We start from the raw sequence: 111,350 nt of genomic DNA, 5'->3' as shown, positions 1-111,350 counted from the left end.
GCGACTGACGGCTGAGCAGCAGAGGTCGTTGCACTACTTTCTCGCCGATACCGGCGGGTACGCCGCCGGGCCAGTGGCGGGCCGTGTAACGAGATGGGTTGCGGCAGTCCACGCGATAGACGCATACGTCGCTGAATACGGTCAAATCCCGCGCCGCACCCGCGGAACCACGGGCTTTTCCCCCCAGAATCAAAGACTCGCGTTCTGGCTGGAAGGGCAGCGCCGCCTCTCGGTGCGAGCTGGGCAATGCACGTACCAGCGGCTGCGGATCGCCGCCTTCCCAGGACTCGACCCGCGCGACCCAGACGCCCGCTGGCAGGCAACGTACGAGCTGTACACGTCCTACCTGCGCGAGCACGGGAGCGTGCCCGCGGCGCGCAGTCACGACCCGCTCGAACGCAGTCTTTCAGTCTGGGCTACGCGGCAACGGTCCAAGTATCGGGAGGGCACGCTACCAGCCCGGCGGGTCGCCGCATTGAGCTTGCTTCCGGTCTGGAGCTTCGGTCGTGGCCGTGCGTCGAAGTTAGGCAAAGTGTCTGCCGGATCCGTAACAACCGAAGAGGGTCAAACCCTAGGTTTGCCTACGCTGCCCTATTCGCAAGGAGGCCGAAATGAGTTCGAACCGGGCTAGTGCGCCGACCGGTGAAGGACTCACAACTATGCGAGCGACGGCAGCGGCCGGGCCCTCGGCACTCACCGGACGGCGCTGCGCTATCCAATGGCTCCTCCCGTGACACCACGCGACCCGCGAGCGGAGCGCGCGTCAAGGAATGCCGTACAGGCGATCCAGGCCGAGTTCGGTCTCTATTCCGGCAGAGAGGTCGCGCGCATCCTGGGAACTGGAGGCTCGGCACCGATCAGAAAGGCGCGTCAGCGAGGCCAGCTGCTGTACCTGAAGCGTCGCGGGTACAGATATCCCGCTTTTCAATTCGACCTCACGAATGGGACCGTGCACGCAGTCGTCGTCCCCTTGATTCGGCTTGCTGCGAAACTAAGTTGGTCCCCTCGGGACGTTGCACTGTGGCTGTGCTCGCCGACCACGCTCCTCCCAATCCCATCCCAGCGGCCCGTCGATCACCTGGACGAACCCGACTTTGTACTCGATCTCGTGTGGCGCGCGCTCGGCATCGAGTGGTGATGCCGGGCTGGACAACTAGAGCTATCCCTCGCGAGGCTGTGAAGAGCCACTATTATCCGCAGGCAACACAGAACTAGCGAGCCCGCAGGTCATTGCGCGCTCTCCATGAATGGTGATGCCGGGCACCTCCCGGGGCCGAGAATTGGAGCCCAGAAGGGGCTTTAAGCCGAATAAATGGCACTGTAGCGGTCCTGAGCCATCTGAGACCGCGAGAAATCAAGGGAGTTGTCTCCCTGAGCCGTGAATCAGTTGTTCTTGGTTCGAGTCCAGGTACCCCAGCAAGAAGCGCCCCGGTTTTCCGGGGCTTTTTTGTTGCGCCGAGCCGACCTGATCGCTGGGCGCCCGTCCCCTGGCGCGGGCCCTCTCTCCGGGTTTAGAGTCTGCAGCGTCCGGGCGTTGGGGCCGCGGGCAGTTGATGGGGGAAACCATGGATCCGTTCAAGGATTCGAGGGAATCATGAGACGACGCGTGGTCGCCGCGTTCGCGGCAGTGGCTCTGGGACTCACCGCCCTGTTCGGCGCATCGGCTGCCGCCTTCGCCGATACCCCGCCCGGCCTCGCTTACGTGGCGCTCGGCGACTCCGAAGCGGCCGGCACCGGCATTCCGGGCTGTGTGCACGCTCCCGACGCGTATCCGGCTGTGCTTGCCGCATCCTATGGACAGTCGCCGTTCTTCTCGGCCGCGTGCGCCGGCGCCACCACCGCGGACGTGTACACGCAGTTGGGCTACCTGAGCGCACACGGAGCGATCGGCGGAGGCACGGGTCTGGTGACCCTGACCGTCGGCATCAACGACCTCGGCTGGCAGAACACGCTGCTCGCGTGCAGCGGAGCCAACGTCACTGCGGCCTGTCTCCAGTCGCTCGCGACGACCATGACGTCGGCCCGATCGCTCCCGGGCAAGATCAGCGCTCTCGTCACCGCGATCCGTGCCGTGGCACCCAACGCGAAGATCCGCGTCACGGACTACCCGATGCTGTTCGGGTTCGTGTCGGGGACCTGCAACATCGGCAGCATCGGAGGCGTGCCGGTCAACGTGACGGCGACGCAGGCCACGCTGGTGGATGGTGCGCTCGTCGGGGTGGGCGCGTTCATCCGCCAGGGCGTCGCCGGCGCCCATGACGCGAACGCGCAATTCGTCGGCGTGATCGCGGGCTTCCTCGGTCACGGGTTGTGCACGAGTGACCCGTGGATCTTCGGATTCGGCCCGGTCTTCCTGGACGGCCTGCATGCGAATGCGCAGGGTGAGGCGGAGTACGCGAAGCTGATCGCACGCACGATCTGAGCGGATCACGGCTGTCCGCCGACGGGAGCAGGGGATCCCTCACCCGGCCGCCCGATTCCGACGCCCGATCTCGAGCCATCACCCTCGTTCCGGGTCTATGGTGCGGTCATGGTTGAACATGGAAAGGGCCACCCGGACAGGCTTCCGAAGGGCGAGCAACCGATCGCGGAAGTGGGAGCCGATCGATTGGACGAGGAGGGCCGACATGCCGGCCGGCTCGTCCTGACACCGAAGAGGATCTACTTCTTCGACGACGAGCACCACAACGGGAGCCACGACGATGTCATCGATCACTCCCGCTTCCAGGGCGCCGAGGTGACCGGTGACGACACGGTCGGAACGCTGGCGCTCACGTGGAGCGACCGAGGAACGATCTACGAGGGCGACACGCTCGAACTGAAGGCGTTCGCGGCGGCGATCGACGCCCAGCTGAACCCGTAGCGCAGACGGCGCGCCCCCGTTGTGCGGGCCTCGGAGGGCACCGCCCTCAGCCGACGTACGTCTGGTACGCCGACCACCAGTTCACCGCGATCGCGTGCTGCGCCGCGGCGAGGGTCAGCTGCCCGGAGCCGACCAGGTCGTGGAGCTTGTTCTCGATCCGGTCCTTCGTCCGCGCGCCGTCGCTGCCCGCGTACGGTTCCGGCCACAGATTCTGTGGGGAGTCCGGCGACCCGCCGATTTCGAGGGAGATGAGGTGGTCCTCCTCGTAGTCGCGGGTGTTCGTGTCGCCCTGGTACGCGTACCCGGAGGCGAGCTGCTGCCGCTTCAACCCGGTCGTGTACGACGCCGGCGGGCGAATGGTCGCGGTGTACCCGGACACGCAGATGGTCTGGTGGACGTTCGCCTGGGTGACAGCCGGGTTCGTCGCCCCCGGAGTCCTGGACGCGTCCGGGAGGACCACGCCGGCGGGAACCGCGACGGGCTGCGGAGCCGCAGCCACCGGCGCCGAGGAGGGCCCCGAGCCGGCAGAGGGCGCCGCGGTGGCGCCCGCTCCGGCATCCACGGCGGTGATGCTGTGCGGCGCGACCGTATCGGAGTGCACCGCCCCGACGAGGTGGCTGGACGGCAGCGCGGAGCAGCCGGCGAGGAGGAGGATGAACGCGGGGAGCAGCGCGAGAGCGCCAACACGTCGAAGCATGTGAGAGAGTCCTTGTCGTCGCCGGCCGGTGCGGCAGCCTCTCTCACGATATGCGCGGCACCCGACGCTCACGGGTGCGACGCTCGGCGTCGCCGCTGAGACGGCGAGGCACAAGCCACCGATTCGCTGCCGCCCCCGGGGATTGTGAAGCTCGAGCGCGAGCCACGGGGCCCGAGAGCCGACTTCGGCCGGCACTAGCGAACGCGCACCTTGTTGCGCGCGGCCGATAGTTGACGTCCACTCACTTTCGGTGTTCGCTGCTGATGGCGCCGGCGAGCCCGGGCAGCTCTACCGATGGGGACGGAGCGATCGTGAGAAAGTGGCTGAACCGGCAACCCGTGTTCGTCGTCGGCATCGTCTCCGGGATCCTCTTCGGCGTGCTGACCTACCTCGGGAACAGCGCGGCGGGCATTCAGCGGACCGGCTGGGGGAGTGCGATCGGGGCGGCCGTCGGCGCGGTCGTCTTCGGCGCGCTGTTCGCCCTGATCGTCGCTCGGCAGCGCCGCGCGGGAGGCGGGGTGTCGATGGCGCAGGCGGTGACGGACGCGATCAGGGCCGGCCGGGCGCCCGACGGCGCGTCGGCCGAGGAATGGCGGCCGCTGCTGGAACGGAGGCGACGGCAGGCGCGGCTCATGCGGTGGCTCGGACCCGTCGTCTTCGGGCTCTTTGCGGCGTTGGCCGTCTACCTCATGATCACGGACGGGTCGCGGCTGATCCTCGAGGTCGTCTTCCTGTTGTTCTTCCTCGGTATCGCGATCTGGTACCCCATCGGCACCAGCCGCCAGCTCGCCGGCATCGACCGCGTGGAGCGGCAGCTCACGCAGGCTCCGGCCGGCGGTCCTGCGGTCGCCCACATGCGCACCGATTCTTCCGCCGCAGGACCGACCCGTGACGGGTGAGCGATCGGACTACCCGTGGTGGGCGCGGTCCACCGGCGGCAACCGCGGCTGGGCGCTGACCTTGGCCATCGCCTACACGCTGATAGGTGTCCTGAACTCGATCGTCGGGTTCAGACGGCCGGACATCGTGCTCGCCCTGATCGGTCTCGGGTTCCTGCTGCTCGCGGTGTGGGCGTGGGCTGTGGTCGTCTACCTGAATCGTCGGTCGGGTGCGTCGGGCGATCGTCGCGGCTGGTGAGAGGCGACGCGCCGCGACGGCGGGCACAGACTGCAGCCGAGGATCACAGCTTCGGCGTGAGGGCTCTCACCCCTGCATGTGGTGCGCGAACGCGACGCCTAGCGCGATCCACACGACGAGGCTGAGGATCGGCGCCGCGCCCGCGAGGACGATGGCGACGATCCCGTTGCGCCGGCCGCGGTTCTGGGCGACCGCCACGATGCCCTGGGTGAGCGCCCAGATGCCGAACACCGAGCCGAGGATCATCTGGAGGCCGAACGAGCCCTGGTCCGGGTGCATGGTGAAACCGGCGCCCGACGCGCGGCTGTACGTGTAGAGCGTGGTCGCGAACACGCCCTGAAGGATCGAGATCAGCACGGACACGCTGATCACGCAGATGGCCATGATCATCGCGACCCGGCCCAGTCGCGGCGACTTCGCCGGAGCGGGAGCGGGAGCCGGAGCGGGAGCCGGAGCCGGAGCAGTCGGCTGCGACGGCCACGCGCCTGCGGTCGCAGGCGGCTCGGCGGCCGCCCAGTCCGGCGCGACCGGCGCACCCGCCGCGACGGGCGCAAAGGGCGCGTCCTCCGACGCGGGCACAGACGTTTCAGGGTTGTCGGTCATCTCATCCTCCACATCGAGGTCCATCGCAGATTCACGCCGTCGTTCCCGACACCGGAGCGGCAGCGTTCGTCCCGCCGTCCACCGGCGCCCCGCCGAAGACCAGCACCACCGCGAGCACACACCCCAGCAGCGCCCCACCGCCCAGGCAGATGCCCCAGATCGCGCGCGCCCGCCCGATGCGCTGCGGCGCCAGCCGCCCGGCTCGGATCAGCGCGGGGATGCCGAGGCCGACGGACAGTCCGACGCCGAGAAGGGTCAGCAATGCCAGGAGCGGGTCGAAGCCGCCTCCGGTGGCGAGCGCCAGCACCACGACCGCGGCGGCGACGATGCCGGCGGCGAGCGCTGCGGTCGCGAAGCCATTGCTCGGCGGAGGGCCGGCGACCGGCGCCGAGGGGGCCAGCGGGCGGACCGAATCCGTCCAGCGCAGGCCGTCCCACCAGCGCTGGAGCCGGGTGTCGGCGTCGGGATACCAGCCGGGCGGCGGCAACTGGGGCATCGGGCTCCTCGATCGGGGTGCCCCGACACTACCGCCGGGCGGTCCCGCATCGGAGGATCCTCAGCCTGAAGGCCCCGTTCTGGGGGTAGTCACAGGCTCCCGTTCACCTGTCCGTAACCCCGGGCGCGCACACTGATTCGACCGGGATCGCGGCACGGGGGTTCCGCAGCCTGAAGGTCACTCCATGATGCGGGTGACGGTGCGGCCGATCTCACCCACAGGACGGGGTGAGACCGGCCGCACCTCTCTGTTCGAGACCAGGACGTCTGGGGCCGCTCAGCTCCCGAGGCCGACGCGGTCCACCCGGCGGTGGTAGCGCATCCCGGCCAGGCCGCCGAGCACGGCGCCCGCGAGGCTGACGATCGCGACGGCCACGGCGGTGATGATGCCGGTCAGGGTGACGCTGCCCTCGTCCAGCGGGATGCGGGGGAAGCCGTTGATGTTGCCCAGGATGTTGAACTGGGCGCCGAGGACCAGCGTGAGGATGGCGACGACGACCGCGATGATGATCGCCCAGATCCACACCGCGAGGCCCTGGCGGGCGCCGTCGAAGCGCGACATCCGGCCCGCGACGTAGCCGCCGCAGTAGTAGGCGACGAAGGCGATCACGACCAGGGCGATCGCTCCGACGACGCCGATCGTGGCGGCGTTCTTGTTGGCTGCGTTCGCGACGGCGTTCCCGCTGCCCCCGGACGCGCCGAGCCCGACCGCGGCGCCGGCCGCGGCGACCAGTGCGGTCAGGAGGACCGCCATGCCGGTCGCGGTGAGCCAGCCGAAGAAGGCGGCGCCGAACTTCATGCCGCCGAACTCGCTGCGCTCGCGCGCCACCACGTTCTCGCGCAGGGTGCGGTTGCCGTCGACCCGGAGAGCCTCGTCGGTCTCCTCGTGACTGTCGCTCGGATAGCGCGCGGCGCGCGGGTACTCGTCCACCGGCTGCTCGTCGAGGGAGCGGTCGTCCACCCGGCGCGCGGCCACCGGCTCGACCGGCTCACCCGCCGCCCGGTGCGCTCCGGCGGCCGGCGCGGTCGCCGCTCCGTCTGCGGGCGCCGTGTCGTAGGCCCTGGTCCCTGGCTCGTACGCCCGGGTCTCGGTCGGTTCGTCTGCTGGGGGGTTGCGGTCGGTCATCTCGGTGCTTCCTCCACTTTCACCCGCCGGTGCGGCGGGAGCGTCGTTGGAACTGCCAGGCCGGACGTTAGACGCGTTCCGGCCCCCGGGGAAGCACCTTGATCCGCTCGCACGTCCGGGGTAGGCGGCGACGGGAGGCCGTGCCCGGGGCCTCGCGCGAGCGTACAATCGGACCCACTTCAGCAGGAGACCGGCAGGAGGGAGGCACCCCATGGGGTGGTTCGCCCGAGCGCGCGCGGGCGGCTCCACGGCGCTCGCCGAGGACGGTCTGAGCGCACTGACCCTGCTGGCCGTGCTGGAGGAGGCCGTCTCGCACCTGTCCGCCGCCGAGAGCCTCCTGGAACGGTGCGCGGTGGCGGGGGAGCCCGGGCATCCGGTCGGGGTGCGGCCGGCGGACCGCCGCCTCGGCGCGGCCGACGCGCGTCAGGGCCTCCGGCTGAGGATCGCGTTCACCCAGCTCTCGCGCTGGCTGGACGGGATGACCTGCGATCCGGAGCAGGAGCCGCTGCGGGCGGACGCGTCGCGGCTGCTGCGGTTCTACCTGCTGATGGTGACGTACGCGCTGGACGCCGCGTTCACACCCCCGGCGCGGCAGCACATCGCGATCCGCGGCGGGCACAGCGGTGCAGCGGGGAGACTGGTCGAGTTGCGCGATCTGGCGCGTGCGGCGGCGGAGTAGGCGCAGCGGAGTAGGCGCGGCGGAGTGGGCCCCGGCCCTCAGCGCCCCCGCCGTCTCCGCAGCCCGAAGCCGATCAGCACCCCGCCGCCGATCGCGACCAGAACTCCGACGCCGCGCACCACCCACTGGACATCTCCGGTCGCCGCGTCCACCAGGAGCGGCCCGGCGAGCCCTACGACGACGAGCAGGACGCCGCCGATGAAGAACCACGGGGAGCCGTTCGTCCGTTCGACCATGCCCCGAGCCTACCGGCGGCCGCAGGCCCGCACGCGGCCGTCGTTCCGGTGTCAGCCGGCGTCGTCACGCACGGCGGGATTGCAGCGAACCCCGGTAGCGTTGACCACAGTATGCGCACCGACACCCTCGACCCGGTCCGGCTCCGCTCGGACTTCCCGATCCTCGCCCGCGAGGTGAACGGCCACCCGTTCGTCTACCTCGACTCCGGCGCCACCTCGCAGAAGCCGCGGCAGGTGCTCGACGCCGAACGCGACTTCGCCGAACGGTTCACGTCCGCCGTGCACCGCGGCGCCCACACCGTCGCCGGGGAGGCCACCGAGCTGTTCGAGGACGCCCGCGCCCGCGTCGCGCGCTTCGTCGGCGCGCGCCCCGAGGAGCTGGTCTGGACGTCGAACGCCACCGAGGGCCTCAACCTCCTGGCCTACGGGATGTCGAACGCGTCCGCCGGCCGCGGCGGCGCGGCGGCCGAGCGGTTCCGGGTCGGCCCGGGCGACGAGCTCGTGGTCACGGAGGCCGAGCACCACGCCAACCTCATCCCGTGGCAGGAGCTGGCGGCCCGCACCGGCGCGACTCTGCGCGTGATCGGGCTGACCGACGACGGTCTCCTGCGGCTGGACGAGGCGGCCGAGCTGATCGGACCGCGCACCAAGGTCGTCGCCTTCACCCACGTGTCCAACGTGCTGGGCGCGATCAACCCGGTCGCGGAGCTCGTCGCGCTCGCGCACGCTCAGGGCGCGCTCGCCGTGCTCGACGCCTGCCAGTCGGTGCCGCACCTCGCCGTCGACCTCCCGGCGCTCGGCGTCGATTTCGCCGTGTTCTCCGGCCACAAGATGCTCGGCCCGACCGGTGTCGGCGCCCTCTACGGCCGCACCGAGCTGCTCGACGCGCTGCCGCCGTTCCTCACCGGCGGCTCCATGATCACCACCGTCACGCTCGACCACGCCGAGTACCTCCCCGCGCCGCAGCGGTTCGAGGCGGGCACGCAGCGGGTGTCGCAGGCGGTCGCGCTCGCCGCGGCGGTCGACTACCTCGACGCGGTCGGCATGCCGGCCATCGAGGCCCACGAGGCGGAGCTGGGCGCGCGGATGCTCGCCGGGCTCGCGGCGATCCCGGGCGTGCGGGTGCTGGGGCCCGGCCCGGACGTGGAGCGGGTCGGCCTCGCCAGCTTCGTCGTCGACGGCATCCACGCCCACGACGTCGGCCAGTTCCTGGACGACCGCGGTATCGCGGTGCGGGTCGGCCACCACTGCGCGCAGCCGGTGCACCGCCGGTTCGGAGCCACGGCCTCCACGCGGATCAGCGCATACCTCTACAACACCGCCGACGAGGTGGACGCCGCGGTCGAGGCCGTCGCCGACGCGCGCGGCTTCTTCGGGGTGATCGAGCGATGAGCGACCTGCAGAGCCTGTACCAGCAGGTCATCCTCGACCACGCCCGCGAGAAGCACGGCTACGGCCTCCGGGAGGACGCCGCGGCCAGCTCGCACCAGTTCAACCCGACCTGCGGCGACGAGGTCACCGTGGGTGTGCACCCGGACGCGGCCGGCCGCATCCACGCGATGAGCTGGGAGGGCCACGGCTGCTCGATCTCGACCGCGTCGGCCTCCCTGCTCAACGACCTGGTGCACGACACCGACCGCACGCAACTCGCGGCGTCGATCGCGGCCTTCCGTGAGCTCATGCAGTCGAAGGGCGCGCTGGAGGGCGACGAGGAGCTGCTCGGCGACGCCGTCGTGCTGGCCGGGGTCTCCCGATACGTCACGCGCGTGAAGTGCGCGATGCTTCCGTGGGTGGCGCTGGAGGACGCGCTCCTCAAGTCCGCCTGACGCTCACCCCTACGGCACCGGCGCGAGGTCGACTTCGTCGGCGATGGCCTCCAGTGCGGAGGGCAGCGTCGGGAACGTCGTGCCGTAGACGAGCCCGGACGGCCCGGCGGCGGTCCAGTTCGCCTGCCGCTTCACGACCTTGCCCACCAGGTAGCGCTTGTGGCCGCCGAGCGCCTGGCGCTGCGCGATCGGCAGCGTGAGCGGGAACGCGTATACGTCGCCGCGCGGGCTGACCACCAGCTCCCAGCGGGCGCGGCCCGGGTTGAACTTGCTCGTGAAGATGCGCGACATGATTGCCTTTTTGTACCCTGCCGCCGCCCTGCGTCGCCAGGAAGATGACGACCTGTTGCGCGGTTCCGCGTCACGGGGCGTCACACGGTCGTCACCCGCGTGGTCACCCACGCTGTCGCGCGCGTCCTCACCCGCCCACGTTCAGTCGCCGAGCCCCTCCAGGAAGCTGCGGGTCGGCGCGAAGAACGTGGTTCCGGTGGTGGCCGTCGAGAAGTCCAGGATGCGGTCGTGGCTGCCGGGAGGGTCGCCGACGAACATCCGCTCCAGCATCCGCTCGATCACCCACAGCTCGCGCGAATAGCCGATGAAGTACGTGCCATACTCGCCGTGGCCGGGCCTCCCGAACGGCATGTTGTCGCGCAGGATGTCGTGCTCAACGCCGTTCTCGTCGGTGATCGTGCTCAGCGTCTTGTGCGCCTTCTGACCGTGCTCCACGTCGGGCAGCTCGATGTTCTCGACCTTCGTCCGGCCGATCACGCTCTCCTGCGACGGCACGGGGAGGCGGTTCCAGGAGTCGAGGTCGTGCAGGTACTTCTGCACCACCACGTAGCTGCCGCCGGCGTGCGCCGGGTCCTCGTCGCCGACGATCGCTGCGGCCCCCATGTCGTCGGCGGTCGGGTTCGCCGTCCCGTCCACGAAGCCGAGGAGGTCGCGGGCGTCGAAGTAGCGGAACCCGACCACCTCGTCCACCACCGTGACCGCGTCGCCGAGCGTGTCGAGGAGCTGCCGCTCGAACTCGAAGCAGAAGTCCGCCTGCTCGGCCCGGATGTGGAACAGCAGATCGCCCGGCGTGGAGACGGCCGTGTGGACCGCGCCGCGGACCTCCCGGAACGGGTGCAGCTCCTTCGGCGGCGCCACGTCGGTCAGCCGGCGCCAGAAGTCCGCGCCGACGCCGACGTTGCACGAGAGGTGGGCGCTCAGGTCGCGGAAGCCGACCGTCTTCACGATGTCGGAGATGTTCGCCGCCACGTCCTTCGCGGCCGCCACGGCGTCGGGGGAGTCCGCGACCGTCACGACCAGGAAGACCGCCGCCTGGGAGAGCGGAGCGTCGACGCTCTGCGGCTCGATCGTGACGCGTTGCCAGGGGTGACCGCCGGTGCTGTTCGCCATGCGCTCACTCTGCCGGATCGGCGCCCGTCCGGGTAGGGCCACCCGAGCGACGCACCCGGTTTTCACCCGCTCTCGATTGGCGATTGCTGCGAAGGCCCTGATAGCGTCGAAAGGCCCTGGTGCGCTGCGGATGCGGTGCGCCGGAGGTGAACCAGCCCGCGATCAGGGCCGTGCGGCCGCACCGGTGGCCCCGCTTCGGATCGTATGGTCGGCTGGCGTGGGCGCACCCCGATGGTCGCGCCAGCGACGGCGATTCGCGCGGAAGGCCCGCGCTGGAGTCGTGCTGCCGTCGCCGCATGCCGTCGGCCCGGGCGTGACCAGAGTGCGCGCGTCCACCAGACACGAGCGCGCACCGCGGAGAGACACGTTGAGCAACACGATCGCCGTCGAGGCGAGGAACATCTTCAAGGTCTTCGGACGCAAACCCCAGGAGACTGTGCGGCGGCTGCGGCAGGGCGCGAGCCGCACCGAGGTCGCCGGCCTCGGGACGGCCGCCGTCATCGACGCGAGCCTGACCGTCCGCCGCGGCGAGATCTTCGTCGTGATGGGACTGTCCGGCTCGGGCAAGTCCACCCTGATCCGCACCTTGAACGGTCTGCTGGAGCCCACCGCGGGCGAGGTGGAGGTCATGGGCACCACGATCACGGGCCTCGCCGGGGCGAAGCTCCGCGCTGTGCGGCAGCAGCACATCTCGATGGTGTTCCAGCACTTCGCCCTCCTGCCGCACCGCACGGTCCTCGACAACATCGCCTACGGGCTGGAGGTGCGCGGGACGCCCGCGGCCGAGCGCCGCGAGCGCGCAACGGAGGTGCTGGAGCTGGTCGGCCTCGGCGGCTGGGGCGACAAACTCCCCGGCGAGCTCTCCGGCGGCATGCAGCAGCGCGTCGGCCTGGGCCGGGCGCTCGCCGCGGACACCGACGTCCTGCTGATGGACGAGGCGTTCTCGGCGCTCGACCCGCTGATCCGCCGCGAGATGCAGGAGCAGCTCCTCGAGCTGCAGAGCACGCTCGGCAAGACCATCGTGTTCATCACGCACGACCTCAACGAGGCGATGTTCCTCGGCGACCGGATCGCGGTCATGCGCGACGGCCGCATCGTCCAGACCGGCACGCCGGAGGAGATCCTCACCGACCCGGCCAACGATTACGTCGCGAGCTTCGTGCAGGACGTCGACCGGGCCCGCGTGCTCACCGCCGCGAGCGTCATGGAGCCGGCTCGCGCGCTCGTCACCGTCGCCGGGGGACCGCGCGCCGCGATGCGGACCATGCGCGACCTCCAGACCTCCGCCGCGTTCGTCGTCGGCCAGGGCCGGCGGCTGCTCGGCGCGGTGCGCGACCGCGACGTGATGCGCCAGGTCCGCGACGGGCGCGGCGACCTGACCGAGGCGATCGACGCGGACATCGCGACGGTGTCCCGCGACGACGTGCTCAGCGAGCTGGTCGAGTCCGCCGTCGGGAGCGCCCTCCCGCTGGCGGTCGTGGACGACCAGCGCCGCCTGCTCGGCGTGATCCCGCGGGTGACCCTGCTCGCGGCGCTCGGGAACGTGTCCAGTGACACCACCGAGATCCCGGTCGTGGTCGAGCCTCCGGCCACCGTGCCCGTGGATGCGATGACGCTGGCCCTGCGCGATTCCGCCGGGGGCGACGCCCTGCCGGAGGTCGACCGCGACGAGGAGGCGGTCGCGTGAACACGGCCCACCTGATCCCGCTCGGGGAGTGGGCGACCGCGGTCGTCGACTTCGTCACCACCACCTTCGGCGGCCTGTTCGACGTCATCCGCGTGGTCTTCACCGGGATGTACGGTGGCGTGGACTGGGTGCTGCAGACGCCGCCGTTCTGGGGTGTCATCCTCATCGTGGCGATCCTCGCGGTCTGGCTGCGCGGCTGGGTGTTCGGTGCGGGCACCGTGCTCGGCCTCCTGCTCATCGCGGGGATCGGGCAGTGGCCGAACGCGATGGACACCCTGGCGCTGGTGCTGGTCTCCTCGGCTATCGCGATCGCGCTGAGCGTGCCGCTCGGCATCCTCGCCGCCCGCTCCCGGGGCGCGTCGGCGATCATCCGGCCGGTGCTCGACTTCATGCAGACGATGCCGGCGTTCGTGTACCTGATCCCGGCGCTGATCCTGTTCCGCGTCGGCGTCGTGCCGGGCATGGTCGCCACGATCGTGTTCGCGATGGCTCCGGGGGTGCGGCTCACCGAGCTCGGCATCCGCGGCGTCGACACGGAGCTGGTGGAGGCCGGCCGAGCGTTCGGCTCGCCGCCGCGGCGCATCCTCCGCCAGATCCAGCTCCCGCTCGCCATGCCGTCGATCCTCGCCGGGGTCAACCAGGTCATCATGCTGTCGCTGTCGATGGTCGTCATCGCGGGCATGGTCGGCGGCGGCGGCCTCGGCCGTGACATCGTCCAGGCGCTCAGCCGGGTGGATGTGGGGCTCGGCTTCGAGGCGGGCATCGCCGTCGTCATCCTGGCGATCGTGCTCGACCGGCTCACGGCCGCCGTCGGGAAGGCCCGGCTGCGGATGCCGAAGCGCGCGCTCGCGGTGCTCGGTGCCGGCCTGCTCGTCGTGATCGGCGGGACGGCCGTGACCGCGGCCTCCACCGCCGGCGGCGACAAGGGCCACGTGAAGGTCGCCGTGTTCAACGGCTGGCCGGAGGGCGAAGCCGCGTCGTACCTGTGGAAGCACGTGCTGGAGCGGGAGGGCTACCAGGTCGACTTCGAGTACGCCGACGCGGGACCGGCGTTCGCCGGGCTCAGCACCGGGGACTACGACATCGCGTTCGACGGCTGGCTGCCGACCACGCACGCGCAGTACATGAAGACCTACGGCGCGCACCTCACCGACCTCGGCGCCTGGAACGACGAGGCCAAGCTGACCATCGCGGTCAACAAGGACGCCCCGATCGACTCGCTCGACCAGCTCGCCTCGCACGCCTCCGACTTCGGCAACCGCCTGGTCGGGATCGAGCCGGGCGCCGGGCTCACGGAGGCCACGCAGAAGAAGGTCATCCCGGAGTACGGGCTCGGCAAGCTCGACTTCGTGACGTCCTCCACGCCCGCGATGCTCGCCGAGCTGTCCAGCGCGATGAAGAAGCACGACAACATCGCCGTGACGCTCTGGCGCCCGCACTGGGCGTACGACCAGTGGGATCTGAAGGACCTGAAGGACCCGAAGAACACGCTGGGCGCGGCGGAGTCCATCCACTCGATCGCCAGCACGGACTTCCCGAAGAAGTTCCCGCAGATCGCCAAATGGGTGAAGGCCTTCCGGATGAAGTCGGACATGCTCTACTCGCTGGAGAACGCGCTGTACAACGGCAAAGCCGACGCCAGCCAGTACGACGGCATCGTCGAGAAGTGGATGGACGCGCACTCCGTGTACGTCGACTCGCTCACGAAGTAGCCGCGCCGGGAGGGTCCCCTACGCTGGAGGGATGACCCTCCCCGCCGGCGACACCGTCGTCACCTACCCCGACGGCGACCTCGCCTCCACCGGAACCGTGCTGCACGTCGAGCCCCTCGCGGACGGCCGCAGCGCGGTCATCCTCGACCGCACCGCCTTCCACCCGGTCGACCCGGTCTGGCCCGACCAGCCCGCCGACACCGGCACGCTGACCGTCGGAGGCCGCACGATCCCGGTGGTTGACGCGGTCGTGGGCGCGACCGACGGGACGACGTTGCACATCGGCGACGCACCGGTGCGCACCGGGACCGAGGGCTGGTCGTTCCTGGTCTGCCACCTCGTGGCGGACGCGACCGGCGTCGAGCCCGGCGCCGTCGCCGAGGTGGCCGTCGACGCGGAGACCCGCGGCGCCCTCTCCGCCGGCCACACGGCCTGCCACCTGGCCTCCCTCGCCCTGGACGAGGCGCTCTCCGGCCTCTGGACGAAGGAGGTCCCGCTCGACGGGCGCGGCCGGCCGGCGTTCGACCAGCTCGCCATCGCGTCGTCGCGCATCCTCCCGCACGGGTCGCTGGACGAGTACCGCATCGGCAAGAGCCTGCGGAAGAAGGGCTTCGCCGCCGCGGAGCTGCCGGGTGCGCTCGCCGAGGTGACCGACGCCGCCAACGAACGGCTCGCCGGATGGGTGGCGGCCAGCGCGGACCTGGCCATCTCGATCGACCGGGACGGCGACGGGCTGGGGGAGCGCCGGCGCTGGCGCGCGGAGCTCCCGGACGGCGTGGTCGAGATCCCGTGCGGCGGGACGCACCTGCGCTCGCTCGCGGACGTGGCCGCCATCCGCGTGGAACTCGACTACGACCAGGAGGCCGCGTCGCTCACGATGCGGACCACGGCCGTCCCGGCGTGACCCCCTCGGCGGACTCCTCCGGAGGCCGTGGCTGAGGTCAGTGCTGCAGCGCGGGGATCAGCGGGAGGGCGACGGCCACCGCGCCGAGCGCGATCGCGAGCAGCCAGCCGGCGCGCACGAGCTGCGCGTTCCTGACCTCGCGCTCGATGACCGCGAACCGCTGCACCGTGTCGGCGCACGAACCCACCGGCTGCCAGGTCGCGGGGTCGTCGAACAGCCGCGCCACCGCTGCGGTCGTCGCGGCGTCCAGCACCGCGGGCCGCCGGGTCAGCCACCGGACGAGCTGCTCGGCGCGCAGCACCACGACCCGGCGCGGCTGCTGGCGGACCGTGACCTCCTTGGTCCCGACGAGCACGACCACGGCCGTCACCGGCGCCACGATGCCCGCCTGCGCGAGCACGCCGCGCACGCGGGAGGCCTCCAGGTCGGAGTTGCGCAGGTACGGCTGCTTTTGACCGCCGACCAGGACCGCGCGCTCGCCCACCCACACCCGCTGACCGCGGTGGTGCTTGGTGTTGACGACGAACACACCGGTCGGCCCGACGACGATGTGGTCGACGTCGGCGACGGCGCCGGAGGCGTCAGGCCGCGTCCCGACCGGGACGGCATGGAAGACGCTCCAGCCCTCCGGCAGCCGGTCGAGCAGCGCGCCGACCTCGCGCTCGCCGAGCGCGCCGGCGAACCAGGGCGCGGTGTCCGCTCCGATCGGCCGCGTGCCGAGCGCGCGCTCGATGGCGGAACGCGGCGGAGCCTGAGTGTGCAGGCGCACCACCTGCTCCATCACCGCGGCGCCCGCGGCACGGTCACGCATGCGCGTCGAGCGCCATCCGTCGTCGTCCATTCCCGTCAGAGTATGCGGGTGCGGGAGCGCTCCCCAGTCCCCAGTAAGGGACGACCGCGGCGGCCTACCCCTGGCCGGGTGCCCCCTCGGCGCGGGGCACGTCGTCGCCGGTGGCGCCCTCTCCGTGGCGGTCCTCGTCGTTGCTGCCCTCGCTGGAGCGCTCCTCCGCGCGGCCGCTGACGCTCAGCTCCTCGTCCGGCAGCCGCTCCTCCAGGGACTCGTTGCGGCTCGCGATCTCCTCCAGGGCGTCCTCCGGCGTGTCACCGAGGTCGGAGATCCTGTCCTGGAGCTCGTGCTCGCGGTACTCGGGCGCTTCGTCGTGTCGATCCGTCATGCGGCGCACTCTACGCCGCGCCGGCCCGGGTCAGACCACGATGTCCACGGCGTAGACCTGGTCGGTGGGATGCCCGGCCTTCTCGTGCACGCGCATCACCGCCTCCTTCGACGGCCCGGTCGACAGGCAGAACACCTTCCCGCTCTCCGGGTCGAGCCAGGCGGTCTCGAAGTGCACGCCCTCCTCGCCCTCGACCGCCAGGTCGGCCGCGTGGGCCTCGGCGAGCTGGTCCTCCGTGACGCCGACGAATCCGTCGTGGACGTCCATGAATCGTGACATGATCGGCTCCTTCTCCTCGTGCCGCCGGGGTGTTCCCGCGACGTCCGGAGTCTGCTCGCGCGGGTGCCGCGGTGGCATCGGTCATCCGACCGATCCCGGTGCGGCACGGGAGCGCGCGGCGCTATGCTTCGCGCATGGATGCGGCGCCGGCGTCGTTCCGGGGCGCCGAACGCGTGTGCCCGGTGCTCGTGGGCAGGGAGGACCTGCTCGCGCTGGCCCGTCGCCGCCAGGCCGCCGCGCTGGACGGCCGGGGCGGCCTGCTGCTGATCGCGGGCGAGGCGGGCATCGGCAAGTCGCGGCTGATGGAGGAGGTCGTCGCGCTCAGCCCCGCCCGGCGCGTTCACGCCGACGCGTACGCGGACGACCGCGAGACCCCCGGGCTGCTGCTGCTCGGCCTCGCCGCGTCGCTCGCGGAGGCCGGGGACGGCCCGGCAGCCGACCGGATCAGGGAGCTGGTGCTGCGCGGCGACCCGGCCGACGGCGCGGATCCCGCGACGCGCTCCACCCGCCGGCGGCTGCTGGTCGCGGAGTTGGCCTCCACCCTGGCCGCGGCGCTCACGCTGCCGACGATCCTCGCGCTGGAGGACGTGCACTGGGCCGACCAGCTCGGGCTCGACGTCCTCCGCCGGGTCGCGGTCGCCGTGCGCGAGCGGCCGAGCCTGCTCGTTGCGACCTTCCGCACCGAGGACCCGGACGTCGCGGCCGACGCGACCGCGTGGCGGCTCGACCTGGTCGGCCACCGCGTGGCGGAGGAGGTGCGGCTTTCGCGCCTCGGAGCCGACGGGGTCGCGCGGATGCTCGCCGCCATCCGCGGCGCCGAGCCGTCCGCAGAGGAGGCCGAACGGCTGCACGCGGTGAGCGACGGCATCCCGCTGCACGTGGAGGAGCTGCTCGCCGAGGGCTCCGACGGCGCGCCCGAGACGGTCGCCGCGGCCGTGCTCTCCCGCACGCGCACCCTCGCCCCGGCGTCGTCGGCCGTGCTGGAGGCGGCCGCCGTGATCGGGCGCGAGTCCGACGTGCGGCTGCTGGCGGTGGTGGTCGGCCACGAGTGGGATCGCGCCGCGCGGGAGGCCGCCCTCGACGACCTCGTGGCGCAGCACCTCCTGGTCCGCGCCGCGGCCGGGTCCTACGACTTCCGGCACGCCCTCATCCGGGACGCGGTGTACTCCGCGGTGCCCTCCGCGCGCCGGCGCATCCTGCACGGGCGCGTCGTCGACGCCGGGGCGGGACTGTCCGACGCGCTGCTCTCGCTGCACGCCGAGCGGGCCGGGCGCGCGCGGGAGGCGTACGCCCTCGCCCGGCGCGCGGCCGAGCGGGCGTCCACACTGTCCGCGCATCGCGAGGCCGCCGACCTCTACCGCCGTGCGCAGCGGACGATGCCGCTCGCCGTGGACGGCCGCGACCGCGCGGACCTGCTGCGCCGGCTCGGAGCCGAGCTCGCCGCCGTCGACGCCAACCGGGAGGCGGAGGCGGAGCTGGCGCGGGCCGTCGGCCTGTACCGCGCCGCCGGCCTCGCGCGGGATGCCGCGGCCGTCGTGCCGGCGCTCGTGGCCGCGCGGCACCTGCTCGGAGCGGACTACCCGTCGCGGGTGGCGGCGATCCGTGCCGCGCTCGGCTGGATCGACGCCGACGACCACGCCGAGGCCGCCCAGGTGCGCGGTCGCCTCCTCGCAGCGCAGGCCGCGGCCGCCATGCTGGAGCGGCGGCTGGACGACGCGCGGCGGGTCGCGGAGGAGGCGCGGGGGCTCCTGACCGCGGAGGCCGACCGGATCGGCCTCGACTCCACGCTGGGCTCTGTCCTGGTGTTCGCGGGGGAGGGCGAGCCGGCCTGGGACCTGCTGCGGGGTGCGGCGGAGCACGGCGCGGCGCACGGCCAGGAGGAGGCGGCGGCCCGCGCGTACCGGATACTCGGCTCGAGCGCGTCGGTGCTCCTGCAGTACGAGCGCGGGGCGGAGTGGCTGGCCGACGGGATCGCCTACGCCGAGCGCATCGAGCGCTGGAACGACGCGCACTACCTCACCGCGCACCTGGCGCATGTGCGCTGGGCGGGCGGCGACCTGCGCGCCGCGGCCGAGCTCGCCGGGCACGCCCTCGCGGACGGCCGTGGCGGCATCACCACCGAGGTGACCGCGCTGCACGTCCTCGGCTACTGCGCGCTGTCCGCGGGCGACCTCGTCCGCGCCGGGGAACTCCTGCGCCGGGCGGAAGACATCGGCGAGCGGATGCAGGAGCTGCAGCGGCTGTCGCCGGCGCTGTGGGGGCTCGCCGAGACGGCCCTGCTCGCGGACGACCCCGCCGCCGCGGTCGATTACTGCGAGCGGGGTGCGGCCGAGTCGCACCGCGTCGAGGACTCCGCCTACGCGTTCCCGTTCGCGGTCACCGGTGTGCGGGCGCACCTGGCGGCCGGAGACGTCGCTGCGGCGCGGTCGTGGCTGGACCGGATCGGCGCCCTGGTCGAGCGCCGGCGGATCCCGGGGACGGAGTTCGCCCTCCAGCACGCCGCCGGCGTCCTCGCCCTGCGCGAGCGGCGCCCCTCCGACGCCCGGGAGCTGCTGGAGTCGGCCTCCGCCGGTTGGGACGCGCTCGGCCGGTGGTGGGAGGGCACCCAGGCGATCCTGGACCGCGCCGAGTGCGCACGCCGCACCCGCAGCCCCGCGGAGGCCGCCGACCTCGTCGCCGAGGCACGCACGCGGGCGCGCGGCACGATCCTGGAGCGCCGCGCCGACGAGCTGGCCGCACGGCTGGCCGAGGGCGTCGAGCCGTCGACGCTCAGTGCGCGCGAGGAGGAGGTCGCCGCGCAGATCGCCGAGGGCGCGACCAACCGGGAGATCGCGGCCGCCCTGCACATCGCCCCGAAGACCGTGTCGACGCATGTCGAGCACATCCTCGCCAAGCTCGGAGCGTCACGGCGATCCGAGATCGCGGCCTGGGCGGCCGGGCGCAGGGCCCGATAGCGCGGGGCCTGATAGCGCGGGGCCTGCCGCGCGCCGTGGCCGCCGGGCTACCATGCGGCACATGAGCCAGATCGAGACCGGGATCGTCTCCTACACGCTGTCCTCCGACTACTACGCGCAGGTCGGCGCCGATTTCGACACGGAGGCGGTGGACGACGCCATCCTGGCCGAGCTGAACCGCATGCTGCCGAGCGGGATCGTCGTGGAGCGCAGCGGCAAGGTGCTGGCCGAGGAGGAGGTGGCCGACGTCGCCCGGGAGCTGGACTGGGCCGCGCTGCTGCGGCGGATCGACGTGGACCAGATCCTCGCCGATCACGCGCGTTGAGCGCTCTTCACCGTCTCGTACGCCGCGAGCGCCGCCCGCCGCGACTCGGCCAGGTCGACCACCGGGTCCGGGTAGTCGCCGGTGTCCCACTCCGGCACCCAGCGCCGCACATAGTCGCCGTGCCGGTCGAATTTCGTGCGCTGCAGCTCCGGGTTGAACACCCGGAAGTAGGGCGCGGCGTCCGCCCCTGAGCCCGCCACCCACTGCCAGTTGAACGGGTTGTTCGCGGGATCGGCGTCCACCAGCGTGTCCCAGAACCACTCCTCGCCAAGCCGCCAGTCGATCAGCAGGTTCTTGGTGAGGAACGACGCCACGACCATGCGCACGCGGTTGTGCATGACGCCGGTTCTCCACAGTTCCCGCATTCCCGCGTCCACGAGCGGGACGCCGGTGCGACCCTGTTGCCAGGCGCGCAGCACGGACGGCTGCAGGCGCGGCCAGGGGAAGGAGTCGTACGCGCGGTGGATGTTCACGGTGGCCAGGTCGGGGTGCTCGAAGAGCGTGTGGTAGGCGAACTCGCGCCAGCCGAGCTCGGAGAGGAAGGTGGCGGCGGCTTCGGCCAGGACGCCGTCGCGCGGGTTCGCGTCGCGCGCGGCGGTGATCGTGTGCCAGACCTGGTGCGGGCTCAGTTCGCCCCAGCGCAGGCGCGGGGACAGCCGGCTGGTGCCGTCGACGCCCGGCACGTCGCGCTCCTCGCGGTAGCCGGCGAGGGCATCGGCGACGAAGGCGTGGAGGGCGGTGTGCGCGGCCGGCTCGCCCGGCTCCCAGGTGTCGCGGAGGCCGGCCGCCCAGTCGGGGTGGGTCGGCAGCAGGTCGAGCTCGTCGATGGCGAGGCCGTCGACGTCCGGGCCGGGCGTCAGCCGCTCCGGCGCGGCGAGCGGCTTGCGCGGCGCCGGAGCCGACTGGCACGCCCGCCAGAACGGCGTGAAGACCGAGAACGGCGTGTCGGAGCCGGTGCGGATCGTCCACGGCTCGAAGAGCAGGTTCGCGCCGAAGCTCCCTGCCTCGATCCCGGCCTCCCGCGCGGCCGTCTTCACGGCGGTGTCGATGCGCCGCTCGGCGCCGCCGTAGCGACGGTTCCAGAAGACGGCGGCCGCGTCCAGGTCGGCGAGGAGCCCGGCGATCGTGGGCTCCGCGGGGCCGCGGAGCACCACGAGCCGGGAACCGCGCTCGCGGAGTCCGGCGTCGAGGGAGGTGAGGCTGTGATGCAGCCACCAGCGGGCGGCGCCGCCGGGCGCCCGGAGGCCCGCGGACCGGTCATCCCAGACGTACACGCAGACGACGGGGCGGCCGGTGCGCGCGGCCGCGTCCAGGGCCGGGTTGTCGGCGAGGCGGAGGTCGTCGCGGAACCAGACGACGGCCGGGCGGGAGTCGGGGTCCGCGCTCACAGGTCGAGCGTGTCGCCCGGCTCGAGGGCGAAGAACTCGCCGCCGTTCTGCTCGGTCGCCCACGCGATCCGGGCGTTCGAGAGGTCCTTGCCCGCGCGCGAGAGCAGCATCTCGTGGGTGGGGAAGCTGCGCTTCGGCTTGGTCGCGAGCACGTAGTCCATCGCCTCCGCCACCTTCATCCACGGCGCGGCGGCGGGCACCGCCAGCGCGTCGAGCTCGACCCCCTCCGGGATGACGAACGAGTCGCCCGCGTAGTAGAGCTCGTCGTTGACCAGCACGCCGAGGTTGTCGACCACGGGGATGCTCTCGTGGATGAGGGCGTGCTTTCCACCGAAGAAGCGGAGGGTGAACGGCCCGGCCTCCACGGTGTCGCCCGCGTGCACCACCGTGACGTCGAAGTCCGTGGCGGCCCTGGCCACGCCCTCGGGCGCGAAGATCGGCACGTCCGAGTTCATGTCCACGACGCGCTTGAGCTGCTCCGGGGTCCAGTGGTCGGCGTGCTCGTGAGTGACGACGACGGCCACCGTGTTCGCGGTGTCCGTCAGCGGCGAGGTGAAGCTGCCCGGATCGATGTAGAGCTTCTTCCCGGACTCCTCCAGGAGCAGGGCGGCGTGTTCGAACTTCGTCAGTCTCATGGCTTCATCAAACCTCCACCCGGGTTCGCGCGCCAGGCCCGGCCGTGTCGCGCGACGTTCCGGCCGTGTCGCGCGAGGTTCTGGTCGTGTCGCGCTGCGGGGGACGGCGGCTATGCCATAGTCGTGGTCTATGCCTGTCTCCCCCCGGACCGTCGTCGTCGCGGTCAACCCGATGGCGTCCTTCGGGCGTCGCCGCGAGGTCGGACCGCGCGTCGTCGAGCGGCTGCGCGCCGCCGGCCACACCGTGATCGCGGTGGACGAGGCCAACATCGAGCTGCTGCGCCGGGAGGCGGCCCGCGCCGTCGAGGCCGGCGCGGACGCACTCGTCGTCGTCGGGGGAGACGGCATGGCGAACCTCGGCATCAACATCGTGGCGCAGACCGACGTCCCGCTCGGGATCGTGCCGAGCGGCACCGGCAACGACCTCGCCGACGGCCTCGGCATCCCCACCGACGACGCCGACGCCGCGACCGACCAGCTCCTGGAGGCGCTCGGCCGCCCGCCGCGCACGATCGACGCCGGGCTGATCCGGCACGGCGAGCAGCACAGCGAGCTCAGCACCTGGTTCGGCTGCGTGCTCTCGGCCGGCTTCGACGCGACCGTGAACGAGCGTGCCAACCTGATGACGCGCCCGCGCGGCCGCAGCCGCTACGTCTTCGCGCTGCTGCGGGAGCTGGCGGTCCTGCACGCCCGCCCGTATCGCATCGTCGCGGACGGGGAGCCGATCGCCACCGAGGCGATGCTCGTCTCGGTCGCCAACAACCGCTCGCTCGGCGGCGGCATGCGCATCGTCCCGCACGCCGACCTCGCCGACGGCCGCTTCGACCTGTTCGTGGTCACGAAGATGTCCCGGCCGCGCTTCCTCCGGCTCTTCCCGAAGGTGTTCCGCGGCGAGCACACCGGCTTGCCCGAGGTGTCCTTCCGCAGCCTCAGCACGGTCCGGATCGAGGCAGAGGGCGTCGTCGCGTACGCGGACGGCGAGCGGATCGGCCCCCTCCCGGTCGAGGTCACCGTCGTCCCCGGCGCACTCCGCGTCCTGGTCTGACGGCCGCGCGACACACCCGGGATGATGGCCCCGTTTTGGCGCTGAGCCCCCACCTGTGGCATTATCAATGAGTTGCAAAAACGGCCCCATCGTTTAGCGGCCTAGGACGTCGCCCTCTCACGGCGGTAACGCGGGTTCAAATCCCGCTGGGGTCACCAACCACGAAAACCCTCCCGGACACTCGTCCGGGAGGGTTTTCTGCTTCCCCTCTGTGCTGGCCACCACCTCTGCTAGCGTCGCCACCATGCTGAGACCGGTCGCCGAGGGCGTGCGCGTCCACGAGAGCGAGTTCTGCCAGACCAACACCGTCGTGGTCGACGGCACCGCGGGTGCACTACTGGTCGATCCCGGGATCCTGGACGAGGAACTGAGCGCCATCGCGGCGGACCTGCGCGCGTCGAGCACGCTGGTCGCCGCCGGGTTCGCCACCCACCCGCACTGGGATCACGTCCTCTGGCATCCCGCGTTCGGCACGGCCCCACGCTTCGCGACCGCTCACGCCGCCGGCGCGATCGAGGCGTTCCTCGCCGACGAGGCGTGGCGGGAACGCTTGGCCCCCATGATCCCCGCCGACATCGCCGAGCGCGTGCCCCTCACGCTGTTCGGCGAGCTCACCGCCCTCCCGGAGGGCGCCGAGTGGATCCCGTGGGACGGGCCGCGCGCCCGGGTGATCGAGCACCGCGCCCACGCGTCCGGCCACGCGGCGCTGCTCGTGGAGGAGAGCGGCGTCCTCGTCGCCGGCGACCTCCTCTCCGACGTGCTGGTGCCGCTGCTCGACCACAGCGCCGCCGACCCGGTCGAGGACTACCTCGCCGCCCTGACGCTCATCGAGAGCATCGCGGACGGGGTCCGGACGGTCGTCCCGGGCCACGGCTCGGTCACGGGACGCGACGGCCTCCGCGAGCGGATCGCTCTCGACCGTGCCTACCTGCTCGCCCTCCGTTCCGGCGAGCACCCGGACGACGACCCGCGGCTCGGCCCGGACGCCGCCTACGACTGGGTGGCCGGCGTGCACGAGCGGCAGGCGGGGCTGCTCGCGCAGCGGTAGCCGCGCACCCCGCCCGACCCGGTAGACTGGATACTCGCGAAGGGGAGTATCCCGAAGAGGCCGGCCGGTCTCGCGCTGTGGACGTCATCACGGTCCGTTCGGACCCGGGCACAGCGGCACGGATGTGCGGGAGAGACTTTCGGGTCCGTCCCGTACGCCCTTCGAAAGGTCCCTTCCCGTGGAACTCGCCCTCCCGCTCTGGTTCGAGGTCGGCAGCTTCGTCGTCCTGCTGCTCGTCCTCGCCTTCGACCTCCTGATCGTCTTCAAGCGGCCGCACATCCCGAGCCCGAAGGAGTCGGCGCTGTGGGTGGCCTTCTACGTCGGGCTCGCGCTCGTCTTCGCGCTGCTCATGCTGCTGATCGGCGACGCCGAGCACGCCGGGCAGTTCCTCGCCGGCTGGCTCACCGAGTACAGCCTGAGCATCGACAACCTGTTCGTCTTCGTGATCATCATGGGGCGGTTCGCGGTGCCCAGGAAGTACCAGCAGGAGGTGCTCATGGTGGGCATCGTCCTGGCGCTGGTCTTCCGCGGGGTGTTCATCGTGCTCGGCGCCGGCCTCATCGCGAGCTTCAGCGCGATCTTCTACCTGTTCGGCGCGTTCCTGCTCTGGACGGCGTTCCATCAGGCGTTCGGGAAGCACGACGACGAGGGCGCGAAGGACAGCCGGCTCATCCGCTTCGCGCGACGCCGGCTCAAGGTCTCCGACCAGTACGAGGGCAACAAGCTGCGCACCACGGTGAACGGCCGGCGGATGTTCACGCCGCTCATCATCGTGTTCCTGGCGCTCGGCACGACCGACCTGCTGTTCGCGCTCGACTCCATCCCGGCGATCTTCGGCATCACCCAGAGCGCGTTCATCGTCTTCACCGCGAACGTTTTCGCCCTGATGGGGTTGCGCCAGCTCTACTTCCTGCTCGGCCACCTGCTGGAGAAACTCGTCTACCTCCGGTACGGGATCGCGTTCATCCTCGCGTTCATCGGAGTCAAGCTGGTCTTCCACGCCATGCACGACAACACGCTGCCGTTCGTCAACGGCGGCAAGCACATCGAGTGGGCGCCCGACATCAGCACCTGGACGTCCCTCGCCGTGATCGTCGGTGCGATGGCGGTCGCGACCGTCGCTAGTCTTGTCAGGCTGCATTCGAGCGGCACCACCGTCGAGGACGCCATCCACGGGGATGACGAACCGGAGACGACGACCGCAGAGGCCGCCCCGGCCGCGACATCCCCGGAGGACCCACGCATATGACTTCCCGCGTCGAGGTGAGCGCCAGAAGCGACACCGGAGCGGTCCGGCAGATCAACGAGGACAGCTACCTCGCGCAGGACCCGGTCTTCGTGGTCGCGGACGGGATGGGCGGTCACGCGCGCGGCGACGTCGCGAGCCGGACCGCCGTCGAGAGCCTCGCCCGCACCCTCCCGGCCGGCACCACGCCGACGCCGGAGGAGGTCATCCGGTCGATCGACGAGGCGAACGCCGCCGTGCGCGCCCTCTCCGACGCCGAGGAGACGGGGGCGGCCGTCGCCGGCACCACGCTGACCGGCGTCGTCCGTGTGCGCGTGCCCGAGCGGGCGGCCGAGGAGTGGATGGTCGTCAACGTCGGCGACTCCCGGGTCTACGGCTGGGACGGCCGCGAACTGACCCGGCTGACCGTCGACCACTCGGCGGTCCAGGAGCTGGTCGACGCCGGCCTCATCAGCCCCGAGCAGGCGGCCGTGCATCCGGAGCGCAACGTGATCACGCGGGCGCTCGGGGCCGAGGACTTCGTGGACGCCGACAGCACGCTGCTCGGCCCGGACGAGTCGCGCACCTTCCTGGTCTGCTCGGACGGCCTGGTCCGCGAGCTGAGCGACGAGACCATCGCGGACATCCTCGCCGGCGACCCCGCCGACCCGGCCGCGGTGCTCGTGGAGGCCGCGCTCGCCGCAGGTGGCCACGACAACGTCACCGTGGTCGTCGTGCGCCCGGCAGCCGGGCGGGACTGAGCGCCGCGAGCCCTCCGCGTAGCCCTCAGGGCGGGTGATAGCCTGAGAAGGTGTTCGCGAGCCTGCTCCTCCTTAGCCGCCGCGGCGAGTCCTAATCCTCAGGCCACCCTCGCCGCGGAGTCCGTCGACGGCTGAACCGTGAACGAAGCTCAAGGAGTACCGAAGATGACGACGCAGCACAGTCCGCTGACGCTGGCAGAGAAAGTGTGGCGAGACCACCTGGTCGTGAAGGGTGAGGACGGCTCGCCCGACCTGATCTACATCGACCTCCACCTGGTCCACGAGGTGACCAGCCCGCAGGCGTTCGACGGCCTGCGCATGGCCGGGCGCCCGGTCCGCCGGCCCGACCTCACGATCGCGACCGAGGATCACAACACCCCGACCATCGGCATCGACCGGCCGATCGCCGACCTGACCAGCCGCACGCAGATCGAGACGCTGCGCCGCAACGCCGAGGAGTTCGGCGTCCGGCTGCACTCGCTGGGCGACATCGAGCAGGGCATCGTGCACGTCGTCGGCCCGCAGCTCGGCCTCACCATGCCGGGCATCACCGTCGTCTGCGGCGACTCGCACACCTCCACGCACGGCGCCTTCGGCGCGATGGCGTTCGGGATCGGCACCAGCGAGGTCGAGCACGTGCTCGCCACGCAGACGCTGCCGCTGAAGCCGTTCAAGACGATGGCCATCACGGTGGAGGGGGAGCTGCGCCCCGGCGTGACGGCGAAGGACATCATCCTCGCGGTCATCGCGAAGATCGGCACCGGCGGCGGCCAGGGCTACGTGCTCGAGTACCGCGGCAGCGCCATCCGCGCGCTCTCCATGGAGGGCCGCATGACGATCTGCAACATGTCGATCGAGGCCGGCGCCCGCGCCGGCATGGTCGCGCCCGACGAGACCACCTACGCCTACCTGAAGGGCCGCCCGCACGCCCCGGAGGGCGCCGACTGGGACGAGGCCGTCGCCTACTGGGACACGCTCGCCACGGACGACGACGCGGTCTTCGACGCCGAGGTCTACCTCGACGCCGCCGAGATCGAGCCGTTCGTGACCTGGGGCACCAACCCCGGCCAGGGCGTCTCGCTGAGCCAGGCCGTTCCCGACCCGGCCGCGATCGCCGAGCCGAACGCCCGCGCCGCCGCCGAGCGCGCGCTGGAGTACATGGACCTCGCTCCCGGCACGCCGATGAAGAGCATCCCGGTCGACGCGGTGTTCATGGGCTCCTGCACCAACAGCCGCATCGAGGACCTCCGGGCCTTCGCCTCCGTCATCAAGGGGCACAAGAAGGCCGACGGCGTGCGCGTCATGGTCGTCCCTGGGAGCGCCCGGGTGCGCATCGAGGCCGAGGCCGAGGGCATCGACAAGATCGTCGAGGAGTTCGGAGCAGAGTGGCGGTTCGCCGGCTGCTCGATGTGCCTCGGCATGAACCCCGACCAGCTCGCGCCGGGGGAGCGCTGCGCCTCCACCTCGAACCGCAACTTCGAGGGCCGGCAGGGCAAGGGCGGCCGCACCCACCTGGTCTCGCCGCTGGTCGCGGCGGCCACCGCCATCCGCGGCACGCTGTCCAGCCCGTGGGACCTGGAGCACGACGAGTCCGATACGAACGCCGGAGAGAAGGTGGGCGCCTGATGGAGAAGTTCGAGACCGTCACCGGTGTGGCCGTGCCGTTCCGCCGTTCCAACGTCGACACCGACCAGATCATCCCTGCGGTTTTCCTCAAGCGGGTCACCAAGACCGGCTTCGACGACGCGCTCTTCCACGAGTGGCGCAAAGATCCTGAGTTCATCCTCAACAAGGAGGCCTACCAGGGCGCGAAAGTGCTCGTGGCCGGCTCCGACTTCGGCACAGGCTCGTCGCGCGAGCACGCCGTCTGGGCGCTGCGCGACTACGGTTTCCAGGTCGTCCTGAGCCCGCGGTTCGCGGACATCTTCCGGGGCAACTCGGGCAAGCAGGGCCTGCTCACGGGCATCATCACGGAGGAGGACGCCGAGCGTCTCTGGGCGGCCATCGAGGCCGAGCCGGGAATATCCGCGACCGTGGACCTGGTTGCCAAGACTGCGACCGTCGGTGAGGTCCAGGTGTCTTTCGACATCGACGACTACACTCGCTGGCGTTTGCTCGAAGGGTTGGACGACATCGCTCTGACCCTGCGCGATGAGGCGCGAATCTCCGAATACGAAGCCGCTCGCGCACGCTGGCGGCCCAAGACACTCCCGGTGAAAATTTGAACTCGCTTCTTCAGGACTCCCAGGCGGCAGGCGCGCACGTCGGTCTCACGGCCGACCGCATCACGATCAACGGCGGTATCCCCCTCAAGGGCCGCATCGAGGTGCGCGGCGCCAAGAACTTCGTCACCAAGGCGATGGTCGCCGCCATCCTGGGCGAGGGCCCGAGCGTGCTGCGGAACGTCCCGAACATCAGCGATGTCCGGGTCGTCCGCGGCCTCCTCGAAGTCCACGGCGTCAAGGTCACCGACGGCGCGGAGGAGGGCGAGCTGCTGCTCGACCCCAGCGCGGTCGAGTCGGCGCACATGGCCGACATCGACGCGCACGCGGGCTCCAGCCGCATCCCGATCCTGTTCTGCGGGCCGCTGCTGCACCGGCTGGGCGAGGCGTTCATCCCCGACCTCGGCGGCTGCCGCATCGGCGACCGTCCGATCGACTACCACCTGGAGGTGCTGCGCAAGTTCGGCGCGGTGGTCGAGAAGCTGCCGACCGGCATCCGGATGACGGCCCCCGAGGGCCTGCACGGCGCCAAGCTCGAGCTCCCGTACCCGAGCGTCGGCGCCACCGAGCAGGTGCTCCTCACGGCCGTCCGCGCCGAGGGCATCACCGAGCTCAAGGGCGCGGCGATCGAGCCCGAGATCATGGACCTGATCAACGTCCTGCAGAAGATGGGCGCGATCATCTCGGTCGACACCGACCGCGTGATCCGCATCGAGGGCGTCGACAAGCTGGTCGGCTACAGCCACACCGCGCTGTTCGACCGCAACGAGGCCGCGAGCTGGGCCGCCGCGGCGCTGGCCACCAACGGCGACATCTACGTCGGCGGCGCGCGCCAGCCCGAGATGCTGACCTTCCTCAACGTCTTCCGCAAGGTCGGCGGCGCGTTCGAGATCCACGACGACGGCATCCGCTTCTTCCACCCGGGCGGCGACCTCAAGCCGGTCGTCATCGAGACCGACGTGCACCCCGGCTTCATGACCGACTGGCAGCAGCCGCTCGTGGTCGCGCTGACCAAGGCTGAGGGCGTGTCGATCGTCCACGAGACCGTGTACGAGCAGCGTTTCGGCTTCACCGACGCGTTGATCGACATGGGCGCGCGGATCCAGGTGCACAAGGAGTGCCTCGGCGGCCACGCCTGCCGGTTCGGCCAGCGCAACTTCAACCACTCCGCGGTCATCATGGGCCCGGTGGAGCTGAAGGGCGCCGACGTGGAGATCCCCGACCTGCGCGGCGGCTTCAGCCACCTCATCGCCGCACTCACGGCGGAGGGTCGCTCGACGGTCAGCAACGTCGGCATCATCAGCCGCGGGTACGAGAAGTTCATCACCAAGCTGGAACTGCTCGGAGCGGACTTCGTCCTCGAGGGGTGAGGCCCGCGATAATGGGATGGTGCCCTCTCCCGATGAACCCGTGAACCCGTCTGCCTCCGCGCCCGCGAGCGACCGCTCGGAGAAGCGGCAGCGCTCCGAGAAGGCCCGGCCCTCGATCTTCTGGGTGCTGGCCGGGCTCGTCATCCCGCCGGCGAGCCTGATCGCCCGGTTCCGCATCGCGGACGGGCAGAAGCTCCCGAAGCACGGCGCCTACATCATCTCGCCCAACCACTACAGCGAGATCGACCCGGTGATGGTGGGCATGGTGGTCTGGAAGCTCGGACGCCTCCCGCGGTTCCTGGCCAAGGAGAGCCTGTTCCGTATCCCCGTCGCCGGCTGGTTCCTGCGCAAGTCCGGGCAGGTCCCGGTGGCGCGCGGCGGGTCCGCCCGCGGCGCGGCCCCGCTCGCGGAGGCGCAGAAGATCGTGGACGACGGCAAGGTCGTCATCATCTACCCGGAGGGTTCGCTCACGCGCGACCCGGACATGTGGCCGATGCGGGGCAAGACGGGAGCTGCGCGGATGGCGCTGGAGCACGACCTCCCGGTCATTCCGATGGCGCACTGGGGCACCCAGCAGGTGATGGCGCGCTACGCCAAGAAGATCAGCTTCTTCCCGCGCAAGACCATCGCCGTCAAGGTCGGCGACCCGGTCGACCTGTCGGCCTTCCGGGGCCGCAGCCTCGACCAGGCCACCCTCACCGAGGCGACCGAGGTCATCATGAACGCGATCACCGCGCTCCTGGAGGATCTGCGCGGCGAGAAGGCGCCGGAGACCCGCTGGGACCCGGCGGCGCACAATCAGAAGGAGACCGGCCGCTTCGATGGCTGACAGGAAAGGCCGGACGGCCGCACGACCGACACCGCCTCCCCGCCGCGTCGCCGTCCTCGGCGCCGGAAGCTGGGGCACCACGTTCGCGAAGATCCTGGCCGACGGCGGCAACGACGTCGTGCTCTGGGCGCGGCGCCCGGAGCTGGCGCGCGAGATCAACGAGGTGAAGCGCAACAGCGACTATCTGGAGGGCATCAACCTCCCGCGCAACCTGCGCGCGACCTCCCACCTCGGCGACGCCATGCGGGATGCCGAGCAGGTCTTCGTGTCGATCCCGAGCCAGACGCTGCGCTCGAACCTGGAGGCGATCGCCCCGAACCTGGGGCCGTCGACCATCGTGGTGAGCCTCATGAAGGGCGTCGAGAAGGGCACCGGCTTGCGGATGAGCGAGGTGATCGCGCAGGGCCTCCCGATCGACGCCGAGCGGATCGCGGTCGCGTCCGGCCCGAACCTGGCGTTGGAGATCGCGCGGGAGCAGCCGACCGCCGCGGTCGTGTCGTCGGAGAGCCTGGAGACCGCCCAGGCGGTGGCGATGGCCGCCACCAACCGCTACTTCCGCAGCTTCGTGAACACCGACGTGATCGGCACGGAGTTCGGCGGTGTGCTCAAGAACCTCATCGCGGTGGCGATCGGCATCGTGGACGGCGTCGGCTACGGCGAGAACACGAAGGCCTCGATCATCACGCGCGGCCTGGTCGAGATGACCGACTTCGCCGTCGCCTACGGGGCGGAGGCCGTGACGCTCTCCGGCCTCGCCGGCCTCGGCGACCTGATCGCCACGTGCGAGTCGTCGCTCAGCCGCAACAACACCGCGGGGCGCCTGCTCGGGCAGGGCTACAGCTTCAACGATGTCGTCAAGCAGATGAACCAGACGGCGGAGGGTCTCGCCTCGGTCGCGCCCATCCTGCGCCTGGCGGAGGAGCGCGGCGTGGAGATGCCGATCGTGCGCCAGGTGAGCCAGGTGCTCGCCGGCACGCTCGACCCCAAGGACATCGCCCCCCATCTGACCACCGACGACGACGAACCACAGGGAGAGAGGACAACGGATGACGGACAAGGTCGCAGTCGCACTTCTGTTTGGAGGTCGCTCAAGCGAGCATTCGATCAGTTGCGCGACGGCGGCGGGAGTGCTGGCGGCGATCGACCGTGAGCGCTACGACGTCATCCCGATCGGCATCACCCACGAGGGTGCTTTCACGCTCCAGCCGGACGACGCGGCGCGCTTCGCGCTGAATGTCGACGTCCTCCCGGAGGTGGAGGACAACGGCTCGCGCATCGTCTGGCCGGAGTCGGCGGCGTCCCGCGAGCTGTCGGTGGTCGCCGCCGACGGCACCCGCTCGTCGCTGGGCACGGTTGATGTCGTGTTCCCGATCCTGCACGGCCCGTGGGGCGAAGACGGCACCGTGCAGGGGATGCTCGAGCTCGTCGGCCTCCCGTACGTCGGCAGCGGCGTGCTCGCGAGCGCACTCGGGATGGACAAGCACTTCACCAAGACCGTGCTGCAGCAGGCGGGCATCCTCGTCGCGCCGTGGCGGACCGTGACCGCGTATCAGTGGGCGACCGACCGGGATGCGGTTCGCCGCGAGGCCGAGCCGCTCGGGCTGCCGGCGTTCGTGAAGCCGGCCCGCGCGGGCTCCAGCGTCGGCGTGTCCAAGGTGACGTCGTGGGACGACCTCGGCGCCGCCGTCGACACCGCCCTCGCCGAGGACGACCGCGTGCTCATCGAGTCGGCGGTGGTCGGCCGCGAGGTGGAGATCGCTGTGCTGGGAGGCCGCCCGGGTGAGCCGGCGCGTGCCTCCGTCGCGGGCGAGATCGTCATCACCGGGCGCGACTTCTACGACTTCGCGGCCAAGTACCTGGACGCGCCGGGCATCGACCTGGTCTGCCCGGCCGACCTCACCGACGCGGAGCTCGCCGCGATGCGCGACCTGGGCGTGCGGGCGTTCGACGCGATCGGCGCGGAGGGACTGTCCCGGGTGGACTTCTTCCTCACCGCCGACGGCTTCGTGGTGAACGAGATCAACACGATGCCGGGCTTCACGCCGATCTCGATGTTCCCGCGCTGCTGGCAGGAGTCGGGGCTGGCCTATCCCGCCCTTATCACCGAGCTCCTCGAGGTCGCCCTGGCGCGAGCGGCGTAGCCCCAGAACGTTCGTGCCGGGCGTGCGCCTGCGTCAGCGCGAGGGCGAAGGCGACGGCGTGGGCGTCGCCGTCGGCGGCGTGAGGGTCGTGTCGAGCGTGGAGAGGCACTTCTGTGTCTGCTTGATGGTCGAGATGGCCGAGGCGAACTCGGGCAGCACGGCGGCGTCGGAGGCTCCGGAGACGTGGTCGATGATGACCTCCGTCGCCGGCGTGCGGCCGAAGGTCTGGTAGACGACCTGCTTGGCGGCGGGGTCGGACATCAGCACCCAGTCCACGCCGCTGACGTCGACGCACGGCTTGGTCGTCGGACCGATCGGCGGCACGCCGCAGCGCAGCAGCACGGCGGCCGGGTCGCCCCAGGCGCCGGTGGCCTGCGCGTCCGTCTCGCGGCGGTTCTTGTCGGCGACCGAGTCGGGCAGGCGCACCGAGATCTCCGCGCAGCCGGGGTTGTTCGCGTCCGCTGCGGGGTCGAGGGTCACCGTGGGCGCGCACCCGGCGAGCGCGAGGGTGGCGGCGGCGAGCACGAGGGCGAGGGCGGAGCGGCGAGCGGACATCAGGATTCAGGCTACCGTTGTGAGTCATGGTGGATTCTGGGAGCGCGGCCGACACCGTCGCGGGCGCGTCGGAGCGCGAGGCACTGAAGCGCATCTTCCCGCGGCTGCCGGAGTCGTCGGCGACGATCGTCGGCCCCGGCGACGACGCCGCGGTGCTCGCGGCCCCGGACGGCCGGTTCGTGGTGACCACGGACATGATGGTGCACGGCCCCGACTTCCGGCTGGCCTGGTCGTCCCCGGAGGACCTGGGCTGGAAGGCCGCGGCGACCAACCTGTCCGACGTGGCGGCGATGGGGGCGGTGCCGACGGCGCTCGTGGTCGCGATCGCCGCGCCGCAGACCCTCCCGGTGTCCGCCCTGGAGCACATCGCGGACGGCTTCCGCGCGGCCTGTGCCGAGCTGGCGCCGGGCTGCGGCGTGGTCGGCGGAGACCTGTCGGCCTCCGACACGCTGACGCTCGCGGTGACGGCCTTCGGCGACCTGCAGGGGCGTGCCCCGGTGCTGCGGAGCGGCGCGCGTCCGGGCGACGTCGTCGCCGTGTCCGGGAGCCTCGGTGCGGCAGCGGCAGGGCTCCGGCTGCTTTTCGCGGAGGCCGTGGACGTGGACGGCGTCCCGGACCGCGAGCGGTTCGCGGCGGTCGCGGCCCGGCATCCCGAACTGGTCGGCGCCCAGTTGCGGCCTCGGCCCCCCGTGGCGGACGGCCCGCTCGCCGCCGATGCGGGCGCCACCGCGATGCTCGACCTCAGCGACGGCCTCGCCCTCGACGCCCGCCGCGTCGCCGAGGCGAGCGGCGTCGCGATCGACCTCGACCACGTCGCTCTCGGGGATGACCCGCTGACCGCCTTGACCGGGGGAGAGGACCACGGCCTCCTCGCCTGCTTCCCGCCCGGCACCGCGCTGCCCGGCGGCTTCCGCCTCGTCGGCACGGTCCGCGAAGGCGCGGGCCTCCTGGTCGACGGCCACCCCTTCGACGAGCGCGGCGGCTGGGACCCGTACCTGGAGTGGGACGGGCACGTCGGCTGACGCGCAACCACCTGACAGGACACGCCGTCTGCCGACCGGGCGAGACGGCGTGTTCTGCCAGGTCGAGGGGTCAGGCCGGCACGAGGTAGTGGACGGCCGTCTCGCCGTAGGCGCGCGTGCGGTCGAGGACGAGACCGTCAGGGAGGCTCGGCGCGCCGTCGCGCGTGCTGCGCTCGACGCACACCAGCGCGTCCTCGGTCAGGAGCGGCACCACCCCGGTCAGCACCGCGAGCAGGTCGGCGTCCGGGAGGTCGTAGGGCGCGTCCACGAACACCAGGTCGAAGCGCGCAGCCGACGATCCGGCCGAGGCCAGGTACGGGAGCACCGCCGTGGCCCGCACGTCCACCTCGGGCCGGTGGTCCTTCGGCGCCGCGCGCACGACGGCCTCCGCGTTCCGCCGGCAGATCGCCGCGGCGGCCGCCGCCTTCTCCACCAGCAGCACCCGGGAGGCTCCCCGGCTGGCGGCCTCCAGCCCGAGCGCTCCCGATCCGGCGAACAGATCGAGCACGTGCGCCCCGCGGACGGCGTCGCGCGCGTCCAGCCCGGAGAAGACCGCCTCGCGCACGCGGTCGCTGGTCGGTCGCGTGCCGCTCTTGGGCACCTGGAGCGTCAGCGAGCCGGCGAAACCGGAGACGATTCGGGTCATAGCCCTCCGAGCCTAGCGGTGCCGCCGCGCCGACAGCAGAATAGGAGGATGGACGAACGCCTCCAGCAGGCGGAACTCGACGCCCTATGGCGGTATGACGACCCGATCGCCTCCGCCGAACGCTTCGCGATCGCTGCCGCCGAACCCGACCGCCCCGAACTGGTGCGCGCCGAGCTGGAGACCCAGCGCGCCCGCGCGCTGGGCCTGCAGGGCCGGTTCGCCGAGGCGGACGGCCTGCTCGACTCCCTGGAGCCGGCGGTGGACACGCTCGCCGTGCGCATCCTGCTGGAGCGCGGCCGGCTCCGGAACACCGAGGGCCGGCGGTCGGAGGCCATCCCGCTGTTCGAGAGCGCCCTGCTGGCCGCGCGGCGCGACGACGACACGTTCCTCGCGGTCGACGCCGCCCACATGCTCGCCCTCGCCGACCCCGCCCGTTCGGAGCAGTGGACGGAGGAGGGGCTCGCCGATCTCGCGAACGCCACCGACCCGCGCACGCTGCGCTGGGCCGTCGCCCTGCACAACAACCGCGGCTGGGCGCTCTTCGACGCCGGCCGCGCGCAGGAGGCGCTCGGCTCGTTCGAGGCGGCTCTGGAGGCCGCTGAGCGCTACGGCACGCTCGACCAGCAGTTCGCCGCACGCTGGTCGCTCGCCCGCTGCCTGCGCGAGGTCGGTCGCTGGCAGGAGGCCTTCGACATCCAGGCCAGGCTCGCGGCCGAACGCCCCGGGGAGAGCGACGTGGCGGACGAGCTGACGGCACTCGCCGACGTCGAGGCGCACGCGCGCGACGCGGCGACGGAGGCGGCCCCTACGATCGAACCATGACCTCCAGCACCGCCCCGGCCTCCGACGGCTCCGTCGCGCTCGAGACCCGGCTGACCGGTGTGCTGGGCGGGCGCACGGCCTCGGCGTTCGAGAAGGCGTTCGGGATGCGCACCGTCGCCGACCTGCTCGCCCACTACCCGCGCCGGTACGCGTCGCGCGGTGAGCTGACCGCGCTGGCGAACCTGCCGCTGGACGAGCATGTCACGATCGTCGCCGAGGTGCTGCGCGTGCAGGAGCGCCCGATGCGGGCCAGGCGCGGCTCCATCCTGGAGGTGAAGATCTCCGACGGCGAGGGCATCCTGACGCTCACCTTCTTCAACCAGGCCTGGCGTTCCAAGGAGCTCGCGCCGGGGGTGCGGGGCATCTTCGCCGGCAAGGTGTCCGCCTACCGGGGCGCCCTCCAGCTCGCCCACCCCGACTACGAGCTGTTCGCCGACGACGCCGAGAACGCCGTGGCCCCCGGCAGCGCCGCGGCCAAGGAGTGGGCGCAGACCCCGATCCCCATCTACCCGGCGACCGGCACGGTGGCGAGCTGGCAGGTGCAGAAGGCCGTCGGGCTGGCGCTCGACGCGCTCGGGCCGTGCCCCGACCCGGTGCCGAAAGCGGTCGCGGCCGAGCGCGGGCTGCTGCCGTTCCGCGAGGCGCTGGAGGGCATCCACCGGCCGCAGAAGAACGCCGAGTGGCAGCGGGCCCGCGACGCCCTCCGCTTCCAGGAGGCGTTCGTGCTGCAGGCCGCCCTCCTGCAGCAGCGCGCGGAGGCCCGCTCGGTCGCCGCGACCCCGCGGCAGGCGACGCCGGGAGGCCTCCTGGAGCGCTTCGACGCCATCCTGCCGTTCACCCTGACCGGCGACCAGGCGGACGTCGGACGCGAGATCGCGCAGGACCTCGGCTCGGCCGAGCCCATGCACCGGCTGGTGCAGGGCGAGGTCGGCTCGGGCAAGACCCTGGTCGCGCTGCGGGCGATGCTCGCCGTGGCGGACAGCGGCGGCCAGTCCGCGCTGCTCGCGCCGACGGAGGTGCTCGCCGCCCAGCACCTGCGCTCCATCGCCGACATGCTCGGCCCCGACCTGTCCGCCGAGCTGATGCCGACGCTGCTCACCGGCCAGCTCTCGACCGCCGAGCGCAAGCGGGCGCTGCTGCGCACGGTGAGCGGGCAGTCGCGCATCGTGGTCGGCACGCACGCCTTGCTCGGCGACGCGGTCACGTTCTTCGACCTCGGCCTGGTCGTCGTCGATGAGCAGCACCGCTTCGGCGTCGAGCAGCGGGAGGCGCTGCGCGCGAAGGGCGGGACGCCCCCGCACGTGCTGGTGCTCACGGCGACGCCGATCCCGCGCACGGTGGCGATGACGGTGTTCGGCGACCTGGAGGTCTCCACCATCGCGCAGCTCCCGGCCGGCCGCCAGGGGATCGAGAGCTTCGTGGTCCCGCTCGCCGACCGGCCGGGCTGGGAGCGCCGCATCTGGGAGCGCGCGTCGGAGGAGATCGGCCGCGGCCGTCAGGTGTTCGTGGTGTGCCCGGCGATCAGCGTCAAGGAGGCCGAGGACGACGGCGAGGAGGCGCCGGCCCCCGACGAGGACGCGGGGCCGCCGCGCCCCACCGCCAACGTCGAGTCGGTCGCCGCCCAGGTGCGCGCCGACCCGCTGTTCGCGCAGTCGCGCGTCGGCGTGCTGCACGGGAGGTTGTCCTCCGACGAGAAGGACACCGTCATGCGCGCCTTCGCCGCCGGCGAGCTCGACCTCCTGATCGCCACGACCGTGATCGAGGTCGGCGTCAACGTGCCGAATGCGTCGGCCATGATCGTGCTCGACGCCGACCGGTTCGGAGTCTCGCAGCTCCACCAGCTCCGCGGCCGGGTGGGTCGAGGCGACATCCCGGGTCTCTGCCTGCTCGTCACCTACGCCGAGGAGGGATCGCTGGCCCGCGAGCGGGTCGACGCGGTCGCGGCGACGCTCGACGGCTTCGAGCTCGCCAACGTCGACCTCGAGCTGCGCCGCGAGGGCGACGTGCTCGGCAGCCGCCAGTCGGGCGGCCGGTCCTCGCTGAAGCTGCTGCGGGTGGTGTCCGACGGCGAGCTCATCTCGGAGGCGCGCGTGGCGGCCGCCGAGACCCTGGACGACGGCGGCCTCGCCGCCCATCCCGCCCTCGCCGCGGCGCTCGCCCGGCGCCTCGACGAGTCGGAGCGGGCCTTCCTCGGCAAATCCTGACGGCCGCGCCCGGACCTTCGTGACGAAGGTCGACTCCGGCAGCGCTTTTCGCGACATTCGTCACGAATGTGCGGCAGCGGCGGAGATAACGGATTCACAACGAATAGCCGGGTACCGCGTAATAGTCTGGTCCCCTATGAACAGGATCGCTGTAGTCCCTGGATCGTTCGACCCGGTCACTCTCGGACATCTCGATGTCATCGAGCGGGCCGCTCGGCTGTGGGACGAGGTCCACGTGCTGGTGGTGCACAACCCGGACAAGTCGGCCCTGCTGCCCATCGCGCAGCGCGTGGCGCTGATCGAGCGCTCGATCGAGGACGCCGGCATCGGGGGCCGGATCGTGGTGGCCTCCTGGTCGGTCGGCCTGCTGGTCGACTACTGCACCGATGTCGGCGCCGACGTGCTGGTCAAGGGCATCCGCTCCCAGGTCGACGTCGCCTACGAGACCCCGATGGCGATCGTGAACCGCCACCTCGCCGACGTCGAGACGGTCTTCCTCCTTCCCGATCCGGCGAACGCGCATGTGTCGAGCTCGCTCGTGCGCCAGGTCGCCAACCTCGGCGGGGACGTGAGCCCCTACGTGCCCCCCGCCGTATCGGAACTGCTGTCAACCACATGACCCGGGTGGAGAGATGAACAGTTACGCGACGCGCCAGCCCACGGAGTCCTCCGTCGCACCGGAGGAGGTGGGTCTGCCCGCCCCGGGCATGGACCTGGACGAGCTGAGGCGCGCCGCGGAGCAGATCACCGCCAATGTGGAGTCCGTCATCGACGGCAAGCACGAGGCGGTGCAGACGGCCCTGGTGGTCCTGCTCGCCGAGGGACACCTCCTGATCGAGGACGTGCCGGGCGTCGGCAAGACCATGCTCGCAAAGTCCCTGGCGAAGTCGGTGGACTGCTCGGTCAGCCGCATCCAGTTCACCCCGGACCTGCTGCCCAGCGACGTCACCGGCGTCTCGGTCTACAACCAGGCGGAGCGCCGCTTCGAGTTCAAGCCCGGCGCGGTGTTCGCGAACATCGTCATCGGCGACGAGATCAACCGGGCCAGTCCGAAGACGCAATCGGCCCTCCTGGAGTGCATGGAGGAGCGCCAGGTGACGGTCGACGGCTCGACCTATCCGCTGGCGGCGCCGTTCATCGTCGTGGCGACCCAGAACCCGGTCGAGATGGAGGGCACCTACGCGCTCCCGGAGGCGCAGCGCGACCGGTTCATGGCCCGCATCGCGATGGGCTATCCGGACGAGGAGTCCGAGCTCGCCATGCTGACCACGCGCGACACCTCCAGCCCGCTGTCCCGGATCGGACCCGTGGTCACGTCCGAGGAGCTGCGCTCGATGATGACAACAGCGCGAGCGGTGTTCGCGTCCTCGCCGGTGAAGCAGTATGCGGTCGACCTCGTGCGCGCGACGCGCGAGGACCGCGATCTGCGGCTCGGCGGGAGCCCGCGCGCCACACTCCAGCTCGTCCGGGCGGCGAAGGCCATGGCGGCGCTCGACGGCCGGGACTTCGTGCTGCCCGATGACATCGACGCTCTGGCGGTCCCGGTGCTCGGCCACCGGCTGCTGCCGACCAGCCGTGCGCTCGGCCACCACCACGAGAGCGCGCCGGTCATCGCGGACATCGTCCGCCGCATCGTCGCGGCCACGCCCGTGCCGGTCGGCTCCGGCGCGATCGGCGGTGCGAGCGACTCGGCGCGGACAGCCGCAGGGACGAACGCAGGGACGAGCGCGGGGAACAGCGCAGGGAGCGGGCCGGCGGCGTCCGGCAGAGGCCGGGCCGCCACCGGAGCCGCGCGCACAGGCGGGGAGTAGGCCGTGGCAGGGCGCGGGGGGCCGTCGCCCCTGAAGAAACCGCGCCCCACCGCGCGCGGCTGGACCTTCGGCGCCGTCGGCGTCGTCGCGCTGGCCGCCTCCGCGTTCTTCGGCCGCACCGACGTGCTCTTCGTCGGCGTCTTCCTCACCGTGCTGCCGCTGGCGGCCATGATCTCGGTCACCCTCGACCGCCCGCGGCTGACCGTGGCCCGCAGCTTCCATCCCGACGTCGTCGCTGTGGGGGAGCAGGCGACCATCGTCACGACCGCGCGCAACCAGGCCGCCCGGCCGAGCCCGCCCGCCCGCTGGCGCGAGTACGCGCCTGTCGGCGTCGAGGTGCAGGCCTCCGCGTCGTTCCCACGCTTGGCCGCCCACCAGGTGAACGTCACCCACGGCCGCGACACGGTGGTGCTGCGGCAGGATGTCGTCGCCTTCCGGCGCGGGTCGCATCCGGTGGGCCCGCTCATCGTGAGCCGCACCGACCCGTTCGGCGTCGCCTATGCGGAGTACGCGGTCGGACAGCCGCGGCAGTTGCTGGTGACGCCGCGCGTGGTGCCGCTCTCGAGCGGCGAGCTGGATGTGGCGCACAGCGAAGGCGCCGAGCACGAGCTGCAGCGGCACAGCATCCCGAGCGCCGACGAGCTGATCGCGCGCGAGTACCGGCCGGGCGACCCGCTGCGCCGTGTGCACTGGCGGGCGACGGCGCGGCACGACAAGCTGATGGTCCGCCAGGAGGAGCAGCGCAGCAACCCGGAGGCCTGGATCCTGATGGACACGCGCCCGGCCCCCCTGCCGCCCGGCACCGTCCGTCCGCCCGTCGCCCGGAGCGCCTACGAGCCGGAGGACGCGCTCTTCGAGACGCTGATGGAGCTGGTCGCCTCGGTGGGTGTGCACCTGCTCGACGAAGGCTTCGTCCTCAGCGTGGTGGAGACCGCCCCCCGGCAGCTCTCCGGCCGCAGCGGAGCCGGCCGGACCGGCACCCTGGGCTCGGTGACGCCCACCTACGACCGCGGGACGGCCGACCGGCTGCTGCTCGCGGACCTGGCCGCGGTCGACGCGTCCGCCGTCCCGCGCGACGACGCGGTCGCCGAGCTGGCCTCCGGCCTCCGCCGCGCCGGACGGGCCGTCCCGCTGTTCGCCGTCCTCCTCGACAGCACGCCAGAGCTCGGCTCGCTCGCGGCGCTCCGCGGGATGGGCGACCCCGCCGTCGCGTTCGTCGGCGAAGGGGCAGCGCCCGACGTGGAGGACGCACTCGGCGACGCCGGCTGGCTCTGCGTCCCGTTCGCCGCCGGCGACGACCCCGCCGAGTGCTGGCAGCGCGCCCTCACCCGGCAGCGGGCGGTGGTCGGTCATGGTTAGCGAGGCCCTCCCGCTGCGCCTGTCCCGCGTCCAGCCGCGGCGGCAGGCCTACTGGCGGATCACCGGAGCGCTGGTGCTGCAGATGCTCGCGCTCAGCTTCGCGCTGGGCGGCCTCATCCAGGGGCCGACCTGGTGGTTCGCGCTCATGCTGACCAGCTCGTTCCTGCTGGTGTGCGGCGCGGGCCTCCGCGCCGCCGGCGTGCACCGCGGACTCGTCCCCGTGCTGGAGCTCGTGCTGGCCGCGGTGGTCATGACGGTGACGTTCGGCAACGGGACCGGGCTGCTCGGCCTCGTCCCGACGCCCGCGACCGTGCAGCGCTGGGGCGTGTATCTGCAGCAGGCGATGCTGTCGATCTACCAGCAGGGCACCCCCGCCGAGAGCCTTCCCGAGTTCATCTTCCTGGTGGTCGCGGGCGCGTGCGTCATCGCGATCATCCTCGACGTCCTGGCCATCGGGATCCGCACCCCGGCCTTCACGGCGCTCGCGGTCGCGGCCGTGCTCGTGGTGCCCGGGGCGCTGCTGGGCGACGGGCTCGACCCCGTCGCTCTGGCGGCGTCGGCCGCGGCCTTCCTCTGGCTGCTGCGCTGCGACGTCCGCACCAGGAGGCCCGCGGCCGGGAGGCCGGCCGCCGCCCTGTCGGTCGGTGCGGCTGCGGTCGTCGTCGCGATGCTGCTGTCCGGGACGGCGCCCGGATTCGACAAGGGCGGGGCGACCTCCTTCACGGCCGGGGGCATCTCGATCGGCGGCACCGTGACGCCGCTGATCGACCTCGGCAAGGACCTCCGGCGTCCCGCCGCCGTGCGCGCGCTGACCTACACGACCACGGCCGCCACCGGCCCGTACCTCAAGCTCGCCTCGCTCGACCAGTTCACGGGCTCGGTCTGGAAGCACCGCGAGCGCGACACCAAGCGGGTGTCCGACGGCGTGGCGGTCGGCCCGGTCCCCGGGCTGGCCGACACGGTCAAGCGGTCCAAGATCACCACGTCGGTGCAGATCGACAACATGACCAGCCGCTGGCTGCCCGTGCCCGCGCCCGTGCAGTCGGTGAAGGGCCTGAACGGCACCTGGTCGTGGGATCCGGACGACCTCACCCTCGGCGGCATCAACGTCACGACGCAGGGTCAGAAGTACACCGCGACGAGCCTCGTGCTCGCTCCGACGGCGGACCAGCTCAAGGCGGCGGGAGGCTTCGTCCCCGCCGACATCCAGCGCGACCTCTTCCTGCCCTCCAACATGCCGACGATCGTCGGGCAGACCGCTTTGGCCGCCACGGCGGGGGCGGTGTCGGAGTATGACAAAGCGGTGGCGCTGCAGGACTACTTCCGCGACAACGGCTTCGTCTACTCGACGCAGACCCCGCTGAAGCAGGGCTACGACGGCGACGGCGCGCAGGTGATCGCGAAGTTCCTGGAGGTCAAGAGCGGGTACTGCGTGCACTTCGCCTCGGCGATGGCGCTGATGGCGCGCACCCTCGGCATCCCTGCCCGGGTGGCGGAGGGCTACCTGCCCGGCACCTCCAGCGGCGGGACGGCGAACAGCCCTGGCACGTACACGGTGACCAGCGACGACCTGCACGCCTGGCCGGAGCTGTACTTCGCCGGCGTCGGCTGGGTGCCGTTCGAGCCGACGGTCGGCCGCGGGACGATCCCGAGCTACACCCGGCCGAACGTCACGCCGGACCAGGCCAACCCGACGACGGCGCCTGGCGCGTCGGCCGCGCCGAAGCGCCTCGTCCCGAGCGACCAGCCGAACGTCGCGGGCGCCGCCGGCACCACGCCGCCGTCGCCGTTGCAGCCGGTGCTCTCCGGGCTCGGTGTCGCTCTGCTGGTGCTCGCGGTGCTCCTGACGCCCGCCGTGCTGCGCCGGATGCGGAGACGGGCGCGGCTGAGACGGCTCTCGGAGTCGTGGGGCGGCGCGCCGATCGTGTGGGACGAGCTGCGCGACACCGCGCGAGACCTGGGCTGGTCGGCGCCGGACACCGAGACGCCGCGCGTGTTCGCCCGCCGCATCGCCGCCGCTGTGGAGGGGACGCCGGGGGAGGAGGCCGTGCTGCGCCTGCTCGACGTGCGCGAGCGCGACGCCTTCGGACCTCCGACCCGCGCCGTCGCCGTCGGCCTCGCCGACGACCTCCACCGGGCGATCGACGCTCTGGAGGGGCAGGCGGGCCGGGCGCTGCGTCTCAAGGCGGCGCTGATTCCTGTGTCGTTGCTGCCAGCCGGCTGGCGGTCGCCTGCGAGCGTCGGTGGGCCCGCGTAAAATAGCCGACCGTGAGCACTTTCAGAAACACCCCGTACACCGTCAGCGTGTACGACCTCATGCGGCGGCCCGGCGAGATGCGGGAGCAGCACATCCGCATCCCGGTGCGCGAGAAGCTGGGCGAAGGGCTGCTGTCCGTTCCCGAGGGCGCGACCATCGATCTCGACCTCCGGCTGGAGTCGATGCACGAGGGGATCCTCGTGACGGGGGAGGCCGAGACCGACGCCACCGGCGTCTGCGGACGGTGCCTGATCGACATCGACCAGCCTGTCGAAGTCGATTTCCAGGAACTTTTCGCGTATCCTTCTACGGAAGCTTTCGATTATGAGGTTCACGACGACCACGTGGATCTTGAACCTCTGATCAGGGATGCGGTAGTGCTCGCACTGCCGTTTCAGCCGGTGTGCCGGCCGGACTGCCCGGGTCTCGATCCAGAGACCGGGGAGAGGCTGGCGGATGTACCGGACCGCAAGCCGAACGAGACCGTCGATCCTCGCTGGTCCGCGCTCGCGGCGTTCCAGGCTTCCGACACCGAGTCCACCAGCAACAACGCCCCGGCCGCCGGGGCTGGAGAAGAGAGATAGTCATGGCCGTTCCGAAGCGGAAGCAGTCTCGCGCAAACACCCACGCCCGCCGTTCGCAGTGGAAGGCCGAGGTCCCCACCCTCGTCAAGTCGATCGAGAACGGCAAGGTCGTCTACAGCCTCCCGCACCGTGCCAAGGTCGTCGAGGACTCCGCGGGCACCGCCCTCTTCATGGAGTACAAGGGCCGCAAGGTCGCCGACGTCTGATTCGGCCGCGCGGCTGAACAGCGCACGAGGCAAACGCAGTAGGGGGAAGCAGGAACGTGGTCGGGGAGAACACTGACCGCTCTGCCCTCATCGAGAAGCTCGGGGTCGACATCGACCCCGAGCTTCTTGTGCTTGCTCTGACCCACCGCTCGTACGCGTACGAGAACGGCGGCATCCCCAACAACGAGCGCCTGGAGTTCCTCGGCGACTCGATCCTCGGGCAGGCCGTCACGGTCAAGCTGTTCCGGGAGAACCCGCACCTCGACGAGGGCGAGCTCGCGAAGCGCCGGGCCAGTCTGGTCAGTTCGGTGGCGCTCGCGGAGGTCGCGCGCAGCATCGGCCTCGGCCAGTACCTGCGGCTCGGCCGCGGCGAGAACCAGAGCGGCGGCCGCGAGAAGGCCTCCATCCTCGCCGACACCGTCGAGGCGCTGATCGGTGCCGCCTACCTCGACGCCGGCGGCGAGGCGGCGACCGCGCTCGTGCTGCGCCTGATCGACCCGCTGCTGGCCGACCCCGACCGGTTCGGGGCGGCGATGGACCCCAAGACCAGCCTCCAGGAGGCGGCTGCCCACCGCGGCGCCGGCCTCCCGGTCTACACGGTGACGAACACCGGCCCTGACCACTCCAAACTCTTCCACGCCACCGTCTCGGTCGGCGACCTCGTCACCGCCACCGGCGAGGGCACGAGCAAGAAGCAGGCCGAGATGGCCGCCGCGCTCAGCGCCTGGACCGAGCTGAACCGCCGCCGTGCCCGAGCTCCCCGAGGTTGAGGTCGTCCGCGCGGGCCTCGCGCCGGCGGTCACGGGGGCGACCATCCTCGGCGTCGAGGTCTTCGAGCCGCGTTCACTGAAACGCCACGACCCGGTCGCCGGCGCGTTCGAGACGCTGCTGACCGGCCGCGTGATGGAGGAGCCCGCCCGCCGCGGCAAGTTCCTCTGGATTCCGCTGCACGGCACACCGCGCCGCGCCATCGTCGCCCACCTCGGGATGAGCGGTCAGATCCTGCTGCGCGAGCCCGGCTGGGACGAGACCGGCCTCCTGCGCATTCGCCTGCACATCGAGACGGCGGCGACACTGCCCGGCGACCGCCGCGAGCTGTGGGTGAACTTCGTGGACCAGCGCATCTTCGGCTCGATGGCGGTGGACACACTCGTCCCGACCGCGGACGGAGCCGCCGCGGGCCTCGGCACGTTCGAACCGCTCATTCCCACCCAGGTCTCCCACATCGCGCGCGACCCGCTCGACCCGGCCTTCGACGACGCCGGCTTCTTCGCCGCGGTCGCCCGCAAGAACAGCGGCATCAAGCGGGTCCTCCTCGACCAGACGGTGATCAGCGGCATCGGCAACATCTACGCGGACGAGGCGCTCTGGGCCGCCCGCATCCACTACGAGCAGCCGGCGTCGACCCTGACGCGGGCGAAGGCCCGCACGCTGCTGGCGGAGGTGCGCCACGTGCTGGAGAAGGCTCTGGCAGAGGGCGGCACGAGCTTCGACGCGCAGTACGTGAACGTCAACGGGAACTCGGGGTACTTCGCCCACAGCCTCAATGTGTACGGGCAGGAGGGGAAGCCGTGCCCACGCTGCGGGACGCCGATCGTGCGGGAGCGGTTCATGAACCGGTCGTCACACTTGTGCCCGCGGTGTCAGCGGGTGCGGGTCCCTCGCCCGTAATTCCGGAACCCCGCCCGCCTCTCCGATCGTTCTCCGGAGTTATGGAGACCCGTGCGGCGCGTCGTCCCCACTCTCCGGAGTTGGTGCAAATCCGGAGAATGGGGACGCCACGCGCGGGAAGTGTCCGTTCATCCGGCGTGGCAGAGCTGAGCGGCCGGGATTTCCGGAGTTGCTGGCGCCCGCTATCCCACCGTCTTCTGCCAGTGCCCCGTCAACGCGTGCAACTGGAACCCGAACGCCCGGTTGATCGCCAGCATCGGCGCGTTCTCGTCCGCGTTCCAGGTCAGCAGCCGGTGGATGTGCGGTGCGTGGTGCGCCAGCTCGTGGATGTTCTGGAGCTTCACCAGCGTGCCCAGCCGGTGGCCGCGGTGGGGGAGGGCGACCAGCGTGTCGTACTGCTCGGCCTTGTCGCCGTCCGCCGGGACCGCGATCTCGGTGTAGGCGGCCAGCTCGCCCGTGTCGATGTGCTCGGCGGCGGTGACCAGCAGCGGCTCGCCCCGTTCGGCCAGCTCGCGTTCCTGGGCGCGCACGCGCTCGCCGGTCCACTCCTCGCGGTCGACCGCGATGCCGCTCTGCGGGATGTCGGTCGACATGCGCGCCTTCAGTGTCGCGAACGGCTCCAGGAGGTCGTCCGGCGCGTGTCCGAGCCACGACACGGCGCGGTAGCCGATCGCCGAGGCCGCCGTGCTGGCGAGGCCCGCCTCCCGGGCGCGGGGGAGCGGGAGCCGCAGTTCGCTGGAGCGTTCGATCTGGCCGAGCCGGTAGCCGTGCCGCAGAGCGAACCGGACGTCGCGCGACTCCGCCGGCAGCCCGGCCGTGCCGGACGACGCCCGCACGACCGAGACGCTGTCGCCGAGCGTGCTCGCCGGGTGCTCGGTGTACGCGCTGATGACACGCCGTCCGCCCTCCGCTGCCAGTTCCTCGCCGGCGGCCAGCAGCGCCGACCCGATGCCGCGGCCGCGCGCGGCCGGGGCGACATCGACCAGGAGGCTCACCGTCTCGGCGCGCTCGTCCAGCGGGAAGGCCGCTTCGACGCGCCCGACGACCACGCCGTCCTCGATCGCGACGAGGAGGATCTTCTCCTCATAGTCCTGCGCGCGGAACGTGGCCAGGGCCTCCTCGGCCGTCTCCACGAAGTCGTCGGAGCCCCAGAGGGCGACGCTGATCCCGTTCAGGACGCCGATGAGCTCCTCGAACAGCAGCGACTCGGGTGTGCCGAGCGCCGAAGGCGGCGAGAGTCGCTCGATGCGCACCGCTGCCTCCCGCTGTCGTCGTAATCGGATGTGCGGCGAACTACTCACCATAACCCGGGCCACGAGTGCTGTGAAGAGCATCGAACCGTTTGGTTTCGATCGTGTAAATCTGCGCCCGAATGGCGGGTGCAAATGCTTGCATCGCATGTAGTCTCAGCACACATATTCGTGGTGCGACGAGGCAATAACGCCGCGTTCGACACGGATTCACGTCGAGAGGCAAAAGATGCTAGGAAAGAAAGTCACGATCGGTGCGGCTGTTGCAGCGTCAGTCGCACTGTTCCTCGTTGGGTGCGCCAACCAGCCGTCCACTGGTGGCTCCACCAACACCAACTCGAAGGTGAACATCCCGGCTATCACCTCGGTTTCCACCCCGAAGGACGCGGTTCTCCCCGCGGGTGATGGCAAGGCCACCTGCCCCTCCGGGCTCACCATCGCGTACGTCGGAGCCGAGACCGGCCCGAACGCCCAGCTCGGAATCAACATCTTCAACGGCATCCAGCTGGCCATCAACCAGCACAACACGGCCAACAAGGGATGCCAGGTCGGCTTCAAGAAGTTCGACACCGAGGGTGACCCGAACAAGGCGACCGGCCCGGTCACCCAGGCGGTCAACGAGGCCGACATCGTCGGCGTCGTCGGCCTGCCGTTCTCCGGTGAGTCCAAGGCGACCGGCAACATCTTCGAGCAGCAGGGCCTGGTTCACATCACCCCGTCCGCGACCAACCCGGCGCTGACCCAGAACGGCTGGAAGACCTTCTTCCGCGGCCTCGGCAACGACGCCGTGCAGGGCCCGGCGGCGGCGAAGTTCCTCACGGACAAGCTGCAGGCCAAGAAGGTCTACCTGGTCCAGGACGACTCCGACTACGGCATCGGCCTCGGCACCACGACCTCCAAGGCGCTCGGCAGCGCGCTGGTCGGCACGGACAAGGTGACGACCGGCCAGAAGGACTTCTCCGCGGTGATCTCCAAGATCATCAACGCGAAGCCCGACGCCGTGTACTACTCGGGCTACTACGCCGAGGGTGCGCCGTTCGACCAGCAGCTCGTCAACAAGGGCTACACGGGCACGTTCGTCGGCCCCGACGGTGTGAAGGACGACCAGTTCATCAAGCTGGCCGGCGACGCGTCCAGCAACGCGTACTTCACCTGCCCCTGCATCCCGGGTGAGCTGATCCCGTCGTTCGAGTCGGCCTACAAGTCGCTCGCCAGCGCCGAGCCCGGCACCTACTCGATCGAGGGCTACGACGCCACCACCGTCCTGCTCGCCGGCATCGACAAGGGCAACACGACCCGCGCGAAGCTCGTCGACTGGGTGAAGAACTACGACGCCGACGGCCTGAGCAAGCACTACAAGTGGGACTCCACCGGTGAGCTCCAGGCGCCGACCGTCTACGGGTACAAGGTCGAGGGCGGCAAGATCGTCCCGATCGGCACCATCGGATAACGCGACACGCGAAGGTGCCGCGGGCCACCGTGGCCCGCGGCACCTTTGTTTCGACTCGCTCGTACGCTCGTAAGACCTGAGCCGGACCAACGACGATCCGGCACTGACACCTGGAAGCTCGAATGCTCGAAACCCTCCTCCTCGTCCATCCCGTCCTCGACAACTCGTGGATCAACTTCGACGTCAACGCGCTCGTCCAGAACTTCTGGAGCGCCACCTTCGACGGCCTCACCTTCGGCGCCATCTACGGCCTGATCGCCGTCGGCTACACGCTCGTCTACGGCGTGCTCAACCTGATCAACTTCGCCCACTCCGAGGTGTTCATCGTCGGCGCGTACGGCGTCGTGATCACTCTCACCTCACTCGGCTTCGGCCCGAGCGCGCCCAACCTGAGCCCGGTCGCGATCGTCGGCGACCTGGTGCTCGCGCTGCTGGTCGGCATGGCGGCCTCCGCGGCCACCGCCTACGTGCTCGAACGCGTCGCGTACAGACCGTTGCGAAAACGGAACGCGCCACGCCTCGTGTTCCTCATCACGGCGATCGGCGCCTCGTTCACGATCCAGTACCTGATCTTCCTGATCCGGGGCGCGAACGCGGAGCCGGCGGTGACGATGTTCATCCCCAAGCCGATCTTCGACGTCTTCGGGACGATCGTGAACAGCCAGCAGCTCATCATCGTGATCGCCTCGGTCGTCCTGATGATCGCCACCGACATGTTCATCCGCCGCACCCGCACCGGCCGCGGCATCCGCGCGGTCGCGCAGGACGCCGACACCGCGACGCTGATGGGCGTGAACAAGGAGAAGATCATCCAGATCACCTTCATCACCGGCGGTATCCTCGCCGGCGCCGCGGCCCTGTTCTACGTGATGCTGGTGCCGTCCGGCGTGATCTACAACGGCGGCTTCGTGCTCGGCGTCAAGGCGTTCGCCGCGGCCGTCCTCGGCGGCATCGGCAACGTGCGCGGCGCCCTCCTCGGCGGCCTGCTCCTTGGCGTGATCGGCAACTACGGCCAGATCCTGCTGGGCGACTCGCAGTGGACCGACGTCGTCGCGTTCGTCGTGCTGGTGCTGGTGCTGTTGGTCAAGCCGACGGGCATCCTCGGCACCTCTCTCGGACGGAGCCGCGCATGAGCACGACGGAAGGCCCCAAGGTCCTGCCCGACGGACGGTCGGAGCAGGCCGCGGACGCGCTGGAGGCAGCGCGCGCCGGCCGCAAGAAGGGTCCGCTGCAGCCGCTGCGCGACTACTGGAACGGCCTCCCGCGGGCCGCGCAGTGGGCGTGGCTGCTCATCGTGGTGGCGCTGGCGTACGCGCTGCCGTACCTGAACTTCTTCCCGCTCACCACCGAGCCGGGCAACGACTGGCCGCTCGCGTGCTTCGCGATGGCCACCTACGGCCTGATCGCGATCGGCCTGAACGTGGTGGTCGGCTACGCCGGCCTCCTCGACCTCGGCTACGTCGCGTTCTTCGCCGTCGGGTCGTACACCGCGGCCATGCTGACCAGCCCGGACTCGCCGTTCGTCAAGATCCCGTACCTGTGGACCGTGCCGGTCGCGATGGCGGTGACCATGACCTTCGGCGTCATCCTCGGGGTGCCGACGCTCCGCCTCCGCGGCGACTACCTGGCGATCGTCACGCTCGGCTTCGGTGAGATCGTGCGCATCCTCGCCACGATCATCCCGGCGATGAAGGGCCAGGTCGGCTTCCAGAACGTCGGCCACCCGCCGGGAACGGACGCCAAGGGCATCCCGATCTTCTCCAACTCGAACGGCGTGCCCTGGTACTGGCTCACGGTGACGATCATCATCGTGATCCTGCTGCTGGTCGGCAACCTGGAGCGCAGCCGCGTGGGCCGCGCCTGGATCGCCATCCGCGAGGACGAGGACGCCGCCGAGATCATGGGCGTGCCCACCTTCAAGTACAAGGTGTGGGCGTTCGCGATCGGCGCCGGCGTCGGCGGGCTCTCCGGCGCGCTGTTCGCCGGGCAGGTCGGCTTCGTCAACAACCAGAAGTTCGACGTCCAGACCTCCATCCTGTTCCTCGCGGCCGTCGTGCTCGGCGGCGCGGGCAACAAGGTCGGCGCGATGATCGGTGGTGCGATCGTGGCGTACATCCCGCTGCGGTTCACCGCGATCGCGGACTACAAGTACCTGATCTTCGGCATCGCGCTCGTGCTGATCATGATCTTCCGCTCGCAGGGCCTGTTCCCGGCGCGGCAGAAGCTCCTGGCGTACGGGCGGCTCGCGTACCGAAGAGTGGCCCAGACGGCGAAGGGAGGCGCGCGATGAGCGACGGACCCACCACACCCCCCACCCCATTCACCCCGGAGGAGGAGCCGGCTCTCGGCGCCAACGAGGGCGAGCTGGAGGCGGCAGGCATCGACCTGGACGTCGCGGAGGCGGCGGCCCCCGACCGCGAGATCGCGGTCGAGGTCGGCGAGAACATCGTCGAGGTCCGCAACCTCACGGTGAAGTTCGGCGGCCTCCTCGCCCTCGACGATGTCTCCTTCGACATCCGCCGCGGCGAGATCCTCGGCCTGATCGGGCCGAACGGCGCGGGCAAGACCACCTGCTTCAACGCCATGACCGGCGTCTACAAGCCGACCAGCGGCGACGTGCTGCTGGAGGGCCAGTCGATCAAGGGCCGGAAGCAGCACCAGATCACCCGGCTGGGTCTCGCCCGCACCTTCCAGAACATCCGCCTGTTCGGCGAGATGACGGCGCTGGAGAACGTGGTCGTCGGCCTCGACGCCCGGCACCGGACGTCGGTGCCCGGTGCGCTGCTCCGGCTGCCGCGGCACACGCGGGAGGAGAAGTCCTCGATCGAGCGCGGCATGGCCCTGCTCGAGTTCGTGGGCATCGCCGACCACGCCGGCGACCTCTCCCGGTCGCTGCCCTACGGGTCGCAGCGTCGCCTGGAGATCGCGCGCGCCCTGGCGACGGACCCCAAGGTGCTCTGCCTGGACGAGCCGGCCGCCGGATTCAACCCGGCGGAGAAGGAGGACCTGATGGACCTCATCCGTACCATCCGGGCCGACGGGTACACCGTCCTCCTCATCGAACACGACATGAAGCTGGTCATGGGCGTGACGGATCGCATCGTGGTGCTGGAGTTCGGCCGCAAGCTGGCCGACGACGTGCCGCACGAGATCCGGAACGACCCGCGCGTGATCGCCGCCTACCTCGGGGAGCCCGAAGATGACGTTGCTTGAGCTGAAGAACATCAGTGTGGCCTACGGGCGCATCGAGGCGATCCACGACATGTCGTTCTCGGTCGAGGAGGGCGAGATCGTCAGCCTGATCGGCGCGAACGGCGCGGGCAAGTCGACCACGATGAAGACCATCTCGGGCATCCTGAACCCGTCGAAGGGCTCCATCCTGTTCGACGGCCAGGACATCACCAAGATGAAGGCGCACATCCGTGTCGTCCGCGGAATCTCGCAGGCTCCGGAGGGTCGCGGGATCTTCCCGGGGATGACCGTGATGGAGAACCTCGACATGGGCGCCTTCGGGCGCAAGGACCGCTCCAACATGGGGCCGGACTTCGACCGGGTGTTCTCGCTGTTCCCGCGACTGGCCGAACGCAAGACGCAGGTCGGCGGCACGATGTCCGGCGGCGAGCAGCAGATGCTCGCCATCGGCCGCGCGCTGATGTCGAGCCCGCGGCTGCTGCTGCTGGACGAGCCCTCGATGGGGCTGGCCCCGCAGTTCATCCGGCAGATCTTCTCGATCATCACGGAGATCAACAAGCAGGGCACCACCGTCCTGCTGGTGGAGCAGAACGCCAACCAGGCGCTGGCGCGCGCCCACCGCGCCTTCGTCCTGGAGACCGGTAGCATCACCCGCTCCGGCACCGGCCGCGAGCTGCTCGCCGACCCCGCCATCAAGGAGGCCTACCTCGGCGCCGGCTGACGCCGGGCGACTCCCGAGTACGCGAAAAGTCCGCCGTTTCCGCCCGGAACGGCGGACTTTTCGCGTACTCGACGGCTTGGGGAAAGGGGGTGCGGGCGGGGGTCGGGTAGATTCACCACGTGTATTTGAAGAGTCTGACGCTCAAAGGCTTCAAGTCGTTCGCCACGCCGACGACTTTCGCCTTCGAGCCGGGCGTCACCTGCGTGGTCGGGCCGAACGGCTCCGGCAAGTCGAACGTGGTCGACGCGCTCGCCTGGGTGATGGGCGAGCAGGGCGCCAAGACGCTGCGCGGCGGCAAGATGGAGGACGTCATCTTCGCCGGCACCTCGACCCGCGGCCCGCTCGGCCGCGCCGAGGTGCAGCTCACGATCGACAACACCGACGGCGCACTGCCGATCGAGTACACCGAGGTCACCATCTCGCGCACGCTGTTCCGCAACGGCGGCAGCGAGTACGCCATCAACGGCCAGTCCTGCCGGCTGCTGGACGTGCAGGAGCTGCTGAGCGACTCCGGTCTCGGCCGCGAGATGCACGTCATCGTCGGCCAGGGCCAGCTCGACGCCGTGCTGCGCGCCACCCCGGAGGAGCGCCGCGGCTTCATCGAGGAGGCCGCCGGCATCCTCAAGCACCGCCGCCGCAAGGAGAAGACCCTCCGCAAGCTGGAGGCCATGCAGACCAACCTGACCCGGCTGAGCGACCTCGCCGGGGAGGTGCGCCGCCAGCTCAAGCCGCTCGGCCACCAGGCCGAGATCGCGCGGGAGGCGCAGTCCATCGCCGCGATCGTCCGCGACGCGCGCGCCCGCCTGCTGGCCGACGACGTGGTCGGGCTGCGCCGCGCGCTCGACGACCACACCCGCACGGAGGCCTCGCGCCACAGCGAGCAGATCGTGCTGCAGGAGCAGCTCGAGCAGAAGCAGCTGCGCCGTACCCGGCTGGAGCAGGCGCAGGTCGGCGACGAGGTCGACGTCGCGCGCAGCACCGCGTTCGCGCTGGAACAGGCGCAGGACCGCCTGCGCAGCCTCTACTCGCTCGCCACCCAGAAGGTCGCCCTGCTGGGCAGCCAGGGCGAGGCGAGGGACGACGGGCCGCGCGTCAGCCCGCAGCAGGTGCAGGACGCCGCCGACGAAGTCGAGCGGCTGCGCGGCGCCGTCGTGGCGGCCGAGTCGGCCTGGCAGGCGGCGCAGTCCGCGACCCGTGCTGCGCGCGCCCGTCTCGACGCGGTGGACGACGAGATCGCGGCGCAGAGCGCGCTCGTCTCCAAGCACGATCTGGAGATCAGCAAGCTGAACGGCCAGGCCGAGGCGTCGGCCCAGCGCCTCGCCGCGGTGCGGGGCGAGGTCCTCCGCCAGCAGAACGCGCTCGACGCCGCCACCGAGCGGCTGGAGAAGGCCCGCGCCGAGTTGGCCGCCCGGGAGGCCGAGGCCGTGACCACGGACCTCGGCGAGGGTGCCCTGGACGAGGCGTACGAGCTCGCGCAGGCCGACGTCTTCGAGGCTGAGGGCCTCATCGAGAGGCTGCGGGACGACCTCCACACTTTGGAGCGCGAGCGCGACGCCCTCGCGGCGCGCACCTCCGCCTTGTCGTCGGCGCTGGATCAGAAGGACGGGTCGGCGGCGCTCGTCGCCGCGCGGCTGCCGGGCGTCCGCGGCCTGGTCGCCGAGCACATCCGGGTTCATCCCGGCAATGAGGCCGCCGTCGCCGCCGCCCTCGGCACGCTCGCCGACGCCGTTCTCGCCGAGAGCAGGGACGCCGCCTTCGACGCGGTCGCGCACGCCGCCGGCGACGACCTCGGCCGGGTGGAGGTCGTCGTCGCCGACGCCGCCGCTCCGGAGGTCGACCTGTCCGGCGTGGCCGGCGTCGTCCCGGCGCGCTCCGTCGTGGAGGCGCCGACGGGTGTGCTCGGCCTGCTCGCGTTCACGGCCATCGCCGACGACGTGGACGCCGCTCGCGCCGCGGCCGACGCGTTCCGCGCGCGGAACCTGGGCGGCCCCGTCACCCTGATCACCCGCACCGGCGAGGTGCTGACCGACTTCGTGCTGCGCGGCGGCTCCGGCGCGAAGCAGAGCCGCATCGAGCTGATCGCCGACCGCGACGCCGCCGAGGACCGGCTCGGCGAGGTGACCTCCCTCATCGATCGCGCCCGCTTCGCGCTGGCCGAGCAGCGCGGCGTGCTCCAGGTCGCCAAGGAGCAGTCCCAGGCGGCGCTGACCGCGCTGCGCGAGTCCGATGCCCAGCTCGCGGCGCAGACCGAACGTCTCAACCGGGTCAAGGTGCAGTTCGAGGCCTCCGTGGCGGATTCCGACCGGCTGAGCCGCGCGCTGGAGCAGGCCGCCGAGCGCGTCGCGGAGGCCGAGGCCGCCGCCGAGTCCGCGAAGTCCGAGCTGGAGGTCGCCCGGGCGCGACCGCGGCCGATCCTCGACGTCTCCGCCCGCGACGCGCTCTCCGCCGAACTGGACGCCGCCCGCGAGGCCGAGGTCGAGGCGCGCCTGGCGGTCGAGACCGCGAAGGAGCGCGTCCGTGCCGAGCAGGCGCGGGGAGAGGCCTTGGCCCGCCAGCTCGAGGCCGAGCGCGCCGCCGCCGAGGAGGCCGCCCGCCGTGCCGTCATCCGCCGCCGGCAGCTCGAGGCCGCGCAGGGCGTCGTGGACGTCCTGCCCGCCGTGCTCGCCTCCGCCGACCGCTCGGTCTCGCAGGCGCGCCTGGAGCTCGCCGCCGCCGAGGCCCGGCGCGCCAGCCAGAACGAGGAGCTCGCGACCGTCCGCCGCGAGGAGGCCGCCCTCCGCGAGCGGCTGCACGGCATCACCGAGTCGGTGCACGGCCTGGAGCTGCAGATCTACGAGAAAAAACTGCACCTGTCGAGCCTGCTGGAGCGGGCGGGCAGCGAGCTCGGGCTCGTCGAGGACGTGCTGGTGGCGGAGTACGGGCCGGACGTGCCGGTACCGCCGGACACCCGGGACGCGGACGAGACGCCCGATGAGGCGGCCGACCCGGCCGAAACCGACGAGCGCCCCGGCACACCCTACGTCCGCGAGCAGCAGCAGAAGCGCCTCGCCACCGCCGAGCGCAAGCTCGGCCAGCTCGGCCGGGTCAACCCGCTCGCGCTGGAGGAGTTCGCCGCGCTGGAGCAGCGGCACAAGTTCCTCACCGAGCAGCTCACCGACCTCACCAACACCCGCAAGGACCTCGTCACGATCATCGAGGAGATCGACGAGAAGATGCAGACCATCTTCGAGTCGGCCTTCGCGGACACCGAGGCCGCGTTCGAACGGGTCTTCCCGATCCTGTTCCCCGGCGGCTCCGGCCACATCGCGCTGACCAACCCGGACGATCTGCTCACCACCGGCATCGAGGTGTCGGTCAAGCCGGCCGGCAAGAAGATCGAGCGGCTCTCGCTGCTCTCCGGCGGTGAGCGGTCGCTGGCCGCGGTCGCACTGCTGATCGCGATCTTCAAGGCCCGGCCCAGCCCGTTCTACATCATGGACGAGGTGGAGGCGGCGCTCGACGATGCCAACCTCGGCCGCCTGCTGACGATCTTCGAGGACCTCCGCGAGAACAGCCAGCTCATCGTGATCACGCACCAGAAGCGCACCATGGAGATCGCGGACGCCCTCTACGGCGTCTCGATGCGCCAGGACGGCGTCTCGGCGGTCGTCGGCCAGCGCGTCGCCCAGGAGAAGGCCTCCGCCTAGGCGCCGGCTCCCTCAAACGCGATCGCGGCGAGCTTGCCGTCGATGCCGTCGAGCGCGTCCGCCGCGCGCCGCTCGCAGCGCATGGCGAGGCCGGTGTGCCCGTGCTCGCGCAGCTCGTGCGCCAGCAGGAGGTCGTCCCGGTTGTCGCCGAGCGCGTCCTGCACGGCCTTCGCGGACGCGGACAGCCGCACGGCCTCCCGGCCCAGGTCGTCGGCGACCGCGTCGGCGGCGTAGCGCACCTTGCGCGCCGCCTTGCGGGTGGCGTGGCGTTCCTCGAGGCTGTCGCCACGGAGCCGGTGCACCTTGGCGACCGCCTTCTCGAGGCCGCGCGTCGTGACGCGCCCGGGATGCTGCCGCCCCTTCCGGGAGAGCGGTGGCTCTGCGGCGAACATCTGCAGGTCGGCGAGCAGGGCGCGGACGGCCGCGCCGTGCAGGTAGCGCAGCAGCGACGCCAGCGCCGCATCGTGCTCGGCCCGGGTGGCCTCCGCCTCCGCGGTGACCGCGTCGACCACGTGCGGTGGGTCGTCGGCCTCCAGGAGGTCCTCGAGCGTCGCCGCCTTCACCTCCAGGTCGCGCACGGCGCCCAGCCGGTCGCCGAGCGCCGTCAGCCGGGTGCGCATGCCGAGAGCGGCATCCTTCTCGAACGCCGCCCGGTAGACCCGCAGGATGCTGCGCAGGCGCCGCACGCGGATGCGCGCCTGGTGCACCGCGTCCTCCCCGTCGGTCTCGATCGCGACGAGCTGCTCTGCGAGCTCGGCCGACACCGCCACCAGGGAGAACATGCCGCCACCGTACCAACTAGTCTGAGTGCATGGCAGACCGTACCCCCTGGTCCTTGTCGGGCGCCCTCCGCGGGATGTTCGCCCGGAAGACCATCGACGACACCACCTGGGACGATCTGGAGACGGCGCTCATCACCGCCGACTTCGGTCCGGACGTCACCGAGGCGGTCGTCGACGATCTGCGCGCCAAGGTCGATCGCTACCACACCACCGACCCCGCCGACCTCCAGCGCATGCTGCGCGAGACGATGGAGGAGCGCCTCTCCAAGCTCGATACCACGCTCAAGCTCAGCGAGCGTCCCGCGATCGTGCTCGTCGTCGGAGTGAACGGCGTGGGCAAGACCACCACGATCGGCAAGTTCGCCAAGTTCCTGCGCACCTACGACCGCTCGGTCGTGGTGGGCGCGGCCGACACCTTCCGCGCCGCAGCGGTCGAGCAGCTCGCCACCTGGGCGGAGCGCGCGGGAGCGGAGATCGTCCGCCCGCAGCAGCAGGGCCAGGACCCGGCGTCGGTGGCGTTCCAGACGGTCGAGAAGGCCAAGCGCGACGGCACGGAGATCGTCATCATCGACACCGCGGGCCGGCTGCAGACCAAGGGCGGCCTGATGGACGAGCTGTCCAAGATCAAGCGCGTGGTCGAGAAGCAGGCGCCCATCGCGGAGGTGCTGCTCGTGCTCGACGCGACCACGGGCCAGAACGGCCTGGCGCAGGCGGAGGCGTTCCTGGAGCACGCCGGCGTGACCGGGCTCGTGCTCACCAAGCTCGACGGCTCGGCGAAGGGCGGCTTCGTGCTGGCCGTGCAGGAGCGCACCGGCCTGCCGATCAAGCTGATCGGCCAGGGCGAGGGGATCAACGACCTCACCGGCTTCACGCCGCACGTCTTCGCCCAGCAGCTCGTCGGATAGGAGCGGACCGGCATGGCCATCGAGCACGACTACTTCGGCGTCATCGACGAGACGGCCTCGGGCGGCCTCGCCTGGAACGACACGGTGGAGCTGGCCGACCAGGCGGTGGAGGTCGAGCTCCGCGCCGACGACGAGCAAGCGGTGGGGGAGTACGCCCTCGACTCGGCCGCCGCGCTCATCCAGGCGCTGGAGGGCTTCGACGCCCGGGCCAGGGACGCCCTGATCGCCGAGTTGAGCTCGCGGCAGTCGGCGACCACCAGCTACATCGACGAGCACGTGGACAAGCTGGGGGAGTCGCTGCTCGACCTCCTGGTCCACAACTCCGGGGACATCGCGATCGACGTGCTGCGCTCCCTCCAGCTCCTGACCGTGAGACTGCAGGCCGACCAGGCCGGCGAGGACGAGGTCTTCGCGACGTTCGACTACTCGATCAGCCCGGACGAGACGGACGCGATCCTCGCGGTCTCCTTCGACGTGCGCGGCGACGTGGTCGCGGTCGAGACCCAGGGCTGACGCGCAGGGCTGACGCGCGGGTCCGAGGCTCGGCGGGAGGCCAGGATCGCCCGGTAGACTTGCAGGATCATGGCTACTTTCGGCTCGCTGTCCGACCGTCTTACGGACACCTTCAAGAACCTGCGCACCAAGGGCAAGCTCTCCCCGGCGGATGTCGACGGCACGGTGCGGGAGATCCGCCGCGCGCTGCTCGACGCGGACGTGGCGCTCGACGTCGTCAAGGAGTTCACCGGCAAGGTGCGCGAGCGCGCCCTGTCCGACGAGGTCAACAAGGCGCTGAACCCGGCGCAGCAGGTCGTCCAGATCGTCAACGAGGAGCTCGTGGCCATCCTCGGCGGCCAGCAGCGCCGCCTCCAGTTCGCCAAGAAGCCGCCGACGGTGATCATGCTCGCCGGCCTCCAGGGCGCGGGTAAGACGACCCTCGCGGGCAAGCTCGGCAAGTGGCTGGTCAAGGACGGCCACACGCCGCTGCTCGTCGCCGCCGACCTCCAGCGGCCCAACGCCGTCACCCAGCTCCAGATCGTCGGCGAGCAGGCCGGCGTCCCGGTCTACGCACCGGAGCCCGGCAACGGCGTCGGCAACCCGGTGAAGGTCGCCAAGGACGCCATGAAGTTCGCCGAGACCAAGCAGTACGACACCGTGGTCATCGACACCGCAGGACGCCTCGGCGTCGACGCCGAGCTGATGAAGCAGGCCGCCGACATCCGCAAGGCCACCGACCCGGACGAAGTGCTCTTCGTGATCGACGCCATGATCGGTCAGGACGCCGTCGCCACGGCCAAGGCGTTCCAGGACGGCGTCGACTTCACCGGCGTCGTGCTCTCCAAGCTCGACGGCGACGCGCGCGGTGGCGCGGCCCTCTCGGTCGCCTCGGTCACCGGGCGCCCGATCATCTTCGCCTCCACCGGCGAGGGACTGGACGACTTCGAGCCGTTCCACCCCGACCGCATGGCGTCGCGCATCCTCGACCTCGGCGACATCCTCACCCTCATCGAGCAGGCCCAGGAGGCCTTCGACGAGGACGAGGCGCGCAAGGTCGCCGAGAAGTTCGCGACCGACAGCTTCACGCTGGACGACTTCCTCAAGCAGATGCAGCAGCTCCGCAACATGGGCTCCATCAAGAAGATGATGGGCATGCTCCCCGGCGCCGGCCAGATGAAGCAGCAGCTCGACAACTTCGACGAGCGCGAGATCGTGCGCACCGAGGCCATCATCCAGTCGATGACCAAGGCCGAGCGCACCACGCCGAAGCTGCTCAACGGCTCACGTCGCCTGCGCATCGCCAAGGGCTCCGGCACGACGGTCACCGAGGTGAACCAGCTCGTCAACCGGTTCGAGCAGGCCGCCAAGATGATGAAGACCGTCGCCAAGGGCGGTGTGCCGAACGTTCCCGGCATGGGCCCCATCCCCGGCGCGGGCTACGCGGGCCGCGGCAAGCAGCAGCCCAAGAAGAAGGGCTCCCGTTCGGGCAACCCGGCCAAGCGCGCCGCCGAGAACGCGGCCCTTGCTTCCGGCGTCAAGCCGGCCGGCGCGGCGGCGGGCACCGGCTTCGGGCTCGGATCGGGCAACAAAGCGAAGGCCGGAGGCCCGACCGAAGAGGAGCTGGCCGCCCTGCAGAAGTTCATGGGGCGCTGAGCCCCGGCTGCGGAAGCCTCTAGGAGGTCACGCCGAGCGGCGCGAGCCGGTCCTCGATGACCTTCGCGACGGCGCGCTCGCCCGCGGCGTTCGGGTGGATGCCGTCCGCCTGCACCAGCTCCGGGTGCCCGGCCAGCGGGTGGCCGATGTCGAGGAACGTCCCGCCCACGCCGGTCACCGCCTTCCCGACGATCCCGTCGACGGTGGCGACGGTCGGCGGCGGCGCGTCCGCGCCCCAGACCGTGGTGATACCGATGATGTGCGCCCGCGGGAACGTGTCCCGCAGCTCACCCAGCAGTTCATCCGCAGAGGCGACGACGAGCGCAGCGTCCTCGGTGCGGTCGTTGCGGGTGGCGGCGATCAGGATGTAGTCGGGGTGCAGTCCGAGGGCGGTGGCGACCTGGTCGCGGTAGGTGTCGCCGTTCCAGCCCGGCTTGACGAATCCGGAGCCCGAGACGGCGAGGTCGGTGAGGGACCACCCGTGCTGCGCTGCGACGAGCGCGGGCCAGGCCTGATCCGGGCGCACGCCCTTGCCGAAGGCGATGGAGTCCCCGATAGCGACGACCTGCGGCTTGGTGCGCTCCGCGGGGGCCGCGGCAGCGGTGCCGTCGGCGGCGACCGGGCGTGCGGGGACCGCGGAGGAGCAGCCGGCGAGGGCGGCCGCCGCGAGGGCGATCGCCGCGACGGCGATCAGGCGGGAACGGGTGGGCACGGAGTGAGGGTAGACCGCCGTGACTGATAAGTCGCTGTGCGTTCCGCCCGGGCGTGTCGGCGCGCGCCGTCGGAGCTAGCCGCGAGCCGGTCCTGGCTCGATCCGCGCCTTCGCGATGGCGTCAGCGACCGCACTGCCGAGCAGCTCCTGACCGGCGCTCGTCGGGTGGATGCCGTCCGCCAGCATGAGCGTGGGGTGGCCGAGGAACGTCTGGCCCAGCGGGAGCCAGTGGCCGCCGACGGCCAGGACGGCGCTCTTCAGGGCCGCATCGATGACGGGGGCCGTCTTTTCCGGAGGCGTCGCTCCCCAGACCGATCCCATGCCGATGATCGTGGTGTGGGGCAGCGCGTCGGACAGCCGGTCGATCGCCGCCCGCGTATCCCGTTCGAGCGTCGCGGGGGCCGTGGCGGCCGTGCTGGCGTCGTTGCGCGTCGCGGCGACGATGACGACCTGGGGTCGCAGCCGGATCGCCGCGCTCACCTGGTCGTCGAAGTCGTGCGTGTTCACGCCCGGCTTGCTGAAGCCGGCGGCGCCTTCGCCGAGGTCGGTCAGGTTCCAGCCGAGCCGCGTGGCGGCGACGAGCGGCCAGGCGTCGTCGGCGGGCACGCCCCAGCCGATCGCGATGGAGTCGCCGATCGCCGCGGCCGTGGGCTGCGCGTCCGCCGTCGTCGCGGAGGAGGATTGGGTCGACGGCGCGGTGGGCGCGAGCGTCGTGCAGCCGGTCAGCACGAGACCGGCGGCCACGGCGAGGACGGCCGCGACCCGGCGCCCCCGACGGTCGCGCCGGGTCGCCTGGGTCATACGATCCCGTCGAGCCGCGCCAGGACGACGGACGCGATCGCCTGCTGCCCTTCGAGCGTGGGATGCTCGCCGTCGTCCTGGACGAGGCCGACCTGGCCGCGGTACGGCTGCCCGAGGTCGATCCATTTGCCGCCCGCCGTGGTGACGGCCTTCTTCAGGGCGTCGTCGAGGGGAGCGAGGTCGCTGTCGCTGGCCTGCCCGGTGAGAGCGTTGTATCCGATCAGACGTGCTTTCGGCAGTGCGTCGCTGAGGCGCTCGACCGCGGCCGCCATCGCCTTGGCGACGGCGGCGTCGTCCTGACCGAGGTCGTTGTCGGAGGCGCCGATCAGCACGACGTTCGCCTTGGCGGCGATCGCCTGGTCGATCTGGGCGTTGAAGTCGGCGTTGCTGGAGCCGAGGGCGAGGAAGCCCGCGCCCGGCTCGCTGAAGTTCTCCAGGCCCCAGCGCCGGTCGACGGCGACGAGCGCGGGCCAGGACTCGAACGGCTCCAGTCCCATCCCGGACTCGATGGAGTCGCCGACGATGGCGACCACCGGGTGCTTGCCGGCCGGCACGGTGGCGCCGACGGCGAGTTGCGAGGAGGCGGACGCGCATCCGCTGAGGGCGACCGTCCCGAGCAGCAGCGCGGCGAGCGCTGTGGCGGCGGTGGCGAGGGGCCGGCGGTGGAACATGCCTCCGAGCCTAGGGGAGGAGTCTATGGATGATCTATGCATGGTTATGAGCCATCTGTGCCGGTGTCGCGGGTGTCCTTCCTGGAGCGGTCGAGCCCGCTGCGGAGCTCATGGGTGAGCGAGCTCACGACCGCCTGCAGGCTGCCGCCGTTGGCCTCCGCGACGGCGAGCTGACGCTGGTAGCTCGCGCCGGCGTCCAGCACGTCGGCGACCGTCGCGAGCTCGGCGGAGCAGCCCAGCCGCTCCGCCGTGTCGCCGAGCTCGTCCACGAGCTGGAGGAGCTGGTCGCGCACCAGGCGCTCCGTGCCGTCCGGAGCGACGATGATCTCGGCGTCCAGCCCGTACCGTGCTGCGCGCCACTTGTTCTCGCGCACGAACCACGGCTGGAGGGTGACCGGCTCGACGCCGTCGTCCAGGTCGCCGGACATCCGGTCGGTCAGGCAGTGGATGAGCGCGCCGACCGCTCCCACCTCGTCCGCGGTCGAGAGTCCGTCGCACGCGCGCATCTCGACGGTGCCCCAGCGCGGCGAGGGCCGGATGTCCCAGCGCACCTCGCTGTGATCCTCCACGACCCCGGTGGTCACGAGGTCCTGGACGTACTCCTCGTAGTTCGCCCAGGTGCCGAACTGCCAGGGCAGCCCCGCGGTCGGGAGCTGCTGGAACATGAGCGCGCGGTTCGAGGCGTAGCCGGTGCGGGCTCCCGCCCAGAACGGGCTCGACGCGCTGAGCGCCTGGAGGTGCGGGTAGTAGGTGAGCAGCCCGTTGACGATCGGCAGCGCCTTGTCGCGGTCGTCGATCCCCACATGCACGTGGATGCCCCAGATCATCATCTGCCTGCCCCACCACTGCGTGCGGTCCAGCAGCCGGTCGTAGCGCTCGTTCGGCGTGATCTTCTGGTCGTACCACTGGGCGAAGGGGTGCGTGCCCGCGCACATCAGCTCCACCCCGAGCGGGTCGGTGACCTCCCGGGTCAGCGCGATGAGCTCCTGGAGGTCGGCGATGGCCGCCGGGACGGTGCGGTGCACGCGGCTGACCAGCTCGATCGTGTTCAGGAGCAGCTCGTGCGTGATCTGCGGGTGCTCCCGGCCGTCCGGCGTCCCGAGCTCGCGCAGCACGTCGTCGGCGATCTGCACGAGGTCGCCGGTCGATCCGTCGACCAGCGCCAGTTCCCACTCGATCCCGACGGTGGAGCGCTCCGACTCTGCGAATTCGATCTGCATCGTGGGTGACCCCGTCCGTCCGATTGTTCATTGGGCGCGCTTTTCTGACAGAATATCTAGTTGAGTTCGCTGTGCCCGACCCTCTATCCGGCACGGCGGACGAACAATAGACCTCCTGCCGCGTGTGCCCCCACGCCCACGGCAGTCAGTTCGACAACGAATCCACCGGAACCCTGCGGGTTCCGGACGTCAACACAGGAGAATTGTGGCTGTCAAAATCCGTCTGAAGCGCCTGGGCAAGATCCGCGCTCCGTACTACCGCATCGTCGTCGCCGACTCGCGCACCAAGCGCGACGGCCGCGTCATCGAGGAGATCGGTCTGTACCACCCGACCGAGGAGCCCTCGCGCATCGAGGTCGACTCCGAGCGCGCGCAGTACTGGCTCGGCGTCGGTGCCCAGCCGTCCGAGCAGGTGCTCGTGCTGCTCAAGCTCACCGGTGACTGGGGCAAGTTCAAGGGCGACAAGAACGCCGTCTCGACCGTCAAGACGGCCGAGGCCAAGGAGACGTTCGTCGCCGACGAGAAGAAGAAGCCGGTCCTGAAGCCGAAGAAGGACAACACCGAGGCCAAGGCGGAGGCCGTCGTCGAGGCCGAGGTCGAGGCCGAGGAGGCCGCTGAGGCCGAGGTCGTCGCCGAGGCCGAAGAGATCACGGCCGAGGCCGACGGCGAGAAGGCGTAACACCTTGCTCGCTCCCGCTCTCACGCACCTGGTCAAGGGCATCGTCGACCACCCGGACGACGTGCACGTCGTGGCCAAGGGTTCGCCGCGTGGCGAGGTCCTCGAGGTTCGAGTGAACCCCGAGGACCTCGGGCGGGTCATCGGCCGTTCCGGCCGTACCGCCAAGGCTCTCCGCACCATCGTGGGCGCGCTGGCCGACGGCCGCCGCGTCCGCGTCGACGTCGTCGACGACTGAGGTGGCGGACCACAAGCTGCCCCGCAAGGAGGTCGCTCCGCGGCCGGGTCAGACCGAGCTGCGCGTCGGCCGGCTGACCAAGGCCCACGGTCTGAAGGGCGCCCTCAAGCTCGAACTGTTCACGGACGAGCCGGAGCGCCGCTTCGTCCCGGGCGCCGTGTTCACGCTCCAGGTGCCCACAGCCTCCAAATGGCACGGCAAGACCATCGAGCTCACCGAGCTGCGCTGGTACAACGGTCACCCGGTCGGCTTCTTCGCCGGCGTGGACGACCGCACCGAGGCGGAGACGCTGGTGAAGGCCATCCTCTGGGTGAGCCAGGACGCCACGCAGCTCCCCGCGGAGGACGACGCCTGGTACGACCACCAGCTCGTCGGGCTGAGCGCGCGCCGCGACGGCGTGGAGGTCGGAACCGTCGCACGGGTCGACCACTTCCCTGCGCAGGACCTTCTGGTCGTCCGCACGGCCGACGGCGAGGTCCTGGTGCCGTTCGTGAAGGCGATCGTGCCGGAGGTGGACATCGCCGCGGGCACCGTGACGCTGACCCCGCCGGCCGGGCTGTTCGAGGAGCTGCCGGACGACGACGAGCCGGAGGCTCCGGCCGGGTCGGCTGAGGCTGAGGCGGAGGCCGAGGCCGGGACCGCCGGGTCGGAGAACCCCGAGTCGGAGGACGCCGAGCCGGAGGACCCGGAGCCGGAGACCACGCAGTCGGAGACCACCGAGGACTGACCGTGGCCCAGTACGTGATCGACGCCTCCGCCGCCATCGAGCTGGCGGAGGCCGGTTACGTCCCGGCGGCCGGCGACTCCCTCATGGCCCCGACGCTGCTGCGCTCCGAGGTGCTCGCGCTGCTGCGCCGCTCCGTCGTGTCCGGCGAGCGCGACGATCTCGCCGCGCGCACACTGATCGCCGCCGTCGACCGCCTCCCGATCCGGCTGCTCGGCGACCGTGTGCTGCGCAAGACCGCCTGGCGGATCGCCGCCGAACTCGACCTGCCCGACACGTGTGCGGCCGAGTACCTGGCGCTCACCGTGCTCCACGGCGACGCGCTCGTCACCGACGTGCCGGACGCCTACGCCGGCGCCAGCGTCGCGCTCCGCACCGGCGCGGACCTGCTGCGCTCTTAGCGCGGCCCCACGATCGCGAGCCCGCGCGCCCGCAGCAGCCGGGCGTCCGCGTCCAGCGCCGCGAGCAGCCGCTCGTGCGTGCCCACGATGTGCCGGTGGATGCTGTCCGCCGCCGCGTCCGCGTCGCGCGCCGCGAGCTGGTCCACGATCGTGCGGTGCTCCTCCCACGCCGTCCGCCGGGCGTCGGCCGTGCGCACCTCCAGCCAGCGGGTCCGGGCCAGCCGGGTCATCGCGGACGAGACCGAGTCGGCGAAGAAGTGGTTGCCGCTGAGCGCGGCGAGCCGCACGTGGAAGTCGGCACCCGCGCCGACGGCGTCCTCGTCACGCCGGTCCGGGTCGTAAGCGCCGAGGTAGTCACGCAGCGTGCGCAGTTCGTCGTCCGTCGCGCGCTCGGCGCTCAGCCGCACGGCCGCGGTCTCCAGGGCGTCGCGCAGCTCGCTGAGCCGCGCGATCTCGCCGAGGTCGATGGGGGAGACCTCCCAGCCGCGGCCGTCGCGCTGGACCAGGCCCTCCGCCTCCAGGCGCATGAGGGCGGCGCGCAGCGGGGTGCGTGAGGCGCCGAACTCGGCTTCGAGCCCGCGCTCGGTGATGCGCGAGCCCGGCACCCGGTCCAAGTCGAGTATCGCGGAGCGCAGGCGCTCGTACACGTGGGGCTGCTCGGGCATCGGGCTCCTTCGTTGGTATACCAAGCCGGTATACCGCTAGGGTATACCGCATGAGCCAAGAAACACGAGCACAGACCGGGCAGGCGACCAGAGCTCCGCGACCGTGGCTCATGCTCGCCCTCGGCGTCCTCGGCCAGGCCAGTTCGACGGTCTTCGTCTCGACCCCGGCCTTCCTCATCCCGCTGCTGCACACCGAGCGCGGGCTGAGCCTCGCGCAGGCCGGCCTGCTCGCGTCCGCGCCGACGCTCGGGCTGGTGCTGGCGCTGATCGCCTGGGGCGCGCTGAGCGACCGGATCGGGGAGCGCTGGGTCATCGCCTCCGGGCTCGCCATCACGGCGATCGCAGCGGTCGCCGCCATGTTCGTCTCGTCGTACGTCGCGCTCGGCGTGCTCTTCCTGGTCGGCGGGATGGCGGCGGCGAGCCCCAACGCCGCCAGCGGGCGCGTGGTGATCGGCTGGTTCCCCAAGGAGCGGCGCGGCCTCGCGATGGGCATCCGGCAGATGTGCCAGCCGCTCGGCGTCGCGATCGCGGCGATCAGCGTTCCGCTGCTGGCGGCCTCCGGCGGCATCGCAGCGGCTCTCACCGTGCCCGCCGTACTGTGCGGCGTCTCCGCCGTGCTGTGCGCGGTCGGGATCGTCGACCCGCCCCGGCCGCCGCGTCGTGCCGCCGACGGGGAGGCCACGCATCCGCAGGCGGCGTGGCGTCCGTACCGGGAGACCTCCCTGCTCTGGCGCATCCACGCGGTATCGATGCTGCTGGTCGTCCCGCAGTTCACCGTGTCCACGTTCGGACTGGTCTGGCTCGTCACCGAGCTGCACTTCACGTCGCTCGCGGCGGGCATCGTGATCGCGGCCAGCCAGTTCGCCGGCGCGCTCGGCCGGATCGGCGTCGGCGTGCTGAGCGACCGCGTCGGCAGCCACCTGGTGCCGTTGCGCTGGGTGTCGGTCGCGGCGGTCGCGGTGATGCTGCTGATGGGCGCGGCCTCCGCGCTCGGCTCGGTCGCCGCCGCGGTGATCCTGATCGTCGCGGCCATCGTGACCGTCGCCGACAACGGCCTGGCCTACACGTCGGTCGCCGAGATCGCCGGGCCGTTCTGGTCAGGGCGGGCCCTCGGCGCGCAGAACACGGGACAGTTCCTGGCGGCCTCGGTCGTCGGTCCCGCGGTGGGCGCGCTGATCGGCTGGGTCGGCTTCCCGCTGGCGTTCGCCGCCGCCGCGCTCTGCCCGGCCGTGGCCGCACCGCTGGTGCCGCGCGACCGGGAGCTCGCGGTCGTCCCCGAATAGAATTCCCCCATGCGCATCGACATCGTCACGATCTTCCCGACCTTCTTCGATGTGCTGGACATCTCGCTGCTGGGCAAGGCCCGGCAGTCGGGCCTCATCGGGCTCGGCGTCCACGATCTGCGCGACCACACGCACGACCGGCACCGCACCGTGGACGACACGCCCTACGGCGGCGGCGCCGGCATGGTGATGAAGCCGGAGCCGTGGGGGGAGGCGCTGGACGCCGTCCTGGAAGGCTCCGACGATCCTGTGCTGATCTTCCCGTCGCCGGCCGGCGAGGTGTTCACTCAGTCGATGGCGCGGGAGCTCGCCGCCGAGTCGCACCTGGTGTTCGGCTGCGGCCGCTACGAGGGCATCGACCAGCGCGTCTTCGACGAGTACGCCTCCCGGGCCCGGGTGCGGCTCGTCAGCATCGGCGACTACGTCCTCAACGGCGGCGAGGTGGCCACTATGGCGATGATCGAGGCGATCGGCCGGCTCATCCCCGGCGTCGTCGGCAACCCCGAGAGCCTGGTGCAGGAGTCGCACGAGGACGGCCTCCTCGAGTACCCGTCGTACACGAAGCCCGCCGAGTGGCGCGGCCACGAGGTCCCGCCGGTCCTGCTCTCCGGCAACCACGGCGCGATCGAGACCTGGCGCCGCGAGCAGTCCCTCGCCCGCACCGCGCGCGTCCGCCCCGACCTCCTCCCGTAACCATCGCCTCCGGAGTTGTGTACGCAACACGCCGGGTGGGGGCGTACACAACTCCGGAACGGATGGATCAGGGCGCGGTGAGGACGAGGGGGCCGGACTCGGTGACGGCGACGGTGTGCTCGGAGTGGGCGCCGCGCGAGCCGTCGGCGGAGCGGAGCGTCCAGCCGTCCGGGTCGGTGAAGATCTTGTCGGTGGTCTCCAGGAACCACGGCTCGATCGCGATGACCAGGCCCGGGCGCAGCGGGAAGCCGCGGCCGGCGCGCCCGTCGTTCGGGATGTGCGGGTCGCCGTGCATCGTGCGGCCGACGCCGTGGCCGCCGAACTGCGTGTTGACCGAGTAGCCCTCGGCGTGCGCAACCGCCGCGATAGCCGCCGAGATGTCGCCCACGCGGCCACCCGGCTGCGCCGCGGCGATCCCGGCGGCGAGCGCTCGGCGGGTCGTGTCGATGAGCCGGAGGTCCTCGTCGCGGGCGGAGCCGACCACGAGGCTGACCGCGGAGTCGGCCACCCAGCCGTCCACGCTCGCCGCGAAGTCGAGGCTGAGGAGGTCGCCGTCGCGCATCCGGTAGTCGTGGGGGAGGCCGTGCAGCACGGCGTCGTTGACGGAGGTGCAGATCACCTTGCCGAACGGGCTCGCGCCGAACGACGGGTGGTAGTCGATGTAGCAGGACTCCGCGCCGCGGCTGCGGATCAGCGCGTGCGCGATCCGGTCCAGCTCCAGGAGGTTGACGCCCACCTTCGCCGCCGCGGCGGTCTCGGCGAGGACCTCCGCGACGAACCGGCCGGCCGGCCGCATCTGCTCGATCTCGGCGGGGGTCCTCAGCTCGATCACGTCGGTGTCCTCTTTCTGTGGTGGGGCTGCGTCCAGTCTTCCATGCGGCGCGGGCGCACCGTCCGCCGTTGGCGAACCGTCCGCCGTGGGCGAACCGTCCGCCGTGGGCGAACCCCTAGCCCGTGCACAGCCGCGCGAGGTTACGCTGGTCGCGTGTTCATCCGCAAGGCGTTCTACTGGTGGCTCTTCCCGTCCGCCGTGGTGCTGCCCGTCTGGCTGCTGATCGGCTGGGCCGCATTCCACCAGGGCAGCGGCTGGACGTTCCTCGGGCTGCTCGTGCTGTGCCCGATCCTCTTCGTCGCGCTGATCGCGATCGGCGGGATCCTGATGGCCCGCAAGAGCGTCAGGGAGACCCGCGCGGTCTCCTGGCGCGACACCGGGCTCCTCGCCGGGTGGAGCGCCTCCATCATCGCGTTCGGGTTCTTCCCGCCGGGCGCCACGGGCTGGCTCGCCGTGCTCGGCGTGCTGTTCTTCCTCGGCCTGTTCTGGGTCGGGCTCTGGGAGCTGGTCACCGAGGCGCGCGAGCGCGTGGCGGTGACCTTCGCCGCGTACCAGCAGGCCGCGCAGCCGCAGCAGGTGCCGGCGCCGCCGAGCGCCGTGGTCGACGACGCGGACGTCATCATCATCGAAGAGCACCGCGAGGACTGAGCCGGGGCCGCAATCCCCGTCGTCGCGCTTTGGCAATGGGGCCTCGGGCGTGGCAGAATGGTTGTTCGTGCCGCCGCCCGGCTCTGCCGCAGGGGAGCCAGCAAATCGAGCGAGCACACCCAATCGAATCCCGGCCGTTCACCCGTGTGCGCAGCGCGCATCCGCAGCGGCCCCGAATCCGTCCCCGACCTGCAGGCGGGTACAGAGAGCGAACAGCAATGCACATCCTCGATCAGGTGGACGCCGCGTCCCTCAAGTCGGACATCCCCTCGTTCCGTGCCGGCGACACCGTCAAGGTGCACGTCAACATCATCGAGGGCACGCGCTCTCGTATCCAGGTCTTCCAGGGCGTCGTGATCGGCCGCTCCGGCGAGGGCGTCCGCGAGACCTTCACGGTCCGCAAGGTCAGCTTCCAGGTCGGCGTCGAGCGCACCTTCCCGGTCCACTCCCCGGTCATCGACCACATCGAGGTCGTCACCCGCGGTGACGTCCGTCGCGCCAAGCTGTACTACCTCCGCGAGCTGCGCGGCAAGAAGGCGAAGATCAAGGAGAAGCGCGACAACTGAGCGTTTCGCGCGCCACTCTTCCTGAGCCCTCGGTCCTACACTGGACCGGGGGCTCAGGCGTTTGACGAGCGGGCAGGGTGGATGACGGACGAGACACTGCCCACGCGGCCCGAAGGCGTGGCGCGGGGCGAGGGCGGCAGGCGTAGCGGCGTGCTGTTCCTGCGGGACGTGGCCGTCGTGGTGGTGATCGCGCTGCTGGTGGCCTTCCTGGTGAAGACCTTCGTGGTGCGCTCGTTCTACATCCCCTCCGGGTCGATGGAGAGCACCCTCCAGGTCGACGACAAGATCCTGGTCAATGAGCTGCAGCCGTCGGTGCTCCCGCTCGCCCGCGGTGACGTCGTCGTGTTCCGGGACCCGGGCGGCTGGCTCCCGAAGACGCCGCCGGTCGTCCGCGACCCGGTGGCGCAGGCGGCGGACACCGCGCTGACGTTCGTCGGGCTGTCCGCCTCCGACAGCGACGACCACCTCGTGAAGCGGTTGATCGGCCTCCCGGGCGACCGGGTGGTGTGCTGCGACGCGGCCGGGATGATCACCGTCAACGGGGTCGCGATCCACGAGCCGTACATCGAGATCCCCGCCGGCGAGAAGAACGCCGCGACGCTCGCCTTCGACGTGACGGTGCCCAAGGGCCGCATCTGGGTGATGGGGGACAACCGCTACGACTCGCAGGACTCGTCCCGCAATCAGGCGCTCCCCGGCCACGGTTTCGTGCCGCTCGACCACGTCGTGGGGCGGGCCGCCGTGATCAGCTGGCCGGTCAGCAGATGGACGTGGTTGGACGACTATCCTGAAGTCTTCAGAGGGGTGGAGGAGAAGACGAAATGATGACCCCGGTCTCGCCGTCGCTGCGCTTCGAGAAGGCGCTCTACCGCGACGGCGTCACCTCGATCGTGGCCGTGGACGAGGTCGGCCGCGGGGCGCTGGCCGGCCCGGTGGCGGTCGGCATGGTGGTCATCGACACCGCGGTCAAGCGCATCCCGCCGGGGCTGCGCGACTCCAAGCTGCTGCCCGAGCCGGTTCGCGAGGCGCTCGAACCCGCCTGCCGGCGCTGGTCGCTGTTCCACGCCGTGGGGATGGCCTCCGCCGCCGAGGTCGACTCGCTCGGCATCATGCGCTGCCTCGGCCTCGCCGGGGCCCGTGCGCTCGCGATGCTGGAGGACATGGGCGCACAGGTGCGCGAGAGCACGATGATCCTCGACGGCAACTACGACTATCTCAGCCCAGCGCTGATGCGCCCGGCGCGCGTCGTGACGCGGATCAAGGCCGACCGCGACTGCGCATCGGTGGCCGCCGCCTCCGTGATCGCGAAGGTGCACCGCGACCGGCTGATGATCGGCCACGACGTGGACTATCCCGGCTACGGCTGGGTGAGCAACAAGGGCTACTCGACCCCGGAGCACTTCGCCGCGATCGCCGAGCTCGGTCCGAGCGCGCTGCACCGGTTGACCTGGCTGAAGGACCTCCAGACGCTCGACATGCCGACCTGAGGCGGCACGGCTAGACTTGACGAACGATGGATGAGGACGAGTTCGACGACTACGACCGCGAGGTCGAGCTGGCTTTGTATCGCGAATACCGGGACGTCGTCTCGCAGTTCAAGTACGTGATCGAGACCGAGCGCCGCTTCTACCTCGCGAACGAGGTGGAGTTCGTGCGGCGCGACACGGAGCACGACTTCTATTTCGAGCTGACGATGAACGACGTCTGGGTGTGGGATGTCTACCGCGCCGACCGGTTCGTGAAATCCGTGCGCGTGCTCACGTTCAAGGACGTGAACATCGAGGAGCTCTCCAGCAAGGAGTTCGAGCTCCCGAAGGAGCTGGCGCTCGACGAGTGACGTCGTCCTGCACAGCGTTCCTGAGCTGACGACTTCTCCACAGATTTCGTCCCTCCCGGTTCTGCCCGGGCCCCTCCGACCACGCTGGTCCTGGGAGGAAACATGGCAGAGAAGGATCGTTTGGGCCGGCGCGGCGAGGCTGTGGCGGCGGACTGGCTGGAGGCGCGGGGCTACGCGATCGTGGCGCGCAACTGGCGCTGCGCGAGCGGAGAGCTCGATCTGATCGCACGCCGCGGCCACGTGACCGCGTTCGTAGAGGTCAAGACCCGGAGCTCGGTCGCGTTCGGGCATCCGTTGGAGGCGATCACGGCTGAGAAGGCCGCACGGTTGCGCCGCCTGGCGGCGGAGTGGTGCCGGGCGAACGGCCCGGTCCGCGGCGAGACGCGCATCGACGCCATCGCGGTGCTCGACGCGTGGAGCGCGACGCCGACGGTCGACCACCGCGCGGGGGTGGTGTGATGGCGCTCGCACGCACGTTCGCCGTGGCGCTCACCGGCATGCGCGGCGACATCGTGGAGGTGGAGGCCGACATCTCGGCCGGTCTGCCCGCGTTCGTGCTCATCGGGCTGCCCGACGCCGCGCTCGGCGAGTCGCGCAAGCGGGTGTCCGCAGCGGCGGCCAACGCCGGCTGCACCCTCACCCAGCGCAAGCTGACCGTGAACCTGTCCCCGGCCTCCCTGCGCAAACAGGGTTCGGGGTTCGACCTCGCGATCGCGGTGGCCGCGCTGGCGGCTTCCGGAGTGATCCCGGCCGCGCCCGCCGCCCGAGCCGTGCACGTCGGCGAGCTCGGCCTCGACGGGCGCCTGCGCCCGGTCCCGGGGGTGCTCCCCGTCGTGCTGGCCGCACGGAACGCCGGCTTCGCGCGGGTGCTGGTCCCTACGGCGAACGCCGAGGAGGCCGCCCTGGTCGACGGCGTCGAGGTGGTGCCGGTGGTCGGCCTCCGCGCTGCCGCGATCGCCCACGGCGCCGACCTCGATCCGATCGAGCAGACTCCCGTCGTCCTGGCCGACGATGGCGACCCAGTGGACGACGAGCCAGACATGGCCGACGTCGCCGGCAACGACGACGCGGTCGACGCGTTCGTCGCCGCGGCCGCGGGAGGCCACAACGTGTCGATGATCGGGCCGCCCGGCGCAGGCAAGACCATGCTGGCGCGGCGCCTGCCGTCCCTGCTGCCCGACCTCACCCCCGAGCAAGCCTTGGAGACCACCTCCATCCGCTCGCTGGCGGGCCGGGGCGTGGCCGCCGGCCTGATCCTTCGGCCACCGTTCGAGGCACCGCACCACACGGCGTCGTCCGCCGCCCTCGTCGGCGGCGGCAGCGGACGGCTGGTTCCTGGGGCGATCGCGCGGGCGTCGAACGGGGTGCTGTTCCTCGACGAAGCGGCGGAGTTCCAGCCCAACGTCCTGGACGCCCTCCGCCAGCCCCTGGAGTCCGGCTCCATCGCCGTCGACAGGGCGGCCGGGAGCGCCACCTTCCCGGCACGCTTCCAGCTCGTCCTCGCCTCCAACCCGTGCCCGTGCGGCCGTTACGGCTCGGCCGACGAGGAGTGCTCCTGCACCCCGGCCGCCCGTCGCCGTTACCTCACTCGCCTGTCGGGCCCCCTCCTCGACCGCGTCGACATCCGCCTCACCGTGCGCCGCCTGGGCCTCGGCGCCCTGCGGACGGCATCCGACGGCACCGCTCCCTCGCGGACAAGCCGGGACCTCCGCCAGAGGGTCGAGCACGCCCGCGCCACCGCCCGCGAACGCCTGCGCGGCACCGGCTGGACGACGAACTCCCAGGCCGCGGGGACCTGGCTCAGAGCCCCCGAACGCCAGGTCGCCGCATCCGCCCGGGGCACCCTCGACCGCTCCCTGGAACGCGGCGCGATCACGATGCGCGGCTACGACCGCACCCTCCGCCTCGCCTGGACCCTGGCCGACCTCGACGGCGACGGGAGCCCGACCGCCGAGCACGTCGCCCGAGCGCTGTACCTGAGAAGGGGTGCGTTCGCATGAGCAGGACCTGGATCGACCTCATCCGCGCGGAGCGGGACCACCCCGAGCGCGAGCGCGAACGGTGGTGCGGCGGCTGTGCGCTCTGGCGGCTGGCAGCCGGGACGGTGGAGACGGAAGGAGGGCGAGAGGGCGCGGATGCGCGGGAGGTGCGGGACGTCGGCGCGGAGCGGGAGGCCGCCGCGGGGTCGGAGGCTGCCGCCCCGGATACCGGCACGGCAACGAACACGGGGTGGGGCGTGCGATCCGGCGCCCGGTCCAAATGCAATCTGGATTCGCTCGCACCGCCGCCGATCCTCCCCAGGAGCGCCCGATGAGCGCCGACACCTTCCCCGGCCTGACGTGCCGGGAGGTCGCCTCCCTCATCGGCAAGGTCTCCACGGGCATGGAGTATCCGGATGAGCCGTCGATGCTCGCGGCGGCCGCGCGAGCGGCCTTGTCGTCCGCGGTCGAGCCGGGCGACACCGACGCCGCACTGCTGGTGAGGTCGCTCGGCCCGCTTCCCACCCTCCGTGCCGTGATCGGCGACACCTCGCCGCAGTCCGTCCGCGTCGCACTGAGCGACGCCGGCTCGCCGGCCCTCCCGCCGATCGACCGCCTCCGGGACGCCCTCGACCGGTGGCGCGGTCGTCTCCCGCGGGCGCCGCTGCACGCCCCGCTGGAACGTGCCGCCCGCATCGGCGCACGGCTCCTGACGCCGGAGCACCCGGCCTGGCCCACCGCCCTCGACAGCCTGGAGCTCGGCGCGCCCCTCACCCTCTGGGTGCGCGGCGACCCGGCTCGGCTTGCCCGGCTCTCACGCTCCATCGCGCTGGTCGGTGCGCGGGCCGCCACCGGTTACGGCGAGCACGTCGCGCTCGAGAGCGCGGCCGGCCTGAGCGACCGCGGCTTCGCGATCGTCTCGGGAGGCGCCTACGGCGTCGACGCCGCCGCCCACCGCGCGGCACTGTCGAGCGGTCAGGTCACCGTCGCGTTCCTGGCCGGAGGCGTGGACCGCCTTTACCCGGCCGGGAACGACGACCTCCTGCAGCGCATCGCCCGAACCGGCCTCCTGCTGGCCGAGCTCCCGCCCGGCTCGACCCCGACGCGCTGGCGTTTCCTGATGCGCAACCGGCTGATCGCCGCCGCCGGCAACGCGACGGTGGTCGTCGAGGCCGGCGCTCGCTCCGGCTCGCTGAACACGGCCGGCCACGCCGCCCAACTCGGCCGCCCCCTGGGAGCCGTCCCCGGCCCGATCACGTCCCCGGCGTCCGCGGGCTGCCACCGTCTCATCCGCGAGTACGGCGCGACCTGCGTGACCGGCCCCGACGAGATGGCGGAACTGGCCGAGCCGCTGGGAGCGCACCTGGGCGTCGAGGAGTCCGGAGGCGCAGCGTGACAGGTGCACGGATGACGCGGACCGACTGCGGGCAGAGGTCGCCCCCGACCGTCGAGGAAACGCGGGCTGAGGCGAGGATCGCTCCCGTGGTCCGCCGGAATCGGTCGCCCCCGGTGCGTCCGCGAGCGGGTCGCGCCGCCGATGGCGGATGCTGGGGGAGTGAACCTCCGGCACGCCGTCGACGGCTACCTGCGCCACCTGGAGGTGGAGCGCGGTTACTCGCCGCAGACGGTGCGGGCCTACCGCTCCGACCTCGCCCAGTTCGAGCGGTTCGCGGAATCGCGCGGGGTCGCCAGTACGGAGGCACTCACGCTCGACCTGTTCCGGGATTGGCTGTGGGACGGCGCCCAGCAGGAGCTCGCCCGCGCCACGCTGGCACGACGATCGGCCGCGGTGCGCGGCTTCAGCGCATGGAACGCCCGGATTGGCGACTTTCCTCTGCACGTGGCCGGTTCGGTGTCAGCGGGCGGGTATGCGTCCGGTGGCGGTGGCGGTGGCGGTGGTGCTGGCGCTGGTGGCGTAGGTGCTGGTGACCGTGGTGCCGGTGGCGTTGGTGCTGGGGGCTTTGGTGCTGGTGACCTTGCTGCCGCTGGCCTTGGTGCCGCTGGACTTGATGCTGATGATCTTCATGCCGGTGACCTGGGTGCCGCTAGCCTTCGCGACGGTGACCGCGACGCTGGTGGCCACGCCGCTAGTGGCCGCGACGCCACTGACCGCGACGCCACTGACCGCGACGCCACCGACCTCGACGCCACTGACCTCGACGCCGCCGACCCCGGGTCCGCCGACCCTGCCGCCGGCACCGGTCGCGCCGACCCCGGATCCGCCCACCCTGACGCCCACCCCGGCCGCGCCGACCCCGCAGCTCGACTGCGGGCGCCGAAGGCCGACAAGCACCTCCCGCGCGTGATCACCCGCGCGCAGATCGACGGCTTGCTCGACGCGCTGGCGGCGCGGGCGGAGGGTGGGGAGCCCGCGTCGATCCGGGATGTCGCGGTCATCGAGATGCTGTATGCGGCCGGGATCCGCGTCAGCGAGCTCACCGGGCTCGATGTGGACGACGTGGACCTCGAGCGGTTGACCTTGCGGGTCGTCGGCAAGGGGAACAAGGAGCGGGTCGTCCCGTTCGGTGTGCCCGCGCTGCGTGCGATCCGACGGTACCTGGAGGTCGCACGGCCGGCGCTCGCCGCCGAACGCTCGGGGCCGGCGCTACTTCTCGGGGCACGCGGGGGACGGCTCGGCACGCGTGCGGTCTACCAGCTCGTGGCGTCGCTGCTCGCCGACCTCCCGGGCGGTGGTCCCGCCGGTCCGCACACCCTGCGCCACACTGCCGCGACGCACCTGCTCGACGGGGGAGCGGACCTGCGGGCGGTCCAGGAGATCCTCGGCCACGCGAGCCTCGGGACCACCCAGATCTATACCCACGTCTCCACCGAGCGGCTCAAGGAGACCTACCGCATCGCCCACCCCCGCGCCTGACGGGACGACCGCGCGCCGACGCGCGATCCGGCGAATCCGCGACCCCGGGACCCCGCGACGCGGACGCTTCGCCGGGGCGACCTCGTGACGCGGACGCTTCGCCGGGGCGACCTCGTGACGCGGACGCTTCGCCGGGGCGACCGCGCGGTGCGGAGGCTGCGCCGGGGCGCAACGGCAGCAGCACCGACCTCGGCGGCCGTTCGAAAAAGAGCAACGGCGACACATATTCGCCGTCGATGCGGACGCCGACGTGCAGACAGGTGCCGGAGCAGTGCGCGCCCTCACCGACGACGCCCATCACCATTCCACGCGTCACCGTGTCTCCCACGGCCAGGCCCTCAGCCGCGACCGGCTCGTAAGACGAGAGCACGCCCGCCCCGTGGTCCAGGGTGAGCACCGGCCGGTCGACCACCACCCCGACGAAGTGCACCGTCGCGTCCGAGGGAGCGGTGACGGTCGTGCCGGGCCGGGCTGCGAGGTCGACGCCCCGATGCCCGGCGGCGTACGGCGACGGCGGGGCCGCATACGGCTCGACAGCCCGCACCGTCGCGAGCGGCCACGACCACCGCGACGAGACGCGCAGGGTTTCGAGGTCGACCCCAGCGGGTGACGCCCCGCCCGCCGGAGCGACCGCCGCAAGGCCGACCAGTCCCGCAACCAGGACAGCCGCCCCCGCCGCCCCCGCCACGCTCGACCGACTCCACATCCCACTCACCCCGCACCCCGAATCCACCCTCAGTACCCGTACCAGCTTCCGCCCGCGCCCCGCTCCCGCCCCCGGCCCCCAGCGAATCCGTGCACAACCGCCTCCCACCCCCGGCCTGTGCAGGACTCTTCTGCACGCGAACGAGTCGGCGTACCGTGACCAGCGCACGTTCCGCCGTCCCCCGCAGGGGCCGGCGACCCGATCGAGGAGGGGTCTCATGTCCGACCAGCGCAGAACCGGTTCCGAGCGGGAGGATGAGAACGTTCCCCAGCCCACGGCGGCGATGCGACGCAAAGTCGTCGGGCTCGCGACCGCCGCGGCGGTCGGCGGGTTCCTGTTCGGTTTCGACTCCTCTGTCATCAACGGAGCGGTCGACTCGATCCAGCACCACTTCACGCTCAACGCGTTCGTCACGGGGTTCATCGTCGCCGTCGCTCTGCTCGGCTGCGCGGTCGGCGCCTACGTCGCTGGACGCCTCGCCGACCACTGGGGCCGCGTCCGGGTGATGCTGCTCGGCGCCGGTCTGTTCCTCGCCAGCTCCATCGGCGCGGGGCTCTCGTTCTCCGTCTGGGACCTCGGGTTCTGGCGCATCGTCGGCGGTCTCGGCATCGGCATCGCCTCCGTGGTCGCGCCGGCGTACATCGCGGAGATCGCGCCCAAGCAGCGCCGTGGCGGACTCGCCTCGCTGCAGCAGCTCGCCATCACGATCGGTATCTTCGTGGCCCTGCTGTCCGACGCGCTGCTCGCGGGCGCAGCCGGCGCGGCGGCCAACCAGCTCTGGTTCGGGCTGGAGGCCTGGCGGTGGATGTTCCTCGTCGGCGTGATCCCGTCGGTCGTCTACGGCATCCTGGCGCTGATCCTGCCGGAGTCGCCGCGGTTCCTGCTCTCCACCGGCCGGCACGACGAGGCGCGGGCGATCTTCGCGACGCTCGTCCCGGAAGAGGACGTCGACCGGCAGGTGCGCGACATCGAGAACGCCATCGAGGAGGACAAGGAGGGGGCCAAGGGCACCCTGCGCGGCAACCGGTTCGGGCTGAAACCGATCGTCTGGATCGGCATCATCCTGTCCGTCTTCCAGCAGTTCGTCGGCATCAACGTGATCTTCTACTACTCGACGACGCTCTGGAAGGCGGTCGGCTTCACCGAGAGCAACTCGCTGCTGATCACGGTCATCACCTCGATCACCAACGTGGTGGTCACCGTCGTGGCGATCCTCCTGGTCGACCGGGTCGGCCGGCGGCCGATCCTGCTGACCGGCTCAGTGGGCATGGCCGTGTCGCTTGCGGTGATGGCGCTCTCGTTCAGCTTCGCGCACAAGGCGGCCGGCGCGGTCACCCTGCCGAACCCGTGGGGGCCGATCGCGCTCATCGCGGCCAACATCTTCGTGATCTGCTTCGGCGCCTCGTGGGGTCCACTGGTCTGGGTGCTACTGGGGGAGATCTTCCCCACGCGCATCCGCGGCGCGGCGCTCGGCGTGGCGGCCTCGGCGCAGTGGGTCGCGAACTTCCTCGTCACGGTCTCGTTCCCGCCCATGTCGGACTTCTCGCTGCCGTTCACGTACGGGATGTACGCGATCTTCGCCGCCCTCTCGTTCTTCTTCGTCTTCTACAAGGTGCCGGAAACCAACGGGATGGCGCTGGAGCACGCCGAGACGCTGTTCGCCAACGCGGGGCGCAGCCGCGGCCCGCAGGTGCGGTCGTCGGGGGACACGGTCCCGCGTCCCTGAGCCGGTCCGGGCGCGGCCCCGGTCGGGGCCCGGTTCCTGATAGGATGTCCACTGCACTCCGCATGTCGGAGTGACTACGCGTGTCCGGAACATCCTCTCCCGAGGGTGTGCGCTTCTCCACCGGTCTCCCGCTCATCCACCACGGTCCGCCGTGCGGAGGCGCGGGTGCGGGGAGGCGTGGGGCACCAGGAGCGGCGGCCGCCCGGCTGCCGCTGGACAACCGAGAGTCGCGACCCCGCCGTAAGGCCGGGCGCGCAAGAACAGGAGAACGGCAAATGGCCGTCGTCACCATGCGCCAGCTGCTCGACAGCGGCGTCCACTTCGGACACCAGACCCGCCGCTGGAACCCGAAGATGAAGCGCTTCATCCTCACCGAGCGCTCGGGCAGCTACATCATCGACCTGCAGCAGTCGCTCGCCTACATCGACAAGACCTACGAGTTCGTGCGCGAGACGGTCGCCCACGGCGGCACCATCCTCTTCGTCGGCACCAAGAAGCAGGCGCAGCAGGCCATCGCCGAGCAGGCGACCCGCGTGGGCCAGCCCTACGTGAACCAGCGCTGGCTGGGCGGTCTGCTGACCAACTTCCAGACCGTCTCCAAGCGCCTCGCGCGCATGAAGGAGCTCGAGGAGCTCGACTTCGAGGGCACCACCAGCGGCTTCACCAAGAAGGAGCTGCTGATCAAGAAGCGCGAGCTGGACAAGCTCCACAAGTCGCTCGGCGGCATCCGCAACCTGTCCAAGACCCCGAGCGCCATCTGGGTCGTGGACACCAAGAAGGAGCACCTCGCGATCGACGAGGCGAAGAAGCTGGGCATCCCGGTCATCGCCATCCTCGACACGAACTGCGACCCGGACGAGGTCCAGTACCCGATCCCGGGCAACGACGACGCCATCCGCTCCGTCACGCTCCTGACCCGCATCGTCGCCGACGCCGCGGCCGAGGGCCTCATCCAGCGTCACCAGAAGCCGGAAGAGGGCGCCGAGCCGGCCGAGCCGCTGGCCGAGTGGGAGCAGGAGCTCCTCTCGCAGCCGCAGGACGAGCTCCAGGCGAGCGCTGAGACCGAGAAGGCGGCCGACGCCGACCTCGCCGAGGCCAAGGCGGACTCCGCCGAGGTCGTGGCCGAGGGCGAGGCGGACGCTGAGGCCGAGGTCGAGGCCCCGAGCGAGGCCGAGGCCGACGCCGACGCCGACGCCGAGGCCAAGTAACCACCCTCACCAAACTTCGAATCAGAAGGTTCCACTCAGAACATGGCAAACATCAGCATCGCTGACATCAAGGCCCTGCGCGAGCAGCTCGGCACCGGAATGGTCGACACCAAGAAGGCCCTCGAAGAGGCCGGTGGCGACATCGAGAAGGCGACCGAGATCCTGCGCCTCAAGGGTGCCAAGGGCAACGCGAAGCGTGCCGACCGCTCCACCTCCGAGGGCCTCGTGGCCGCGAAGGAGAACGGCAACGGCACCGCGACGATGATCGAGCTCGCCTGCGAGACCGACTTCGTCGCGAAGGGCGAGAAGTTCATCGCCCTCGCCGACAAGGTGCTCGACGCGGCCGCGGCCGCGGGCGCCACTACCGTCGAGGAGGCGCTGGCCGCCCCCGCCGGGTCGCAGACCGTCGCCGAGCTCATCGGTGACGAGGCCGCGATCCTCGGCGAGAAGGTGGAGCTCCGCCGCATCGCCGTCGTCTCGGGCGAGAACTTCGCGATCTACCTGCACAAGACCTCCAAGGACCTGCCCCCGCAGGTCGGCGTGGTCGTCGGCTACGCCGGCGCCGACGCGGAGACCGCCCGCAGCATCGCGCAGCACATCTCCTTCGCGAACCCGACCTACCTCACCCGTGAGGACGTCCCGGCCGAAGAGGTCGAGAACGAGCGTCGCATCGTCGAGGAGATCTCGCGCAACGAGGGCAAGCCGGAGGCCGCGCTCCCGAAGATCATCGAGGGCCGCCTCGGCGCCTACTTCAAGCAGGTCGCCCTGCTCGAGCAGGAGTACGCCCGCGACAACAAGCAGACGATCGCGCAGGTCCTCAAGGACTCGGGTCTGACCATCTCGGGCTTCGCCCGCTTCAAGGTCGGCGCCTGACCCAGGCATGAAGGAGTCCGGATCGTGAACCACGATCCGGACTCCTTTTCTGTGCCCGCCGCGCCTGTTCAGGCGGTGGGGCACGCACTAGCGTTAACGAAACACACGGAAGGACTCCTACACACATGACGGCAGCCACTCACAGACGCAGGGTCCTTCTGAAACTCTCCGGCGAGGCGTTCGGCGGCGGCCAGCTCGGGGTCAACCCCGACATCGTCGGCAGCATCGCCCGCGAGATCGCCCAGGCGGCGGAGGATGTCGAGATCGCCATCGTCGTGGGCGGAGGCAACTTCTTCCGCGGCGCCGAGCTCTCCCAGCGCGGCATGGACCGCGGGCGCGCCGACTACATGGGCATGCTCGGCACCGTCATGAACTCGCTGGCCCTCCAGGACTTCCTGGAGCAAGCCGGAGCGGCGACCCGGGTTCAGTCCGCGATCTCCATGACCCAGGTGGCGGAGCCCTACATCCCGCGCCGCGCCGAGCGCCACCTCGAGAAGGGCCGCGTCGTCATCTTCGGCGCCGGCGCCGGCCTGCCGTACTTCTCCACCGACACCGTCGCGGCCCAGCGTGCGCTGGAGATCAGCGCCGACGTCGTGCTGGTCGCCAAGAACGGCGTGGACGGCATGTACGACTCCGACCCGCGCACCAACCCGGACGCGCGCAAGATCGACCAGATCAGCCACCAGGACGCCCTGCAGAAGGGCCTCAAGGCCGTCGACTCCACTGCGCTCAGCCTCTGCATGGACAACGGGATGCCGATGCGCATCTTCGGCATCGAGCCGGCCGGCAACGTCACCGCCGCGCTGCTCGGCGCCGAGATCGGCACCCTGCTCGGCTGACCCCTCCGGCGGGGCGCGCTGCGCGGGCGTGCTGCACGGGGCGCTCCGCGGCCTGGCCCTAGACTAGACAACGACTCATCGATCTGAAGGAGAAACCGTGATCGCGGATGTGATTTCCGACGCCCGCCAGCGCATGGCCAAGACCGTGGACGCGGCGAGGGACGACTTCGGCACGGTGAGCGCGGGGCGCGCGAACCCCGCCCTCTTCCAGAAGGTGCTGGTCGACTACTACGGCTCGCCGACCCCGCTGGCCCAGCTCGCGGGCCTGCAGAACCCGGAAGCCCGGGTCCTGCTGGTGACGCCCTACGACAAGTCCGCCCTCAAGGAGATCGAGAAGGCGATCGTCAACATGCCGAACCTGTCGGCGAACGTCGGCAACGACGGCGAGATCGTGCGCGTCTCCCTGCCCGAGCTGACCGAGGACCGCCGCAAGGAGTTCGTCAAGATCGTCCGCGGCAAGGGCGAGGACGCCAAGGTCGCCATCCGCAACATCCGTCGCAAGGCGAAGGACGACCTCGACGCGCTCAAGGGCGAGGTCGGCGACGACGAGGTGGCCCGCGGCGAGAAGGAGCTCGAGGCCATCACGCGCACCAACGTCGACGCGATCGACGAGGCCCTCAAGCGCAAGGAAGCCGAGCTTCTCGAGGTCTAGATGAGCGAGGGGAGCAGCCCCGGCGAGCCTCGCACGCCGGCGTCGGGCAGAAGGGGGAAGTCTGCGGCGCGCGCTGAGCTGCGCGCGCAGGTGCAGGCGACGAGGGCCGACTTCGAGCGGCAGGTGCTGGCGCGCAAGGCGCAGCTCGACGCCACGAACGAGCGGATCGCGGCCCGGACGGGCCGCAACCTGATCCTGGCGATCCTGATCGGGCTCGTGGCGGGCGCGCTGCTCGTGCTGAGCCTGATCTTCATCAAGGAGCTCTTCCTGGTCTTCGGGGCCGCGATCATCGGATTCGCCGCCTTCGAACTCACGCAGGCGTTCCGCGGGGCCGGGAGGCGCGTGCCGCGGACCCCGTCGCTGATCGCTTCGCTCGCGATCGTCCCTGCGACGTTCTGGTTCCACGCGGGCGGCCAGCTCATCGCACTGGCGTCGGGCATCGTGCTGGTCGTCGTCTGGCGGCTGGTCGAGGAGGCCGTGCTGCCCGCCAAGCGGGCCGGGGGAGTGCTGCTCGCCCGCGACCTGGCGTGGAGCGTGCTCGTGCAGATGTACGTGACGCTGCTCGGCTCGTTCGCCATCCTGCTGCTGGCGGAGAACAACGGCGAATGGTGGGTGCTCGGCTTCCTGATCGTGGTCGTCGCGGTCGACACCGGCGCGTACGCGAGCGGACTGTCGTTCGGCCGGCACCCGATGGCGCCGACCATCAGCCCCAAGAAGACCTGGGAGGGCTTCGCCGGGGCCGCGGTGGCGGCCATCGTCGCCGGCGTCCTGGTCTCGCTGTTCATGATCCATCAGCCCTGGTGGTTCGGGGTGATCTTCGGCGTGGTGGCGCTGCTGACGGCCACCGCGGGAGACCTGGCGGAGTCGCTCATCAAGCGCGATCTGGGCATCAAGGACATGAGCTCCTGGCTGCCCGGGCACGGCGGCTTCCTCGACCGGCTGGACTCGATCCTGCCCTCGGCGGCGGCCACCTACGTGCTGTTCCTCATCTTCTCCTGACAGAATGGGCTGGTGAGCACCTTCCCCCGGAGCCCCAAGTCGAAGCCAGGCTATGACGTCGCGCAGGTCGACGAGTTCCTCGTCAGCGCCCGTCGCGCCTACGACTCCGACCCGTCGACCCCAGGCACTCTGTCGGCCGCCGACATCCGCCACACGGCGTTCTCGATGGCCAAAGGCGGCTACTCGACGTCGCACGTGGACGCGGCCCTCGAGCGCCTGGAGGACGCCTTCGCGGCCCGCGAGCGCGAGGCCGCACGTGGCGGAGGGCGCGACTCGACGTGGTTCGAAGACGCCCGCACGACGGCTCAGGCCATCCTCGACCGGCTGGAGCGGCCGGTGGGCCAGCGCTTCCAGCGGGTGAGCTTCCTGACCCTCGGCTACAACCGCCAGGACGTCGATCGGTTCGCCGGTCGGTTGGTGAAGTACTTCCAGGACGGCCGCCCGATGAGTGTGGACGAAGTTCGCACGGTCACTTTCCGTGAGCAGCGAGGGGGGTACCGTGAGGCGCAGGTGGACCTCCTCCTGGACAGCGTCACGGACGTGATGCTGGCGGTCCGCTGATCCTGGCCGTTACCTGAATAGGGGAGCTCCGTGTTGGAAACCGTCGAATTGTTCGTTATGGTTCTGTGATCGTGGGTAGACAAGAAGCAGCAGAGCTCGTTCCGCTGACCCCTGCCAACCCGGTCGGAGTCGCATTCCGCCGTTCGCGACGGCCTCACGTCCGTTCGCGCACCGTTATCTGGGGGTTCGCCTTCACGGCGGCCGTCGGCTTCGCCCTGGTGAACGTCGTGGACCCGTATTCGGGCTCCGCGGCCACGCCGGCCTATGCGGAGTCGCTCCAGAACATCCAGCAGTCGTCCCGCTTCGGCGCGGTCCCGGTTCAGAGCCTGACCGCCCCGAACGCCTCGGAGACGGCCGTCACACGCGACACGCTGGGCGTCAAGCTCAAGCCGACGCCCACCCCGACCCCGACGCCCACGCCGACGAAGTCGTCGTCCTCCTCGTCGTCCTCGTCCTCGTCGGGCGGCTCGAGCGCGCCGTCCGCGCCCGTCCCGGACCCCGGTACCGCGAAGGCGATCGCCTACCAGATGGTGCACCAGCGCGGCTGGGGCGACGACCAGTACAGCTGCCTGGTGTCGCTGTGGAACAAGGAGTCCGGCTGGCGCGTGAACGCGTCCAACCCGAGCGGCGCCTACGGCATCCCGCAGGCCCTCCCCGGCAGCAAGATGGGGCCGGGCTGGCAGACGGACGCCTCCGTGCAGATCTCGTGGGGCCTGGGCTACATCGCCGGCCGGTACACGAACCCGTGCGGCGCCTGGGCACAGTCGCAGTCGGCCGGCTGGTACTGAGCCGGATCGCTCCCTCACTCCGAGGGTGACGTGGGCGTGTACTCGCGCCAGAACCGGAAGTAGATCCGCGCGCCGAGCCACAGCGACACGATGACATAGCCGACGGCGCACGCGATGCCGACGGTCCACGCCACCGGGACGTCGGCGCCGTTCGTGGCGATCAGGACGCCGACGAAGAGACCGGCGAGCGCGCCGTTCACCACGAACGTGAACATCATGCTGCTGCCGACGACCTGGCTCTGCCCGCGGCGGCCCAGGAAGTAGTACGTGCCGCTCACGCCCTCCCTGTCGTCGTGCCAGGAGGCGCTGAGCGCCCGGGCGACCTCGGGCGCGAGCCGGACGTACTCGGCGCGCAAGCGGTTCATCGCGAGGACGTACATGAGGTCCTCCATCGACACGTTCGTCACGCGGACCTGGGTGAGGACGCCCACCACGACGACGAGGCCGAGCAGGGCGTCGGCGAAGGCCGGGAAGATGCCGGCGAACGACGTGGCCTGGCCCACGAGCGCAATGCTGACCAGCGCGGCCGACATGAGGGTCAGGAGCATGCTGATCCGGGTCAGGACCTCGCTCTGCGTCGTGCTGCGGGAGGCCAGCAGGCTCCAGTGCTCCGTGGCGAGGAACTGCGCCGCGAGAGCATCCGTGTCGCGGCGGCCGCCGTTCGGAGCGTCTTCGCTCATGCCGCCGATGGTACTGCGCGTGGGTCGGCGGGCGACAGCCGCAGCCTGCATAGACTGGAGCGGTGCCCCGCAGCAATCGTCCCCGTCGCCGTCACGGCGAGCAGCGCGAAGAGGAGCAGGACGGCCTCGAACGCCTCCTCGCCGGCTGGCGGCGCACGGAGGTGCGGCGCGGCGTCGAATGGAACGTTCAGCCCGTGTCGGCCGTGCAGGCGCAGAAGAGCTATGTGTGCCCCGGCTGCGGGCGCGAGATCGGGCCCGGTGTCGCACACCTGGTCGCCTGGCGCGCCGACGGTGTGATGGGCGACGCGGCCGATCTGGCCGCCCGCCGGCACTGGCACACGTCGTGCTGGCGGATCGTGTGAGCGAGCGGGACCCAGGCGCGTGGTTGGACCCAGGCGCGTGGAAGAGGGAGCGTGGATTATGAGGGAGACAGCGCGATGACCGACGGTGCAACGGCCCAGGGGCCGATCGAGATCCGTGGCGGCGTCGAGCTGCCCGCGCGACGCGAGGACATCGAGCTGCGCACCCGCGACGGCCTGACCCTCGTGGGCGAGCTTGCCTCCCCGCTGGACCGCGAGCCCGTGGCCACCCTCGTCACGCTGCACCCGCTGCCCACCGGCGGCGGCTTCATGGACTCGCACATCCTCCGCAAGGCCGCTGGGCGGCTACCCGCGCTGGCCGACATCGCGGTGCTGCGCTTCAACACGCGCGGCACGGCGTCGCCGCGCGGCCGCAGCCAGGGGGAATTCGGCCACGGCGTGGACGAGCGCTACGACGTCGAGGCGGCCATGGCGTTCGTCGCCGAGCGCGGCCTGCCGCACCCATGGCTGCTGGGCTGGTCGTTCGGCACGGAGCTCGCCCTGATGTACGGCCGCGAGTGCCCGGTGGACGGGATCATCCTGCTGTCGCCGCCGCTGCACCGGGCCAAGCCGGAGCACCTGGCCGCCTGGGCGGGCGACCACCGGCCCATCGTGGCGCTGATCCCCGAGCACGACGACTACCTGCGGCCGGCGGAGGCTGCGGAGCGGTTCCGTCCGCTGCCCCAGATCGAACTGGTCGACGTGGAGGGCGGCAAGCATCTCTGGGTGGGGGAGAACCAGACCCGCCGCGTGCTCGACGAGATCGTGGAGCGGCTGAACCCCGCGGCGGCGCCCCTGCCGACGCAGTGGCCGCCGGCCTGACGCGCCGCTTTCGGGGCCCTAGAGCTCGTTCTGCCGGGGGATGACGACCTGCTTGATGATGAGCAGGATCGCCGCGGCGAACGGGATGGCGACCAGCGCGCCGAGGATGCCGAGCAGCGTGCCGCCGGCGAGCGCCGCGACCACGACCAGGGCGCCGGGCACCGACACCGCACGGTTCATGATGCGCGGGCTCAGCACGTAGGCCTCCACCTGCATGTAGACGAGGTAATAGACCGCGGCGGTGATCGCGGTGGGCGGCCCGGAGAAGAGGCACACCGCGACGATGATGACCGAGCCTGTGATGGTGCCGACGAGCGGGATCAGCGAGAAGAAGAACGCGATCGACGCGAGCAGGATCGGGAACTTCGCGCCGATGAATGTGAGGAAGATCGCGCTCAGCACGCCGTTGACGAGCGCGAGCGACACCTGGCCGCCGACGTACTTGCCGACCGAGTCGGTGATCTGGTCGCCCAGGTCGGCGAAGCGGGAGCGGCGCGAGGCCGGCACGAGCTGGTAGGCGGCGCGCTTGATGCTCGGCAGCGACGCGGTGAAGTAGATGGTCAGGATCACGACGATGATCACGCCGAACGCGCCCTGCACGATGCCGAAGCCGGTCTGCAGCACCTTGGACGTGATGTCCGGCAGGTTCTTCTGCAGCCACTGGGTGACCGCGTTGATGTTCTGCTGGTTGACGACGGTGGGGAACTGGTGCTGGAGGCTGAGGAACCACTTCTCGGCGCCGCCGTTGTTGACCCAGTTGATCGAGTTCTGGACGAGCTGCGTGGCCTGACTGACCGCGATGGGGACGATCGCCCAGATCAGGCCGACGAAGGCGCCGACGATGACCACGAGGGTCACCACCAGCGCCAGCCAGCGCGGGAACTTGCGGCGCTCCAGGAAGGAGATGAGCGGCTCGATGCCGAGCGCGAGGAAGAGTGCGGCCCCGATGTAGGTGATGATCGTGGCCAGGCTCACGATCGAGGTCAGGATCAGGACGCCCAGGCCCACGCCGAGCGTGCCGATCAGGCCGACTCGGAACGCGTTCTGGATCTTCACTCAGTCCCCCTCCGGGCTGTCCGCCCGGGAGGCGGCACTCAGTCGTCGGCCGAAACCGTGTCCGCCTGCTGCAGCATACCCCTGAGGTTCTCGAAGTACCCGGCCACGGCTTCGCGCTCAATCCTAATCTGGGAGAGGCGGTCCTCCGCGTCGGACACCAGGCGTTGCGTGCGCTCCTCGGCCTCCGCGACCAGCGCGTCGGCGCGCTCCTGAGCCTCGCGGACGATGCCGGCGGCGACCTTCTCGGCCTCCTTGCGCGCCTTCTTGACCGTCTCGCGGGCCTCGGTGTCGAGGGTCTCCGCCTCGGTGCGCGCCTGAGCGGTGCGCTTGACCGCGTCGGCGAGCTGCACGTTGGCCTCGTCCAGGTACTTCTGCGTCTGGGCGACGGCCTCCTGGTGGCGGCCGAGGTACTCCTTCTCGGCCTCGTCGCGCCGGGCGCGGAGCTCGACGTCGAGGTCGATGCGCGCCTGCTCGATCTCGCGGGTGCGCTTGTCCAGCTCGGCGAGGGTGGCGGTGCGGAGGGCGGTGAGCTCGGCCTCGAGGTCGGCGCGGGCGGTCGCGGCCTCCTGGTCGTAGGCCGCCTGGCGCTCGGCGAGCTCGGCGTCGAGCGCGGTGCTCGCCTCCGCCGCCTCGCGCGCGACCTCCGCGCGGGCCTTCGCCGTCTCGGCGTCGAGGGTGACGCGGGCGCGCTCGGTCTCCTCGGCGAGGGTCACCCGGGTCTGGTCGGCTTCGCGCTCGAGCTCGACGCGCTGCTGCTCGCGGTCGTTCTTCAGCTCCTGGGCCGTGCGGGCGCGCTGGTCGGCGAGGTCGGCTGCGGTGCGCTTCACGTCGGCGGCGAGTGTGCTGCGGGTCTGCTCGGTCTCGTCGGCGAGCCGGGAGCGGGTCTCCTCGACCTCGGCGGCCAGGGCCGACTTGGTCTGCTCGACCTCGGCGGCCAGCGCGGACTTGGTCGTGGTCACTTCCGTCTCCAGCGCGGACTTGGTCTGCTCGACCTCGGCGGCCAGGTTGGAGGTCGTGGTCCTGACCTCGGTCTCCAGGGCCGACTTCGTCTGCTCGACCTCGGCGGCGAGGGCGGACTTGGTCTGCTCGACCTCGGCGGCCAGGGCGGCCTTGGTGGTGACGACCTCGGTCTCCAAGGCCGAGAGCGTCTGCTCCTCCTCGGCGGCCAGTCGGGCGGCGGTCTGCTCGACGTCGGCGGCGAGCTGGGCCCGGGTGGCGGTCACCTCGGCCGTGAGGGCGCTGCGTTCGGTCGCGAGCTCCTCGGCCAGGGCGGTGCGGGCCTCGCCGACCTCGGCGGCCAGCTCGGCGCGCACGTCGGCGGCCTCGGCCTCCAGCTCGCGGCGCTGACGCTCGGCGTCGGCGGCCAGCTCGGCGCGGGTGGTCGCGACCTCCTTGGCGAGGGCGGCCTGGGTGGTCTCGACTTCTTCGGCGAGGGCGGCCTTGGTGGTCGCCACTTCGTCCGCGAGAGCGGTCTGGGTGGTCTCGACCTCGTCGGCGAGGGCGGCCTTGGTGGTCGCCACTTCTTCCGCGAGGGCGGTCTGGGTGGTCTCGACCTCTTCCGCAAGGGCGGCCTTGGTGGTGTCCACCTCCTCCGCGAGAGCGGCCTGCGTGGTCTCGACCTCCGCGGCCAGCTCGGCGCGCGCGACGTCCACCTCTGCGGCGAGCTCGGCCCGCGTGGTCTCGACCTCCTTGGCGAGGTCGGCCTTCGTGGTCTGGACTTCCTTCGCGAGGGCGGACGTGGTGGTGCGGACGTCCTTGGCGAGCGCAGCCTTGGTGGACTCGACCTCCTTCGCGAGGGCCGAGCGGGTGCTCTCGACCTCCTTCGCCAGCGCGGCCTGGGTGGTCTCGACCTCCTTGGTGAGGGCGGAGCGGGCCGCGTCGACCTCTGCGGCGAGGTCGGTCCGGGTGGTCTCGACCTCGGCGGCGAGGTCGGCGCGGGTGTCCGCGACCTCGGTCGCCAGCTCGGCCGCGGTCCGCTCGCGGAGGGCCGCGATGCGGGCCCGGGTGGTCTCCTCCTCGGCGGTGAGCTCGTTCGCGACGCGCTCCCGGTCGGCCGTGAGCTGCGCGGCGGTCGCGATCCGGTCCGCTTCGAGCGCGCTGCGGGTCTCTGTGGTCTCGCGCTCGAGGGTCGTGCGGGTCTGCAGCACCTCGTCGGCGAGCTCCTTCGTGGTGCGCTCCACCTCCTCGGCCAGCGCGGAGCGCGTGGTGGTCACGTCGGTTTCGAGCGCGGAGCGGGTGGTGGTCACCTCGGTCTCCAGCGCGGCCTTCGTGCTGGTGACCTCGTCGGCCAGCGCGGCTTTCGTCCGTGCCACCTCGTCGGCGAGCTCGGCCTTGGTGCGCGCGACCTCGTCCGCGAGTGCGGAGGTGGTCGTCGTGACCTCATCGGCCAGCCGGGCCTTGGTCTGCTCGACCTCGGCGGCGAGGGCGGACTTGGTCTGCTCGACCTCGGCGGCCAGCGCCGTCGTGGTCTGCTCGACGTCGGCGGCGAGCGCCTGGCGCCGGGTGGTGTCCTCGTGGTCGAGGTCCGCACGCGTCTGCGCGTCCAGCGCGGCGAGGGTCGCGCGCTGCTGCTCGACCTCGTCCGCGAGCTCGGCGCGGGCCTGGGCGACCTCGGCGGCGAGGGCGGCGCGTGCCGCGGCCTGCTCGGCGGCCAGCCGGTCGGCGGTCTCGGCGACGCGCTTGTCGAGTTCGAGCCGGATCTGCGCCGCCTCGCGCTCGAACGCCGCGCGGTCGGCCGCGAGAGCGTTCTCCAGCTCGCCGCGGCGCGCGGCGATGGTGCGGTCGAGCTCGGCGGCCTCGGTGCGCGCGGCCTCCGCCTCGCGCAGGGCGACGGCCTTCAGCTCCGCGGCCTCCCGGTCGGCCTCGGCGCGGAGGGCGGCCGCCTCGCGCTTGCTCGTCGCGCGCAGCTCCGCCGCCTCGGTGGCGACGGCGCCGCGGATGGCGGCGGCCTCCCGGATGGCGTCGGTGAGCAGGGTCTCCTTGTCGGCACGCGTGCGCGCGAGCAGCTCGGACGACTCGATCTGGGCGTCCTCGAGGGCGGTGGTCGCGCGGGCCTGGGCGTCGGCGAGGATGCGCTCGGCCTGCTGCGCTGCCGTCCGCTTGATCTTGTCGACCTCGGCCGTGACGCCGGCGCGCAGCTTCTCTGCGTCGATGTCGGCCTGCGCGATGAGCCGGGTGGACTGCTCCTCGGCGACCCTGAGGGTGTTCTCCAGCTTGGTGCCGAGCCCGGAGTAGGTGGGGCTGCCGACCTCTTCGATCTCGGCGTTCAGCTCGTCGATGCGGAGCTGGAGGCGCTTGAGCTCCTTGGCCTGGTCGGCCGACTGGGTGTTGGATTTGATCAGCTCGCGCCGCAGGTCCTGGACGGCCTGGTCCACTTCGTCCTTGTCGTAGCCGCGAAAGACCTGGGTGAAGTTGGATTCGTCGGTGGCCACCGTGTTACTCCTGGGGGATCGAGAGAGCGAGCCGCGCGCGCGCCGCATCGATCTTACATTTCGAGACCCGTACCCGCATGGGGGACTGCAGGAGCGTGCAGACAACGGTTAGATGCCTCTCAGGGTGCTCCACTATCGTTGTGTGACCGTGCCCGCCCCCCGTCCGGCACTGAGGAGTTCTCTTTGCGTTTCGTACTGGCCATCGTCGCGTTCGTGGTCGCCGCCGTCATGATCGTGGCCGGCATCGCCCAGCGCACGGTCTTCGCACCCCCGTCGCAGCTCACCGCTGCGGCGATCGTCCCCGGCGACGCCCGCTACGTCGTCATCGACAGCTCGGTGCTGAACGCCCACCCCGGGCAGCAGACGCTCACCCTCTCCGGCTCGAAGAACCCCAAGACGCAGATGGTCGCCTACGGCCGCACCGCCGACGTGAAGGCGTGGCTGGCCGACCAGAAGTACGCGACCATCTCCTACCGCGCGGGCGACACCGCGCCGACGGTGAAGACCGTGACCCCGAAGCCCGCATCGACAGGTTCTACGGGCTCGACCGGCTCGGCCTCCACGGCGACGCCCGTCCCCACGGCCACGCCGACGCCCGCCCCGACCGGCTCAGGCGCGTCGCAGGCCGCCACCCCCGGCCCGAACCCGGCCGGCTCCGACCTCTGGCTCGACGAGTACGACGGCCAGGACGCCCAGGTCACCAAGATGAACGTCCCGTCCGGCGTCAGCGTCATCGTCGCCGGCGACGGGACCACCCCCGCCCCGAACAAGATCCTCCTGACCTGGCCGGTCGACACCAGCACGCCGTGGGCGTTCCCGCTCATCATCGGCGGTCTCGTGCTCCTGGTGATCGGCATCGCGCTCTACCTGTGGGGGCTCTACACCCACCGCAGGTCGCGCGGGCCACGGCGCAAGAGCGGACCCAAGATGCCGAAACTCCCCAAAGCCCCCAAATACAAGCCGACCGCGTCGATCGAGGCCACCCCGCGCGGACGCCGGGCGAGCCGCCGCACGCGCGTGATGGCGCCGGCCCTGCTCGCGGGCGTCCTCGCCCTGACCGGCACCGGTGCGGGCGCCGCCTTCGCCGAGACGTCGACACCGACGGCCACGCCGACGCCGGCCCCGACCACGACGAGCGCCCCGAACGACAACTCCCCGGCTCCCGCCGTGACGGCGCCGCAGCTCGAGCGCATCATCAAGCGGATCTCGGTCGCCGCGGCCAACGCGGACGCCAAGAACGACCCGAACTTGGCCAAGCTGCGCTTCGCCGGTCCCGCCCTCCAGCTCCGCGACGCCAACTACACGATCCGCCTGAAGAAGGCCGACCAGCCACCGCTTCCCGCCATCCCCGCCGGACCGCTCGAGCTCTCGCTGCCGCAGGCGACCGAGAGCTGGCCGCGGACCGTGACGGCCGTCGTCAAGATGCCGAACGACGCCACCGGCAAGCCGCAGGCCCCGCTCGCGCTCGCCCTCGTGCAGCCGACTCCGCGCGACAACTACATGGTGGAGTACGCCATCGCGCTCGAGCCGAACGTCAAGGTGCCGAACCTGGCTCCGGCGAGCATCGGCGCCGCGGTGGTGCCGCCGGACTCCAAGCTGCTCAAGATCCAGCCCGACCAGGTGGCGGCCGCGTACGGCGACATCCTGCTGAACGGCGAGAAGAGCAAGTGGTACTCCAGCTTCGACCTCACCGACGACAAGCTCGTCGCGCAGGTCGGCGCCTCCTGGAAGCAGCAGGAGCAGGCCAGGCTCGCCCAGCAGTTCGGCCAGACCTCCACGCTCACCTTCGCCGGCCGGGTCGGCCCTGGCCCGGTCATCTCGATGGCGACCAACGACTCCGGCGCCATCGTCTGGGTCAACCCGGAGGAAGTCCAGCTCCACAAGGTGACGGAGGCCGGCGCGCAGGTCATCGCGGGCGCCACCACGGCGGCGCTCAGCGGGGTCGCGCAGTCCAACACCGGCATCGAGTCGGTCTACGGCTACCAGCTCGCGTTCTACGTGCCCCCGGCGGGCTCGAACGAGAAGGTGCGGCTGCTCGGCTTCGCCCAGGGGCTGGTCTCCGCCCGCGAGGTGCAGTGACCCGCATCCCGTGCGGGACCGCGCAGTAGGCTTGATCGCATGAGTCAGCTTCCGCCCAATCCGACCAACCTCCGCGGCGCCGTGGACCTGAGCGGCCTGGTGAACCGGCCGCCGGCCGGGCAGGGCGACGCGGGCGGCGCCGGCGCCGGCGGCGCGACCACCGGCGAGCCGATCGAGCTGCCCAGCCTGTTCTTCCAGGGCACCGACGCGAACTTCAACGACTTCATCGACCTGTCGATGCGCATCCCGGTCGTGGTCGCGCTCACGGCCTCCTGGGCCGACCCGGACCGCGCGCTCGCGACGGTCCTCGACCGTGTCACGAACGACCTCGCGGGCCGGATCGTGCTCGTCCAGGTCGATGTGGACGCGAACCCGCAGCTCGTGCAGGCCTTCCAGACGCAGTCCGTGCCCGCGGTGGCCGGCATCGTCTCGGGCCGGCCCGTGCAGCTCTTCACCGGCGCGCTGCCGGAGGACCAGGTCCGCGACGTGATCGCCCAGCTCCTCGAGCTCGCCGCGCAGAACGGGGTCACCGGCACGGCGCTGGTCGACGCCGCTGCGGGGGAGGCGCCGGAGGCGGAGGCCGACGCGCCCGCGCCGGAGCCGCCGCTGCCCCCGCTGCACGCCGAGGCGTACGACGCGATCGACCGCGGCGACTACCCTGCCGCCATCGCCGCCTACAAGACCGCGATCGCGCAGGACCCGCGCGATCAGATGGCGGTCGCCGGTCTCGCGCAGGTGAGCCTGCTGGCGCGTCTGGCCGGCCGCACGCTGGACGAGATCCGAAACGCCGCGGCCGCGGCGCCCCACGACCCCGACGCTCAGCTCGCCGTGGCCGACCTCGACCTCTCCGGCGGCCACGTGGACGACGCGTTCGACCGGCTGCTCACCCTGTTCCCCACGCTCGACGCGGAGGGCAAGGAGGCCGTGCGCGCCCGCATCCTGGAGTACTTCGAGATCGTCGGCGTGGACGACCCCCGCGTCGGCAAGGCGAGGGCTAGGCTGGCGTCGTTGCTCTACTGACGCGCGCCCTCCAGTCTCGAGGGTCCGGCTGCGCGGAGCAGCTGACATCCCCCTAGCCTGGAAGGCTCGCGCATGTCCCGTGTGCTCGTCGTCGGTGGGACCGGTCTCGCCGGTCGCGCCGTCACCGCTGAGGCCGTCGCGCGCGGCCACCAGGTCGTGGTCGCCGCCCGGCGCACGCCCGACGACGACGCTCCCGCGTACGTCGACGGGGCGGCCTACGTGACGGCCGACCTCGTAACGGGCGACGGGCTCGAGGAGGCGGTGGACGGCGCGGACGTGCTCATCGACGCGAGCAACGCCGGCGGTCGGCGCGCGTCGTACGTGTTCGCGCACGGCTCCCGCAACCTCCTGCACACCGCCGCACGCTACGGCGTCGGCCGGGCGGTGCTGCTCTCCATCGCGGGCATCGACGGCGCGCGCTACCCGTACTACCGGTCGAAGCTGGTGCAGGAGAGCGTCTACCTCGAATCTCCGCTGGAGGTCAGGATCGTGCGCGCGACGCAGTTCCACGACTTCGTCACCTCGGTGTTCGAGCGCGGCCGCCGGTTCGGCACGCTGACGGCGCCCTCCGGCACCCGGTTCCAGCCCATCGCGGTGGCCGACGTGGCGCGCGTCCTGGTGGACGCGGCCGAAGGTGCCGGCGAGCCGGGCTCCACCCGCACGGTGGGCGGCCCGCAGGTGGAGAGCGCGCGTGCGCTCGCCCGGCAGTGGAAGGACGCCACCGGCACCCGCCGCCCGATCCTGTCGGTCCGACTGACCGGCCCGCTCGGCTCGGCCTGGCGGGCGGGGCGGCACCTCGCGCCGGAGTACGCGGTGCAGGGCACCGCGTACTCCGCCTGGGTTATCGGCGAGGCTTGAGGTAGAGCGCTCCGAGCGGCGGCAGCGTGACCACCGCGGAGGCCGGCCGGCCCATCCACGGCTCGTCATGCGCCGTGACGCCGCCGAAGTTGCCGACGCCCGAGCCGCCGAAGTCCTCGGCGTCCGTGTTGAGGAGCTCCTCCCACTCGCCGGCGAACGGCAGGCCGACCCGGTAGTCGACGTGCGGAGCGCCCGAGAAGTTCAGCAGCACCGCGATCGGCGAGCCGTCGCGGTCCTTGCGCAGGAACGCCAGGACGTTGCCCGCCGCGTCCGAGCCGTCCAGCCACTCGAAGCCGCGCGGGTCGTTGTCGAGCGACCAGAGCTGCGGGTTGTCGCGGTAGACGACGTTGAGCTGGGCGACGAGGTTCCAGAGCCCGCGGTGGCTCGGCTGGTCGAGCATCCACCAGTCGAGGCCGCGCTCCTCGCTCCACTCGGAGTACTGCCCGAACTCCTGCCCCATGAACAGGAGCTGCTTGCCCGGGTGCGCCCACATGAACGACAGGAAGATGCGCACGTTGGCGAGCTGCTGCCAGTGGTCGCCCGGCATCTTGCCGATCAGCGAGCCCTTTCCGTGCACGACCTCGTCGTGGCTGATCGGCAGCAGGAAGTTCTCGCTCCAGGCGTAGACGAAGGAGAACGTGATCTCGCTGTGGTGGTAGCTGCGCCACATCGGGTTCTCCTGGATGTACTGGAGCGCGTCGTGCATCCAGCCCATGTTCCACTTGAGCCCGAAGCCGAGGCCGCCCGAGGAGGTCGGCGCGGTCACTCCGGCGTAGCTCGTGGACTCCTCGGCGATCATCACCGTGCCGGGGTTCCGCTTGTAGGAGGTGGCGGTGACCTCCTGCAGGAAGCCGATCGCCTCCAGGTTCTCGCGGCCGCCGTGGATGTTCGGCTCCCACTCGCCCTCGTTGCGCGAGTAGTCGAGGTAGAGCATCGAGGCGACGGCGTCGACCCGGAGGCCGTCGACGTGGAACTCCTCCAGCCAGTAGAGCGCGTTGGCGACCAGGAAGTTGCGCACCTGGGAGTTGCCGTAGTCGAAGATGTACGTGCCCCAGTCCTTGTGCTCGCCGCGACGGGGGTCGGAGTGCTCGTAGAGCGGCTGCCCGTCGAAGCGGGCCAGCGCCCAGTCGTCCTTGGGGAAGTGCCCGGGCACCCAGTCCATGATGACGCCGATGCCGGCCTGGTGGAGGCGGTCGATCAGGTACTTGAGGTCGTCGGGGGAGCCGAACCGGCTGGTCGGAGCGTAGTAGCCGGTCACCTGGTAGCCCCACGAGCCGCCGAACGGGTGCTCGGCGAGCGGCAGGAACTCGACGTGCGTGTAGCCGAGCGCGCCGACGTAGTCGATGAGCTGGTCGGCTCCCTCCCGGTAGCCGAGTCCCGGCCGCCAGCTCCCGAAGTGCAGCTCGTAGACGCTCATCGGACCGGAGTGCGGGTCGGTGGCGGCGCGGCGCGTCATCCAGGCGTCGTCCTCCCACTCGTGCCGGCTGACCGTGACGACCGAGGCCGTGTTCGGCGGGGTCTCGGCGGCCTGCGCCATCGGGTCGATCTTGCGGACCCACTCGCCGTTCGCGCCGAGCAGGTCGAACTTGTAGATCGAGCCCTCGCCGAGCCCGGGAACGAACAGCTCCCAGACGCCGGAGGTGCCCATGTTGCGCATCGCGTGGAGGGTGCCGTCCCAGCCGTTGAAGTCGCCGACGACGCGGACAGCGCGGGCGTGCGGCGCCCACACCGTGAACGCCGTGCCGGTCACCCCGCCGAGGTCGCGGAGGTGCGCGCCGAGGGCGGTCCAGAGCTGCTCGTGCCTGCCCTCCCGGATCAGGTGGAGGTCGAGCTCGCCGATCGTGGGCAGGAAGCGGTACGGGTCGTCCGTGGTCCAGGTGCTGCCGCCGGCGTAGCGGGCCTCCAGCTCGTAGGCGCCGGGGCCGACGATGTCGACGCCCTGCCAGATGCCGTGGCCGAGGTGGGCGAGCTCGATGTGCGCTCCGGTCGGCAGGATGGCGAAGACCGCCTCGGCCAGCGGGCGCAGCGCACGGATGACGGTGATCGGGTCCTCCACGCCCGCCGCGGCGACCTGGTGCTGGCCGAGCACCGAGTGCGGGTCGTGGTAGCTGCCGGCGGCGACGGCGCGCAGGACGCCGTCGTCGAGGGCGGGCAGGTCGACGGCGGCAGCGCCCTCGGGGATCGGGGTCATCGGGTGGCCTCCAACGGCTTGACGGTCAGGATGTGCACGGGCTCGGTGAACGCGTCGAGACGCACGTAGGCGTCGGAGCCCCAGGTCCAGCGCTGGCCGGTGACGAGGTCGCGCACCTCGAACTGCGCGCCAGGCTCGATGCCGAACGCCGTGACATCGAGGTGCACCATCGTCTCGCGCACCGAGTGCGGGTCGACGTTGGCGACGACGAGCACCGCGTCGGGCTTCCCGCTGCGGGTGAACTCGCCGGCCAGGTACTTCGAGTAGACGAGGATCGAGTCGTCCTCGCTGGTGTGGACGCGCAGGTTGCGGAGCTGGCGGAGCGCCGGGTGCTCGCTGCGCGCGCGGTTGAGCATGGTCAGGTAGGGGGCGAGCGAGCGGCCGAGCGCCACCGCGCGGGCGTAGTCGCGCGGCCGGTACTCGTACTTCTCGTTGTCGATGTACTCCTCGGCGCCCGGCCGGGCGACGTTCTCGTACAGCTCGAAGCCGGAGTAGACGCCCCAGGTCGGCGCCGCGGTCGCCGCGATGGCCGCGCGGATCTTGAAGGCGGCCGGTCCGCCGAACTGGAGGTACTCGGTGAGGATGTCCGGGGTGTTGACGAACAGGTTCGGCCGCAGGAAGTCGGCGGTCTCCGTCGCGAGCCCGCTCAGGAACTCCTCCAGCTCCTCCTTGGTGTTGCGCCAGGTGAAGTACGTGTACGACTGCTGGAACCCGGCCTTCGCCAGCGTGTGCAGCAGCGCGGGCCGGGTGAACGCCTCGGCGAGGAACACCACGTCCGGGTCGGTCTCGTTGACGGTGTGGATCAGCCACTCCCAGAAGTGCAGCGGCTTGGTGTGCGGGTTGTCGACCCGGAAGATCCGCACACCGAGCGACATCCAGTGCCGGACGATCCGCAGCACCTCGGCGCGGAGGCCGTCGTAGTCGTTGTCGAAGTTGATCGGGTAGATGTCCTGGTACTTCTTCGGCGGATTCTCCGCGTACGCGATCGTCCCGTCCGGGAGGGTGGTGAACCACTCCGGGTGCGTCGTGACCCAGGGGTGGTCCGGGGAGGCCTGCAGGGCGAGGTCGAGGGCGATCTCCAGGCCCGCCTGCTTGGCCTTGCCGAGGAAGAAGACGAAGTCCTTCTCGGTGCCGAGGTCCGGGTGGATGGCGTCGTGGCCGCCCTCCGCAGCCCCGATCGCCCACGGCGAGCCCGGGTCGTTCGGCCCCGCGTCGAGGGAGTTGTTCGGTCCCTTGCGGAAGGTGCGGCCGATCGGGTGGATCGGCGGGAGGTACACCACGTCGAAGCCCATCGCCGCGACCTCCGGGAGGCGTTTGGCGGCGGTGCGGAAGGTGCCGGACTGCCAGGAGCCGTCCGCCAGGCGCTTGGCGCCCTCCGACCGCGGGAAGAACTCGTACCAGCTCCCGACCCCGGCGCGGGTGCGCTCCACGAGGACGGCGCGCGTCGGCGAGAGCGACGGCAGGGCGACAACGGGCCGCTGGGTGAGGATGCGCCGGATGCGGTCGTCCACGGCGGCCTGGAAGCGCTCGTCCACGCCGCGTTCGGTGTCGCCGACGACCCGCGCGGCCTCGGACAGGTGGCGGCGCTCTGCGGTGCTGCGGCGCTTGTCGGCGGCGGCCCGCTCCAACAGCTCGCGGCCCATCGTCAGCATCAGCTCGACGTCGACGCCGGCCGGAACCTTGAGCTCGGCGTTGTGCCGCCAGGTCGCATACTCGTCGGCGTAGGCCTGGACGCGGTAGCGCCAGAGGCCCTCCTCCTCGAGCTGCACCTCGACGCCCCAGCGGTCCGTGCCCGGCTCGAGCGGGCGCATGTGGTGCTCGGTCTGCACGCCAGACGGGTCGAGCAGGATCAGGTCGACGCCGATCCGGTCGTGCCCCTCCCGGAAGGCCGTCGCCCGGAACGGGACGACCTCCCCGCTGAAGGCCGATGCCGCCCAGTGGCCCTCGTCCACCTGGGGGGAGAGGCCGAGGATCGGGATCCGGGGGAGCAGGGGATCGTACTCGGCGGGTGCCGGCGCCTCCGGTGCCGCGGCGGCTGATGTTTTGGTCGCTGCGCTCTTTGCCACATGCCGACCGTACACTCATTCCCACTTTCGTCATGAGCCCTCATTAACACTCCGGTCACGAGGCCCGTCTATGCTCATGCGAGTGAAGGCCATCCGTAGATTCACCGTCCGCGCAGTCCTCCCCGACAACCTCTCCGCATTGGAGGAGATCGCCGGCAACCTCCGTTGGTCGTGGCACGAGCCGACCAAGGAGCTGTTCGCCCGCATCTCTCCGGAGCTCTGGCAGGAGGTCGAGCACGATCCGATCGCGCTGCTCGGCTCCGTCGATCCGGCCCGGCTCGCCGAGCTCGCCGCCGATCCGGGCTACGTCGACTGGGCGAACCACGTCAGGGATGAGTTGCGCGCCTACATCCGCGAGCCGCGCTGGTACCAGTCGCTCGACGGGTCGGCGCCGGCTTCCATCGCGTACTTCTCGCCCGAGTTCGGGATCGCGGCGGCACTGCCGCAGTACTCCGGCGGCCTCGGCATCCTCGCCGGCGACCACCTCAAGGCCGCCAGCGACCTGGGCGCCCCGCTGGTCGCGGTCGGGCTGTTCTACCGATCCGGCTACTTCGCGCAGGCGATCACGCCGGACGGCTGGCAGGTCGAGAGCTATCCGGCGCTCGACCCGGACGGTCTCCCGCTCAGCGTCCTCCGCGACCCCGACGGGGCGCCGGTCCAGATCACGCTCGCCCTCCCCGCCGGCGAGCTGCGCGCCCGGGTGTGGCAGGCGGCCGTCGGTCGGGTGACCCTGCTGCTGCTGGACACCGACATCCCCGACAACGACGAGAGCCTGCGGTCGGTGACCGACCGGCTCTACGGCGGAGGCGGCGAGCACCGCCTGCTGCAGGAGCTGCTGCTCGGCATCGGCGGCGTCCGGGCCGTCAAAGCGTGGACCGAGCTCACCGGGGCCCCCGAGGCGGAGGTGTTCCACACCAACGAAGGCCACGCCGGCTTCCTCGGCCTGGAGCGGATCTCAGACCTGATCGGCGAGGGGCTCACCTTCGACGAGGCCCTCCAGGTGGTGCGCGCCGGCACGGTGTTCACCACGCACACGCCCGTTCCCGCCGGCATCGACCGGTTCGACCGGCCGCTGGTCGAGCGCTACTTCTCCACGGCGCTGCTCCCGGGCGTCGAGCCGGCCCAGGTGCTCGCGCTCGGCGCGGAGGACTACCCGGGCGGCTCCGACGCCGTGTTCAACATGGCGGTCATGGGCCTGCGCCTCGGCCAGCACGCCAACGGCGTCTCGCGCCTGCACGGGGAGGTCAGCCGCCAGATGTTCGGCGGCCTGTTCCCCGGGTTCGACAGCACGGAGGTGCCGATCGACTCGGTCACCAACGGCGTCCACGCACCCACCTGGACCGACCCGATCCTCCGCGCGCTCGCCGTGGAGCGGCTCGGCACCGACGACACCACGCACGCCGACTGGGCGAACTCCGGCGCGGTGAGCGACCTCGACCTGTGGAGCGTGCGGACCCGCATGCGCGAGCAGCTCGTCAGGGACGCCCGGCGTCGCGTCGCCGCGGCGTGGGAGGCGCAGAACCCGGGCGGCATCGCGCCGCTCTGGATCAGCGACCTCCTCGACCCGAACGTGCTCACCATCGGCTTCGCCCGGCGGGTGCCGACCTACAAGCGCCTCACGCTGATGCTGCACGACCCCGAGCGGCTGAAGAACATCCTGCTGCACGCGGAGCGCCCGGTGCAGTTCGTGATCGCGGGCAAGTCGCACCCGGCCGACGACGAGGGCAAGCGGCTCATCCAGAAGCTCGTGCAGTTCGCCTCCGAGCCGGAGATCCGCTCGCGAATGGTGTTCCTGCCGGACTACGACATCGGGATGGCGCAGCTCCTCTACCCGGGCACCGACGTCTGGCTGAACAACCCGCTGCGCCCGCTGGAGGCCTGCGGCACCTCTGGCATGAAGGCGGCGCTGAACGGCGGGCTCAACCTGTCCATCCTCGACGGCTGGTGGAACGAGTTCTACGACGGCGAGAACGGCTGGGCCATCCCGTCGGCCGACGCCGCGGGCGACGGCGCCGAGCGCGACGCGCTGGAGGCCGAGGCGATGTACGACCTGATCGAGCACCAGATCGCACCGCGGTTCTACGATCGCGACGGCGACGGCGTGCCCTCCACCTGGGTCGGCCAGATCCGGCACACGCTCGCGACGCTGTCCTCCCCGCTGAGCGCGGAGCGGATGGTGCGCGAGTACGTGGAGCGGCTCTACATGCCCGCCGCCGCCAACGAGAAGCGGCTGAGCGCCGACGACTACCGCGCCGCACGCGAGCTCGCCGCCTGGAAGGCGCGGGTGCGATCCGCGTGGCCCGGCGTGAACGTGGCCCACGTCGACGCGGGCGGCCTCGACGCCGTGCCGCAGGTCGGCGACCAGCTCCGGGTGCGCGCGCTCGTGCACCTGAACGGCCTGCGCCCGGAGGACGTGGAGGTGCAGCTCGTCTACGGCCGCAGCTACGACGGCGAGGACCTCACCGGCGTGCACTACGAGCGCCTGACGCTCGACCAGGCCATCCCGGGCGCCGACCCCTCGGTCGCGCACGAGTTCTCCGGCGGCGTGACGCTCACCTGGGCCGGCTCGTTCGGCTACACCGTGCGCGTGGTGCCGGTCAACGACCTCCTGCTGTCGCCGGCCGAGATGGGGCTCGTCGCGGCCGCCTGAGCATCGACCTGGCAGGACACGCCGCCTCGGACCGTGCCGAGACGGCGTGTCCTGCCAGGTCGTTTCCCGTTACTTGGCGATCGCCGCGAAGCTGGCGTTCGTCGCGGCCTGGAGGTCGGCGGGCGCGAGCTCGAGGTCGAGGCCGCGGCGGCCTCCCGACACGAACACCCTGTCGTAGAGCTGCGCGGTCTCGTCCACGACCGTGATGTGCCGGGTCTTCTGGCCGATGGGGGAGATGCCGCCCACGACGTAGCCCGTGCGGCGCTCGGCGACGACCGGGTCGGCCATGACCGCGCGCTTCGCGCCCACCGCCGCGGCGAGCGCCTTGAGGTCGAGCATCCCGGTCACCGGCACGACGCCGACCACGAGCCCAACCTCGGTGTCCGCCAGCAGGGTCTTGAACACCCGGTCCGGTTCGACGCCCAGCGCGTCGGCGGCCTCCAGGCCATAGGACGGCGCAGCGGGGTCGTGCTCGTAGGCGTGCACCGCGAACGGGATGGCCGCGGCGCCGAGCGCGACCGTGGCCGGCGTGCCCGCCGAGGCCGGACGTCTCGCCATCAGGCCGTCCCGCCCGCCGTCTCGACGCGCGGCCCGTTCGCCCGGTAGAGCTGCATCGAGGTGCCGCCCACCAGGCGCTTGCTGCCGGGTGGGAGTTCGACGCCGTCCTCCAGGATCGGCACCTCGGTCGCGCTGTCCCAGAGGAGCTGGTACGACTCAACGCCCGGCGCGACCGGGAGTGAGACCTCCACGTCGTCCTCGACGCCGTGCACGATGAGCAGCACGCGATTGAACGCCTCCTTGTCGGGCGTGGAGGCCGCCAGGTACTGCAGGGTGCGGTTCTCGGGGGAGTTCCAGTCCTCGTCGTCCATGAGGGCGCCGGTGGCGTCGTACCAGTCCATGTGGCTGGCGTTGGGCGTGGTCTGGCCGTAGACGGCGAACCGGCTCGGCCGCAGCGCCGGGTTGTCGCGGCGCAGCTCCAGGAGGCGGCGGGTGGTGTCGAGCATCTCCCGCTGCTCGCGGGTGCGCAGCCAGCTCATCCAGGTGAGCTCGCTGTCCTGGCAGTAGGCGTTGTTGTTGCCGCGCTGGCTGCGGCCGAACTCGTCGCCGGCGGTGATCATCGGGACGCCCGCGGAGAGCAGCAGCGTGCCCATCAGGTTGCGCATCGCCTTGTGCCGGTCGAGCAGCACGTGCTCGTCCAGGGTCGGGCCCTCCGCGCCGTGGTTGAACGACCGGTTGTTGTCGGTGCCGTCGCGGTTGTCCTCGCCGTTGCCGAGGTTGTGCTTGACGTTGTACGCGGTGAGGTCGGCCATCGTGAAGCCGTCGTGCGCCGTGATGAAGTTGATGGAGGCCAGCGGGCCGCGCTCGGGGGAGAACGTGTTGGAGGATCCCGCGAGCCGGGTGGCGAAGCCGCCGATGCCGATCGGCGCCTGGCCATTCCGCCGGGCTTCCGCGATGTCGGCCAGCCAGAAGTTGCGGACTCGGTCGCGGTAGCGGTCGTTCCACTCCGACCAGCCGTCCCTGCCGTCCCGCCCGCCGGGGAAGTTGCCGGTCTGCCAGCCGCCGATCCCGACGTCCCAGGGCTCGGCGATGAGCTTCACGTCGGCGAGCACCGGATCGCTCAGCATGTCGTTGATGAGCGGGTGGTCGCGGCTGTAGGAGGCGTCCTCCCCGCGGCCCAGCGTGACGGCGAGGTCGAACCGGAACCCGTCGATCTGCACCTCCTGCGCCCAGTAGCGCAGCGAGTCGAGCACCAGGCGCTGCGGGACGGGATGCCCGAAGTTCACGGTGTTGCCGCAGCCGGTGACGTCGATGTAGACGCCGTTCGCGTCCTGCCGGTAGTAGGTGGCGTTGTCGATGCCGCGGAAACTGGTCCGGGGGCCGCCGATGCCCTCCTCTGCGGTGTGGTTGTAGACCACGTCGAGAATCACCTCGATGCCCGCCTCGTGCAGCAGCTTCACCATCCCCTTGAACTCCACCAGCACGGCCTCCGGACCGGCGGCCTGGGCGGCGCGCGTGGCGTACGGGGCGTGCGGGCTGAAGAAGTTCAGGCTGTTGTAGCCCCAGTAGTTGGTCAGGCCCTCGCGGATCAGCCGCTGCTCGGAGGTGAACGCGTGCACCGGGAGCAGCTCCACGGCGGTGATGCCGAGCTGCTTCAGGTAGGCGATCGTGGACTCGTGCGCGAGGCCCGCGTAGGTGCCGCGCAGCTCCTCGGGCACGTCGGGGTTCTGCCGGCTGATGCCGCGCACGTGCGCCTCGTACACGACGGTGTGATCCAGCGGGGTGCCGGGCTTCCGGGAGTCGCCCCAGTCGAAGCCGTCGGAGACGACGGTCGAGCGCCACTCCTCGGGGCCGACCCGGGTGAGGCCCTTGGCGTACGGGTCCATCAGCAGCGTCTCCGGGTTGAATGTGTTCTGCGGGCCGGACGGGCCGGAGACGTTGATGGCGTAGAGGCTGCCGACCTGCAGGCTCCGCGAGCGGCCCATCCACACGTCGTTGGCGTCGCGGTGCATCTCGACGGTCTTCACCCGCCAGTCCGGGTCCTTCGGATCGAAGAGGCAGAACTGCATAGCGTCGGCGTTGGCCGAGTACACCCGCAGCTCGCCGCCGTGCGGGCCGATGCGTACACCCAGGTTGCGCAGAGGATCGACGGGGCTCATGCGATCTAGAGTAGGACCACACCGCGCCGCACCCGTTAGGAGGCTTCGGTGGCCGTCTACCTCGACCACGCCGCCACGACCCCGATGCGCCCGGAGGCGATCGCCGCCTTCACGGACGCGCTGGGGCTCGTCGGCAACCCGTCCAGCATCCACAGCCAGGGCCAGCAGGCCAAGCGGATGCTGGAGGAGGCGCGGGAAGCCGTCGCGTCGACCCTGGGCTGCGACCCGATCGAGGTCGTCTTCACCTCGGGCGGCACGGAGGCGATCAACCTCGCGATCAAGGGGATCTACTGGGCGCGGGGAGGCGCGGTTCGCTCCCGCATCCTCGTGCCGGGCGGCGAGCACCACGCGACGGTCGACGCGGTGGAGTGGCTGGAGCGCGCCGAGGGGGCGTGCGCGCAGTGGCTGCCGCTCGACACGGAGGGGCGAGTCCTGCCGGGCGTCGTCGCGGACGCACTGGCGTCGCCCTCGGATGTCGCGCTGCTGACCTTCCTGGCCGTGAACAACGAGGTGGGCACCATCCAGCCGGTCGCCTCGCTTGCTGCGCTCGCCCGATCCGCCGAAGTCCCCGTGCACGTGGACGCGGTCGCGGCCTACGGCCACCTGCCGCTGTCGTTCTCCTCGCTCGGCGTCGACGCCCTCAGCGTCTCGGCGCACAAGATCGGGGGACCGGTCGGGATCGGCGCCCTCGTCCTCGGGCGGCGCTCGGCGGTCGTGCCGCTCATCCACGGCGGCGGGCAGCAGCGTCAGGTCCGCAGCGGCACCCAGGACGTCGCAGCGGCCGTCGCGTTCGCGGCGGCGGCGCTCGCCGCGGAGGCCGAGCGGGAAGACGAGGCGCGCCGGCTCGCCGGGCTGCGCGACCGGCTGATCCGCGGGGTACGGGAGGCCGTGCCCGAGGCTGTGCTGAGCGGGCCGTCGCCGGACGGCGGCGAGCGGGTGGCCTCCAACGCGCACTTCGTCTTTCCCGGCGCGCAGGGCGACTCGCTGCTCTTCCTGCTCGACCTCGCCGGGCTCTCGGTGTCCACCGGCGCGGCCTGCACCGCGGGCATCCCGGAGCCGTCGCACGTGCTGCTGGCGGTGGGGCGCAGCGAGCCGGAGGCCCGGAGCGCGCTGCGGTTCACGCTGGGGCGTACGTCCACCGAGGCCGACGTGGACGCGCTGCTCGCGGCGCTCCCCGGCGCGTACGCGCAGGCGGCGCGGGCGGGGCTGGCCGAGCGGACGCCCGGGAGCCGCTCAGCCGCCACGGCGTAGACTCCTCTGGTGCGAGTTCTGGCAGCGATGAGCGGTGGCGTCGATTCCGCCGTGGCCGCCGCGCGCGCCGTGGAGGCCGGTCACGACGTCGTCGGTGTGCATCTGGCGCTCAGCCGGATGCCGGGTACGCTCCGCACCGGCAGCCGCGGCTGCTGCACCATCGAGGACTCGATGGACGCCCAGCGCGCCGCGAACATCATCGGCATCCCGTACTACGTCTGGGACTTCTCGGAGCGATTCAAGCTCGACGTCGTGGACGACTTCATCGCCGAGTACTCGGCCGGCCGCACACCCAACCCGTGCATGCGCTGCAACGAGCGGATCAAGTTCGCCGCGCTGCTGGAGAAGGCGCTCGACCTCGGCTTCGACGCCGTGTGCACCGGGCACTACGCCACCATCCTGACCGACGCCGACGGCAACCGCGAACTGCACAGGGCGAGCGCGTGGGCCAAGGACCAGTCCTACGTGCTGGGCGTGCTCACCGCCGACCAGCTCGCGCACGCGATGTTCCCGCTCGGCGCGACCCCCTCCAAGGCGGAGGTGCGTGCGGAGGCGGCCGCCCGCGGGCTGAGCGTGGCCAACAAGCCGGACTCGCACGACATCTGCTTTATCCCCGACGGCGATACGCGCGGCTGGCTGGCCGAGCACGTCGGCGCGGCGGAGGGCGACATCCTCGACCGCGAGGGCAACCGCCTCGGCTCGCACGAGGGCGCGCACGCCTACACGGTGGGCCAGCGCAAGGGCCTCAACATCGGCTATCCGTCGCCGGACGGCCGCCCGCGCTTCGTGCTGGAGGTCCGGCCGAAGGACAACACGGTGGTGGTCGGCCCGAAGGAGGCGCTCGACATCGCGGAGATCGCGGGCTCGCGCTTCACCTGGGCCGGGCAGCCTCCGGTCTCGCCGGAGACGCCGTTCGCGTGCGAGGTGCAGATCCGCGCCCACGCCGACCCCGTGCCCGCCGTGGCCCAGGTCCGCGACGGCGAGTTGGTCGTCCGCCCCGACGAGCCGCTGAACGGCGTCGCCCCCGGCCAGACGGCCGTCGTCTACGTCGGCACCCGCGTCCTCGGCCAGACCACCATCGACCGCACCGTCTCCGCCGTCCCCGTCTGACCCGTCGGCAACGGAGGACATCCGGTCGCGCCCCCGGCGTGTCGGCAGCTACCGGAGGACATCCGCCCGGATCTGGCCCCGATCTCCTCCGTTCGCCGCGGGTCGGGCGCGCGTCGGTAGCGGAGGAGATGCGGACGGATCGGCGGCCGAAGCCCTCCGTTAGGCGGCTTCGTGCGGCGTGTCGTGGCGGGACCCCTCCGTTGCCGTCACGGCGTCGGTGGGGGTGAATATGCTTGCTGGGTGGCGATCGAGACGAGCGAGCAGACCCCGGAGCCGGAGCAGACGGCGGACGCCGTCGAGGCACGCGCGGAGGCCCAGGACCTGACCACGCGCATCCTCGAGCTGCGCGACGCGTATTACGAGCGCGACACCGTGCTCGTCAGCGACGACGAGTACGACCGCATGCTGCGGCGCCTGGAGGAGCTGGAGCGACTGCACCCCGAGGTGCAGAGCCAGGACAGCCCCACCCAGACCGTCGGCGGCCGCGCCCAGACGACACTCTTCGCACCCGTGCAGCACGCCGAGCGCATGCTGAGCCTCGACAACGTGTTCTCGCTGGAGGAGTTCGAGGCGTGGGCCGCGCGCGTGGAGCGCGACGCCGGCCGCCGGGTCGACTACCTCTGCGAGCTGAAGATCGACGGTCTCGCCATCAACCTCCGCTACGAGAACGGCGTGCTCGTCACGGCGGCCACCCGCGGCGACGGCGTCGTGGGGGAGGACGTCACCGAGAACATCCGGCAGATCCCCGCCATCCCGCAGCGGCTGGCAGGTGACGGGCCGTTCCCGCCGCTGGTGGAGGTGCGCGGCGAGGTGTTCTTCCCCGTCGCCCAGTTCGACGAGCTGAACGCCCACCAGCAGGAGGCCGGCGAGCGCGTCTTCGCGAACGCACGGAACGCCGCCAGCGGCTCGCTGCGGCAGAAGGCCGAGGGCAAGAACCCCGCCCAGCTCGCGCTCATGCGCGACCGGCTGCGCCGCCTGCACATGCTCGTGCACGGCATCGGCGCCTGGGCGAACCCGCCGGTCGACGCGCAGTCGAAGGTCTACGAGCTGCTGAAGTCGTGGGGCCTGCCGACCTCCACCCACTACCGGGTGCTCGGCACGGTCGCCGAGGTGGACGACTTCATCCGCTACTACGGCGAGCACCGCGGCAGCGTGGAGCACGAGATCGACGGCATCGTCATCAAGGTGGACGAGCTCGCCCTCCACGACGAGCTGGGCGCGACCTCCCGGGCGCCGCGCTGGGCGATCGCCTACAAGTACCCGCCGGAGCAGGTCAACACCAAGCTGCTCGACATCGTCGTCAGTGTCGGCCGCACCGGCCGTGCGACGCCGTTCGCGGTCATGGAGAAGGTGCGCGTCGCCGGCTCCGAGGTGCGCCAGGCGACGCTGCACAACCAGGAGGTCGTGAAGGCGAAGGGCGTCCTGATCGGCGACACAGTCGTGCTGCGCAAGGCGGGCGACGTCATCCCCGAGGTGCTCGGCCCGGTGGTCGAGCTGCGCGACGGCACCGAACGCCCCTTCGTCATGCCGGAGAACTGCCCGGAGTGCGGCACCAAGCTGGCACCGGCCAAGGAGGGCGACATCGACCTCCGCTGCCCGAACGCCGAGTTCTGCCCGGCGCAGGTGCGCGGCCGTGTCGAGCACATCGGCTCGCGCGGCGGCCTCGACATCGAGGCGCTGGGGGAGGTCGCGGCCGCCGCACTCACCCAGCCGCGGTTCCCGAAGACGCCGCCGCTGCCGACCGAGGCCGGGCTGTTCGGGCTGACCGTGCGGGAGCTGTTCCCGATCGAGGTCGTCGTCCGCGACTCCGAGACCGGCCTGCCCAAGCTCACCGACTCCGGCGCCGAGAAGGTGGACACACCGTTCCGCCGTCGTCGGCAGAAGAAGGACGGACCGTTCCACCCCGATACCGCGGAGTTCGACGGCGACGAGCTGTACGTCCCGTCGAAGAACGCCCTGGAGCTGATCGCCAACCTGGCCGCAGCGCGCACCAAGCCGCTCTGGCGCATCCTCGTCTCGCTCAACATCCGGCACGTCGGCCCGGTCGCCGCTCGCGCTCTGGCCGACCACTTCGGGTCGCTCGACGCCATCCGCGGCGCCTCCCGCGAGGAGCTCGCCGCGGTCGACGGCGTCGGCGGCATCATCGCCGACGCCGTGCTCGCCTGGTTCGAGGTGGACTGGCACCGGGAGATCATCGAGCGCTGGGCCGCTGACGGCGTGCAGTTCGCGACGCCCGGTCACGCGGGCCCCGGCGCGCAGGCGGAGGCGGGCGGCGTCCTCTCCGGGCTGACCGTGGTCGCCACCGGCTCGCTGGAGGGTTTCACCCGGGAGGGCGCGCAGGAGTCGATCATCGCCGCCGGCGGGAAGGCGGCCTCCAGCGTGTCCAAGAAGACCGACTTCGTCGCCGCGGGGCCGGGTGCGGGGTCCAAGCTCGCGAAGGCGGAAGAGCTCGGGGTGCGGGTCATCGACGCCGCCCAGTTCGCGATCCTTGTAGAAAAGGGTCCCTCCGCCCTCGAAAACTAGTCCGCCACTCTGTGGACAGACCACAAGTTATCCCCCTGAATCGGGGGTAGAACGTCCATCCGTCCACCCCCCGGATGCGGCTAGAGTCGTGGTGTGCGCTCGCCCGGTGCACGCAAGGGCTTAGCTCGCTCGCTCTCGGAGGGACCCGGACGGAGTGCTGGTCGGCTTTGCAGCAGCTTCCATCGTCACCTCGGTCATCACAGGACTGACCGGGGCCGTCACCACGCCTGCCGACACTGCCCAGGCGGCATCCCTCGCGGCGGTCGCCCAGCCGTTGCCCGCGGCCATCGGCGACGCGCCGGCCAGTTCCGGCCCGGCGGGAGCGGCGGTCTCCGGCCCCGGCACCGCGGCCGTCTTCGGCTCCATCCGCGCGGTCGACCCCGCTGCGCTGCCCGGTTTCCTCGGCGCGCACGCTTCCGACCTGAACCGGATGCTGATCGACCCGCCGGCGGCGAGCGACGTCAGCCAGCTCTGGAAGCTCCTCGACCCGGCCCGGCAGGCCGCCCTCCTGAAGTTCGCGCCGCACGTGATCGGCAACCTCGAGGGCGTCCCGTACGCTGTCCGCGGCAAGGCGAACGTGCTCGACCTCGACCGCACCATCGCAGCAGCCAAGCACGACCTGCGCACCCAGCGCGGCAAGACCGAGCGGGTCGCCCTCAAGCGCCAGCTCACCACCCTCGGCAACGTGCAGACGGCGCTGAAGAAGAAGGGCGGCGGCGCCCGCACCCTGGTCGCGCTCGACACCTCGGCCGACGCCAGGGCCGCGATCGTCGTCGGCGACCTCCGCACGGCGCGCTACGTGAGCGTGCTCGTCCCCGGCATGTACATGTCGGTGGGCGAGCAGGTGGTGAGCTGGGCCGGCGTCGCCCAGAACCTCTACTCCCAGGAGACCGGCTTCCTCAAGCGCTTCGCCGGCGCGCGGCCCCACAGCGCGACCCCGGGAGTGGCGGTCGTGGCGTGGATCGGCTACCAGACCCCGGTGCTGACCAACATCGGCGGCATGGACCTCGCGCGGCAGGGCGCCGACAGCCTGGAGCGCACGCTGATCGGCCTCCAGTCGCTGCGCCAGTCCGACCCGCCGTACGTGAGCGTGCTCGCGCACTCGTACGGGTCGACCGCCGCCCTCCTCGCCCTGGAGAAGGGCACCGTCACGGTGGACGCGCTCGCGCTGATGGGGTCGCCCGGCTCCGACGCGCAGTCGGTGCACGGGCTCGGGGTCCGCGACGGCAACGTGTACGTCGGCAAGGCGTCGATGGACCCGATCGTCGACAGCGCCTTCTTCGGCAGCGACCCGGGGGCGCCCTCCTACGGTGCGAAGAAGATGGGCGTCGACGGCGCGACCGACCCGATCACCCACCAGAGCCTCGCCGGCTCGAGCGGCCACAACGAG

General features: G+C 71.4%; 107 protein-coding genes, 1 tRNA gene and 2 pseudogenes (2 of these 110 running past the window's edge). 79 read left to right on the top strand and 31 right to left on the bottom strand.

Annotated elements, in window-relative coordinates:
* From ABIA36_RS17020 to ABIA36_RS17010, 3 genes are all read left to right on the top strand, one after another.
* Positions 1-631, top strand: partial view of a helicase associated domain-containing protein gene (locus ABIA36_RS17020; RefSeq protein ID WP_369963710.1) — the 3' portion only. 68 nt of this gene lie to the left of the window's left edge; 631 of the gene's 699 nt are visible here — the last part of the coding sequence; the start codon falls outside the window, past its left edge; it ends in the stop codon at positions 629-631.
* 975 nt (positions 632-1,606) lie between these two features.
* On the top strand, positions 1,607-2,422 hold the full coding sequence (locus ABIA36_RS17015; RefSeq protein WP_369963709.1) for an SGNH/GDSL hydrolase family protein: 816 nt from the start codon (positions 1,607-1,609) through the stop codon (positions 2,420-2,422).
* Positions 2,423-2,530: 108 nt separating this feature from the next.
* Complete coding sequence (locus ABIA36_RS17010) at positions 2,531-2,863, top strand: hypothetical protein (protein WP_369963708.1); 333 nt, start codon at positions 2,531-2,533, stop codon at positions 2,861-2,863.
* A 46-nt stretch (positions 2,864-2,909) separates the two neighbouring features.
* On the opposite strand, the gene ABIA36_RS17005 is transcribed toward ABIA36_RS17010, so the two are convergent.
* A complete protein-coding gene (locus tag ABIA36_RS17005) occupies positions 2,910-3,560 on the bottom strand; it encodes a hypothetical protein (protein WP_369963707.1) in 651 nt (216 codons plus the stop codon).
* Positions 3,561-3,871: 311 nt separating this feature from the next.
* On the opposite strand from ABIA36_RS17005, the gene ABIA36_RS17000 reads away from it, so the two are divergent.
* Both ABIA36_RS17000 and ABIA36_RS16995 read left to right on the top strand, forming a co-directional pair.
* Complete coding sequence (locus ABIA36_RS17000; RefSeq protein ID WP_369963706.1) at positions 3,872-4,459, top strand: hypothetical protein; 588 nt, start codon at positions 3,872-3,874, stop codon at positions 4,457-4,459.
* Positions 4,449-4,697 carry a hypothetical protein gene (locus ABIA36_RS16995; RefSeq protein WP_369963705.1) on the top strand — a complete coding sequence of 83 codons (249 nt, stop codon included), beginning with the start codon at positions 4,449-4,451 and terminating at the stop codon, positions 4,695-4,697. The genes ABIA36_RS17000 and ABIA36_RS16995 overlap by 11 nt, the downstream gene beginning before the upstream one ends.
* A gap of 66 nt (positions 4,698-4,763) precedes the next feature.
* Here ABIA36_RS16995 and ABIA36_RS16990 read toward each other — a convergent pair whose 3' ends face one another.
* The 3 genes from ABIA36_RS16990 to ABIA36_RS16980 all read right to left on the bottom strand — a co-directional run bounded on the left by ABIA36_RS16990 (position 4,764) and on the right by ABIA36_RS16980 (position 6,921).
* Positions 4,764-5,300: a hypothetical protein gene (locus ABIA36_RS16990; protein WP_369963704.1), complete on the bottom strand. Its 537-nt coding sequence runs from the start codon at positions 5,298-5,300 to the stop codon at positions 4,764-4,766.
* A gap of 31 nt (positions 5,301-5,331) precedes the next feature.
* Entirely contained in the window at positions 5,332-5,796 is a 465-nt protein-coding gene (locus tag ABIA36_RS16985) for a DUF2510 domain-containing protein (protein ID WP_369963703.1), read from the bottom strand.
* Positions 5,797-6,072: 276 nt separating this feature from the next.
* On the bottom strand, positions 6,073-6,921 hold the full coding sequence (locus ABIA36_RS16980; protein WP_369963702.1) for a hypothetical protein: 849 nt from the start codon (positions 6,919-6,921) through the stop codon (positions 6,073-6,075).
* A gap of 211 nt (positions 6,922-7,132) precedes the next feature.
* On the opposite strand from ABIA36_RS16980, the gene ABIA36_RS16975 reads away from it, so the two are divergent.
* The gene (locus tag ABIA36_RS16975) at positions 7,133-7,600 is read left to right on the top strand and encodes a hypothetical protein (RefSeq protein ID WP_369963701.1); all 468 of its coding nucleotides are present in this window, start codon (positions 7,133-7,135) and stop codon (positions 7,598-7,600) included.
* A gap of 38 nt (positions 7,601-7,638) precedes the next feature.
* On the opposite strand, the gene ABIA36_RS16970 is transcribed toward ABIA36_RS16975, so the two are convergent.
* Positions 7,639-7,836 carry a hypothetical protein gene (locus tag ABIA36_RS16970; RefSeq protein ID WP_369963700.1) on the bottom strand — a complete coding sequence of 66 codons (198 nt, stop codon included), beginning with the start codon at positions 7,834-7,836 and terminating at the stop codon, positions 7,639-7,641.
* 111 nt (positions 7,837-7,947) lie between these two features.
* On the opposite strand from ABIA36_RS16970, the gene ABIA36_RS16965 reads away from it, so the two are divergent.
* Both ABIA36_RS16965 and sufU read left to right on the top strand, forming a co-directional pair.
* A complete protein-coding gene (locus tag ABIA36_RS16965) occupies positions 7,948-9,228 on the top strand; it encodes a SufS family cysteine desulfurase (RefSeq protein ID WP_369963699.1) in 1,281 nt (426 codons plus the stop codon).
* The gene (sufU, locus tag ABIA36_RS16960) at positions 9,225-9,662 is read left to right on the top strand and encodes a Fe-S cluster assembly sulfur transfer protein SufU (RefSeq protein ID WP_369963698.1); all 438 of its coding nucleotides are present in this window, start codon (positions 9,225-9,227) and stop codon (positions 9,660-9,662) included. Before ABIA36_RS16965 ends, sufU begins: the two co-directional genes overlap by 4 nt.
* A gap of 9 nt (positions 9,663-9,671) precedes the next feature.
* Here sufU and ABIA36_RS16955 read toward each other — a convergent pair whose 3' ends face one another.
* Positions 9,672-9,953, bottom strand: a complete 282-nt coding sequence (locus tag ABIA36_RS16955) for a hypothetical protein (RefSeq protein WP_369963697.1) — start codon at positions 9,951-9,953, stop codon at positions 9,672-9,674.
* 141 nt (positions 9,954-10,094) lie between these two features.
* Positions 10,095-11,063, bottom strand: a complete 969-nt coding sequence (locus tag ABIA36_RS16950) for a Dyp-type peroxidase (protein WP_369963696.1) — start codon at positions 11,061-11,063, stop codon at positions 10,095-10,097.
* A 367-nt stretch (positions 11,064-11,430) separates the two neighbouring features.
* Between ABIA36_RS16950 and ABIA36_RS16945 the strand changes: the two genes are divergently transcribed.
* From ABIA36_RS16945 to ABIA36_RS16935, 3 genes are read left to right on the top strand one after another with little or no spacing between them, the layout of a single operon-like run.
* The gene (locus ABIA36_RS16945; RefSeq protein ID WP_369963695.1) at positions 11,431-12,750 is read left to right on the top strand and encodes a glycine betaine/L-proline ABC transporter ATP-binding protein; all 1,320 of its coding nucleotides are present in this window, start codon (positions 11,431-11,433) and stop codon (positions 12,748-12,750) included.
* Positions 12,747-14,462, top strand: coding sequence for an ABC transporter permease/substrate binding protein (locus tag ABIA36_RS16940; RefSeq protein WP_369963694.1), 1,716 nt, complete (start codon positions 12,747-12,749; stop codon positions 14,460-14,462). Before ABIA36_RS16945 ends, ABIA36_RS16940 begins: the two co-directional genes overlap by 4 nt.
* A 31-nt stretch (positions 14,463-14,493) precedes the next feature.
* Complete coding sequence (locus ABIA36_RS16935) at positions 14,494-15,366, top strand: metal-dependent hydrolase (protein ID WP_369963693.1); 873 nt, start codon at positions 14,494-14,496, stop codon at positions 15,364-15,366.
* A gap of 37 nt (positions 15,367-15,403) precedes the next feature.
* Here the strand turns inward: ABIA36_RS16935 and ABIA36_RS16930 are convergent, their stop codons facing one another.
* The 3 genes from ABIA36_RS16930 to ABIA36_RS16920 form a co-directional block, all read right to left on the bottom strand.
* A complete protein-coding gene (locus tag ABIA36_RS16930) occupies positions 15,404-16,207 on the bottom strand; it encodes a nuclease-related domain-containing protein (protein WP_369963692.1) in 804 nt (267 codons plus the stop codon).
* 64 nt (positions 16,208-16,271) lie between these two features.
* Entirely contained in the window at positions 16,272-16,541 is a 270-nt protein-coding gene (locus ABIA36_RS16925; RefSeq protein ID WP_369963691.1) for a hypothetical protein, read from the bottom strand.
* A gap of 30 nt (positions 16,542-16,571) precedes the next feature.
* Positions 16,572-16,820: an SCO4226 family nickel-binding protein gene (locus tag ABIA36_RS16920; protein ID WP_179606515.1), complete on the bottom strand. Its 249-nt coding sequence runs from the start codon at positions 16,818-16,820 to the stop codon at positions 16,572-16,574.
* Positions 16,821-16,954: 134 nt separating this feature from the next.
* On the opposite strand from ABIA36_RS16920, the gene ABIA36_RS16915 reads away from it, so the two are divergent.
* Positions 16,955-19,774: a LuxR C-terminal-related transcriptional regulator gene (locus ABIA36_RS16915; protein WP_369963690.1), complete on the top strand. Its 2,820-nt coding sequence runs from the start codon at positions 16,955-16,957 to the stop codon at positions 19,772-19,774.
* A 61-nt stretch (positions 19,775-19,835) separates the two neighbouring features.
* Positions 19,836-20,099 carry a hypothetical protein gene (locus tag ABIA36_RS16910; RefSeq protein ID WP_369963689.1) on the top strand — a complete coding sequence of 88 codons (264 nt, stop codon included), beginning with the start codon at positions 19,836-19,838 and terminating at the stop codon, positions 20,097-20,099.
* On the opposite strand, the gene ABIA36_RS16905 is transcribed toward ABIA36_RS16910, so the two are convergent.
* On the bottom strand, positions 20,087-21,487 hold the full coding sequence (locus ABIA36_RS16905) for a deoxyribodipyrimidine photo-lyase (RefSeq protein WP_369963688.1): 1,401 nt from the start codon (positions 21,485-21,487) through the stop codon (positions 20,087-20,089). The genes ABIA36_RS16910 and ABIA36_RS16905 overlap by 13 nt on opposite strands.
* Positions 21,484-22,122, bottom strand: a complete 639-nt coding sequence (locus ABIA36_RS16900; RefSeq protein ID WP_369963687.1) for an MBL fold metallo-hydrolase — start codon at positions 22,120-22,122, stop codon at positions 21,484-21,486. The genes ABIA36_RS16905 and ABIA36_RS16900 overlap by 4 nt, the downstream gene beginning before the upstream one ends.
* 130 nt (positions 22,123-22,252) lie before the next feature.
* On the opposite strand from ABIA36_RS16900, the gene ABIA36_RS16895 reads away from it, so the two are divergent.
* The 11 genes from ABIA36_RS16895 (at position 22,253) to ABIA36_RS16845 (ending at position 32,763) form a co-directional block, all read left to right on the top strand.
* Complete coding sequence (locus tag ABIA36_RS16895) at positions 22,253-23,167, top strand: diacylglycerol kinase family protein (protein WP_369963686.1); 915 nt, start codon at positions 22,253-22,255, stop codon at positions 23,165-23,167.
* Positions 23,168-23,249: 82 nt separating this feature from the next.
* Positions 23,250-23,325, top strand: a tRNA-Glu gene (locus ABIA36_RS16890).
* Between the two features lie 86 nt (positions 23,326-23,411).
* Positions 23,412-24,215 (top strand): MBL fold metallo-hydrolase, encoded by an 804-nt coding sequence (locus ABIA36_RS16885; RefSeq protein WP_369963685.1) that lies wholly within the window; start codon positions 23,412-23,414, stop codon positions 24,213-24,215.
* Positions 24,216-24,393: 178 nt separating this feature from the next.
* Positions 24,394-25,464: a TerC family protein gene (locus ABIA36_RS16880; protein ID WP_369963684.1), complete on the top strand. Its 1,071-nt coding sequence runs from the start codon at positions 24,394-24,396 to the stop codon at positions 25,462-25,464.
* The gene (locus ABIA36_RS16875; RefSeq protein WP_369963683.1) at positions 25,461-26,201 is read left to right on the top strand and encodes a PP2C family serine/threonine-protein phosphatase; all 741 of its coding nucleotides are present in this window, start codon (positions 25,461-25,463) and stop codon (positions 26,199-26,201) included. Before ABIA36_RS16880 ends, ABIA36_RS16875 begins: the two co-directional genes overlap by 4 nt.
* Positions 26,202-26,366: 165 nt before the next feature.
* A complete protein-coding gene (gene leuC / locus ABIA36_RS16870; protein WP_369963682.1) occupies positions 26,367-27,827 on the top strand; it encodes a 3-isopropylmalate dehydratase large subunit in 1,461 nt (486 codons plus the stop codon).
* Entirely contained in the window at positions 27,827-28,426 is a 600-nt protein-coding gene (leuD, locus tag ABIA36_RS16865; protein ID WP_369963681.1) for a 3-isopropylmalate dehydratase small subunit, read from the top strand. Before leuC ends, leuD begins: the two co-directional genes overlap by 1 nt.
* Positions 28,423-29,793, top strand: coding sequence for a UDP-N-acetylglucosamine 1-carboxyvinyltransferase (murA, locus tag ABIA36_RS16860; protein WP_369963680.1), 1,371 nt, complete (start codon positions 28,423-28,425; stop codon positions 29,791-29,793). The genes leuD and murA overlap by 4 nt, the downstream gene beginning before the upstream one ends.
* A 40-nt stretch (positions 29,794-29,833) precedes the next feature.
* Entirely contained in the window at positions 29,834-30,622 is a 789-nt protein-coding gene (locus tag ABIA36_RS16855) for a lysophospholipid acyltransferase family protein (protein ID WP_369963679.1), read from the top strand.
* Positions 30,615-31,772, top strand: a complete 1,158-nt coding sequence (locus ABIA36_RS16850; RefSeq protein ID WP_369963678.1) for an NAD(P)H-dependent glycerol-3-phosphate dehydrogenase — start codon at positions 30,615-30,617, stop codon at positions 31,770-31,772. Before ABIA36_RS16855 ends, ABIA36_RS16850 begins: the two co-directional genes overlap by 8 nt.
* The gene (locus ABIA36_RS16845) at positions 31,669-32,763 is read left to right on the top strand and encodes a D-alanine--D-alanine ligase family protein (protein WP_369963677.1); all 1,095 of its coding nucleotides are present in this window, start codon (positions 31,669-31,671) and stop codon (positions 32,761-32,763) included. The genes ABIA36_RS16850 and ABIA36_RS16845 overlap by 104 nt, the downstream gene beginning before the upstream one ends.
* Positions 32,764-32,796: 33 nt before the next feature.
* On the opposite strand, the gene ABIA36_RS16840 is transcribed toward ABIA36_RS16845, so the two are convergent.
* Positions 32,797-33,318: a DUF3515 family protein gene (locus ABIA36_RS16840; RefSeq protein WP_369963676.1), complete on the bottom strand. Its 522-nt coding sequence runs from the start codon at positions 33,316-33,318 to the stop codon at positions 32,797-32,799.
* Between the two features lie 26 nt (positions 33,319-33,344).
* Here ABIA36_RS16840 and thiL point away from each other — a divergent pair, with 26 nt between their 5' ends.
* On the top strand, positions 33,345-34,340 hold the full coding sequence (gene thiL, locus ABIA36_RS16835) for a thiamine-phosphate kinase (protein ID WP_369963675.1): 996 nt from the start codon (positions 33,345-33,347) through the stop codon (positions 34,338-34,340).
* Between the two features lie 70 nt (positions 34,341-34,410).
* Here the strand turns inward: thiL and ABIA36_RS16830 are convergent, their stop codons facing one another.
* Positions 34,411-34,986 carry an RsmD family RNA methyltransferase gene (locus ABIA36_RS16830; RefSeq protein WP_369963674.1) on the bottom strand — a complete coding sequence of 192 codons (576 nt, stop codon included), beginning with the start codon at positions 34,984-34,986 and terminating at the stop codon, positions 34,411-34,413.
* A gap of 48 nt (positions 34,987-35,034) precedes the next feature.
* Between ABIA36_RS16830 and ABIA36_RS16825 the strand changes: the two genes are divergently transcribed.
* From ABIA36_RS16825 to mutM, 10 genes are all read left to right on the top strand, one after another.
* The gene (locus ABIA36_RS16825; protein WP_369963673.1) at positions 35,035-35,808 is read left to right on the top strand and encodes a tetratricopeptide repeat protein; all 774 of its coding nucleotides are present in this window, start codon (positions 35,035-35,037) and stop codon (positions 35,806-35,808) included.
* On the top strand, positions 35,805-38,012 hold the full coding sequence (locus ABIA36_RS16820; protein WP_369963672.1) for an ATP-dependent DNA helicase RecG: 2,208 nt from the start codon (positions 35,805-35,807) through the stop codon (positions 38,010-38,012). Before ABIA36_RS16825 ends, ABIA36_RS16820 begins: the two co-directional genes overlap by 4 nt.
* A gap of 136 nt (positions 38,013-38,148) precedes the next feature.
* A complete protein-coding gene (gene coaD, locus ABIA36_RS16815) occupies positions 38,149-38,631 on the top strand; it encodes a pantetheine-phosphate adenylyltransferase (RefSeq protein ID WP_369963671.1) in 483 nt (160 codons plus the stop codon).
* A gap of 13 nt (positions 38,632-38,644) precedes the next feature.
* Entirely contained in the window at positions 38,645-39,823 is a 1,179-nt protein-coding gene (locus ABIA36_RS16810; protein ID WP_369963670.1) for an AAA family ATPase, read from the top strand.
* A 3-nt stretch (positions 39,824-39,826) separates the two neighbouring features.
* Positions 39,827-41,182, top strand: coding sequence for a DUF58 domain-containing protein (locus tag ABIA36_RS16805; RefSeq protein ID WP_369963669.1), 1,356 nt, complete (start codon positions 39,827-39,829; stop codon positions 41,180-41,182).
* Positions 41,175-43,439 carry a transglutaminaseTgpA domain-containing protein gene (locus ABIA36_RS16800; protein WP_369963668.1) on the top strand — a complete coding sequence of 755 codons (2,265 nt, stop codon included), beginning with the start codon at positions 41,175-41,177 and terminating at the stop codon, positions 43,437-43,439. Before ABIA36_RS16805 ends, ABIA36_RS16800 begins: the two co-directional genes overlap by 8 nt.
* A gap of 77 nt (positions 43,440-43,516) precedes the next feature.
* The gene (locus tag ABIA36_RS16795) at positions 43,517-44,023 is read left to right on the top strand and encodes a DUF177 domain-containing protein (protein WP_369963776.1); all 507 of its coding nucleotides are present in this window, start codon (positions 43,517-43,519) and stop codon (positions 44,021-44,023) included.
* 2 nt (positions 44,024-44,025) lie between these two features.
* Positions 44,026-44,229, top strand: a complete 204-nt coding sequence (gene rpmF / locus ABIA36_RS16790) for a 50S ribosomal protein L32 (protein WP_055919953.1) — start codon at positions 44,026-44,028, stop codon at positions 44,227-44,229.
* Positions 44,230-44,285: 56 nt separating this feature from the next.
* Positions 44,286-44,999 carry a ribonuclease III gene (rnc, locus tag ABIA36_RS16785; RefSeq protein ID WP_369963667.1) on the top strand — a complete coding sequence of 238 codons (714 nt, stop codon included), beginning with the start codon at positions 44,286-44,288 and terminating at the stop codon, positions 44,997-44,999.
* Positions 44,977-45,900, top strand: a complete 924-nt coding sequence (mutM, locus tag ABIA36_RS16780) for a bifunctional DNA-formamidopyrimidine glycosylase/DNA-(apurinic or apyrimidinic site) lyase (protein ID WP_369963666.1) — start codon at positions 44,977-44,979, stop codon at positions 45,898-45,900. The genes rnc and mutM overlap by 23 nt, the downstream gene beginning before the upstream one ends.
* 182 nt (positions 45,901-46,082) lie before the next feature.
* Here the strand turns inward: mutM and ABIA36_RS16775 are convergent, their stop codons facing one another.
* On the bottom strand, positions 46,083-47,153 hold the full coding sequence (locus tag ABIA36_RS16775) for a GNAT family N-acetyltransferase (protein ID WP_369963665.1): 1,071 nt from the start codon (positions 47,151-47,153) through the stop codon (positions 46,083-46,085).
* Between the two features lie 226 nt (positions 47,154-47,379).
* Between ABIA36_RS16775 and ABIA36_RS16770 the strand changes: the two genes are divergently transcribed.
* The 6 genes from ABIA36_RS16770 (at position 47,380) to smc (ending at position 56,199) form a co-directional block, all read left to right on the top strand.
* Positions 47,380-48,600: a branched-chain amino acid ABC transporter substrate-binding protein gene (locus tag ABIA36_RS16770; protein WP_369963664.1), complete on the top strand. Its 1,221-nt coding sequence runs from the start codon at positions 47,380-47,382 to the stop codon at positions 48,598-48,600.
* A gap of 122 nt (positions 48,601-48,722) precedes the next feature.
* On the top strand, positions 48,723-49,733 hold the full coding sequence (locus tag ABIA36_RS16765) for a branched-chain amino acid ABC transporter permease (RefSeq protein WP_369963663.1): 1,011 nt from the start codon (positions 48,723-48,725) through the stop codon (positions 49,731-49,733).
* Positions 49,730-50,890 (top strand): branched-chain amino acid ABC transporter permease, encoded by a 1,161-nt coding sequence (locus tag ABIA36_RS16760; protein ID WP_369963662.1) that lies wholly within the window; start codon positions 49,730-49,732, stop codon positions 50,888-50,890. Before ABIA36_RS16765 ends, ABIA36_RS16760 begins: the two co-directional genes overlap by 4 nt.
* Positions 50,887-51,813, top strand: a complete 927-nt coding sequence (locus ABIA36_RS16755; protein WP_369963661.1) for an ABC transporter ATP-binding protein — start codon at positions 50,887-50,889, stop codon at positions 51,811-51,813. Before ABIA36_RS16760 ends, ABIA36_RS16755 begins: the two co-directional genes overlap by 4 nt.
* Positions 51,806-52,513, top strand: coding sequence for an ABC transporter ATP-binding protein (locus ABIA36_RS16750; protein WP_369963775.1), 708 nt, complete (start codon positions 51,806-51,808; stop codon positions 52,511-52,513). The genes ABIA36_RS16755 and ABIA36_RS16750 overlap by 8 nt, the downstream gene beginning before the upstream one ends.
* A 119-nt stretch (positions 52,514-52,632) precedes the next feature.
* The gene (gene smc, locus ABIA36_RS16745; protein ID WP_369963660.1) at positions 52,633-56,199 is read left to right on the top strand and encodes a chromosome segregation protein SMC; all 3,567 of its coding nucleotides are present in this window, start codon (positions 52,633-52,635) and stop codon (positions 56,197-56,199) included.
* On the opposite strand, the gene ABIA36_RS16740 is transcribed toward smc, so the two are convergent.
* Positions 56,196-56,981 carry a CHAD domain-containing protein gene (locus ABIA36_RS16740; protein WP_369963659.1) on the bottom strand — a complete coding sequence of 262 codons (786 nt, stop codon included), beginning with the start codon at positions 56,979-56,981 and terminating at the stop codon, positions 56,196-56,198. The genes smc and ABIA36_RS16740 overlap by 4 nt on opposite strands.
* A gap of 29 nt (positions 56,982-57,010) precedes the next feature.
* On the opposite strand from ABIA36_RS16740, the gene ftsY reads away from it, so the two are divergent.
* The 3 genes from ftsY to ffh all read left to right on the top strand — a co-directional run bounded on the left by ftsY (position 57,011) and on the right by ffh (position 60,034).
* Entirely contained in the window at positions 57,011-57,886 is an 876-nt protein-coding gene (gene ftsY, locus ABIA36_RS16735; RefSeq protein WP_369963658.1) for a signal recognition particle-docking protein FtsY, read from the top strand.
* A 12-nt stretch (positions 57,887-57,898) separates the two neighbouring features.
* Positions 57,899-58,399 carry a DUF2004 domain-containing protein gene (locus ABIA36_RS16730; RefSeq protein ID WP_369963657.1) on the top strand — a complete coding sequence of 167 codons (501 nt, stop codon included), beginning with the start codon at positions 57,899-57,901 and terminating at the stop codon, positions 58,397-58,399.
* A gap of 69 nt (positions 58,400-58,468) precedes the next feature.
* A complete protein-coding gene (gene ffh, locus ABIA36_RS16725) occupies positions 58,469-60,034 on the top strand; it encodes a signal recognition particle protein (RefSeq protein ID WP_369963656.1) in 1,566 nt (521 codons plus the stop codon).
* Between the two features lie 19 nt (positions 60,035-60,053).
* On the opposite strand, the gene ABIA36_RS16720 is transcribed toward ffh, so the two are convergent.
* From ABIA36_RS16720 to ABIA36_RS16705, 4 genes are all read right to left on the bottom strand, one after another.
* Positions 60,054-60,746: an SGNH/GDSL hydrolase family protein gene (locus ABIA36_RS16720; protein WP_369963655.1), complete on the bottom strand. Its 693-nt coding sequence runs from the start codon at positions 60,744-60,746 to the stop codon at positions 60,054-60,056.
* A gap of 75 nt (positions 60,747-60,821) precedes the next feature.
* Positions 60,822-61,547 carry an SGNH/GDSL hydrolase family protein gene (locus ABIA36_RS16715; RefSeq protein ID WP_369963654.1) on the bottom strand — a complete coding sequence of 242 codons (726 nt, stop codon included), beginning with the start codon at positions 61,545-61,547 and terminating at the stop codon, positions 60,822-60,824.
* The gene (locus ABIA36_RS16710) at positions 61,544-62,218 is read right to left on the bottom strand and encodes an SGNH/GDSL hydrolase family protein (RefSeq protein WP_369963653.1); all 675 of its coding nucleotides are present in this window, start codon (positions 62,216-62,218) and stop codon (positions 61,544-61,546) included. The genes ABIA36_RS16715 and ABIA36_RS16710 overlap by 4 nt, the downstream gene beginning before the upstream one ends.
* Before the next feature lie 44 nt (positions 62,219-62,262).
* The gene (locus ABIA36_RS16705) at positions 62,263-63,438 is read right to left on the bottom strand and encodes a glutamate--cysteine ligase (protein WP_369963652.1); all 1,176 of its coding nucleotides are present in this window, start codon (positions 63,436-63,438) and stop codon (positions 62,263-62,265) included.
* Between the two features lie 205 nt (positions 63,439-63,643).
* Between ABIA36_RS16705 and rpsP the strand changes: the two genes are divergently transcribed.
* Genes rpsP through ABIA36_RS16685 form a run of 4 tightly spaced genes read left to right on the top strand, consistent with a single transcriptional unit; the run spans position 63,644 to position 65,477 of the window.
* On the top strand, positions 63,644-64,117 hold the full coding sequence (gene rpsP / locus ABIA36_RS16700) for a 30S ribosomal protein S16 (protein WP_369963651.1): 474 nt from the start codon (positions 63,644-63,646) through the stop codon (positions 64,115-64,117).
* A 4-nt stretch (positions 64,118-64,121) separates the two neighbouring features.
* On the top strand, positions 64,122-64,352 hold the full coding sequence (locus ABIA36_RS16695) for an RNA-binding protein (RefSeq protein ID WP_369963650.1): 231 nt from the start codon (positions 64,122-64,124) through the stop codon (positions 64,350-64,352).
* Between the two features lies 1 nt (position 64,353).
* Entirely contained in the window at positions 64,354-65,079 is a 726-nt protein-coding gene (gene rimM, locus ABIA36_RS16690; protein WP_369963649.1) for a ribosome maturation factor RimM, read from the top strand.
* A gap of 2 nt (positions 65,080-65,081) precedes the next feature.
* Positions 65,082-65,477, top strand: coding sequence for a type II toxin-antitoxin system VapC family toxin (locus tag ABIA36_RS16685; RefSeq protein WP_369963648.1), 396 nt, complete (start codon positions 65,082-65,084; stop codon positions 65,475-65,477).
* On the opposite strand, the gene ABIA36_RS16680 is transcribed toward ABIA36_RS16685, so the two are convergent.
* Positions 65,474-66,142, bottom strand: coding sequence for a GntR family transcriptional regulator (locus ABIA36_RS16680; RefSeq protein WP_369963647.1), 669 nt, complete (start codon positions 66,140-66,142; stop codon positions 65,474-65,476). The two genes, ABIA36_RS16685 and ABIA36_RS16680, sit on opposite strands and share 4 nt — an antisense overlap.
* Before the next feature lie 50 nt (positions 66,143-66,192).
* Between ABIA36_RS16680 and ABIA36_RS16675 the strand changes: the two genes are divergently transcribed.
* Together ABIA36_RS16675 and trmD are read left to right on the top strand one after the other, a co-directional pair.
* Complete coding sequence (locus ABIA36_RS16675) at positions 66,193-67,425, top strand: MFS transporter (protein ID WP_369963646.1); 1,233 nt, start codon at positions 66,193-66,195, stop codon at positions 67,423-67,425.
* Between the two features lie 9 nt (positions 67,426-67,434).
* On the top strand, positions 67,435-68,118 hold the full coding sequence (trmD, locus tag ABIA36_RS16670; protein WP_369963645.1) for a tRNA (guanosine(37)-N1)-methyltransferase TrmD: 684 nt from the start codon (positions 67,435-67,437) through the stop codon (positions 68,116-68,118).
* 67 nt (positions 68,119-68,185) lie between these two features.
* On the opposite strand, the gene map is transcribed toward trmD, so the two are convergent.
* Positions 68,186-68,950, bottom strand: coding sequence for a type I methionyl aminopeptidase (gene map / locus ABIA36_RS16665; protein ID WP_369963644.1), 765 nt, complete (start codon positions 68,948-68,950; stop codon positions 68,186-68,188).
* 153 nt (positions 68,951-69,103) lie between these two features.
* Between map and ABIA36_RS16660 the strand changes: the two genes are divergently transcribed.
* From ABIA36_RS16660 to ABIA36_RS16615, 10 genes and pseudogenes are all read left to right on the top strand, one after another.
* Complete coding sequence (locus ABIA36_RS16660; protein WP_369963643.1) at positions 69,104-69,598, top strand: hypothetical protein; 495 nt, start codon at positions 69,104-69,106, stop codon at positions 69,596-69,598.
* A 218-nt stretch (positions 69,599-69,816) separates the two neighbouring features.
* Positions 69,817-70,164 carry a 50S ribosomal protein L19 gene (rplS, locus tag ABIA36_RS16655; protein WP_369963642.1) on the top strand — a complete coding sequence of 116 codons (348 nt, stop codon included), beginning with the start codon at positions 69,817-69,819 and terminating at the stop codon, positions 70,162-70,164.
* A gap of 81 nt (positions 70,165-70,245) precedes the next feature.
* Positions 70,246-70,989: a signal peptidase I gene (lepB, locus tag ABIA36_RS16650; protein ID WP_369963641.1), complete on the top strand. Its 744-nt coding sequence runs from the start codon at positions 70,246-70,248 to the stop codon at positions 70,987-70,989.
* A complete protein-coding gene (locus ABIA36_RS16645; protein ID WP_369963774.1) occupies positions 70,989-71,651 on the top strand; it encodes a ribonuclease HII in 663 nt (220 codons plus the stop codon). Before lepB ends, ABIA36_RS16645 begins: the two co-directional genes overlap by 1 nt.
* A gap of 26 nt (positions 71,652-71,677) precedes the next feature.
* Positions 71,678-72,001, top strand: coding sequence for a DUF2469 family protein (locus ABIA36_RS16640; RefSeq protein WP_018190696.1), 324 nt, complete (start codon positions 71,678-71,680; stop codon positions 71,999-72,001).
* A gap of 102 nt (positions 72,002-72,103) precedes the next feature.
* On the top strand, positions 72,104-72,460 hold the full coding sequence (locus tag ABIA36_RS16635; RefSeq protein ID WP_369963640.1) for a YraN family protein: 357 nt from the start codon (positions 72,104-72,106) through the stop codon (positions 72,458-72,460).
* Positions 72,460-74,001: a YifB family Mg chelatase-like AAA ATPase gene (locus ABIA36_RS16630; protein ID WP_369963639.1), complete on the top strand. Its 1,542-nt coding sequence runs from the start codon at positions 72,460-72,462 to the stop codon at positions 73,999-74,001. The genes ABIA36_RS16635 and ABIA36_RS16630 overlap by 1 nt, the downstream gene beginning before the upstream one ends.
* Complete coding sequence (locus ABIA36_RS16625; RefSeq protein ID WP_369963638.1) at positions 73,998-74,315, top strand: hypothetical protein; 318 nt, start codon at positions 73,998-74,000, stop codon at positions 74,313-74,315. Before ABIA36_RS16630 ends, ABIA36_RS16625 begins: the two co-directional genes overlap by 4 nt.
* On the top strand, positions 74,312-75,376 hold the full coding sequence (gene dprA, locus ABIA36_RS16620; protein WP_369963637.1) for a DNA-processing protein DprA: 1,065 nt from the start codon (positions 74,312-74,314) through the stop codon (positions 75,374-75,376). The genes ABIA36_RS16625 and dprA overlap by 4 nt, the downstream gene beginning before the upstream one ends.
* 141 nt (positions 75,377-75,517) lie before the next feature.
* Positions 75,518-75,784, top strand: a pseudogene (locus tag ABIA36_RS16615) (site-specific integrase); the annotation flags it as partial.
* A 51-nt stretch (positions 75,785-75,835) separates the two neighbouring features.
* Here the strand turns inward: ABIA36_RS16615 and ABIA36_RS16610 are convergent.
* Entirely contained in the window at positions 75,836-76,273 is a 438-nt protein-coding gene (locus tag ABIA36_RS16610; RefSeq protein ID WP_369963777.1) for a hypothetical protein, read from the bottom strand.
* Between ABIA36_RS16610 and ABIA36_RS16605 the strand changes: the two are divergent.
* A pseudogene (locus ABIA36_RS16605) lies at positions 76,232-76,855 on the top strand (tyrosine-type recombinase/integrase); the annotation flags it as partial. The gene ABIA36_RS16610 and the pseudogene ABIA36_RS16605 sit on opposite strands and share 42 nt — an antisense overlap.
* Here ABIA36_RS16605 and ABIA36_RS16600 read toward each other — a convergent pair.
* A complete protein-coding gene (locus ABIA36_RS16600) occupies positions 76,818-77,561 on the bottom strand; it encodes a peptidoglycan DD-metalloendopeptidase family protein (RefSeq protein ID WP_369963636.1) in 744 nt (247 codons plus the stop codon). The pseudogene ABIA36_RS16605 and the gene ABIA36_RS16600 sit on opposite strands and share 38 nt — an antisense overlap.
* 217 nt (positions 77,562-77,778) lie before the next feature.
* Here ABIA36_RS16600 and ABIA36_RS16595 point away from each other — a divergent pair, with 217 nt between their 5' ends.
* From ABIA36_RS16595 to ABIA36_RS16560, 8 genes are all read left to right on the top strand, one after another.
* Positions 77,779-79,287, top strand: coding sequence for a sugar porter family MFS transporter (locus tag ABIA36_RS16595; protein WP_369963635.1), 1,509 nt, complete (start codon positions 77,779-77,781; stop codon positions 79,285-79,287).
* A gap of 275 nt (positions 79,288-79,562) precedes the next feature.
* Positions 79,563-80,495: a 30S ribosomal protein S2 gene (rpsB, locus tag ABIA36_RS16590; RefSeq protein ID WP_369963634.1), complete on the top strand. Its 933-nt coding sequence runs from the start codon at positions 79,563-79,565 to the stop codon at positions 80,493-80,495.
* Positions 80,496-80,537: 42 nt separating this feature from the next.
* Positions 80,538-81,368 (top strand): translation elongation factor Ts, encoded by an 831-nt coding sequence (tsf, locus tag ABIA36_RS16585; RefSeq protein WP_369963633.1) that lies wholly within the window; start codon positions 80,538-80,540, stop codon positions 81,366-81,368.
* Positions 81,369-81,493: 125 nt separating this feature from the next.
* The gene (gene pyrH, locus ABIA36_RS16580) at positions 81,494-82,207 is read left to right on the top strand and encodes a UMP kinase (protein WP_369963632.1); all 714 of its coding nucleotides are present in this window, start codon (positions 81,494-81,496) and stop codon (positions 82,205-82,207) included.
* Positions 82,208-82,304: 97 nt separating this feature from the next.
* Positions 82,305-82,859: a ribosome recycling factor gene (gene frr, locus ABIA36_RS16575; protein WP_369963631.1), complete on the top strand. Its 555-nt coding sequence runs from the start codon at positions 82,305-82,307 to the stop codon at positions 82,857-82,859.
* Positions 82,860-83,858 carry a phosphatidate cytidylyltransferase gene (locus ABIA36_RS16570; protein WP_369963630.1) on the top strand — a complete coding sequence of 333 codons (999 nt, stop codon included), beginning with the start codon at positions 82,860-82,862 and terminating at the stop codon, positions 83,856-83,858. It abuts the gene before it with no gap.
* 12 nt (positions 83,859-83,870) lie between these two features.
* Positions 83,871-84,419, top strand: a complete 549-nt coding sequence (locus ABIA36_RS16565; RefSeq protein WP_369963629.1) for a DivIVA domain-containing protein — start codon at positions 83,871-83,873, stop codon at positions 84,417-84,419.
* Positions 84,420-84,490: 71 nt separating this feature from the next.
* The gene (locus ABIA36_RS16560; RefSeq protein WP_369963628.1) at positions 84,491-85,207 is read left to right on the top strand and encodes a lytic transglycosylase domain-containing protein; all 717 of its coding nucleotides are present in this window, start codon (positions 84,491-84,493) and stop codon (positions 85,205-85,207) included.
* A 14-nt stretch (positions 85,208-85,221) separates the two neighbouring features.
* On the opposite strand, the gene ABIA36_RS16555 is transcribed toward ABIA36_RS16560, so the two are convergent.
* Positions 85,222-85,887: a hypothetical protein gene (locus ABIA36_RS16555; RefSeq protein WP_369963627.1), complete on the bottom strand. Its 666-nt coding sequence runs from the start codon at positions 85,885-85,887 to the stop codon at positions 85,222-85,224.
* 62 nt (positions 85,888-85,949) lie between these two features.
* Between ABIA36_RS16555 and ABIA36_RS16550 the strand changes: the two genes are divergently transcribed.
* Both ABIA36_RS16550 and ABIA36_RS16545 read left to right on the top strand, forming a co-directional pair.
* A complete protein-coding gene (locus ABIA36_RS16550; RefSeq protein ID WP_369963626.1) occupies positions 85,950-86,249 on the top strand; it encodes a hypothetical protein in 300 nt (99 codons plus the stop codon).
* 75 nt (positions 86,250-86,324) lie between these two features.
* Positions 86,325-87,068 carry an alpha/beta hydrolase gene (locus ABIA36_RS16545; protein ID WP_369963625.1) on the top strand — a complete coding sequence of 248 codons (744 nt, stop codon included), beginning with the start codon at positions 86,325-86,327 and terminating at the stop codon, positions 87,066-87,068.
* A gap of 18 nt (positions 87,069-87,086) precedes the next feature.
* On the opposite strand, the gene ABIA36_RS16540 is transcribed toward ABIA36_RS16545, so the two are convergent.
* Both ABIA36_RS16540 and ABIA36_RS16535 read right to left on the bottom strand, forming a co-directional pair.
* A complete protein-coding gene (locus tag ABIA36_RS16540) occupies positions 87,087-88,124 on the bottom strand; it encodes an AI-2E family transporter (RefSeq protein WP_369963624.1) in 1,038 nt (345 codons plus the stop codon).
* Between the two features lie 38 nt (positions 88,125-88,162).
* Complete coding sequence (locus tag ABIA36_RS16535) at positions 88,163-91,555, bottom strand: DivIVA domain-containing protein (protein WP_369963623.1); 3,393 nt, start codon at positions 91,553-91,555, stop codon at positions 88,163-88,165.
* A 183-nt stretch (positions 91,556-91,738) separates the two neighbouring features.
* Here ABIA36_RS16535 and ABIA36_RS16530 point away from each other — a divergent pair, with 183 nt between their 5' ends.
* The 3 genes from ABIA36_RS16530 to ABIA36_RS16520 all read left to right on the top strand — a co-directional run bounded on the left by ABIA36_RS16530 (position 91,739) and on the right by ABIA36_RS16520 (position 95,512).
* Complete coding sequence (locus ABIA36_RS16530; RefSeq protein ID WP_369963622.1) at positions 91,739-93,634, top strand: hypothetical protein; 1,896 nt, start codon at positions 91,739-91,741, stop codon at positions 93,632-93,634.
* Positions 93,635-93,673: 39 nt separating this feature from the next.
* Positions 93,674-94,654: a tetratricopeptide repeat protein gene (locus ABIA36_RS16525; RefSeq protein WP_369963621.1), complete on the top strand. Its 981-nt coding sequence runs from the start codon at positions 93,674-93,676 to the stop codon at positions 94,652-94,654.
* Between the two features lie 72 nt (positions 94,655-94,726).
* A complete protein-coding gene (locus ABIA36_RS16520) occupies positions 94,727-95,512 on the top strand; it encodes an SDR family oxidoreductase (RefSeq protein ID WP_369963620.1) in 786 nt (261 codons plus the stop codon).
* Here the strand turns inward: ABIA36_RS16520 and glgB are convergent.
* Together glgB and ABIA36_RS16510 are read right to left on the bottom strand one after the other, a co-directional pair.
* On the bottom strand, positions 95,496-97,703 hold the full coding sequence (glgB, locus tag ABIA36_RS16515) for a 1,4-alpha-glucan branching protein GlgB (RefSeq protein ID WP_369963619.1): 2,208 nt from the start codon (positions 97,701-97,703) through the stop codon (positions 95,496-95,498). The genes ABIA36_RS16520 and glgB overlap by 17 nt on opposite strands.
* Positions 97,700-99,769, bottom strand: coding sequence for an alpha-1,4-glucan--maltose-1-phosphate maltosyltransferase (locus ABIA36_RS16510; protein WP_369963618.1), 2,070 nt, complete (start codon positions 99,767-99,769; stop codon positions 97,700-97,702). Before ABIA36_RS16510 ends, glgB begins: the two co-directional genes overlap by 4 nt.
* An 82-nt stretch (positions 99,770-99,851) precedes the next feature.
* On the opposite strand from ABIA36_RS16510, the gene glgP reads away from it, so the two are divergent.
* On the top strand, positions 99,852-102,419 hold the full coding sequence (gene glgP / locus ABIA36_RS16505; RefSeq protein ID WP_369963617.1) for an alpha-glucan family phosphorylase: 2,568 nt from the start codon (positions 99,852-99,854) through the stop codon (positions 102,417-102,419).
* A gap of 69 nt (positions 102,420-102,488) precedes the next feature.
* On the opposite strand, the gene ybaK is transcribed toward glgP, so the two are convergent.
* On the bottom strand, positions 102,489-102,977 hold the full coding sequence (gene ybaK / locus ABIA36_RS16500; RefSeq protein ID WP_369963616.1) for a Cys-tRNA(Pro) deacylase: 489 nt from the start codon (positions 102,975-102,977) through the stop codon (positions 102,489-102,491).
* Entirely contained in the window at positions 102,977-105,076 is a 2,100-nt protein-coding gene (glgX, locus tag ABIA36_RS16495) for a glycogen debranching protein GlgX (protein WP_369963615.1), read from the bottom strand. The genes ybaK and glgX overlap by 1 nt, the downstream gene beginning before the upstream one ends.
* A gap of 48 nt (positions 105,077-105,124) precedes the next feature.
* Here glgX and ABIA36_RS16490 point away from each other — a divergent pair, with 48 nt between their 5' ends.
* From ABIA36_RS16490 to ABIA36_RS16475, 4 genes are all read left to right on the top strand, one after another.
* A complete protein-coding gene (locus ABIA36_RS16490; protein ID WP_369963614.1) occupies positions 105,125-106,327 on the top strand; it encodes a cysteine desulfurase family protein in 1,203 nt (400 codons plus the stop codon).
* 9 nt (positions 106,328-106,336) lie between these two features.
* A complete protein-coding gene (gene mnmA, locus ABIA36_RS16485; RefSeq protein ID WP_369963613.1) occupies positions 106,337-107,437 on the top strand; it encodes a tRNA 2-thiouridine(34) synthase MnmA in 1,101 nt (366 codons plus the stop codon).
* Positions 107,438-107,677: 240 nt separating this feature from the next.
* On the top strand, positions 107,678-109,960 hold the full coding sequence (ligA, locus tag ABIA36_RS16480) for an NAD-dependent DNA ligase LigA (RefSeq protein ID WP_369963612.1): 2,283 nt from the start codon (positions 107,678-107,680) through the stop codon (positions 109,958-109,960).
* Positions 109,961-110,114: 154 nt separating this feature from the next.
* Positions 110,115-111,350, top strand: the 5' portion of a protein-coding gene (locus tag ABIA36_RS16475) for an alpha/beta hydrolase (RefSeq protein WP_369963611.1). It continues 78 nt past the right edge of the window; 1,236 of the gene's 1,314 nt are visible here — the first part of the coding sequence; the start codon lies at positions 110,115-110,117; its stop codon lies beyond the right edge, outside the window.

It is taken from the genome of Leifsonia sp. EB34 (genome assembly GCF_041260585.1).
GTDB lineage: Bacteria > Actinomycetota > Actinomycetes > Actinomycetales > Microbacteriaceae > Leifsonia.
This window is presented reverse-complemented; position numbering and strand designations above follow the sequence as displayed.

What these genes read in the sequence shown, in the direction of transcription:
- ABIA36_RS16920 (WP_179606515.1), bottom strand. Translation starts at nt 16,820, where the DNA reads ATGTCACGATTCATGGACGTCCACGACGGATTCGTCGGCGTCACGGAG.
- ABIA36_RS16680 (WP_369963647.1), bottom strand. Translation starts at nt 66,142, where the DNA reads ATGCCCGAGCAGCCCCACGTGTACGAGCGCCTGCGCTCCGCGATACTC.
- ABIA36_RS16630 (WP_369963639.1), top strand. Translation starts at nt 72,460, where the DNA reads ATGGCGCTCGCACGCACGTTCGCCGTGGCGCTCACCGGCATGCGCGGC.
- rpsB (WP_369963634.1), top strand. Translation starts at nt 79,563, where the DNA reads ATGGCCGTCGTCACCATGCGCCAGCTGCTCGACAGCGGCGTCCACTTC.
- ABIA36_RS16895 (WP_369963686.1), top strand. Translation starts at nt 22,253, where the DNA reads ATGCCTGTCTCCCCCCGGACCGTCGTCGTCGCGGTCAACCCGATGGCG.
- ABIA36_RS16830 (WP_369963674.1), bottom strand. Translation starts at nt 34,986, where the DNA reads ATGACCCGAATCGTCTCCGGTTTCGCCGGCTCGCTGACGCTCCAGGTG.
- pyrH (WP_369963632.1), top strand. Translation starts at nt 81,494, where the DNA reads ATGACGGCAGCCACTCACAGACGCAGGGTCCTTCTGAAACTCTCCGGC.
- ybaK (WP_369963616.1), bottom strand. Translation starts at nt 102,977, where the DNA reads ATGGCGAGACGTCCGGCCTCGGCGGGCACGCCGGCCACGGTCGCGCTC.
- ABIA36_RS16740 (WP_369963659.1), bottom strand. Translation starts at nt 56,981, where the DNA reads ATGTTCTCCCTGGTGGCGGTGTCGGCCGAGCTCGCAGAGCAGCTCGTC.
- ffh (WP_369963656.1), top strand. Translation starts at nt 58,469, where the DNA reads ATGGCTACTTTCGGCTCGCTGTCCGACCGTCTTACGGACACCTTCAAG.
- ABIA36_RS16755 (WP_369963661.1), top strand. Translation starts at nt 50,887, where the DNA reads ATGAGCGACGGACCCACCACACCCCCCACCCCATTCACCCCGGAGGAG.
- ABIA36_RS16915 (WP_369963690.1), top strand. Translation starts at nt 16,955, where the DNA reads ATGGATGCGGCGCCGGCGTCGTTCCGGGGCGCCGAACGCGTGTGCCCG.
- ABIA36_RS16985 (WP_369963703.1), bottom strand. Translation starts at nt 5,796, where the DNA reads ATGCCCCAGTTGCCGCCGCCCGGCTGGTATCCCGACGCCGACACCCGG.
- ABIA36_RS17010 (WP_369963708.1), top strand. Translation starts at nt 2,531, where the DNA reads ATGGTTGAACATGGAAAGGGCCACCCGGACAGGCTTCCGAAGGGCGAG.
- ABIA36_RS16820 (WP_369963672.1), top strand. Translation starts at nt 35,805, where the DNA reads ATGACCTCCAGCACCGCCCCGGCCTCCGACGGCTCCGTCGCGCTCGAG.
- ABIA36_RS16760 (WP_369963662.1), top strand. Translation starts at nt 49,730, where the DNA reads ATGAGCACGACGGAAGGCCCCAAGGTCCTGCCCGACGGACGGTCGGAG.
- ABIA36_RS16675 (WP_369963646.1), top strand. Translation starts at nt 66,193, where the DNA reads ATGAGCCAAGAAACACGAGCACAGACCGGGCAGGCGACCAGAGCTCCG.
- thiL (WP_369963675.1), top strand. Translation starts at nt 33,345, where the DNA reads ATGGTGGATTCTGGGAGCGCGGCCGACACCGTCGCGGGCGCGTCGGAG.
- ABIA36_RS16955 (WP_369963697.1), bottom strand. Translation starts at nt 9,953, where the DNA reads ATGTCGCGCATCTTCACGAGCAAGTTCAACCCGGGCCGCGCCCGCTGG.
- ABIA36_RS16885 (WP_369963685.1), top strand. Translation starts at nt 23,412, where the DNA reads ATGCTGAGACCGGTCGCCGAGGGCGTGCGCGTCCACGAGAGCGAGTTC.
- ABIA36_RS16935 (WP_369963693.1), top strand. Translation starts at nt 14,494, where the DNA reads ATGACCCTCCCCGCCGGCGACACCGTCGTCACCTACCCCGACGGCGAC.
- ftsY (WP_369963658.1), top strand. Translation starts at nt 57,011, where the DNA reads ATGGCAGACCGTACCCCCTGGTCCTTGTCGGGCGCCCTCCGCGGGATG.
- ABIA36_RS16930 (WP_369963692.1), bottom strand. Translation starts at nt 16,207, where the DNA reads ATGGACGACGACGGATGGCGCTCGACGCGCATGCGTGACCGTGCCGCG.
- ABIA36_RS16640 (WP_018190696.1), top strand. Translation starts at nt 71,678, where the DNA reads ATGGATGAGGACGAGTTCGACGACTACGACCGCGAGGTCGAGCTGGCT.
- ABIA36_RS16730 (WP_369963657.1), top strand. Translation starts at nt 57,899, where the DNA reads ATGGCCATCGAGCACGACTACTTCGGCGTCATCGACGAGACGGCCTCG.
- ABIA36_RS16925 (WP_369963691.1), bottom strand. Translation starts at nt 16,541, where the DNA reads ATGACGGATCGACACGACGAAGCGCCCGAGTACCGCGAGCACGAGCTC.
- ABIA36_RS16715 (WP_369963654.1), bottom strand. Translation starts at nt 61,547, where the DNA reads ATGACCCAGGCGACCCGGCGCGACCGTCGGGGGCGCCGGGTCGCGGCC.
- ABIA36_RS16875 (WP_369963683.1), top strand. Translation starts at nt 25,461, where the DNA reads ATGACTTCCCGCGTCGAGGTGAGCGCCAGAAGCGACACCGGAGCGGTC.
- ABIA36_RS16645 (WP_369963774.1), top strand. Translation starts at nt 70,989, where the DNA reads ATGACCCCGGTCTCGCCGTCGCTGCGCTTCGAGAAGGCGCTCTACCGC.
- leuC (WP_369963682.1), top strand. Translation starts at nt 26,367, where the DNA reads ATGACGACGCAGCACAGTCCGCTGACGCTGGCAGAGAAAGTGTGGCGA.
- lepB (WP_369963641.1), top strand. Translation starts at nt 70,246, where the DNA reads ATGACGGACGAGACACTGCCCACGCGGCCCGAAGGCGTGGCGCGGGGC.
- trmD (WP_369963645.1), top strand. Translation starts at nt 67,435, where the DNA reads ATGCGCATCGACATCGTCACGATCTTCCCGACCTTCTTCGATGTGCTG.
- rplS (WP_369963642.1), top strand. Translation starts at nt 69,817, where the DNA reads ATGCACATCCTCGATCAGGTGGACGCCGCGTCCCTCAAGTCGGACATC.
- ABIA36_RS16545 (WP_369963625.1), top strand. Translation starts at nt 86,325, where the DNA reads ATGACCGACGGTGCAACGGCCCAGGGGCCGATCGAGATCCGTGGCGGC.
- ABIA36_RS16840 (WP_369963676.1), bottom strand. Translation starts at nt 33,318, where the DNA reads ATGTCCGCTCGCCGCTCCGCCCTCGCCCTCGTGCTCGCCGCCGCCACC.
- ABIA36_RS16635 (WP_369963640.1), top strand. Translation starts at nt 72,104, where the DNA reads ATGGCAGAGAAGGATCGTTTGGGCCGGCGCGGCGAGGCTGTGGCGGCG.
- ABIA36_RS16845 (WP_369963677.1), top strand. Translation starts at nt 31,669, where the DNA reads ATGACGGACAAGGTCGCAGTCGCACTTCTGTTTGGAGGTCGCTCAAGC.
- coaD (WP_369963671.1), top strand. Translation starts at nt 38,149, where the DNA reads ATGAACAGGATCGCTGTAGTCCCTGGATCGTTCGACCCGGTCACTCTC.
- ABIA36_RS16850 (WP_369963678.1), top strand. Translation starts at nt 30,615, where the DNA reads ATGGCTGACAGGAAAGGCCGGACGGCCGCACGACCGACACCGCCTCCC.
- ABIA36_RS16990 (WP_369963704.1), bottom strand. Translation starts at nt 5,300, where the DNA reads ATGACCGACAACCCTGAAACGTCTGTGCCCGCGTCGGAGGACGCGCCC.
- sufU (WP_369963698.1), top strand. Translation starts at nt 9,225, where the DNA reads ATGAGCGACCTGCAGAGCCTGTACCAGCAGGTCATCCTCGACCACGCC.
- ABIA36_RS16600 (WP_369963636.1), bottom strand. Translation starts at nt 77,561, where the DNA reads ATGTGGAGTCGGTCGAGCGTGGCGGGGGCGGCGGGGGCGGCTGTCCTG.
- ABIA36_RS16710 (WP_369963653.1), bottom strand. Translation starts at nt 62,218, where the DNA reads ATGTTCCACCGCCGGCCCCTCGCCACCGCCGCCACAGCGCTCGCCGCG.
- ABIA36_RS16525 (WP_369963621.1), top strand. Translation starts at nt 93,674, where the DNA reads ATGAGTCAGCTTCCGCCCAATCCGACCAACCTCCGCGGCGCCGTGGAC.
- ABIA36_RS17005 (WP_369963707.1), bottom strand. Translation starts at nt 3,560, where the DNA reads ATGCTTCGACGTGTTGGCGCTCTCGCGCTGCTCCCCGCGTTCATCCTC.
- ABIA36_RS16970 (WP_369963700.1), bottom strand. Translation starts at nt 7,836, where the DNA reads ATGGTCGAACGGACGAACGGCTCCCCGTGGTTCTTCATCGGCGGCGTC.
- glgX (WP_369963615.1), bottom strand. Translation starts at nt 105,076, where the DNA reads ATGAGCCCCGTCGATCCTCTGCGCAACCTGGGTGTACGCATCGGCCCG.
- ABIA36_RS16980 (WP_369963702.1), bottom strand. Translation starts at nt 6,921, where the DNA reads ATGACCGACCGCAACCCCCCAGCAGACGAACCGACCGAGACCCGGGCG.
- ABIA36_RS16795 (WP_369963776.1), top strand. Translation starts at nt 43,517, where the DNA reads ATGCGGGAGCAGCACATCCGCATCCCGGTGCGCGAGAAGCTGGGCGAA.
- rpmF (WP_055919953.1), top strand. Translation starts at nt 44,026, where the DNA reads ATGGCCGTTCCGAAGCGGAAGCAGTCTCGCGCAAACACCCACGCCCGC.
- dprA (WP_369963637.1), top strand. Translation starts at nt 74,312, where the DNA reads ATGAGCGCCGACACCTTCCCCGGCCTGACGTGCCGGGAGGTCGCCTCC.
- ABIA36_RS16910 (WP_369963689.1), top strand. Translation starts at nt 19,836, where the DNA reads ATGAGCCAGATCGAGACCGGGATCGTCTCCTACACGCTGTCCTCCGAC.
- leuD (WP_369963681.1), top strand. Translation starts at nt 27,827, where the DNA reads ATGGAGAAGTTCGAGACCGTCACCGGTGTGGCCGTGCCGTTCCGCCGT.
- ABIA36_RS16595 (WP_369963635.1), top strand. Translation starts at nt 77,779, where the DNA reads ATGTCCGACCAGCGCAGAACCGGTTCCGAGCGGGAGGATGAGAACGTT.
- ABIA36_RS16900 (WP_369963687.1), bottom strand. Translation starts at nt 22,122, where the DNA reads ATGAGACTGACGAAGTTCGAACACGCCGCCCTGCTCCTGGAGGAGTCC.
- ABIA36_RS16950 (WP_369963696.1), bottom strand. Translation starts at nt 11,063, where the DNA reads ATGGCGAACAGCACCGGCGGTCACCCCTGGCAACGCGTCACGATCGAG.
- ABIA36_RS16965 (WP_369963699.1), top strand. Translation starts at nt 7,948, where the DNA reads ATGCGCACCGACACCCTCGACCCGGTCCGGCTCCGCTCGGACTTCCCG.
- ABIA36_RS16570 (WP_369963630.1), top strand. Translation starts at nt 82,860, where the DNA reads ATGAGCGAGGGGAGCAGCCCCGGCGAGCCTCGCACGCCGGCGTCGGGC.
- ABIA36_RS16765 (WP_369963663.1), top strand. Translation starts at nt 48,723, where the DNA reads ATGCTCGAAACCCTCCTCCTCGTCCATCCCGTCCTCGACAACTCGTGG.
- glgB (WP_369963619.1), bottom strand. Translation starts at nt 97,703, where the DNA reads ATGACCCCGATCCCCGAGGGCGCTGCCGCCGTCGACCTGCCCGCCCTC.
- ABIA36_RS16825 (WP_369963673.1), top strand. Translation starts at nt 35,035, where the DNA reads ATGGACGAACGCCTCCAGCAGGCGGAACTCGACGCCCTATGGCGGTAT.
- ABIA36_RS16555 (WP_369963627.1), bottom strand. Translation starts at nt 85,887, where the DNA reads ATGAGCGAAGACGCTCCGAACGGCGGCCGCCGCGACACGGATGCTCTC.
- ABIA36_RS16975 (WP_369963701.1), top strand. Translation starts at nt 7,133, where the DNA reads ATGGGGTGGTTCGCCCGAGCGCGCGCGGGCGGCTCCACGGCGCTCGCC.
- ABIA36_RS16810 (WP_369963670.1), top strand. Translation starts at nt 38,645, where the DNA reads ATGAACAGTTACGCGACGCGCCAGCCCACGGAGTCCTCCGTCGCACCG.
- ABIA36_RS16705 (WP_369963652.1), bottom strand. Translation starts at nt 63,438, where the DNA reads ATGCAGATCGAATTCGCAGAGTCGGAGCGCTCCACCGTCGGGATCGAG.
- tsf (WP_369963633.1), top strand. Translation starts at nt 80,538, where the DNA reads ATGGCAAACATCAGCATCGCTGACATCAAGGCCCTGCGCGAGCAGCTC.
- ABIA36_RS16520 (WP_369963620.1), top strand. Translation starts at nt 94,727, where the DNA reads ATGTCCCGTGTGCTCGTCGTCGGTGGGACCGGTCTCGCCGGTCGCGCC.
- ABIA36_RS16770 (WP_369963664.1), top strand. Translation starts at nt 47,380, where the DNA reads ATGCTAGGAAAGAAAGTCACGATCGGTGCGGCTGTTGCAGCGTCAGTC.
- ABIA36_RS16625 (WP_369963638.1), top strand. Translation starts at nt 73,998, where the DNA reads ATGAGCAGGACCTGGATCGACCTCATCCGCGCGGAGCGGGACCACCCC.
- ABIA36_RS16800 (WP_369963668.1), top strand. Translation starts at nt 41,175, where the DNA reads ATGGTTAGCGAGGCCCTCCCGCTGCGCCTGTCCCGCGTCCAGCCGCGG.